The organism is Gimesia maris (assembly GCF_008298035.1).
Taxonomy (GTDB): Bacteria; Planctomycetota; Planctomycetia; order Planctomycetales; family Planctomycetaceae; genus Gimesia; species Gimesia maris.
Genome location: NZ_CP042910.1, coordinates 5,645,283 through 5,760,625, shown reverse-complemented (window position 1 = coordinate 5,760,625; position 115,343 = coordinate 5,645,283). Strand labels below are relative to the sequence as shown.

General features: G+C 51.0%; 80 protein-coding genes and 1 tRNA gene (1 of these 81 only partly in view). 53 read left to right on the top strand and 28 right to left on the bottom strand.

Annotation, left to right across the window (positions count from 1 at the left end; translation table 11 throughout):
- Positions 1–6 precede the first annotated feature (6 nt).
- The 6 genes from GmarT_RS21375 (at position 7) to GmarT_RS21350 (ending at position 8,899) form a co-directional block, all read left to right on the top strand.
- Positions 7–1,302 carry a hypothetical protein gene (locus GmarT_RS21375; protein ID WP_052301198.1) on the top strand — a complete coding sequence of 432 codons (1,296 nt, stop codon included), beginning with the start codon at positions 7–9 and terminating at the stop codon, positions 1,300–1,302.
- A 172-nt stretch (positions 1,303–1,474) separates the two neighbouring features.
- Positions 1,475–4,813 carry a DUF7133 domain-containing protein gene (locus tag GmarT_RS21370; RefSeq protein WP_002643854.1) on the top strand — a complete coding sequence of 1,113 codons (3,339 nt, stop codon included), beginning with the start codon at positions 1,475–1,477 and terminating at the stop codon, positions 4,811–4,813.
- A 69-nt stretch (positions 4,814–4,882) separates the two neighbouring features.
- Positions 4,883–5,731, top strand: coding sequence for a DNA methyltransferase (locus GmarT_RS21365; RefSeq protein WP_002643855.1), 849 nt, complete (start codon positions 4,883–4,885; stop codon positions 5,729–5,731).
- Positions 5,732–5,992: 261 nt separating this feature from the next.
- A complete protein-coding gene (locus tag GmarT_RS21360; RefSeq protein ID WP_002643856.1) occupies positions 5,993–6,943 on the top strand; it encodes a universal stress protein in 951 nt (316 codons plus the stop codon).
- Positions 6,944–7,215: 272 nt separating this feature from the next.
- Positions 7,216–8,337, top strand: coding sequence for a tetratricopeptide repeat protein (locus GmarT_RS21355; protein WP_002643857.1), 1,122 nt, complete (start codon positions 7,216–7,218; stop codon positions 8,335–8,337).
- Positions 8,338–8,362: 25 nt separating this feature from the next.
- Positions 8,363–8,899 carry a hypothetical protein gene (locus tag GmarT_RS21350; protein WP_002643858.1) on the top strand — a complete coding sequence of 179 codons (537 nt, stop codon included), beginning with the start codon at positions 8,363–8,365 and terminating at the stop codon, positions 8,897–8,899.
- Between the two features lie 18 nt (positions 8,900–8,917).
- On the opposite strand, the gene GmarT_RS21345 is transcribed toward GmarT_RS21350, so the two are convergent.
- The 4 genes from GmarT_RS21345 to GmarT_RS21330 all read right to left on the bottom strand — a co-directional run bounded on the left by GmarT_RS21345 (position 8,918) and on the right by GmarT_RS21330 (position 11,684).
- Entirely contained in the window at positions 8,918–9,112 is a 195-nt protein-coding gene (locus GmarT_RS21345; protein ID WP_149303209.1) for a hypothetical protein, read from the bottom strand.
- A gap of 154 nt (positions 9,113–9,266) precedes the next feature.
- Positions 9,267–10,250: a DUF1559 domain-containing protein gene (locus tag GmarT_RS21340; protein ID WP_002643860.1), complete on the bottom strand. Its 984-nt coding sequence runs from the start codon at positions 10,248–10,250 to the stop codon at positions 9,267–9,269.
- A 321-nt stretch (positions 10,251–10,571) separates the two neighbouring features.
- Positions 10,572–11,249, bottom strand: coding sequence for a DUF4272 domain-containing protein (locus GmarT_RS21335; protein ID WP_002643861.1), 678 nt, complete (start codon positions 11,247–11,249; stop codon positions 10,572–10,574).
- 120 nt (positions 11,250–11,369) lie between these two features.
- A complete protein-coding gene (locus GmarT_RS21330) occupies positions 11,370–11,684 on the bottom strand; it encodes a hypothetical protein (RefSeq protein ID WP_002643862.1) in 315 nt (104 codons plus the stop codon).
- Positions 11,685–12,021: 337 nt separating this feature from the next.
- Here GmarT_RS21330 and GmarT_RS21325 point away from each other — a divergent pair, with 337 nt between their 5' ends.
- From GmarT_RS21325 to GmarT_RS21305, 5 genes are all read left to right on the top strand, one after another.
- On the top strand, positions 12,022–12,855 hold the full coding sequence (locus GmarT_RS21325; protein ID WP_197998113.1) for a DUF1559 domain-containing protein: 834 nt from the start codon (positions 12,022–12,024) through the stop codon (positions 12,853–12,855).
- Between the two features lie 94 nt (positions 12,856–12,949).
- Positions 12,950–13,324: a BlaI/MecI/CopY family transcriptional regulator gene (locus tag GmarT_RS21320; RefSeq protein ID WP_002643864.1), complete on the top strand. Its 375-nt coding sequence runs from the start codon at positions 12,950–12,952 to the stop codon at positions 13,322–13,324.
- The gene (locus GmarT_RS21315) at positions 13,321–14,478 is read left to right on the top strand and encodes a M56 family metallopeptidase (protein WP_002643865.1); all 1,158 of its coding nucleotides are present in this window, start codon (positions 13,321–13,323) and stop codon (positions 14,476–14,478) included. Before GmarT_RS21320 ends, GmarT_RS21315 begins: the two co-directional genes overlap by 4 nt.
- 173 nt (positions 14,479–14,651) lie before the next feature.
- Positions 14,652–16,733 (top strand): LTA synthase family protein, encoded by a 2,082-nt coding sequence (locus GmarT_RS21310; RefSeq protein WP_002643866.1) that lies wholly within the window; start codon positions 14,652–14,654, stop codon positions 16,731–16,733.
- 200 nt (positions 16,734–16,933) lie between these two features.
- On the top strand, positions 16,934–18,106 hold the full coding sequence (locus tag GmarT_RS21305) for a phosphatase PAP2 family protein (RefSeq protein ID WP_002643867.1): 1,173 nt from the start codon (positions 16,934–16,936) through the stop codon (positions 18,104–18,106).
- A 39-nt stretch (positions 18,107–18,145) separates the two neighbouring features.
- On the opposite strand, the gene GmarT_RS21300 is transcribed toward GmarT_RS21305, so the two are convergent.
- The gene (locus GmarT_RS21300; protein WP_002643868.1) at positions 18,146–18,412 is read right to left on the bottom strand and encodes a hypothetical protein; all 267 of its coding nucleotides are present in this window, start codon (positions 18,410–18,412) and stop codon (positions 18,146–18,148) included.
- 5 nt (positions 18,413–18,417) lie between these two features.
- A complete protein-coding gene (locus GmarT_RS21295) occupies positions 18,418–18,882 on the bottom strand; it encodes a hypothetical protein (protein ID WP_002643869.1) in 465 nt (154 codons plus the stop codon).
- A 146-nt stretch (positions 18,883–19,028) separates the two neighbouring features.
- On the opposite strand from GmarT_RS21295, the gene GmarT_RS21290 reads away from it, so the two are divergent.
- The 3 genes from GmarT_RS21290 (at position 19,029) to GmarT_RS21280 (ending at position 20,517) form a co-directional block, all read left to right on the top strand.
- Complete coding sequence (locus tag GmarT_RS21290) at positions 19,029–19,523, top strand: DUF6717 family protein (RefSeq protein WP_002643870.1); 495 nt, start codon at positions 19,029–19,031, stop codon at positions 19,521–19,523.
- 103 nt (positions 19,524–19,626) lie between these two features.
- A tRNA-Arg gene (locus GmarT_RS21285) sits at positions 19,627–19,700 on the top strand.
- A gap of 61 nt (positions 19,701–19,761) precedes the next feature.
- Positions 19,762–20,517, top strand: coding sequence for a hypothetical protein (locus GmarT_RS21280; RefSeq protein WP_002643871.1), 756 nt, complete (start codon positions 19,762–19,764; stop codon positions 20,515–20,517).
- A 19-nt stretch (positions 20,518–20,536) separates the two neighbouring features.
- Here the strand turns inward: GmarT_RS21280 and GmarT_RS21275 are convergent, their stop codons facing one another.
- The gene (locus GmarT_RS21275; protein ID WP_002643872.1) at positions 20,537–21,535 is read right to left on the bottom strand and encodes an adenosine deaminase; all 999 of its coding nucleotides are present in this window, start codon (positions 21,533–21,535) and stop codon (positions 20,537–20,539) included.
- A gap of 198 nt (positions 21,536–21,733) precedes the next feature.
- On the opposite strand from GmarT_RS21275, the gene GmarT_RS21270 reads away from it, so the two are divergent.
- The 13 genes from GmarT_RS21270 to hslU all read left to right on the top strand — a co-directional run bounded on the left by GmarT_RS21270 (position 21,734) and on the right by hslU (position 39,211).
- Positions 21,734–23,053: a neutral/alkaline non-lysosomal ceramidase N-terminal domain-containing protein gene (locus GmarT_RS21270; RefSeq protein WP_002643873.1), complete on the top strand. Its 1,320-nt coding sequence runs from the start codon at positions 21,734–21,736 to the stop codon at positions 23,051–23,053.
- A gap of 651 nt (positions 23,054–23,704) precedes the next feature.
- A complete protein-coding gene (locus GmarT_RS21265; protein WP_002643874.1) occupies positions 23,705–25,765 on the top strand; it encodes a PrkA family serine protein kinase in 2,061 nt (686 codons plus the stop codon).
- A 102-nt stretch (positions 25,766–25,867) separates the two neighbouring features.
- Complete coding sequence (locus GmarT_RS21260; protein WP_002643875.1) at positions 25,868–26,974, top strand: DUF444 family protein; 1,107 nt, start codon at positions 25,868–25,870, stop codon at positions 26,972–26,974.
- A 70-nt stretch (positions 26,975–27,044) separates the two neighbouring features.
- Complete coding sequence (locus tag GmarT_RS21255) at positions 27,045–28,574, top strand: SpoVR family protein (protein ID WP_044236124.1); 1,530 nt, start codon at positions 27,045–27,047, stop codon at positions 28,572–28,574.
- Positions 28,575–28,598: 24 nt separating this feature from the next.
- Complete coding sequence (locus GmarT_RS21250) at positions 28,599–29,093, top strand: hypothetical protein (RefSeq protein ID WP_002643877.1); 495 nt, start codon at positions 28,599–28,601, stop codon at positions 29,091–29,093.
- A gap of 150 nt (positions 29,094–29,243) precedes the next feature.
- Positions 29,244–30,059, top strand: a complete 816-nt coding sequence (locus tag GmarT_RS21245) for an IclR family transcriptional regulator (protein ID WP_002643878.1) — start codon at positions 29,244–29,246, stop codon at positions 30,057–30,059.
- Between the two features lie 23 nt (positions 30,060–30,082).
- On the top strand, positions 30,083–31,225 hold the full coding sequence (locus tag GmarT_RS21240; RefSeq protein WP_002643879.1) for an aminotransferase class V-fold PLP-dependent enzyme: 1,143 nt from the start codon (positions 30,083–30,085) through the stop codon (positions 31,223–31,225).
- A 226-nt stretch (positions 31,226–31,451) separates the two neighbouring features.
- A complete protein-coding gene (locus GmarT_RS21235; RefSeq protein ID WP_149303207.1) occupies positions 31,452–33,947 on the top strand; it encodes a PSD1 and planctomycete cytochrome C domain-containing protein in 2,496 nt (831 codons plus the stop codon).
- Between the two features lie 71 nt (positions 33,948–34,018).
- A complete protein-coding gene (locus GmarT_RS21230) occupies positions 34,019–35,437 on the top strand; it encodes a DUF1501 domain-containing protein (RefSeq protein ID WP_002643881.1) in 1,419 nt (472 codons plus the stop codon).
- A gap of 294 nt (positions 35,438–35,731) precedes the next feature.
- Complete coding sequence (locus GmarT_RS21225) at positions 35,732–36,316, top strand: HD domain-containing protein (protein WP_052301199.1); 585 nt, start codon at positions 35,732–35,734, stop codon at positions 36,314–36,316.
- Positions 36,317–36,427: 111 nt separating this feature from the next.
- Entirely contained in the window at positions 36,428–36,733 is a 306-nt protein-coding gene (locus GmarT_RS21220) for a YciI family protein (protein WP_002643883.1), read from the top strand.
- Between the two features lie 565 nt (positions 36,734–37,298).
- The gene (gene hslV, locus GmarT_RS21215) at positions 37,299–37,859 is read left to right on the top strand and encodes an ATP-dependent protease subunit HslV (protein WP_002643885.1); all 561 of its coding nucleotides are present in this window, start codon (positions 37,299–37,301) and stop codon (positions 37,857–37,859) included.
- On the top strand, positions 37,847–39,211 hold the full coding sequence (gene hslU, locus GmarT_RS21210; protein WP_002643886.1) for an ATP-dependent protease ATPase subunit HslU: 1,365 nt from the start codon (positions 37,847–37,849) through the stop codon (positions 39,209–39,211). The genes hslV and hslU overlap by 13 nt, the downstream gene beginning before the upstream one ends.
- Positions 39,212–39,299: 88 nt before the next feature.
- On the opposite strand, the gene GmarT_RS21205 is transcribed toward hslU, so the two are convergent.
- Positions 39,300–40,211, bottom strand: coding sequence for a DUF1559 domain-containing protein (locus GmarT_RS21205; protein WP_002643887.1), 912 nt, complete (start codon positions 40,209–40,211; stop codon positions 39,300–39,302).
- A gap of 357 nt (positions 40,212–40,568) precedes the next feature.
- On the opposite strand from GmarT_RS21205, the gene GmarT_RS21200 reads away from it, so the two are divergent.
- From GmarT_RS21200 to GmarT_RS21190, 3 genes are read left to right on the top strand one after another with little or no spacing between them, the layout of a single operon-like run.
- A complete protein-coding gene (locus tag GmarT_RS21200) occupies positions 40,569–40,817 on the top strand; it encodes a zinc ribbon domain-containing protein (protein WP_002643889.1) in 249 nt (82 codons plus the stop codon).
- A gap of 23 nt (positions 40,818–40,840) precedes the next feature.
- The gene (locus tag GmarT_RS21195; protein ID WP_002643890.1) at positions 40,841–41,482 is read left to right on the top strand and encodes a Maf family protein; all 642 of its coding nucleotides are present in this window, start codon (positions 40,841–40,843) and stop codon (positions 41,480–41,482) included.
- Positions 41,483–41,503: 21 nt separating this feature from the next.
- On the top strand, positions 41,504–42,571 hold the full coding sequence (locus GmarT_RS21190; RefSeq protein WP_002643891.1) for a tRNA dihydrouridine synthase: 1,068 nt from the start codon (positions 41,504–41,506) through the stop codon (positions 42,569–42,571).
- An 87-nt stretch (positions 42,572–42,658) separates the two neighbouring features.
- Here the strand turns inward: GmarT_RS21190 and GmarT_RS21185 are convergent, their stop codons facing one another.
- The gene (locus GmarT_RS21185) at positions 42,659–47,632 is read right to left on the bottom strand and encodes a GEVED domain-containing protein (RefSeq protein ID WP_044236129.1); all 4,974 of its coding nucleotides are present in this window, start codon (positions 47,630–47,632) and stop codon (positions 42,659–42,661) included.
- 381 nt (positions 47,633–48,013) lie between these two features.
- On the bottom strand, positions 48,014–52,699 hold the full coding sequence (locus tag GmarT_RS21180; RefSeq protein ID WP_002643893.1) for a cyclophilin type peptidylprolyl isomerase: 4,686 nt from the start codon (positions 52,697–52,699) through the stop codon (positions 48,014–48,016).
- 656 nt (positions 52,700–53,355) lie between these two features.
- Between GmarT_RS21180 and GmarT_RS21175 the strand changes: the two genes are divergently transcribed.
- The gene (locus tag GmarT_RS21175) at positions 53,356–55,296 is read left to right on the top strand and encodes a preprotein translocase subunit SecA (protein ID WP_002643895.1); all 1,941 of its coding nucleotides are present in this window, start codon (positions 53,356–53,358) and stop codon (positions 55,294–55,296) included.
- 12 nt (positions 55,297–55,308) lie between these two features.
- Here the strand turns inward: GmarT_RS21175 and GmarT_RS21170 are convergent, their stop codons facing one another.
- The 5 genes from GmarT_RS21170 to GmarT_RS21150 all read right to left on the bottom strand — a co-directional run bounded on the left by GmarT_RS21170 (position 55,309) and on the right by GmarT_RS21150 (position 61,630).
- A complete protein-coding gene (locus GmarT_RS21170; RefSeq protein ID WP_002643896.1) occupies positions 55,309–56,082 on the bottom strand; it encodes an amidohydrolase family protein in 774 nt (257 codons plus the stop codon).
- Positions 56,079–56,861 (bottom strand): amidohydrolase family protein, encoded by a 783-nt coding sequence (locus tag GmarT_RS21165; RefSeq protein WP_002643897.1) that lies wholly within the window; start codon positions 56,859–56,861, stop codon positions 56,079–56,081. Before GmarT_RS21165 ends, GmarT_RS21170 begins: the two co-directional genes overlap by 4 nt.
- Positions 56,862–56,887: 26 nt before the next feature.
- The gene (locus GmarT_RS21160) at positions 56,888–58,156 is read right to left on the bottom strand and encodes a DUF6807 domain-containing protein (RefSeq protein WP_002643898.1); all 1,269 of its coding nucleotides are present in this window, start codon (positions 58,154–58,156) and stop codon (positions 56,888–56,890) included.
- A 136-nt stretch (positions 58,157–58,292) separates the two neighbouring features.
- The gene (locus GmarT_RS21155) at positions 58,293–59,759 is read right to left on the bottom strand and encodes an alkaline phosphatase D family protein (protein ID WP_002643899.1); all 1,467 of its coding nucleotides are present in this window, start codon (positions 59,757–59,759) and stop codon (positions 58,293–58,295) included.
- 98 nt (positions 59,760–59,857) lie between these two features.
- Positions 59,858–61,630, bottom strand: a complete 1,773-nt coding sequence (locus tag GmarT_RS21150) for a COG1470 family protein (RefSeq protein WP_002643900.1) — start codon at positions 61,628–61,630, stop codon at positions 59,858–59,860.
- Positions 61,631–61,986: 356 nt separating this feature from the next.
- Here GmarT_RS21150 and GmarT_RS21145 point away from each other — a divergent pair, with 356 nt between their 5' ends.
- On the top strand, positions 61,987–62,958 hold the full coding sequence (locus tag GmarT_RS21145) for an amidohydrolase family protein (protein ID WP_002643901.1): 972 nt from the start codon (positions 61,987–61,989) through the stop codon (positions 62,956–62,958).
- 882 nt (positions 62,959–63,840) lie between these two features.
- Here the strand turns inward: GmarT_RS21145 and GmarT_RS21140 are convergent.
- From GmarT_RS21140 to GmarT_RS21125, 4 genes are all read right to left on the bottom strand, one after another.
- Complete coding sequence (locus tag GmarT_RS21140; RefSeq protein ID WP_002643903.1) at positions 63,841–64,410, bottom strand: hypothetical protein; 570 nt, start codon at positions 64,408–64,410, stop codon at positions 63,841–63,843.
- 103 nt (positions 64,411–64,513) lie between these two features.
- Positions 64,514–65,878: an alpha/beta hydrolase family protein gene (locus GmarT_RS21135; protein WP_002643904.1), complete on the bottom strand. Its 1,365-nt coding sequence runs from the start codon at positions 65,876–65,878 to the stop codon at positions 64,514–64,516.
- 160 nt (positions 65,879–66,038) lie between these two features.
- Positions 66,039–67,490: an APC family permease gene (locus GmarT_RS21130; RefSeq protein WP_002643905.1), complete on the bottom strand. Its 1,452-nt coding sequence runs from the start codon at positions 67,488–67,490 to the stop codon at positions 66,039–66,041.
- Between the two features lie 53 nt (positions 67,491–67,543).
- On the bottom strand, positions 67,544–68,206 hold the full coding sequence (locus GmarT_RS21125) for a class I SAM-dependent methyltransferase (protein WP_002643906.1): 663 nt from the start codon (positions 68,204–68,206) through the stop codon (positions 67,544–67,546).
- A 411-nt stretch (positions 68,207–68,617) separates the two neighbouring features.
- Here GmarT_RS21125 and glgC point away from each other — a divergent pair, with 411 nt between their 5' ends.
- Together glgC and GmarT_RS21115 are read left to right on the top strand one after the other, a co-directional pair.
- The gene (glgC, locus tag GmarT_RS21120) at positions 68,618–69,859 is read left to right on the top strand and encodes a glucose-1-phosphate adenylyltransferase (RefSeq protein ID WP_002643907.1); all 1,242 of its coding nucleotides are present in this window, start codon (positions 68,618–68,620) and stop codon (positions 69,857–69,859) included.
- Positions 69,860–70,365: 506 nt separating this feature from the next.
- Positions 70,366–71,787, top strand: coding sequence for an arylsulfatase (locus tag GmarT_RS21115; RefSeq protein WP_044236136.1), 1,422 nt, complete (start codon positions 70,366–70,368; stop codon positions 71,785–71,787).
- A 92-nt stretch (positions 71,788–71,879) separates the two neighbouring features.
- Here the strand turns inward: GmarT_RS21115 and GmarT_RS21110 are convergent, their stop codons facing one another.
- Complete coding sequence (locus GmarT_RS21110) at positions 71,880–73,766, bottom strand: DUF1598 domain-containing protein (protein ID WP_002643910.1); 1,887 nt, start codon at positions 73,764–73,766, stop codon at positions 71,880–71,882.
- 265 nt (positions 73,767–74,031) lie between these two features.
- Between GmarT_RS21110 and mutM the strand changes: the two genes are divergently transcribed.
- The 5 genes from mutM to GmarT_RS21085 all read left to right on the top strand — a co-directional run bounded on the left by mutM (position 74,032) and on the right by GmarT_RS21085 (position 81,435).
- Positions 74,032–74,880, top strand: coding sequence for a DNA-formamidopyrimidine glycosylase (gene mutM / locus GmarT_RS21105; RefSeq protein WP_002643911.1), 849 nt, complete (start codon positions 74,032–74,034; stop codon positions 74,878–74,880).
- Between the two features lie 146 nt (positions 74,881–75,026).
- Positions 75,027–76,754, top strand: a complete 1,728-nt coding sequence (locus GmarT_RS21100) for an ATP-binding protein (protein ID WP_002643912.1) — start codon at positions 75,027–75,029, stop codon at positions 76,752–76,754.
- A 99-nt stretch (positions 76,755–76,853) separates the two neighbouring features.
- A complete protein-coding gene (gene rlmB / locus GmarT_RS21095; protein ID WP_002643913.1) occupies positions 76,854–77,609 on the top strand; it encodes a 23S rRNA (guanosine(2251)-2'-O)-methyltransferase RlmB in 756 nt (251 codons plus the stop codon).
- A gap of 390 nt (positions 77,610–77,999) precedes the next feature.
- Positions 78,000–78,974 (top strand): SDR family oxidoreductase, encoded by a 975-nt coding sequence (locus tag GmarT_RS21090; protein ID WP_002643915.1) that lies wholly within the window; start codon positions 78,000–78,002, stop codon positions 78,972–78,974.
- An 88-nt stretch (positions 78,975–79,062) separates the two neighbouring features.
- Positions 79,063–81,435 (top strand): polysaccharide biosynthesis tyrosine autokinase, encoded by a 2,373-nt coding sequence (locus GmarT_RS21085; protein ID WP_002643916.1) that lies wholly within the window; start codon positions 79,063–79,065, stop codon positions 81,433–81,435.
- 32 nt (positions 81,436–81,467) lie between these two features.
- On the opposite strand, the gene GmarT_RS21080 is transcribed toward GmarT_RS21085, so the two are convergent.
- Entirely contained in the window at positions 81,468–82,823 is a 1,356-nt protein-coding gene (locus GmarT_RS21080) for a sigma-54-dependent transcriptional regulator (protein ID WP_149303203.1), read from the bottom strand.
- A 29-nt stretch (positions 82,824–82,852) separates the two neighbouring features.
- Complete coding sequence (locus GmarT_RS21075) at positions 82,853–84,295, bottom strand: sensor histidine kinase (RefSeq protein ID WP_002643918.1); 1,443 nt, start codon at positions 84,293–84,295, stop codon at positions 82,853–82,855.
- Positions 84,296–84,862: 567 nt separating this feature from the next.
- Between GmarT_RS21075 and glgA the strand changes: the two genes are divergently transcribed.
- The 3 genes from glgA to GmarT_RS21060 all read left to right on the top strand — a co-directional run bounded on the left by glgA (position 84,863) and on the right by GmarT_RS21060 (position 89,984).
- On the top strand, positions 84,863–86,374 hold the full coding sequence (gene glgA / locus GmarT_RS21070; RefSeq protein ID WP_002643919.1) for a glycogen synthase GlgA: 1,512 nt from the start codon (positions 84,863–84,865) through the stop codon (positions 86,372–86,374).
- Between the two features lie 44 nt (positions 86,375–86,418).
- Positions 86,419–87,402 carry a galactose-1-phosphate uridylyltransferase gene (locus tag GmarT_RS21065; protein WP_002643920.1) on the top strand — a complete coding sequence of 328 codons (984 nt, stop codon included), beginning with the start codon at positions 86,419–86,421 and terminating at the stop codon, positions 87,400–87,402.
- 386 nt (positions 87,403–87,788) lie between these two features.
- Positions 87,789–89,984: an alpha-amylase/4-alpha-glucanotransferase domain-containing protein gene (locus GmarT_RS21060; protein ID WP_002643921.1), complete on the top strand. Its 2,196-nt coding sequence runs from the start codon at positions 87,789–87,791 to the stop codon at positions 89,982–89,984.
- A 44-nt stretch (positions 89,985–90,028) separates the two neighbouring features.
- Here GmarT_RS21060 and GmarT_RS21055 read toward each other — a convergent pair whose 3' ends face one another.
- Together GmarT_RS21055 and GmarT_RS21050 are read right to left on the bottom strand one after the other, a co-directional pair.
- Positions 90,029–91,309 carry a DUF1501 domain-containing protein gene (locus tag GmarT_RS21055; RefSeq protein WP_002643922.1) on the bottom strand — a complete coding sequence of 427 codons (1,281 nt, stop codon included), beginning with the start codon at positions 91,307–91,309 and terminating at the stop codon, positions 90,029–90,031.
- 72 nt (positions 91,310–91,381) lie between these two features.
- Positions 91,382–93,250 carry a DUF1549 domain-containing protein gene (locus GmarT_RS21050; protein ID WP_002643923.1) on the bottom strand — a complete coding sequence of 623 codons (1,869 nt, stop codon included), beginning with the start codon at positions 93,248–93,250 and terminating at the stop codon, positions 91,382–91,384.
- Positions 93,251–93,515: 265 nt separating this feature from the next.
- On the opposite strand from GmarT_RS21050, the gene GmarT_RS21045 reads away from it, so the two are divergent.
- The 3 genes from GmarT_RS21045 to GmarT_RS29580 are packed head-to-tail and all read left to right on the top strand — an operon-like array spanning position 93,516 to position 96,913.
- Positions 93,516–95,219: a GntP family permease gene (locus GmarT_RS21045; protein ID WP_002643926.1), complete on the top strand. Its 1,704-nt coding sequence runs from the start codon at positions 93,516–93,518 to the stop codon at positions 95,217–95,219.
- A gap of 24 nt (positions 95,220–95,243) precedes the next feature.
- Positions 95,244–96,689, top strand: coding sequence for a glycoside hydrolase family protein (locus tag GmarT_RS21040; protein ID WP_002643927.1), 1,446 nt, complete (start codon positions 95,244–95,246; stop codon positions 96,687–96,689).
- A 56-nt stretch (positions 96,690–96,745) separates the two neighbouring features.
- Complete coding sequence (locus tag GmarT_RS29580; protein WP_002643928.1) at positions 96,746–96,913, top strand: hypothetical protein; 168 nt, start codon at positions 96,746–96,748, stop codon at positions 96,911–96,913.
- 28 nt (positions 96,914–96,941) lie between these two features.
- Here the strand turns inward: GmarT_RS29580 and GmarT_RS21035 are convergent, their stop codons facing one another.
- Positions 96,942–97,247 (bottom strand): hypothetical protein, encoded by a 306-nt coding sequence (locus GmarT_RS21035; protein ID WP_002643929.1) that lies wholly within the window; start codon positions 97,245–97,247, stop codon positions 96,942–96,944.
- A 294-nt stretch (positions 97,248–97,541) separates the two neighbouring features.
- Here GmarT_RS21035 and GmarT_RS21030 point away from each other — a divergent pair, with 294 nt between their 5' ends.
- Entirely contained in the window at positions 97,542–99,107 is a 1,566-nt protein-coding gene (locus tag GmarT_RS21030) for an arylsulfatase (protein WP_230682450.1), read from the top strand.
- Positions 99,108–99,120: 13 nt separating this feature from the next.
- Here the strand turns inward: GmarT_RS21030 and GmarT_RS21025 are convergent, their stop codons facing one another.
- From GmarT_RS21025 to GmarT_RS21015, 3 genes are all read right to left on the bottom strand, one after another.
- A complete protein-coding gene (locus GmarT_RS21025; RefSeq protein ID WP_002643932.1) occupies positions 99,121–102,222 on the bottom strand; it encodes a fused MFS/spermidine synthase in 3,102 nt (1,033 codons plus the stop codon).
- A 431-nt stretch (positions 102,223–102,653) separates the two neighbouring features.
- The gene (locus GmarT_RS21020) at positions 102,654–104,309 is read right to left on the bottom strand and encodes a coiled-coil domain-containing protein (RefSeq protein WP_002643933.1); all 1,656 of its coding nucleotides are present in this window, start codon (positions 104,307–104,309) and stop codon (positions 102,654–102,656) included.
- Between the two features lie 152 nt (positions 104,310–104,461).
- Positions 104,462–105,430: a C-terminal binding protein gene (locus tag GmarT_RS21015; protein WP_002643934.1), complete on the bottom strand. Its 969-nt coding sequence runs from the start codon at positions 105,428–105,430 to the stop codon at positions 104,462–104,464.
- A 396-nt stretch (positions 105,431–105,826) separates the two neighbouring features.
- Between GmarT_RS21015 and GmarT_RS21010 the strand changes: the two genes are divergently transcribed.
- The 7 genes from GmarT_RS21010 to GmarT_RS20980 all read left to right on the top strand — a co-directional run.
- Complete coding sequence (locus tag GmarT_RS21010) at positions 105,827–106,243, top strand: hypothetical protein (protein WP_149303201.1); 417 nt, start codon at positions 105,827–105,829, stop codon at positions 106,241–106,243.
- A gap of 149 nt (positions 106,244–106,392) precedes the next feature.
- Positions 106,393–107,877, top strand: a complete 1,485-nt coding sequence (locus GmarT_RS21005) for an efflux RND transporter periplasmic adaptor subunit (protein ID WP_044236138.1) — start codon at positions 106,393–106,395, stop codon at positions 107,875–107,877.
- 62 nt (positions 107,878–107,939) lie between these two features.
- Positions 107,940–111,170 carry an efflux RND transporter permease subunit gene (locus GmarT_RS21000; protein ID WP_002643938.1) on the top strand — a complete coding sequence of 1,077 codons (3,231 nt, stop codon included), beginning with the start codon at positions 107,940–107,942 and terminating at the stop codon, positions 111,168–111,170.
- A 78-nt stretch (positions 111,171–111,248) separates the two neighbouring features.
- On the top strand, positions 111,249–111,806 hold the full coding sequence (locus GmarT_RS20995) for a hypothetical protein (protein ID WP_002643939.1): 558 nt from the start codon (positions 111,249–111,251) through the stop codon (positions 111,804–111,806).
- 275 nt (positions 111,807–112,081) lie between these two features.
- On the top strand, positions 112,082–112,516 hold the full coding sequence (locus tag GmarT_RS20990) for a hypothetical protein (RefSeq protein ID WP_002643940.1): 435 nt from the start codon (positions 112,082–112,084) through the stop codon (positions 112,514–112,516).
- Between the two features lie 164 nt (positions 112,517–112,680).
- Positions 112,681–113,430: an RNA polymerase sigma factor gene (locus GmarT_RS20985; protein ID WP_157158894.1), complete on the top strand. Its 750-nt coding sequence runs from the start codon at positions 112,681–112,683 to the stop codon at positions 113,428–113,430.
- Positions 113,427–115,343: the 5' portion of a hypothetical protein gene (locus GmarT_RS20980; protein ID WP_002643942.1), read on the top strand. The gene runs 93 nt beyond the window's last position; only the first 1,917 of its 2,010 coding nucleotides appear in the window; the start codon lies at positions 113,427–113,429; the stop codon falls past the right edge of the window. Before GmarT_RS20985 ends, GmarT_RS20980 begins: the two co-directional genes overlap by 4 nt.

The following is a 115,343-nucleotide window of genomic DNA, read 5'->3' as shown; positions in this document are numbered from 1 at the left end:
TCCGACATGACAAAACCGGTAATGATAACAGGCCTGTTGCTGTTGTTTTTTTCCTCACTGGTAAAAGCAGAAGAACCACTGGTGGCTCCCAAACCAGCGGAACCTGTGAAGGAGATTGATTTTAGGGACCCGATCCCCTTTGGACTGTCTCCCGTTGAATATGGACTTGGAGAACACTCCGATTCCGCCTCGCGGCTGGATCAGGAACTGGCCGCCCGCACTCGAAAACTGAACTATGAGCCACAGTGGGGGTACCTGCGGGATGTCCTGAAAGCCCTGCAGATTTCCGAATCTTCGCAGTTGATGGTCTTTTCCAAGACGGCCCTCAATCCGCGAATCATCAATCCGGAAAATCCCCGCGTTGTTTATTTCAATGACGATGTTTATGTCGGCTGGGTACCGGGAGCGGAGAAGATGGAATTTGCCGCGGTCGACCCGTTGAAGGGCACCATTTTTTATGAACTTGCCGTCAAAGCCTCTAACGAGCCTCGTTTCATACGTTCGGAACGTTGCCTGGCCTGCCATGGCGGTGCTTCAAGTCTGCGAATTCCCGGGTTACTGGTCCGTTCATTTCTCACCGATCAGCACGGCCGACCGATTTCCGGCTACTCCCAGATCTCCCACGACAAACCACTGGAGAAACGCTGGGGAGGCTGGTATGTCACAGGCACACACGCTGACATGACCCATCTGGGCAATCTCTTTAACCGGGATGCCATTGAAGAGGCAAAGACCAATCCGGCACTCCGGTCGAATCTCAAACACATCGATCAGTTCGTTGACACGTCTAAATATCTGAATCCGCATTCTGACCTGGTGGCACACCTGATTTTGGATCATCAGGTCCACGGACATAACCTGATCACCCGCGCCAGCATGGAGCAGCAACTGGGGCTCAGATCGGATGTGGAACAGCAGCTGGTGCGTTATCTGTTATTTCTTGACGAAGCACCACTGACAGGGCCTTTACAGGGCACCACCGACTATCAGACATCGTTTGAACAGTCGGGAAAACGGGATGCCCGCGGACGTTCTTTGAAAGACTTCGATCTGCAGACAAAACTGTTTCGCCATCGATTGAGCTACCTGATCTACACCGACAGTTTCAAGAAGATGCCTTCCGCAGCGCGGCGCAGAATTTTGAAGAATATCTACGCGTTTCTGACCGCTCCTGCTGCGGAACTTGAACCGTCCTGGGACGTCGATCCGGACGCATTTCCTGTACAGGAACGACAGGCGATTCTGCAAATCGTGACAGAGACACTGGACAATTTGCCTGAATTCTGGACCGTTCAGAAGTAACGATACATTAGCTCCCATGCACTTTCTTCAGACCCCATACAGCGGGATTGCCTTGACCTGCACTCAGGCACTATGATAACAGTCAGGTTCATTCGTTTAGACTGACCTGTTAATATCTCGCCTCAAACGCCATCCAGGGTGGTTTCTTATATCTAACTTAATCTGAGGTCCCATGCCTTTTTATAAAATGTGTTTGACAGGCCAGCGCCTGATTCTGTTACTGGTCTGTTTGACAGGGTCGGTGTTTGCCAACCTGAATGTCTCCCAGGCTGCTGATGAGTTCGCGGGGTTGAATGTTCCGGAAGGCTTTCGTGCGACCCTCTATGCCGACGATGATCTGGCTCACGATATCTATTCCATGACCATCGATTCCCTGGGGCGTGTGGTCGTTTCCGGTCCTGGTTATGTTCGTATTCTGATTGATGCCGACGGAGATGGCGTCGCAGAATCATTCCAGCAGTACGCAGATGGTCCTGCCACCGGTGCCCAGGGAATGTATTTTCTGGGTCGGGATCTGCTCTGCACGGGTGATGCGGGACTGATCCGCTATCGTGATGAAAATGCCGACGATCGTGCTGACGGAAAACCGGATGTCTTCCTGCAGACGCGTACCGGCGGCGAACATAATACCCACTCCATCCAGCGCGGCCCTGACGGTTACTGGTATCTGCTGCTCGGAAATACCACGGGGATTAATGAAAAATATATCACCACCAAAACATCACCCGTGAAAAAGCCATATGCGGGAACCCTCATGCGGCTCAGTCCCGATCTGACAAAGGGGGAAGTGATGGCGGACGGATTTCGGAACGCGTATGATTTTGCGTTCAATCCCAACGGTGATGTCTTCACTTACGACAGTGATGGCGAACGCGATATTTCGCTCCCCTGGTATCGACCCACGCGTGTGTTTCATGTGTTGCCCGGTTCAAATGCGGGCTGGCGCAGTCGCAGCTGGAAGCGTCCCGACTCGTTTCTGGATATGCCACCGGCGATCGCCGCATTCCATCGAGGTTCTCCGACCGGCGTGAGCTGTTATCAACAGCGTCAGTTTCCCAAAGAATATCAGGGAGCACTGTTCGTCGCCGACTGGACCTTCGGCCGCGTCCATGCAATTCCCATGAGATACTATGAAGGCAGTTATGCCAGCGATCCCATTGATTTCATCACGGGGGTCGGTCAGTTCGGCTTTGCACCAACCGACCTCGCCGTCGGACCCGATGGTAGTCTGTATGTCAGCGTCGGTGGACGTGGCACCCGTGGCTCTGTGTTCAAAATCGAATACACGGGGCCGGTAGAGGCACAGAAGCCAGACCTGACTTCAGAACAGGTTGCGGAAAATACCAGTCATGAAACACAAGTCTCACCCGCTCTGGATGCCTGTCTCTCGGCACCGCAGCCTCTCAGCAGCTGGTCACGCGAGAACTGGTTTCCGCTGGTGAAAAAAATCAAGCCGGAAGCGTTTTCAGAGGCAGCTCTGAACCCGGGTCGCTCCGCTGCACAACGCGTGCGAGCTGTTGAAATCATCACCGAATTGCTGGGAGGTGTACCGGACTCCGTGATTGAACCGCTGCTGCAGGACAAATCAGAACGGGTTCGCGCCCGCCTGGCATGGTCACTCGCGTACCCTGGACCCTCCGGGCAGAAAGCGAAATGGTTGAACGAACTGCTGCAGGATGAATCGCCTCTCGTCGCCCGTTTTGCACTGGAGACACTGCTGCAGCTGGGAGATCAGATTGATCAGAGTGAATGCCTGGCCGGTTTGCAGAAAACTCTGGGCGCTTCAGCACGTTACGTCAGGCAGTCAGCGGCCCAGGCGGCAGCCACTTTAAACGCCGAAGATTATCAAATTCTTTCAGATCGCATTGAAGCCTCTGACGGCGCAGCTTTGATCACGCTTGCGTATGCCAAAATTATTAAGGAGGGGGGCGTCGTACCTCTCGCGGTTCGGACAGGGATTACCGTCTTCGAAGGAGACTACCAGACCGACTTACGCCTGGATGCGTTGCGGCTGATTCAATTGGGACTCGGTGATCTGGGGCCACCTACCAAAATGGCTGCGGTCTTCGATGGCTATGCAAACGGCGTTGATCTGGCAGAATATGAACGACAGCTCGATCCGATTCGGATCCGACTGATGGACGCGTTTCCCAGCAGTCATGAAGTGCTGGACTATGAGCTGGCACGCACACTGTCGATGCTGGCACCCTACAATCCGAGTCTGTTGGATCGCATCCTGAAAAAAATCACAGACGACTCTGATCCCGTGACCGACATTCACTACCTGATCGTCGCGGCCCGCATTCCCAGCGACCGCAGTACCGCGCAGTCGAAAAAAATCGCGAAATCGCTGGTCTCCATTGATGAGAAACTGATCCGCCTCAAGCTGCCACAGGATACAAACTGGGACGATCGCTTTAAAGAACTCTACACGCAACTGGTGAAAATTGACGCCGACCTGCCCCGTCAGATAGTGGAACAGCCCGGCTTTGGATTGCCCGGACATGTACTGTTTCTCAGTCAACTGCCTGGACAGTTCCTGGGAACCGCGATCGCTGCCTTTGAACGAAAAATCGAGGCTGATGACGATTTCCTCTGGAGCAGTGACGTTGTATTCCTGTTTGGTGAATCAAAGAAACCTGAACATCGGGAAATGATTCGCGATCTCTACGAAGATTTCGCACTGCAGCCTGCTGTGATCGCAGTCCTGTCCGCCAGTCCGGAAGAACAGGATCGTGACAAATTCTTCGAAGGGCTGGATTCCTCGCAGATCGAGGTTCTGGAAGCCTGCGTTTCAGCTCTGGAAAAACTGGCGCCTCCCCAGTCCCCGGATGAAACCGTGCGGCTGTTTGCTGCTCTGCGACGGATGGGGAACGATAAAAGAGAACAGAAACTCCAGTCACGCATTGTGACTCTCCTGCAGAAATGGACTGGCCAACCAATTGGTGATCCTGCGGATGTCGCTGACCTGACAAAGCAGCGTGCCCTGATTCAGGCCTGGGCAGACTGGCTTTCACAAGAGAATCCTGAAGTGTATGCCCGCATTCTCAAACTGGGAGGAGAGGAAACTGAAAAACTATACGCCATGCTGGAAACGGTCTACTGGGAAGCCGGCAGCAGCGAACGTGGAGCCGAGCTGTTTCGAAAACGTGCCTGCATTCAATGTCACGGCAATCGCAGCGCCTTAGGACCTGCTCTCGCTGGTATCGCCAAACGCTTCAGCCGGAAAGACATTTTCACAGCGATTGTAGCTCCCAACCAGGATGTCTCTCCCCGTTATCAGACCACCGTCGTCGGGACGGTAGACGGGAAAGTTTATACCGGGCTGGTCGTCTATCGTTCCGTTGATGGCCTGACGCTTCGCAATTCCAATAACCAGACCACCCGCATTGAGGCCGACGAAATCGACTTTGAAAGCAAGAAAAGCAGCTCGCTGATGCCGGAAGGATTGCTCAAAGATCTGACGCCGGCCGACCTGGCTGATCTGAATGCCTATTTACAAAGTCTGTAGATTGAGTACGCTAGGGACATCATAAGTTCGTCGTTATTATCACTGTTTTCACAGGAGACCCAGCCCGGCGTGTCGACTTCTGATGAACCAGCCAAAAAGAAACGTACAAGACAACTGCCTCCGCCTTATAATGCGCTGGACGGAAAACGCTGGATCCAGAACTCGATCAGTGTCTGGAGCGATATTCGTAAATCGCTGGAGGAAGTGCGGCTCAAACATCCCGCGATTTTTCCGGAAATGCTGGTGGAACGACTCATCGAAACCTTTCTCCCTTTGCAGGGAGAAGTGATTCTCGATCCGTTTGCCGGTTCGGGAAGTACGATTGTCACTGCAGAAAAGATGGGTAAGACCGGCATCGGTCTGGAACTGTCAGAGGATTATGCAGAAGTGGCCCGAAACCGTCTTATGGCGCTCAGTCTCGAAGCCGACGAGCAGACGGAATGCAAATCACGCATCATTCATGGATCCGCTCTCCAATTGGCAGAACATGTTGCTCCGGAAAGTGTCGATTTATGCATTACTTCGCCTCCCTACTGGAATGTCTTGAACCAGCGTCGTTCGGCAGATCATAAGGAAGTTCGTCACTATGGAAACCATGATCAGGATCTGGGCGTCATCGAAGATTACAATGCGTTTCTGGATGAATTGGACCGTGTTTTTACCCAGGTATTAACCGCATTGAAACCAGGAGCCTACTGCTGTGCCATCGTCATGGACCTGCGCAAACGCAGCCGGTTTTTCCCCTTTCACAGTGATCTGGCCTCCCGCCTGCAGGAGGTCGGGTTTCTCTACGACGATCTGATCATCTGGAATCGGCAGGCCGAATACAATAATCTCAGGCCCCTCGGGTTTCCCTCCGTGTTTCGTGTCAATAAGGTTCATGAGTTTATTGTGCTGATGCAAAAGCCCAAACAATAAAGGTCTGTGTAATCAGTCTGCGATCGACTGTGATTGCAATTCAAGTCTTGAAATCTGTATAACTCATACCCAAAATCGGAAAACAGTATCTGTTTCCGCTGGGACTTCATTTTCTACCCCGATTGCCGGCGATATTATTTACGGGGCGATGCAGAACCCGCTTCGAGAAACCCGAATTCAGGCTAGGAACCGCGTCTCACTTTTGTCATAATGGGTTTAAGAGAACCAAATTACGTATCGCAAGCAACAAGAGATCATACCATGCAATCAATCAATTCAATTCTTGTCGGCGTCGATCTGACACACGCTGATCGGCTCGTCGCTTCCGATCTGAATGAACAGACTGCAGAAGCAGTCGAACGTGCGATCTGGGTCGCCAGGATGTTCAATGCAAAGCTGGAATTCTTCGCCGCCATTGATCTGTCCGCACATACCAAACATCTGATTCAGGAAGATAAGGATCACCTGCATAAAAATGTAACGGATGAAGCAAATGCTGTGATGCAGACTCTGATTGAACAGGCGAAAGCACAAGGGGTAGACAGTTCTTCCAAAGTAGCCTTGGGCCCCCCCTGGCGCGAAATCATTCTGGAAGTCATCAAAAACAACCATGATATGGTCCTGGTGGGTACGCGACCACACGGATTTACCGGTCGCCTGTTTGGTGGCACGGTCATGAACCTGTTCCGTCAGTGCCCCTGCCCGGTCTATGCGGTGAAGGTCGATGATGAACCCGATGTTCCTGAAATTGTCGTCGCCAGCGATATGAGTGAAGTCAGCACCGACATCCTGAATTTTATCGTCAATGCCGCCCAGGTGGCTGATATGAAAATTCACCTGGTCCACGCCATTGATACCAGGCTTGATGAACGACTCAAAGGACTGGGGATCAACGAACAGACGCTTAAGAAATGCTCTGAAGATATTCTGGAGGAAGTGAAAAACGAGTTGAATGAGCAACTGGCTCAAACCGACTTTCGTACTCTTTCTTTTGGAGTACAGGTGCATGTGCTGGAAGGTTCTCCGGAAGTAGCGATTCCTGAATTCATCGCAGAAAATAAAGTCAATCTGCTTGCCATGGGAACCCTGGCCCGGTCCGGGCTCAGCGGCTTCTTCATCGGTAATACTGCAGAACGCATGCTGGAGAAAGTGGATTGCTCGGTTCTGACTTTCAAACCAGCCGATTTTGTTTCTCCCGTCGTGCCTGAATAATCACGACTGTATTCAGCTGACATTCAACGCATCCTGATTTTGAATCGGCGATGCGTTTTTTTACGTCACAATCAATCACTGGAAGTGAGTTCTGATCCGGGCAACATGGAATTTCAGTGCCGTATGAAATTTTGAATTTCAAGGTAGGATTAAGACTCTCAATCGTTCATGATGTAACCGGCTGCCAGTCCGTTCTCGTGTGCTTGTCTGTCAATAGAGCACTGTTGGATTCAATCAGCAAATCATCAGGATTGAAAGGGAGAAAATCTGCCATGCCGGTATTTTTAATCAGTGGAACCAATGAAAACGGCAAGCGGGAAACGCGGCGGGTCGAAGCGGATAATTCTCAGGACGCCGTTCGCGAGTTTGAAGAGCAGGGGCTGACGGATATTGTTCTGCACAGTGACGATGCGTACGCTGTCACCACCGATCTGTTCGGTCCGCAACCGCAAGTGGACGAAAATCTGACGGCCGCTGATATGGTCAAGCTGCAGTACCTGACCAACTTTCAGTTGTTCCTGTTTTATCTGCGAAAAAGTTACTGGCAGTTGCGCTGGGTGATTCCTGTACTACTGGGAATTGCCGTATATCGCTGGGATCAGGTTTCCGGGCCGGATGAGTCTGATTATATCATGCTCGGGTTTCTTCTGCTGCCGATTCCCATCTGTTTCTGGAATGCCTATTATTCGCTCGGTCGCAAATATGACAGACTGATGCACGCGTTTTCCTGGGGAAACTGGGAAGAAGTTCTCGATCAGGTTCATCGTCTGCGCGGCAAGATTCCCGACTTCGAACTCGCGGCGCGTGCCGCTGTCGCGCTGGCGGCGCTGAATCGATTCGATGAAGCACTGGATCTGATGGAACCCTACGAAGAGTCAGAAGATGTGCCCCACTGGATGTATCTGGGGCGCCTGTCGGAACTGTATGAGGTGACCGGAGATTATGACAACGTCATCGAATGCATGCGCCTGGCTTATGAGGAAGCTCCCGATAACCCGACGGTCATCATTGATTACGCGTATGCCCTGACGAAAACCAACCGGGACAGTCCCCTGGCGACCGAGTTGATTGCGGAAGCGGAAGAGATGCATCTGAATGATCTGGTGGCCTTGTTACTTAAGTATTTCAAAGGCGTGCTCGAACTGAATTTTCGCAATTACCGGGCGGCGGAAGCCCTGTTTCGTCAATGCGAAACCCAACTGGTTCCCCTCGCTGCCAGCCAGGCGCTGCTGCAGCAGATTGTCGATCTGAACCGTGCCTACCTGGCGGTCACCCTGGCAGAACTTGAAGAAAATGAAGAAGCCGAACAACTTTACCAGCTCTCACTGCCTCGCCTGCAGGCACTGGACTGCGATCTGATTATGGACCGCTATGCGGATGCCATGCGGAAATAATATTAATGGAACTGAATTCTTAATCATGCTGATCGGATCAGATTACCCTCCCGTCAAATTAACGCAGGTCTGGCCACCTGTTGTGTCGCCACCTCCTCCACCAGGGTGCTGGGAGAACAGGTTCAAACACATTCCTCTGGTTGGATGGATATTGGCGGGGCTGCTAGCAAGGTTTCGCAAAAGTGGTCATGAATCGCAGGAATTAGCAATTGTTGAGAAGGAGATTGTTGATCAGCTCGAAGCACGCGGGCAGATTGATAACTGGGTTATGAAAAATAACTGGTTCAATACACCTGAAAAGCAACAGATCGCGCTCATCATTTCAGAAGCAATCGGCTTTGAAAAGCCGCTTGAAGCTCCACCTCCCCTGCATCCGCAAGACCCGTTCGGCCCCCTGTTCTGGGGACCGTTCGACGATTTAACTCCATTGACCGTGAGACTGGAAATTCAAAAAAAATGGAATATCCATATACCCGGCGATTCCATTTCTCTTGCCTGGGAGGGGGACTGGACGATACTTCAATTCATCGAATACTGTGAAAACAGTATTAACGACGCGTGAGTAAGGTCCAGGATCTGTTTATTTCCCTTTCGCCTCCTGTTGCATCTGCTCACGATGCGCTGATTCCGATTCAAACACTTCCTGTTTTTCTTTCTCCATCTGGGCTTTCACATCGGGGGTGATCTCGCCGGAATCCAATTCATCTTCGCTACCACCACAGGCGGAGAGTAGACAGCAGGCAGCTAACATTAAAATACAAGACAGCAGTTTCACAGGTAAACCTCTTTAACAATTAATGGGATTTATAATGTAATCAGCGCGTCGGGATAATCGTCGTTAACAGCAGGGCATCATTCGTCTCCGGGGGGAAGACGGCAGATGCCCTGCGTGCTCACGATATCATGCTTGAGCAGGCCATTCAGCTTGCTCAAAAATTATCTATCGGTTCACGGTCGTCAGTCAGACTGATGCGTCGCATGACCTCGTGGTCAATGTTGTAGCTGATCAATCTAACGGAACCATCAGCCAGACAGGCATTCATACCGCCATCATGGGCAGATCCGAAGAAGGGATGCCAGTTCGTCCAACTGACCCCACCTTTGTCAACCACAGCGACGGTGTCGGTGGGCGCCTTCACATCAGGCAGGGGCGTCAGGCCATATTCAACGCCGGCACTGGTGATCCCGGCTCCGTGGCGGATGACACATTCATCCCAGCCCGCGTTATTCCAGGGTTCATTGTCACCGCCATCTGCACCATGACGATCCGGGTGCAATGCTTTCTCTGCGACCATAATTGTGTTGGAAGCACCATCCTGAATATCGTTGATGCGGATCTGGCGTGTGGTGGTCTGTACGACGACGCCACGTTTTCCCGTACTGACGGTACTGGTAATTCCCCCCTCTCGCTGACCGCCGTTGCCGGCATAATCACTGCGATAGTAGCCGCTGTAAGATTTGGGACCGCGGCGTGAAGGGCAGTAGTAGGCTTTAATTCCTTTGCGACCAACGAGGGGATATGTGCCTACCGGATCGTCATCAGTACCCAGGTCATACACATTGGACTGTTCCATGTATGGCAGAATATGATAGAGCCAGCTCCAGCCTTCCCGTTCAGTCGCGTTACAGCAGGCAAACGAACTGCCTGCGCCGTCGCGGGCACCATTGGGGAGTTGATCATGGACGTCGTGGAAGTTGTGGAATGCCAGTCCAATCTGTTTCAGATTGTTTTTGCACTGAGTGCGGCGGGCTGCTTCGCGGGCCTGCTGAACTGCGGGCAGCAGCAGAGCGATCAGGATTGCAATGATGGCAATCACGACCAGCAGCTCAATTAAAGTAAATCCGTTTCGATTGTGTGAGGGACGTGGAGACGTACCGGTAACCGTTGGAGAAAATGGACGTAACGTCTTCATTTTCTGTTCTCCTGAATTTGAAAAAAGAAATAAAATGTAAGCGAGCGTTTCAGTTTTCGCAGGCGGGGTAATGCCGGTATGGGTCTTGACTGACCTTCTTGTGGAACAGGGAACAGTGTCCCTTTCCTGTTGTTGCGAGTACTCTACCGATCAATTGTTAATACATCATGAGCGATCGATGAAAACTTCTTCGAAAGAGTCTTCACATTGCTGGAAGAAGTGGATCGGACTGCAATCGCAGGGCGGGCAGAGAAGTCTGGAATTCTCAGTCAGCAGTAATTGCTCGCGGCTCGAACTCTGACAGGAGGCAATTCTCGAAAATTACGTATCCGTAGAAATGTCATCCCAGGTCTGTCCGCCCTGGCCAGTGAGCCAGTTTAAAACGTAATGCCGTTCCATAACGACCCCTCCATCCAGATTCGCTGGCGCCGGGCGCTGGTTGATTCGGGCATCGACAACGGCCCAGTGGTAACGATAAATCAGGTCAGTTGCGTCCAGAAGTTCACCCTGGGGACGCAGCTTTGCATTCTTAATGAATTGCTTTCGTCCCTTGTCACGCAGAATACTGATAGCTGTTTCGACATCACAAATGCTATCCGGTCGCTTGAGTTCGTCGACATATCCCAATGCCCAGAGCAATACCCAATAGTCTTCATAACGCCAGACAAACTGAGTTTTTGTGTGCGTGTCAGGGTTCGGGTCAGTGAGGAATTTCTTTTCCCGGGGCGTAAATGCGTCCATCAGTTCAAAGTCGTTTATGAGTCGATCAATGATTTCCTGTTCCAGTCCTTCGCCTTTCACCGCCACAATGCATAAAGCCATCGCCCGGATTGCTACTTCCTCGGTGGTCCGACGTGTCGAGTTGGCTTCCGTGTCAATCGTTGGCAGGTGTGCGATCACGGGGACGTTTTCCGCTTTCAGTAATTCCAGAGAACGTAATTTTCTGGCTTCTGCTTCCTGGGGATCCGCTTCATTTTTTGAACAGCTGAAATTAATCATTATTAGAACTACCAGTAATGCAGATTGAGAAATGGACATGACCTTGAAATCGACTGTACTGAAGTGGTGTTATCGATTGAGAACGTGAACGCTCCAGAAGGAAAGCCTGGTAGGATCACTCTATCGAAATAACATCCCCAGTCCAAAACTGATACCGAGATGAACGAGCATGAAGATGCCGCCAATGATAAAGGAGCGTTTGATTTCAATTCCGAATAAGGCAGAAACAATGACACCTACCAGGACGGCTCCAACGGCTGCTGCCACGAGGACTCCAGAAAAACCGATGGCCAAAACCAGGGCATAGGCCAGCAGATTGGTTCCAATGGCTGCACCCAGTGCCACCAGGACCGCCGTGAATAAGCTGACATCGGCGTCGTCCATGATTTTCAAAATGAGAATCAATGCAACAGCGTCCAGTAATACGACAATCATGGTATCAATTTTCTTAACAGGACCGAAGTTCGAGAGATATCTGTTCAAAACGGTAGACTGAACACATGGGTGCATGTTGAGATGTGAGTCAAAAGATGTCAACGATCAATTAATTGTTTTCCCGATAATCAGGAGAGAATTGAAATGGAACGTGTCTTTTTATGAACTGGTGAGATCAGAAATCACCGCTTGACAAAAAACTAAATGATTAGTAAAAAGCGTCATCCGAGTGAAATTGCTCGACAGAAAAGGATTTTGACTCATGTATCAGGGATCGATGAGTGCCAGAAACTGCTTGCACCGCCAGTCTTCCTGTTTTTCAGGCGGGAAACTGGTCTTGCGCAATCGTTCAGGCTTCACAGTCCTCGAATTACTGGTGACCTTTGGTGTTATTACGACTCTGGCCAGCCTGATTCTGCCGGCGGTCAATTCAGCCCGCGAAGCAGCACGGCAGCTGCAATGCAAAAATCAGTTGAAACAAATCGGCCTGGCGTTGCACTCTTATCATGACAGTTATCGTTGCCTGCCTGCCGGCTGGCAATGGGAGCATACAAATCATTCAGCTTATGGCTGGTCCGTTCCGTTGTTGCCTTATCTCGAACAGCGTGCGATTTACGAACAGGTCGATCGCAATCAGGTGCTGTCTCACATTTCCAATACGACGGCCCGCGAAACCGCGATCGTCAATTTTCTGTGTCCGTCTGATATCGTTGATCCGACTTTCACGCTGTATGAAGAACACGCATTATCCATTTCTCAGATTCCGATTATTCAACTTCCGACAGCCAGTTATGTCGGCGTGTTCGGAACACTCGAAGCCGATGACAGCATTCCGGCTCCCGCCGGAGAAGGAACTTTTTGTGAATCGGTACCGGTTTCCTTTCCTCAGTTGCAGCGTGGTTTGACCCAAACCATCATTGTCGGCGAACGAACCATGTCCATGGTCCCTTCGACCTGGCTGGGAGTGGATTCGTACGGCGAAGATGCTGCCTGCCGCCTGGTGGGCAGTGCCATTACAAAACCGAACTGTAAAGTCTGTGATGAATGTGAATTTTCCAGCCGTCATCCCGGCGGTGTGAACTTCCTCTGGGCAGACGGGCATGTCAGCCTGCTTTCAGAGTCGCTTGATACAAGTACCTACCAGCAACTTTCGCGCAGAATGGCGCTATAAAAAAACGTATAAGAAGTGTCTACCCGCCAACGCCACGATTGGCTTCGAACAGGACGGCTTGTCTGAAGTCGAATCGAAAGAAAGGAAATGTGTGATGCCGAAATTACATCTCACAAAATGCGAACTGGAAGTGATGGATGTTGTCTGGCGAAAAGGCCGCGCAACGGTTCAGGATGTGGTAGACTCTCTGGAACGCCCCCTGGCGTATACGACCGTGATGACCACTCTGAAGATTCTGGATGAACAGCGCGACGTGCTCCGTAAAAAGAAACAGGGTAGAGCCTATGTTTACGAGCCTGCTGTTTCCCGCGAGGAAATCAGCAGCAGCATGGCCGCCGATCTGACGCAGCGACTGTTTGGCGGTTCCGTCAAATCATTCGTGCTCAGCCTGGTGGAAAGTGATTCGATGTCTCAGTCAGACATCGAAGAATTGAAACAGGCGATCGAATCTCTGGAGAAAGAGGCATGACATCCACACAGTTTCTGGAACTGGTCGTATCGCTTTCCGTCCAGGTGTCTGTTGTGATCATCATCGCTCATTGGCTGGGCAAGCTGGTCAACAGCGAACGCGCGCAGTGCCGCCTCTGGACGGTCTGTTATGTCGTCCTGCTGATGCTGATCTTTGTGGCGGTTCTGTTTCCCCATCCGCGTTTTTTTCAGCCCTGGGCTTCAATTGATTCTCAGAATGCCTCTACGATCGTCAGTCTTGAAATGCAGGCGGGACGCGTTCTGTTTTTTATCTGGCTCTCGGGAACCACACTCTCATTGCTGGTTTTCCTGTACCGGGCAGTGCAGGTCAGTTCGTTTCTGAAATCCTGTCAGAGTGTCGATCCGCAACAGTATGCTTTTGCCGAGAGTCTCCATGATTTGAACGGGAATCACGGCGGTAATCCAAGATCCCAGGTCAAACTGTTATCCAGCGATCGTCTGAAAACGCCCTTTTGTTCTCAGTTTCATCGCCCCTATATTGTGGTACCGGAATACCTGCTGGAATTTGACACGCAGAAAATCAATTTCATTCTGCGCCACGAACTCGAACATCTGAAAACGGGACATCCGCTGCAGTTATTCCTGCAGCGTCTGGTGGAAACCATTTTCTGGTTTCATCCGATGGTCTGGTGGGCCTCTCAGGAATCATCGCTCAGGCGTGAATATGCCTGCGACGAAGCCGCCATCGATTCACCTCAGGAAATCGCGCAGTACCTGCGAACTTTATTAACCATTATTGAGTATGGAGCTTCTCAGCAGGATGAGTCACCTACACCCCTGGCGTTCGGTCGCGGTAAAAGTATCATCGCGCATCGAGCCCGTCGATTAACGGAGATTGCCAGAAACCATCGGATGCCTCGCCCTTTCGAAATCTCTGGAATGAAGGCCTGTTGCAGCCTTGTGTGCATTGCAGCTTTCATCGGGATGATCTGGTTGCCCGTTGATGTGCTCGCCTCACCACGTGCGAACTGGTCTCCCTGGCCTTCGTGGACAGCCGGTGCATTACATGACTTTGGTTTTTCACCCAACGATTTCGACGTCTACAGCCGCCATACCGAACTGCATGAACTTCTGATAGAGCGCGAGCCGCTAACAATCCGATCCAGAGCACACCAGATGATGCGTCGCGAATAAGAAAAAAATTTATCGGGAAATACTAAAAGATTAGGAATACGTGACTGTCTGATTAAGACAGGCAGAGCATCGTTTCCTGCACAGTGTAGAAAAAATTTTAACCTTAATTACTAAAAGATTCGGAATTCGATCTGCTGATTTCAGGGATGATATTACAAAAGGGAAGAATGTTTATGTCTAAGTTAGTTTTACCTGCCGAACCGGTGTTAAATCTGTCAGGAAAGAAAATTGAGGAAACAACAGGATCAGTGCAGGGCGTAAATACGCATTCCGGTCTACTGTCAACGATTCACAATATCGGAGTTTCGATTCATCGCTGGTCGGGACGTTATAGCGTATTAGCAACGATCTTTGTCATTACACTTGGCTATCTGTTCTTACTGCGGACGGTAATGGTTGTAACCTATACCAGTCTGGATAAGGTGACGATCTGGCAGGAACTCCAACTGTTATTTGTGGGTTTGCAGTACGATGTGCTGGTGGCGCTCTGTTTTGTGTTTCCGCAGTTGATTCATATCACATTTCTGTCAGAGCGCAGGTTGAAGGGGCGAATCAATCATCTTCTACTGGATCTGACCTGGATCATCGCATTTCTGTTTCTCCCGTTTTTCTGCATTACGGAATACGTCTTCTTTGACGAATTTCAGTCGCGGTTGAATTACATTGCTTTTGAATACATCGTTTATCCCACCGAAGTCTGTTGCAACATCTGGGAATCCTACCCGTTGATCGAGTTGCTGGCGCTGGTAGTACTGTGTGGTATCAGCTGCTGGATTCTGTTGCGTAAGAATTTCCATGCCCAGGTCGCGACATCCATGCCCTGGCAGAAACGTTATGGAATCTTCTTCAGTTGCCTGGCTGCGATTGCAATCCTCTGGTCATCCACGAGTGCCGAAAGTCGACAGGTTTCTCGAGATCGCATTGTTAATGAATGCTCATGGAATGGCTTATACAGCTTTGTGTATTATGCCTGGACCTGCCGCTTTGACTTTAACAAAAATTACATGACGATTGCTGATGCGGAAGTCAAACAGAGATTAAGACAGCAGATTGTCTCTGACGGGGATGACTTGAAACAATTCTCGAATAATCCCGTGGACCGCGTGATTCAGACAGGGCAACCTGAGCAGGATTATAATGTCGTTTTGATTCTGGAGGAGAGCCTGGGATCTGACTTCATCGGAGCGCTGGGAGACAAACGCGGATTGACTCCCCACTTCGATGCTTTGACCAAACAGGGGCTGCTGTTCGATCATTTTTATGCCACCGGAAACCGGACCGCGCGGGCTCTGGAAGCGGTGATGACGTCAATGCCTCCCATTCCGACCGAATCGATCCTCAAGCGGGATCACTCGGAGCATGTCTATACACTGGCAAATGTGCTCGCCGGTCGAGACTATGAGAGACTCTTTATGACAGGCGGACGCGGGCTGTTTGATGGCGTACGTTCTTTTATGAGAGCCAATGGCTTCAACCATTTTATTGAACAGTCAGATTTTCATGATCCCATTTTTGCAAATGCCTGGGGGGTCAGCGATGAGGACCTGTTTCATAAGGCTCTGACAGAACTGGATGGTCTGGAAAAGTCCGGTCGGCCGTTCTTTGCCACCATTCTCACGGTTTCCAATCATCGACCTTATACTTACCCGGAAGGTCGCATTCCTGAGAATGAGCAGACACGTGAGAACGCGGTGAAATATGCAGACTGGGCACTCGGTTATTTTTTTCGTGAAGCGCAATCACATGATTTCTATCAGAATACCATTTTTGTTGTCATGGGGGATCACGGAGCCCGTGTTTCCGGCAGCCAGCTGTTTCCCATGAGTTCTTACCGGGTGCCGGTATTGCTGATTCAGCCTGAGGGAAAAGCAGCGGGGACGCGCTGCAGCACACTGGCCTGTTCGCTGGATATCGCGCCGACCATCATGGGACGACTGGGCAGCGACTATCGCTCGGTCTTCTTTGGTTACGATGTCCTGCAGGCAGATCCCAGGCGGGGACGGGCCATCATGCAGCATAATCATGATGTCGCATTACTCGATTCACAAAATCGCATGGTCGTGCTGGGGTTCGGGAAGTCATCAGCAGGCTTTCAACTGGATCGCGCCACGCATCAACTCAATCAACAGAAAAATCCCGATCAAGAGATGCTGCACAATGCCGTGGCATTCTTCCAGGCCGCGTTTGAACTGTATTATTCCGACCGCTGGTATCCAGATCCACAAAACAGCCCGCAGAAAGATCCAGGTATTTAATTCAAGAATCTACAATTGAATCTCTGATGCGGAGTGAAACATTGACTCCTGATTGTTGGTGTCTGCTACGACAGCTTCGTTTCACTCGCACCTTTAATGGAGCACCTGTCAGTGCTCCTTTCCTCACATTCCCCGCCTTTTTCTCACTTCGCTTGTCACCCACCTTACATCTCTGTTTTCCTCTCTGCTTAAAACACACGATGAATCAAACTCTGACGCTGAAATTACAGACATACTGTGCAGGCAGCCTGATCTCAGGACGCATCTTTCTGCTGTCCGTGTGTCTGCTTGCGCTGTCTATGCTGTCGGGCTGTATTTCGACAAACCATTCCACCAGTGGGAAATGGTTGAGTTCGACGCTGCAGCGCTCACAAGCGGTTTCACACGATGTCACGCCGGGTGATCAGCACAAGCGAGAGCAAACCGCTGCCGAAGCGGGTGAAGAGTTTGGATTGTCTGGATTGAGAGGAGACGATCCGGCCGGTTCAGACTGGATTGATTCCACCCGCGGAGTATTGAATCAAAACAGGCAGATTGATGAAACACTGCCCGACGACTTGCCTGCATCTGTAGTTGTGACCGGTTTTCTGTCGGAAGAACCTCTGGGTGACTTCGGCTGTGTGAATCCCAGTTTCGAAACCGAAATGGCAAGTGAGCGGCTGACACTCTGGAGCAAAGTCAAAGAGGATCATGCTAATTATTACTCGAATGAGTCATTGGCCTGGCTGGCGGGCGGGTTCGGCATCGGCGCGATTATGGCGAATACCTCATTGGATGGCGGCATACAGAATCACAGCCAATCCAGTGTACTCAGTGCCTCGTCCGATGAATGGCTGCACGGATTACATGCGCAGAAAGAATTGGGCAACGGTCGTTATACTATTCCGCTGTTTGCTGCTGCCTGGGTAGCGGGAGCCATGTTTGAAACAATCCCGCTTGTGAATCGGACCGGGGAATGGGGGGAACGCTCGCTTCGCGCAATCATTGTCGGCACACCCCCGATGCTGGCCATGCAGTTAGCCACCGGTGCCTCGCGTCCGGGGGAAACCACTGCGAATGCAAAGTGGAAGCCCTTCCAGGACAATAACGGTGTCAGCGGCCACAGCTTCATGGGAGCCATCCCGTTTCTGGCTGCCGCCAAAGTGACCGATAAACCTTTACTCAAACTGGCGTTCTACGCCGGTTCCACGCTGGTGCCTCTCTCCCGCATCAATGACAATCGGCATTACCCCTCACAGGTATTTCTCGGCTGGTGGATGGCGTGGATCGCCACCAACGCCGTCGATGCGACACAAAATCCGGATCGTCACTGGAGTGTCTACCCGATTTCCTGGTCAGGGGTCAGTGGTGTGGGCTTTGAATACAACTGGTAGTCGGGGAGCGGCTCTATGGCCCGACAGTCATAGTCGCGGTCACATGAGTTTTCTCCAGAATGTAATGTAGCTGTTGAGTTGATTATAAAAAGGTTTACTGCCATTACAGGGGTAATAGATTGGTGAGTAGAAAGACAGGATTCGATCAGAGGTTTGTTCGGAGACAGTGCCAAAATGATTGATCAGGTAGGCGTAAGCCGGTCCGATGCTCAGAACGTAAGTCAGTGCCAGCAGTAAGGTGAGCAGTCCGCAGTAACAGACGCCCCTGAAGAGAATACGTCGGTCAATCAGGAAGAAAGTGAACATGACGGTTACCGTCGTTTGAGTTTCACACTATAAATCATTCCAATCGCACAACCTATGATCGCACACACTGGCATGCCATTCAAGATAAAAAAACGTGTATAGCCGGCGGTGACCTTACTTCTGAGGAAGCTGTAATACGGATCCTGTTGTGCCAGCATGGGGGCCAGGACGCAGGCACCCAGAAAATAGCCGATCAGCAGGCCAATGATCGCTCCGACAATCGAATGCTTCAACATACCCCGAATTTTGACCTCGCCGAACCGCAACGCAAACAGATAGGCCAGTATCCCGCCCAGGAGAGGTCCAATAACAGGTAGGCGGACTCCACTTTGAAACCGGATCATCGGTCCGGTTTCCATCCAGGAATAGCTGCCGATAATCGCTTCCAGTAACAGTCCCAGAATCACACCGCAAAAAGCAGCGATCCACTGATTCACATCCACCGATTCAATTGACTTGCGTTTCGTCACGTTTACTGTTCCAGCTCAAATAAGTTATCTCTCTTTAATTAATGTCGGCAATCATGTGCAAGTGAGACAATTTTTTCGCTTTCAACGGACAATCGGTTAAACTGATAGAAACGGGTAACTGATAAATCCGATCCGAGGAACATTACATGATCGAAGAAAACAGAGTACAGGCAACGGCTCCTCCACAGATTCACTGGCGTCGCATGTATCTGATCTCGATCGGAATGATCCTGATCGCCGTCGGTATTGCCTGGCAGTTCAAACTGCTGCCGCCGTTCGCATCCGGTCTGCCCCGACAAAACGCAATCATGGTCATCGCCCCCTATCGGCATCTGGGGACCTGGGTCTTTGATGACAGTTCCGCAGGCCTGGTGCAGGAACCGTTTGTGGCCGGCGTACCGGAAATGATCGATGTGATCGTCAAAGACATTCCCGATGCCGACAAAGGTTTCCGCCTGCTGTTCTCGGCAAAGCCGTTTCCCCAATATCAGAAAAAACTCATCTGGCTCCGCGGCGCTGGAGAGGGGAACTACTATCGCTTTGAAGATTCTGACATGGAAGGCTGGATCTGTCCGGCCATGTTCAAATATTACGAGACCGCCCCCAAAGAGCTCTACGTCAAAGCCGAACCCATGAAATGAACATGACAGGCGCGCCCGGCCTCCCTTTTTGGTGTCACTCTCAATTCCGGCAGAGCAGTCGTTTGACGAAAGCACTGAACCCCTACTATATTAGGATCACTCAGCCCCCGTAGCTCAGTTGGATAGAGCAATGCTTTCCTAAAGCATAGGTCGCAGGTTCGAACCCTGCCGGGGGTATGTTTTCTCAGGAAATGCTCATTCTGCGTATTACTTCTCGCTAGACGAAGGAACAGATCTGATGCTCAAGTCGCTTTCCGTGTTTGCAGTCTGTCTCATCACGCTCTGTTTTGTCTTAACCAGTTCGGTGCTCCAGGCGGAAGACAAAGCCAAAAGTTATTACCTGATCGGGAATTCGCTGACCTGGGATACGGCTCCTTCATTACTGGAGGGAGATGTGCAGTGGCACGTGGATTGTGGGAAGAGTCTGCCTTACATCATGGCGCACCCGGAAATGCCTTGTGTGAAAACATCCACACTCTGGCCACAGGCACTCAAGGAAAAACAGTACGATCTGATCTCCGTGCAGACACACTACGGTGCAACGCTGGACGAAGATCTCGCCACGATTTCCAAATGGGTGGATATGCAGCCCAATGCGATCTTTATCATTCATACAGGCTGGGCACGAAGTAAGACCCGTGCTGAAGAATATGCCAGCAAAGAGGTCACCGGGAAAATGCAGCACAGCCCCGCTTATATGAAGGCGTTGCTGGCTGCTTTGCAGAAAAAATATCCTGAGCGGAAATTCAAACAGACCCATGCCATCGATCTGCTGGACCAGGTGAATACGGATATCAAAAACAACAAAGCTCCTTTCGATGAAATTACCGACATCTACCGCGATGCAATTCACATGAAAACCGATACCGGCCGCTACCTGATGCACAACGCCATGCGGCACGCGCTGGGACAGCCCCGTTCGGACAAAGGGTACGAAAAAGTCGATCCCCAGGTGAAGCAGTACCTGAATCAGGTGCTGGATACACTCAAGTAAGAATCACTCAGAGGCTTGATCAAACCGATGTGGCTGGCAGCTCGTCGATCAGGGTCAGCTTTTCCTCGTCTGTCAGGAATGAGGCTTCGAACGAGTTGCGGGCGAGTTTAATTAAATCGTTTTGTGACAGATCGAAGGCGTGTTGAATCGCAGCGAAGTTTTCATTCACATAGCCGCCGAAGTAGGGGGGATCATCTGAATTGACGGTCACCAAGAGCCCCGCGTCCAGCATCTGTTTCAGGGTGTGTTCTTTCATGGTTTTAAAGACACGCAGCCGCACGTTGGAGAGCGGGCAGACCGTCAAGGGGATCTGTTCGGCGGCCAGTCGTTTGACCAGATCAGGGTCTTCCATGCAGCGCACGCCATGGTCGATGCGCTCTGCGTGCAGCAGATCCAGCGCTTCGGTAATGTATTCGGGCGGACCTTCTTCACCCGCGTGACAGACCACGTGATATCCCTGCTGGCGGGCCGCGTCAAAGACCTTCACAAATTGGGAAGGGGGATGTCCCAGTTCCGAAGAATCCAGACCCACGCCGATAAAATGTTCGCGGAAAGGGAGCGCCTGTTCCAGTGTCTCCATCGCTGATTCTGCAGAAAGGTGCCTGAGGAAACTCAGAATCAGCCTGGACGAGATGCCAAGTTGAGTCTGTCCGTCTTTCAAAGCCGCTGAGATTCCATGGACGATGGTTCCCATCGGGATCTCACGGGCGGTATGGGTCTGGGGATCGAAAAAGATTTCCGCATGTTTCACATTCTGCGAAGCGGCTTTTTTCAGATACGCCATTGTGAGTTCGTAAAAGTCTTCCTCACTGCAGACAACGCTCACCGAAGCATAATACAGATCCAGAAACGACTGCAGATCGCTGAAGTTGAATGCAGCCCGCATTTCTTCCACGGAGGCAAACGGCAGGCTCATCCGGTTCTTTTCAGCCAGTTGAAATGCCAGTTCCGGTTCCAGGGTTCCTTCGATGTGCAGGTGTAGTTCTGCCTTGGGCAGGCGGGCGATAAACTCATCCATGGCTTCTCTCCGTCGTGAAAGGAATCTGCAGTCAGTGGTTGCTGGCGACATGGTAACTTGCGAACCTGGTTTGTCAACATCATGCCGAAGCCCGCCAGCCTTCGCATTCACCTGTCTCGCTGCTAGGATAAAATACCAGTGAGAAACGGGAAACGTTCCCACGAGAATCATTCCGGTACACAACAATGAGGTCACTACATGCTAAGAACAATTCTGTCCTCGCTGGTACTGCTGGTTGTCAGTCTGCAGATTCCTCTCCACGCGGCTGAATGGCAGGTTGGCGTCGCGCGAATTGACATCACACCTGCAAAAAAGATCTGGCTCGCCGGCTATGCGTCACGCACAAAACCCGCTGAAGGAACAACCCATCCCTTATGGGCCAAGGCACTCGTTTTTAAAGACGGGCAGGGAAACCGGGCTGCAATTGTCACCACCGATCTGATCGGTTTGACGCGCGAACTCTCCGATAGTGTTGGTGCCCGGGTGGCCCGGGAGACAGGAATGAGCCGCGAGCAGATTCTGCTCAATTCCTCACATACGCATTGTTCACCCGTCGTGCGCGGCTGTGCACCGCTGGCTTATGATTTCACTCCTGCCCAGCAGCAGGACGTTGATGACTATGCGAAGGTACTCGAAGATAAACTGGTCAAAGTCATCGTTACCGCCAGCAAATCGCTCAAACCGGCCCTGCTCAGTTACGGTGAAGACCGGGCCACATTTGCCATCAACCGTCGCGGTCGCATTAACCCGGATGGTCCCGTTGATCATACGGTCCCCGTCCTTAAGATCAGCGATCCTGCAGGGAAGCTCCAGGCAATTCTGTTTGGCTATGCCTGTCATAATACTACGCTGGCATATTTTGAGTTTTGTGGAGACTACGCCGGCTTTGCGCAGATCGAACTGGAAAAACAATATCCGGGCATCACCGCGCTGTTTTTGCTGGGCTGTGGCGGCGATGCCAACCCCGATCCCCGAGGCACCCGGGAACTGGCTGAGCAGCATGGACGTTCGCTGGCTTCAGCAGTCAGGCGGGCTTTGGGGGCGCCGTTGAAGCCGGTTCGCGGTCCACTTACGGTGAAATTTCAGCGGACCGATTTACCCTTTGTGAAACCACCCTCGCGCGAACAACTGCTCGCCCAACAGGGGCAGGGGGATATCTATTCTCAACGTCTGACAAAGCATCTTCTCAAACAACTCGAGCAGCAGCGCTCCATTCCGGACTCGTATCCGTTCTCTGCCCAGGTGATTGAGTTCGGAAATGATCTGACACTCATCGGGCTCGGCGGAGAAACCGTAATTGATTACGCCATCCGTCTCCACGAGGAACTGGCGGGACGACAGGTCTGGATTGCAGGCTACTGTAACGAAGTCTTCGCCTATGTTCCCTCGGAACGCGTCTTGAAAGAGGGAGGATATGAAGGCGGCGGAGCCATGAAATACTTCGGAATTCATGGGCCGTTTCAACCTGGTGTCGAAGACCGTGTGATTCAACTGGTTCATGCTCTGCTCGAGCCTTAAATCCATGTGGCTGTTTTTACAAGGCTGATACCCTTCTGTAAAAAACAAAAAACACTTGCTGTTCTTTCTTTCTTTTACGTAAGAATAGGGCTGATCAATACGGGATGTCTTTTCGGCAGGAAAGCAAATCCAGTCTGTCTAATCTGCACCGAACCAGTCCGTTCAGGCATTCCCCACGCGTATTCCCGGAAACTGTTCGTGTTCTGGTATGTTTTACTAACTGTTTGTCGTGTAGTTACTTAAAGTCGACCGAAGACAGCCGTTTGTTGTGGTGAAAATCACAGACTTGAATTTTGGTATTGTCTCAAATAAAGACGTGGGAAATAATAGTAACGCTCGAAACATGATATTAGGTCTCTGACATTCCTGTGTGGCATGCCCTGAAAATGCTCGAGTCACGTCCACACGATAACCCCACTTTTACAATTAGGTGTTGGCCATGGACGGTCTGTTAAACAACCTCATTTCATTTTTATTTTGAATGAGGGAACTATCCCTGCGCCATGCGTGTCTGTTTGATACTGAAATTTCTGGACATAGTGAAAGGCTCTCGCACTTTAGAAAAATTACCCTTATCAAATTACCTCGAACTTATTGGCCAATAAATCGACGGGCAGGAATGCCACTCGTAACGCCAGGAGGAGGATTCCCATGGAAAATGGTCGATCAATCTTAAAACAAATCTCGAGTCAGCTGAATGCCGACTCATTTCTTCAGGAACACTGGCAGGGCTCCTTTGAGGAGTACCTCGATATTGTTCGGCAGGATCCCCGGGTGACGCGAACGGCGTTCCAGCGTGTCTATGACATGATCATGAGCTATGGAACCTACCCGGTCGAAGGCAAAAAAGGTCTGATCCGTTATCGCTTCTTTGACGATCCGGTCAACGACGGCAAAGATGGCATCTTCGGGCTCTCCAAGCCGCTGATGGAACTGGTCAACGTATTCAAGTCGGCTGCCCTCAAGTATGGCAGCGAACGCCGTGTACTGTTACTGCATGGTCCGGTCGGGAGTTCCAAAAGTACGATCGCCCGCCTGCTCAAGCAGGGGCTCGAACGCTATTCCCGTACTGAAGACGGTGCCCTCTACAGCTTCGGCTGGAAAGAGGAAGACGGTACGATCCTCTGGGATCCGATGAACGGTGATCCCCTGCAACTGGTGCCTCTCAAGAACCGCCAGGAAATCTGCGACTATCTGAATGCCGACCGTGATCCCGACAAAGATGCCGGTTACGGAGTGGAAATCACAGGCGAAGTCTGCCCGCTCAGTCGCTTTATCTTTAATGAGCGACTTGAAAAAGCCAACGGCGACTGGACCAAAGTCATGGATCAGATCGTGGTGAAACGCATCACCTTCTCCGAGCAGGATCGGATCGGCATTGGTACTTTCCAGCCAAAAGACGAGAAGAACCAGGATTCCACCGAACTGACCGGCGATATCAACTATCGCAAAATCGCTCAGTACGGCAGCGAAAGCGATCCGCGTGCGTTTAACTTCGATGGCGAATTTAACGTTTCCAATCGCGGACTGATTGAATTTATCGAAGTCCTCAAACTGGACGTCGCGTTTTTGTACGACCTTTTGGGGGCTTCACAGGAGCACAAAATCAAGCCAAAGAAATTCGCACAGACTGATATCGATACCGTGATTATCGGCCACACGAACGAGCCGGAATACCGTCGACTCCAGTCCAACGAATTCATGGAAGCCTTGCGCGACCGTACGGTGAAAATTGATGTGCCGTATGTCACGAAGCTCAGTGAAGAAGTGAAGATTTACGAGAAGGACTACAATACCAAACGGGTTCGCGGTAAACACATCGCCCCGCATACGCTGGAAATTGCCGCAATGTGGGCAGTGCTCACACGGCTGGAAACTCCCAAGCATCACGGACTTACATTAATCCAGAAGATGAATCTGTACAACGGGAAATCCCTGCCAGGCTTCACCACCGAAAATGTGGAACAGCTGCGCAAGGAAGCCAAGTCAGAAGGATTGTTTGGAATTTCTCCCCGCTATGTGCAGGATAAAATCTCGAACGCCCTGGTGGTCAACTCGCATAGTTCCAACCTGAATCCGTTCATGCTGCTCAATGAACTGGAAGAAGGGCTGAAGCATCATTCTTTGATTGCCAACGATGACATGCGTGATCATTACCGCCAGCTCATCACCGTGGTGAAGGAAGAGTATACCGATATTGTGAAAAACGAAGTTCAGCGTGCGATTGCTGCCGACGAGGAAGCACTCACGCGACTGTGTGGTAATTATCTCGATAACGTGAAAGCGTACACGCAGAAAGAACGTGTGAAAAACAAATTCACCGGCGAATATGAAGAACCGGATGAACGCCTGATGCGTTCTATTGAAGAACGAATTGATATTCCGGACACCAGGAAAGACGATTTCCGTCGTGAAATCATGAACTACATTGGTGCCCTGTCACTGGACGGCAAATCGTTTGACTACAAAACCAATGATCGTCTGCAGAAGGCCCTCGAAATGAAACTGTTCGAGGATCAGAAGGATACGATCAAACTGACGAGTCTGGTCTCGAATGTCGTTGATTCCGAAACGCAGGAAAAGATCGACATCGTCAAAGCACGGCTCATTCGAAATTACGGTTACGACGAAGAGTCTGCGACAGACGTCCTGCAGTACGTTGCCAGCATTTTTGCTCGCGGCGATACCAAAAAGAACAGCGACGCCGCCTGATCTCTGATTTCGTCTGAAAAGAATTAAACTAACCCAGGATAAGAAGGAATTACATGAGAGCCGACTCACTCTGATTCCCTGTTCTGAAAGGGGCTCGATACCATGGTACGAAGAATAGATCGTGACCAGCAACGGTTCGATAAAATTATAAAAGGGAAGGTCCGACAACAGCTCCGGAAATACATCAATCATGGTGAAATGATTGGTCGCAAAGGCCGCGAGACCGTCAGTATCCCTGTTCCCAATATTGAGATCCCCCATTTCCAGCACGGCGAAAAAGGGAGCGGCGGTGTCGGACAGGGAGAAGGCGAAGTCGGTCAGCCCATCGGTCGCGGCAAAGGGGACGGAGACGGTCCCGGTCAGGCTGGTAATGAACGCGGACAGCATATTCGCGAAGTCGAATTAACGCTTGAGGAACTGGCCGACATGCTCGGCGAAGCACTGGAACTCCCGCGGATTGAACCCAAGGGGGAAGATGCCCTTACTTCTCAGAAAGACCGCTATACCTCGATCCGGCCGACAGGCCCGGATTCGCTGCGTCATTTTAAGCGCACTTACAAACGGGCACTCAGACGGATGATTGCCACAAATAATTACGATCCCAAAGATCCGTTTATCGTTCCCACTAAAGATGACGAACGCTTTCGCAGCTGGAAGACCGTTTCCGAGCCGCATACGAATGCCGCGGTCATCTATATGATGGATGTCTCCGGATCAATGACCGACGTGCAGAAAGAAATTGTCCGCACGGAAGCCTTCTGGATCGATACCTGGCTCAAGCGGCAGTATGACGGCATTGAACGTCGTTATATTGTGCATGACGCTGTTGCTCATGAAGTGGATGAGGATACGTTTTACCGCGTTCGAGAGAGCGGCGGGACGCGTATCTCATCCGCTTACCGGGCTGCCGACCACATTATCAAACGCGACTTTCCCCCCTCCCAATGGAATATTTACTGTTTTCAGTTTTCAGATGGAGACAACTGGGGAGAAGACAATACGGACTGTATCGAAAATCTCAAACAGAATCTGTTTCCGATCTGTAATTTGTTCTGTTACGGGCAGGTCCGCAGTCCGTATGGATCGGGGGATTTCATAAAAGAACTCCGTAAAGTGGAAGAGGAGTTCGATAACCTGATCCTCTCGGAAATAGATGATAAGGAAGCGATTTACGGTTCCATCAAAACATTCCTGGGAACAGGCAAGTAAAAACTGTTGTGATTTACAGCAGCCAGTCAGCGTATCATTTCACTGACAACACGAGCTGACGGAGAATCTTATGGTAGTGACAACTTACCGACCTTTGCCGCAAGAGTTAAGCGATATCCAGCAGGAGATGGAACAGCATGCGCTCGATTACGGCCTGGACTTCTTCAAAACCATCTTTGAAGTCCTGGACTATGAAGAGCTGAGCATGTTCGCCGCGTATGGCGGGTTTCCGGTTCGGTATCCACACTGGCGGTTCGGGGCACAGTACGATGAGTTGATGAAAGGGTACTCCTACGGCCTGCAGAAAATCTACGAAATGGTGATCAACACTGATCCCTGCTACGCTTATCTGCTCAGCGCGAATGATATCACCGACCAGAAACTGGTGATTGCCCACGTATATGGACACTGTGATTTTTTTAAGAACAATGCCTGGTTCTCACAGACCAATCGAAAAATGCTGGACCAGATGGCCAACCATGCCACCCGCATGAATCGCCATATTGACAATTATGGCTACGAAGTGGTTGAGACATTCATCGATACCTGTCTCTCGCTGGAAAGCCTGATTGATCCGTATGCACCCCACATCCGCAGAACACAGAAAACGGAAACCCGGGAAGAAACGAAGAAACGGACTGACGAAGAAAACGAGAGTACCGGCGGACGCTTTCCGGCCAAGTATTATATGGATCGGTACATCAATCCCGAGGATGTCCTGGAGGAAGAAGCCAATCAGAAAAGGCAGAAAGCGCGGGAACTTTCCGACCAGCTCAAGTTTCCCAAAGAGCGGATGCGGGATGTCCTGTACTTTCTCATTCAGTATGCGCCCCTGGAAGACTGGCAGCGGGATGTGCTGACCATCATCCGCGATGAAGCCTGCTACTTCGCGCCCCAGGGACAGACGAAAATTATGAATGAAGGCTGGGCCAGTTTCTGGCATTCCACCATCATGACCCGACATGGTCTGACGGATGAAGGGCTCATTAACTACGCCGACCATCACAGTGGCACGATGGCTACCAGCCCGAATCGCCTGAATCCCTACAAACTGGGAATCGAACTGCTCAAGGATATCGAAGAACGCTGGAATAAAGGCCAGTTCGGTCCGGAATACGAGAACTGCACCGACATGTATCAGAAAGAACACTGGGATCAGGATCTCGGCTTAGGTCGGGAAAAGATCTTCGAAGTCAGGCGGATTCATAATGACATTACTTTTATTGATACCTTCCTCACTCCCGAGTTCTGTTACAAACAGAAAATGTTCTCCTTTGCCTTTAACGATTCCAACAAAACTTATGAAATTCAGTCACGAGAATTTCAGCAGATCAAGCAGCAGCTGTTGAGCAGCCTGAGCAACCATGGACGCCCGGTCATTTATGTGCAGGATGCGAACTATAAAAATCGAGGTGAACTCTACCTGGAGCATGAGTATTTGGGAGTAGAACTCAAGCTCGATTATGCCCAGGATACATTGGCTAACCTGCATACCATCTGGAAACGTCCCGTGAATATCGAAACCGTCGTAGACGATCGCCCCACGATTCTGAGCTATGACGGTAAAAAACACTCCACGAATTCCAAAGAGAAAACATAAGATCCTCGTCAGGAGGATTTCCCTATGACTGTATTAAATCAACTCAATCATGAACTGATTCAACTGGTCGGCTTTCATTCTGCACAGCCTCGCACGGTAACACTCGCTGCGAAAGGTAAAATCGAACTCATGCTTGATTTTACCTCAGTCGATACCATGAGCTGTTCCTTTCAGGAAATCCGCGTCAATGTCCCTGCGCTGACACAGGCCACGTTCGATAAACTCAAAGAATGGGGACAGAAGCTCTGTCAACGGATCACTTATCTGCTCGAAAACATTGGTCCGCTGGAATACGATGAGGATGCAGGCCAGGTGCTCATTCGATCGACGCCTCCGGACCAGAAACCGGCCGGCACCCGGTTTTATGAAGTGATTCTGTCCTCCCACACGAACGGCAATTTCAGTCTCAAACGCTTTGAGTCTCAAAAAGGTCAGACCGGTCGGACCCAGGTCGATTTACAGGTGACTCACGAGGTTCTCAAAAAGCTGGTCGAAGACCTCGTAAATACGGTTCCATAAACTCCGATTTAACCTCATCAAGAGACGAAATCCAGTAAAACACCTCAGGTACCAGTGACCTGAGGTGTTTTCTCTTTTCAGGATAGGTTAAGGTTGTAAATTCGGATTTCGTGCTTGACGAAAGGTGTTTTATATGTAAAATCATATTTCATGAGTAAAACATTAGAGCGAACCGAATCAAGATTATCATACCGGGTACCGGCTCTGGAAAAGGGTCTGGAAGTGCTGGAACTCCTGTCGGGGATCTCTCAGCCACTCACTTTAACGGATATTGCAGAGCGACTGGGACGCACCAAACAGGAGCTGTTCCGGGTCATGGCCTGTCTGAATGAGCAGGGCTACCTGATCCGGGATGCCAATCAGGGTTACCGCATGAGTACCAAGCTGTTTGAGCTGGGGGCGAAACATGCCAGCACCGAAGCTTTGATTGCCCGGGCCACGCCTCACATGGAATCATTGACAAATGAACTGAATGAATCCTGTCATTTGAATCTGGTTGTTCGCAATAAGATGCTGGTGATCGCCCGTGTGGACTGTGATGCCGATGTTTCCCTGGCAGTCCGCATCGGTGCCAGCTTCAAATTACACGAACGCAACAGCGGCCATGTTGCGCTGGCGTTTCATACCGCTGATCAGCGTCAGAAATACTGGGAGCAGTCAGATCAGCCGGCAGGGCAGATCAAAAAGTGGGAAAGCGAGTTTGCCAGCATCAGGCAGTCCGGTTTCCGCACGATGGAAAGTACGCTGATTGTCGGCGTTCAGGATACCGCGACACCAATACTCGGCGCGGATGGCAGACTGCTGGCGGTCTTATGTGTTTCCCATATTCTGCGAGTGGGCGAAGCGGATGAAAGCGCCCGTATTTCTTCTGCCATGCTGGAGTGTTCACAGGCAATATCCAGTGAGTTCGGGCCGACCATGATCAGTCAACTGGATGCCCCTGCCCATGGCGTCAAATCAACATAACAGGTGAATTGAACGGAGTTTTCATGCTAGATCAGTCAACGCGAGACCAGGACTTTCCCAGTTTGGGGGAACGCGTCTACTTAAATACGGCGGCAGAAGGTATTCCTCCGTTATCTGTCGGGAATGCATTTCAGCAGTATTTTCAGGATAAACTGCTGGGCATGGATGGCAGAAAGTTGCATGAAACGCAGTGGGATGCAGCAAAAGAACTGCTGGCTCAGATGTACGGTTTGAGTTCTGAAGAAGTCAGCATCTGCTCCTGCAGCTCAGAGGCCTTCAATCTTGCTTACCAGGCACTGCAGCTGAAAACGGGTGATGAAATCATTGTCAGCGATCTGGATTTTCCTGCCAGTTATACTTATGGACTACAGCAGAGCTGTCCGGCGACCGTGAAGGTCTGGAAGTCTCGCGACTGGGAGCTGCACCTCGAAGATCTGAAATCGCTGCTCAGCGAAAAAACCAGGGTCGTCAGTATTTCGCTGGTCAGTTTTTTCAATGGATATAAAATTCCCCTGCAGGATGTGATTCAGACCATTCGTGCGAACTCTTCTGCGTTGATTGCGCTGGACGTGACCCAGGCTTTGGGCCGGATCCCGCTCGATCTGACAGACATCGATTTAATCGTCAGCAGTACTCACAAGTGGATTCTCGCATCGCATGGCGGCGGACTGGTCGGAGTTCCTTCCGCCAAAGCCCGGGATTGGACGGTTCCTGCAGGCGGCTGGTTCAATCTGAAAGATGCCTTCGGCGATCAGCGTTTCGAAGGGGCAGAAAGTCTGCCGGGCGCTGCCAGCTTTACCGTGGGCATGCCCAATTATCCCGCCGTCTATGCTATCAGGGCAGCGCTGGATTACATTACTTCGACGGGCGTCGATGAGATCAATCGGGCAGCGACACCACTGGTAGAAGCTTGTCTCGCAGGGCTGAAAGAAACCTCCGTTGAATTGATCTCGCCCCGCAGTACTGAGCATCTGGCAGGGATTATTGCCTTTCGACACCCCGATGCTGAACGTATTTATCAGCATCTGCACAGTAAACAGATTCACCCCATGTACCACGCCGGACGCATCCGCGTGGCCTTGCATGGTTATAATACGATGGAAAATGTAGAGACGTTCCTGAGTGAATTAAATCACGCACTCGCGAAGAGTTTTGTTGGAAATTAGGTGGTTTATGGCTACCAGGCGTTTAAAAAGTCGTTGAGAAACTGTTTTAAGTCGGTATTTTTGCTGACTTCTGGACCAGAGAATATATAATAGAGGTAAGACATAAGCTCATTCTTCAAAAGTTCTTACCTTCACTCAATAGCCGCTCATTATTGGTGTGAGAGACTCTCGCTCCACTAAATCAATTTGTGGTTCCTACCTGAAACCGCTGGGAAAAATCATGAAGATGTCTGCTCGTTTACGAGATTGTTTCTGTACTTTCGTAAAACAGGGTTCATGCGGAGTATTAATCGTTCTCGCTGCTGTGAGTGTCTCTCCACTTCAGGCTGCCGAGAAGGAACCCGACCAGCAACAGATCCAGTTTTTTGAAGCAAAAATCCGTCCCCTGTTGATCAAGCACTGCTATGACTGTCATGGCGAAGATACTCAGGAATCGGATTTGCGCGTTGATACATTCAAAGGTATTGCCCAGGGAGGCAAAGCGGGTTCACTGATCGTTCCCGGCAAACCGGAACAGAGTCTGTTGATCACGGCCGTCAAGTATCAGTCCAACGATCTGCAGATGCCTCCCGACGAAAAAATGAGTAAAGAGGAAATTGCAGACCTGACGAACTGGGTCAAAATGGGAGCGCCCTATCCCAATGCCGATTTAAGTCTGTTGCGTGACCCCAGCGACAAGGGCAAATACGATCTGGAGAAAGAACGCGAATTCTGGTCGTTCCAGACAGTGAAAAAACCGGCGCTGCCTGAAGTCAAACAGAAGTCGTGGGTCAAAAATCCGATTGATCAGTTTATTCTGCAGCAGTTGGAGCAGGCGGGATTGACACCAGCCCGTCCTGCAGACAAACGCACGTTGATTCGGCGGACCACTTTTGATCTGACCGGGCTGCCTCCGACGCCCCAGGAAATCGAAAACTTTCTGAACGACTCCTCTCCCGACGCCTTCGAAAAAGTGGTGGATCGTCTGCTGGCTTCACCCCATTACGGCGAACACTGGGGGCGCCACTGGCTGGACGTCGCCCGCTATGCCGATTCCAATGGTCTGGACGAGAATGTGGCGTATGGGACCGCATGGAAATATCGCGACTATGTCGTGAATGCGTTGAATAAAGACAAGCCTTACGATCTATTCCTCAAAGAGCAGCTCGCCGGTGATTTGCTGGAGCCAGCGAAAGATGTTGTCGAACGCAATGAGCGTTTGACAGCCACCGGTTTCCTGTTATTAGGTCCGAAAGTTCTAGCCGAAGTCGATAAAACCAAAATGGAAATGGACATCATCGACGAGCAGATCAATACGATTGGCGTCTCGCTGATGGGCATGACACTCGGCTGTGCCCGTTGCCATGATCACAAATTCGATCCAATTTCAGCGAACGATTATTATGGTCTGGCGGGGATCTTGAAAAGCACCAAAATCATGGAGAGTTACAAGACAATTGGCCGCTGGAACGAAAACTCGCTCGCGACAGAAGCGGAACTGAAAGTACAGGCAGACTGGGATCAGAAGATCAAGGCAGAAGAAGATCAAATTGCCGCGCTGGTCAAATCAGAAAATGAACGGCTCCAGACAGAGGGGGGCAAAGAATTTAAACTGCCCAAGAAGCCGGAAGCCTCTTATTCCAAAGAGGTCCAGGCAAAATTGAAAGCGCTGCGCGACCAGGTTGCATCACTGAAAAAAGAACGGCCTGAAGTTCCCACAGCAATGGGAGCAGCCGAACGGGAGACCACCGACGTTCCCATCCATATTCGTGGCAGTCATCTGACGCTGGGGGAAACTGTGCCCCGCCATGTCCCTGTTGTTCTGAGTCAGCAGCCACAGAATCCGTTTCCTGAAAAACAGAGTGGTCGTCTGAAGTTAGCAGAATGGCTCACCAGCAGAGAGCATCCTTTAACCTCACGCGTGATCGCGAACCGGGTCTGGCGCTGGCACTTTGGCAAGGGAATTGTCGCTACCCCGGATAACTTCGGAAAACTGGGAGCCAAACCAACCAATCAGCCTCTACTGGATTGGATGGCTGTTACACTGATGGAGGAAGGCTGGTCCCTGAAGGAACTGCATCGTCTGATTCTGCTCTCCAACACCTGGCAGATGAGCAGCGAATTCAATGCACAGGCGGCTGCCGTCGATCCGGGTAACAGGTTGATGTGGCGTGTTGATGTGCGACGCCTGGATGCCGAATCGATTCGCGACTCCATTCTGTCCGTCAGTGATGGCCTCGATCCCGCTCTGGGGGGATCTCTACTAAATGTGGGGAACCGTGAGTTTGTCTTCAATCACGAATCAAAAGATGGCGTCACATACGATTTTAATCGGCGTTCCATCTATCTGCCTGTGATCCGCAATCACCTGTATGGGATGTTTATGCTGTTTGATTATTCTGACGCCAGTGTATTAAACGGCGATCGTTCCGCGACGACTGTCGCGCCACAGGCACTGTTTCTGTTGAACAGCGAACTGGTAGAAGAAGCATCGCACCGCATGGCAGAAAGCATTTTACACCAGACGGCATTATCGCCCGAACAGAAGATTCAGGAACTGTTCCTGAAGTCCTTTGGACGACCTCCGACGGAAATGGAAGTCAGCAAGTCTCTGCACTTCCTGGAGGAACTGGAAAAAGAACTGCAGGCAGAAGAGACTGATTCCGAGAAACGAATCACCCGCAGCTGGCAGGTGCTCTGTCAGTCGATTTTTGCATCGAGCGAATTTATCTATCTCCGGTAATCGGGTTCAGTCAACCAGAATGTAAAAACCAGAATCAACTTGAAACTGTTCAATAATAAACGAGACACGTTATGAGTATCCTACCTCAATCATTATTTTCCCGCCGGGAACTGCTGAAAAAATCAGCCGTCGGTTTCGGGAACCTCGCCTTACTCTCCATGTTGAATGACGAAGCCCAGGCTTCGAAATCAAAAGATCCCCTCGCCCCGAAAGAACCCCATTTCACGCCACGGGCCAAACGGGTCATCTTTCTGTTCATGAAGGGGGGGCCCTCCCACATGGATACGTTCGATTATAAGCCGCAACTGCAGAAGTATGATGGTAAACCACTCCCCTTTGATAAGCCCCGGGTGCAGTTTGCCCCGACCGGTAACCTGTTAAAATCACCATGGAAGTTCAAACAGTACGGCGAGAGTGGTATTCACGTCAGCGAACTGTTCCCCAATGTGGCGGAATGCGTGGACGATCTGTGTATCATCAACTCGCTGCATGGAACCAACGCGGCCCATGGAGGCGCGTTACTCAAACTGCATACCGGCAGCGATGCCTTTGTACGACCCAGTATGGGATCGTGGGTAACTTATGGACTGGGGACTGAAAACCAGAATCTCCCCGGCTTCATTACCATCTGCCCGACACTGGCACACGGCGGAGTGAAAAACTGGAGTTCCGCATTTCTGCCGGCTCCCTACCAGGGAACGCCGCTGGGGAATGCTGCCGTCGCCGCTAAGCAGGCACAGATTGAATATATCAAAAACGATTTTCTTACCCGCAAAATACAGCGCAAACAGGTCGATTTTCTCAACGATCTGAACCGCATGCATCAGGAAGAAACCGGCCCCAACCAGATTCTGAATGACCGCATCGGCTCATTCGAACTTGCATTCCGCATGCAGGAAGAAGTTCCCGAAATCCAGGATATCTCCGGCGAAACCGAAGCCACCATGAAAATGTATGGTCTCGATGAAGAGCAGACTGCTGACTTCGGCCGCCAGTGCCTGATGGCCCGTCGCTTTGCGGAACGGGGCGTGCGTTTTATTCAGGTTTCACACAGTGACCAGAAAGTGCAGTGGGATCAACATGGCAACCTGCTGGAAGGTCACGGCAAAAACGCGAAAGAAGTTGATAAGCCGATCGCCGGGTTATTGAAAGACCTCAAACAGCGTGGCCTGTTGAAAGATACCCTGGTCATCTGGGGAGGGGAGTTCGGTCGGACTCCGACAGCCCAGGGGAAAAATGGACGCGATCACAATCCGGAAGGCTTCACCATGTGGCTTGCTGGTGGCGGCGTGAAATCCGGAATCAAATATGGCGCCACTGATGAGTTCGGTTACTATGCCGCCAAAGATAAAATGCATATCCACGATTTCCATGCCACTCTATTGCACCTCCTCGGAATGGACCACGAAAAACTGACGTACCGATACGCGGGCCGTGACTTCCGCCTGACCGATGTGGCCGGCCATGTGGCCCATGGAATTCTCGCGTAAACTGAATCAATACAAAATCAGATTCATTCAAACCCTTCTTCTTGTGAAGAAGGGTTTTTTAATTTAGACTTTCTAGCGCGCATCACATTTAACCATAGCGTCTCCAGGGCTGTTTGGCCCGAGTATATAAGATTGAGATACGCTATACTTAAATGAGACGCGTTCTAGTGGTTTTCGGATAATGAATGGCTTAGCGATTGTTCCCGCCCAGTGCGTTTTCGCGTGTTATGTTATGTCAATCACGGATAAAAACCATTTATCAATATCATAGCGATACAAGTCAGGAGGCCAGGATTGTCCGAGAGGATCTCAAAGATTTCTGATTTTTTACTTCAATTAGATGCTTTGAAGTCTATAAATCGCCGCTCCTACATCAATGGCGGAGAGCGACTGGAAAATTCGGCTGAGCATTCATGGCATTTAGCTATGGCCTGCTGGGCGTTTGCAGAATTGTTTCAGGAAGAATATGACATTTCGAAGCTCATCAAGCTTGCGTTGCTCCATGATCTTGGTGAAATCGAAGCGGGAGACACTTTTCTTTACAGTACCAATAGAAGTGATGCACATATCGAAGAACGCAAATGTGTAGAAAAAATAGCTTTGCACCCAGGAAATCCTATAGGAAATATCATTGGACTTTGGGAAGAGCAAGAGGCAGGAGAGAGTAAGGAAGCGAAACTCTTAAAAGTTATTGATCGCTTGTTGCCCTTTCTTCACAACATCACCAGCGAAGGTCGATCATGGCAGGATAACGGAATACACAAGGATCAAGTGTTGAAAATGCATCAATTTATCGAGGATGAAAATTACGAAATATATGTCTGGTTTATTTCAAAGGTAGAATATGCTGTTGAGCAAGGGTGGCTGAATGGTTCCTGATAAGGCGCTGCTACGGAATTTACTCGCTGGTGCTCGTAAATTTCCGCAGAGTGAGGCGTTCGGCAAAGTACATCGCGCACGACTGTCATCCATTCCTGGAGAAAGAATTCTATGGCGAAATACCTGATCTCATTTCCAAGCGCAGCGATGATAATACCCGATGGTGATCTGGAGGCGGTTGGTCGCGACGCACACGCGGTAATTGAGGAAGCGAAAGCCGTCGGCGTCTATGTCTTCGCCGGTGGTATCGACGAAGCGGTCCCGCCGGTGCTTGTCTCTGCTGATGGAACATTCGCCGCAGGAGGATACCCGTGGGCGCCTCCACTCAATGGTGGCTTCACGGTACTCGACCTACCATCGCGCGAGGAGGCCGTCGCGTGGGCCGCGCGCATCGCGAAAGCCTGCCGATGTGATTAGGAGTTACGCGTCTTTGGGTTCGACCCGCGGTCTTGAGAGTGGCATGGAAATGGTGCAGCAGGTGCGGCCCGACAATATACATTCAAGCCGATGCCGCTTCGTAGTGCGGATTAATCCAAGCGATAGTCAGAGTTATGAATAACAAACCAACATGTATTGCACACTCGAATTGAGTGGTTTTCTGATCCGACCCGCTACGGAATTCATTTTCCACCCATCAAGCAAAAAGCATGCGAAAACGCTGCAATTGAAAATCATGTTGCAGAAAGACTATGATCGCAGAGAGGTGATCTGGAATCTAATGCATTCCAGAGCGATTCACTTTCAGGTATTGCCTCTCGCAATCTAATATACGCGGGCCGAACTGACATGGAAACGCTACTGTAAAACTGGATACAGTCCAGGCTGCTTATTTCCAAACTTCGGGAACACGCTACAATTTAGACAGGGCGAGCGCTGATTCATTCAGCATAAGCTTGCATGTCTTCCGGGACTGTTCTATGGTGTCTTGCCGTGATGGGTAACGATTCAAATTATCAGCAATTATTTTTATGAAAACAGTGATATGGGTTCCAAAGATAATAAGAAATGGCGTTCCACAACGATATTAACAGTGCGTCATAACGGTCAGGTCGCCATCGGCGGAGATGGACAGGTGACTCACGGCGACACGGTGATGAAAAGCGATACCCGCAAGATTCGTAAGATTCTCGACGGGCAGGTTGTCTGTGGTTTTGCCGGTTCGACCGCCGATGCGTTTTCACTACTGGAACGCTTCGAAGTCAAAGCCCGGGACTATCCGGGTAATATGCCCCGGGCGGCAACCGAACTGGCACGCGACTGGCGAACCGATCGCGTCTTGCGAAAACTGGAAGCCTTGATCATCGTCGTGAATGACGAACACAGCCTGCTGATTACCGGTCAGGGGGATGTGGTGGTGCCCTCGGATGGAATCATCGGCATCGGTTCAGGAGGCAATTACGCGACCGCAGCAGCCCGGGCGCTGGTCGGACATTCCCAACTGTCGGCTGCGGAAATTGTAAAAACTTCGCTGGGAATCGCATCAGACATCGATATCTATACGAATAATAATATCATCGTGGAGGAGCTGCAGTGCAAGAGTTAACACCTCGACAGATCGTCGCGGAACTGGATAAACACATCGTGGGTCAGGATGACGCGAAACGCGCTGTCGCCATCGCGCTGCGAAACCGCTGGCGCTGGCAGCAGCTTCCCGATGAACTGCGGAACGAAATTACGCCTAAAAATATTATCATGATCGGTCCGACGGGTGTTGGTAAAACCGAAATTACGCGACGCCTGGCAAAGTTGATCAATGCTCCCTTCATCAAGGTCGAAGCGACCAAATATACCGAAGTGGGTTATTACGGACGCGATGTGGAAAGCATGGTTCGCGATCTGGTTGACTCGGCAAAAAATCTGGTTCGTGAAAAGAAACGCGTGGAGGTTGTAGATAAAGCCAAAGTCCGTGTGGAAGAACGCCTGCTGGACCTGTTGATTCCCCGGCCGGAATGGGAAGCGTCCTACAGTGAATCTACCGAAGAAGGCAAGGAAGAAAACGCATCGGAACGCTACGAACGAACCCGCGACAAGTTTCGCAAAATGCTGAGCCAGGGAGCACTGGAAGAGAAAGAGGTCGAAATCTCGATCGACGCGAAAAGCTCTCCCGTGCAGGTCTTTTCCAATATGGGCATGGACCAGATGGACGTCGATCTGCAGGGCATGTTTGAACGCATCATGCCTCAACAGAGCAAGCATCGAAAAATGTCCGTGAAAGAAGCACGCGGAGTGCTGCTGGAACAGGAGGTCGAAGGCTTGATGGATAAAGATGCGATCGCCGAAGAAGCCGTGCAACTGGCGGAACGCAGCGGGATCGTCTTTATCGATGAACTCGACAAGATCTGTACTTCAGAAGAAGGCGGCAATCGAGGCGGTGATGTCAGCCGCCAGGGTGTGCAGCGCGACTTGCTGCCCATCGTCGAAGGAACCACTGTGCAGACTCGCAGCGGGTCTGTAAAAACAGACTACATGCTGTTTATCGCAGCCGGTGCCTTTCATCGTACGAAACCTTCCGATCTGATGCCCGAACTGCAGGGACGTTTTCCGATTCGAGTGGAACTGCAGGAACTGACTCGCGATGATTTTCTCAGAATTCTGACCGAGCCCACCAGTTCAATCACGATGCAGTATCAGGCTCTGCTGGAAACCGAAGGCGTGAAGATCAAATTCGAACAGGATGGTCTGGAAGAGCTGGCAAAAATTGCCTTTGATGTGAATCAGACCACGCAGAATATTGGTGCCCGTCGTCTGCATACAATTCTGGAACGTCTGCTGGAAGAAGTCAGTTTTGAAGCGCCCGATCTCAAAACGAAAAAAATTGTGATCGATGTGCCTTATGTTCAACAGAAACTGCATTCTATCGTGGAAGATGAAGATCTCAGTAAGTTCATCCTTTAAACGGTAAATGAAATTATAATAAAAACTCCCCGATTCTATTTGAGCCGGGGAGTTTTTTTATTGTACGTGGAATCAAATCAGTCGGCAGTTAAAATTCGCCGATCACATTTCCGTCGCTGATTTTTCCCAGATTTTCATACGTTGTTCCATCAATATTCTCACTGAGAAACCGGACGCCACCATCGCCTAACAGGAAGTGGGCACCACCGGTATGCTGACTGCTGAATGCCCAGGCCAAAGTGCCGTTGATGAGGGAAGATGGATGGTTTTCCGTCTTCCATACGACGGACGCGGTTTTGCCGTTATCGTAATAGCCCACCCAGATGCCTCCATTGTAGTTGATTGATCCCACGCGTCCCCTTGCGGTTTCGCCAATCAGCACGGTATTGCTGGCACCGTCTGTGAGATCACGGATTCGTGTGTCACTGTTCGACCAGAATGAACCGTTTCCAGCAGCTGCATTATGTGGGCTCGTATTAATCGATGTGCCAGTTCCGCGACTGCCATAGATGGTTTTATAGTTGGAAGTCGCGTGGCCACCTCGGTCCGAATTCAACTGACTGCCATTATCGGAGGGACAGCGAAACAGCGGGATCGTGGTTTTGGATTCTTTGGAAGGAGTGACGACCAGTTGAGTGCTTTTCACATTCAAGGCGTTATACATATTGGCTCGATCGATGAAGGGCAGCAGCATGGTTCCCCAACCCCAGCCGGGAAGACAGCCTCCGGTGCTCACAGAACTGGGCTGACAGGAAGAGGAAGTCGAAGGTTGCGTCCAGCCTGGAGGGAAACAGCGATGCGTTTCATGGTAGTTGTGCAGCGCCAGTCCCATCTGTTTCACGTTGTTCTTGCAGGTACTGCGGCGGGCGGCTTCCCGTGCCTGTTGGACGGCCGGTAGCAATAAAGCAATCAGGATGGCGATAATTGCGATCACCACAAGTAGTTCAATCAGTGTAAAGCCGGTTCTCTGAACCAACGCGGATTTGCTCCGAGGCTGCATCTTGACTCTCCAGTCGTTAAAATTGTGAATCGAATAGAAATAGAATGCAGGCCAGTGTGCCTGCAAAATGATAGATTGCGGGGGTCTGGTACTCTTTCGTGGAGTCGATATCAATGAGTACCGATATGAAAGAAGCGGAAAGCGGCTTGCAGAACTGATTTCAACTCTGCACACTGACGTTCCAGTGTTGAATACCGGAAATACACTGAATCTCACGCAAAAAAATTACTTTTTTCAGATTGATCAGGTCATGCGAGCTACTTGAGTTCTACGTAGAAACTTTGGCTGTTAATTACGCTGAATAACTGGACATTACCCTCAGATAAAAAAGACTTGAACAGCGGAAGGTGCTATAGCATGGAGGAAGACTGGGAATCAGAATATGATGCAGATTACCCTGACGAGTCGGAATTCGATGAGGAAACGTCAACCATAGTCTGCCCCCACTGCGGAGCAGACGTTTATGAAGAGGCGCCTGCCTGTCCGGTTTGTGGAGAGTATATCAGCGTGGATACTCATCCTTTCAGCGAGCGTCCCCGCTGGTGGGTCTCACTGGGAATCGTGGGAGTCATTGCTACCATTCTTGCCCTCATTTTTCTCATGTAATTTGAATCAATAGAAGCCACTGCATGTATTTGTCTCGAATCATTCTGGGATCCCGTTCGCCTCGCCGAAATGAACTGCTCTCACAGCTTCTGCCGGAGACTCAGATTGAAATTGTACCACCTGCCGATCCGGAGGAACCCGGGTTTGAATCGCTGCACGGACTGGATGCGATCCAACAGCAGCTGATTTCCATCTGTACTGCTAAAAATGAGGATGTCTTTAAACAGATGCAGGCTGCCGGGAATGATTCAGTCCCAATCTTAACTGCAGATACGATTGTGGTCGTCAAACGGGAATCTGTGGGTCTGGTTGTGTTGGGACAGCCTCCAGCCACGTCAGACTGGCAGGAGACCGTGCGAGACTGGTTTCTGAATGACTATGCAGGGCAAACTCATCAGGTACTGACGGGGGTTTGCCTGAGAGTCAATCAGCGAATTATGATACAGACTGCAGAAACACAGGTGACTTTTTACGATCAGGCGTATATACGCGCACGGCTGGACTGGTATCTTTCGACACAGGAATCACGCGGTAAGGCAGGGGGGTATGCGATTCAGGGAGCGGGGAGTATTTTTGTGAACCGCATTGAAGGCAGCCTGTCGAATGTTGTAGGATTGCCGCTGGAAACTGTGTTCGAGATGTTGAATCATTCACAAACCGTATAAATCACAAATTCGAAACTGCTCATGTCAATTATCCAGTGGAGTACTACGGAAACTAAGGAAATCCAGATCGGGGGGCGGGTTCTCGCCTCACGTTATTTCCTGGCGCCCCTGGCGGGTTATACGCAGCACGCCTTTCGGGTTGCCATTCGTGAACTGGGAGGCGTGGGGCTTTGCACGACAGATCTGGTACTCGCGTCGCATCTGCTCTCAGGCAGCCGCAAATCGAAGGCGCTGCTGACGACTTCTCCCGCCGACCGACCTTTGACAATTCAGATCTTTGGAGGCATCACGGCGGAACTGGTTGCCGCAGCCCGCTGGCTGGAACAGCATGGTTATGCCGCAGTCGATCTCAATATGGGCTGTCCCATGGCCAAGATTAATGGCAACGGAGGGGGGGCCCGCATCATGTGTGCCCCGGATGCCGCCTGCCAACTGGTCGCGGAGGTGGTCGATGCCGTATCTATCCCCGTAACGGTTAAGATGCGACTGGGCTGGGATCGCGATTCGATTACCGCACCGCTTTTAGCGCGAGAATTTGAGCAGGCAGGTGTAGCCGCGATTACGGTTCACGGACGCACCCGCAATCAGGGCTTTGGGGGAACCGTGGATCTGCAGGGAATCAGGCAGACTGTCGAAGCCGTTCAGCAGATCCCCGTGATTGGTAACGGAGATGTCTGTACTGTTGAGGATGCATTTCGGATGCGCGAACAGACCGGATGTGAAGCGGTCTCCATTGGCCGTGGTGCCATGCTGGATCCCTGGATTTTTCGAAAGATATCACAGGCAGTTCGTGATGAGCCGGTGACGGAACCGACCAGGGACGAACAGATCCAATTCCTGGAACGCCACTTCAGTCTGATGTTTGAGCAGCATGAACTGTATGGCTGTCGTCTGATCCGCAAGTTTGCCGCCTGGTATGGTGCCCGCCTGGGAATTCCGGAAGATCTGGAGGACCGGCTGCGGCGTCTGGAGTCCGACGAGGAGTTTAAGGACATCATCGAACAGATTCGCCTGCGGCACGGCGAGCGGGATTCATCGGTTCCGACCGCGTTGATAAAGACACCCAACGGTCCGGTCGAACGCTGGTAATTTGATTTGTAAAAAAACAGCCTCCTGAAAAAATCAGAGAGGCTGTTTGGATTGATGCTTCATTCAGCAGGCTACGGTTGCGTGAGATTATTCACGAATATCGTTGCCACCTGCGTTGTTGATGTCCAGTCCCAGATCCAGCAGGAACCAGTCATCGCCACGGGCAACGGCACCGTAGAGCTGATCGAGTTCGCCATCATCGAAGACGGTTGTATTGTCGAGCCTGATGTTATTCACACCAGCGGCAGCATTTTCCACACGGGTACGAATGCTGTTTACGCGATCGCCGAATGGATCAGCAGAGATCCATTCCTGGTAAATTCCAAATAACTGGGTGATACCGTTATCGTAAACAGTAGAACCACCAATCAGAATGTCGCCATTTGAGCCGTAGTTCGTGTAAAGCTGTTCGTTATGGCCGCGAATAAAGTCTGAACCGGCACCACCGATCAAGATATCGAATCCGTCAGGTCCGCCTTCCAGGGTATCATTACCGTCGCCGCCGACCAGAATATCATTTCCCCAGCCGCCCTGCAGGAAGTCATTCCCCAGGCCACCAAAGATCATCGTTTCCCGATTGTAGAAGGTGTCGTCGACAATGATGGTGTCATTTCCAGCCAGACCCCAGATATAGACGCCGCCCGTGGGTGTGTATTCACCCAGATTTACGCCGTTGATCCGGACCATAATAATATTGGTTCCAGAGGTCTGAGAAAGAAAGATATTATCATTGGCTTGAGTCCCTGTGATGAACAGAGCTGTCTGTCCCGGACGATTCGGGTCAGGCAATAATCCAGTGGAACCTTGCGGCAATACAGTAACCAGGTAATCTTCCACTTCACCATCGGCTGCTTTCCCCGTTGCGGATAATCCGCCTGCAGAACTTAATCGGAAGCGGGCAGCAATATTCGCGACAGCCACAGTGGGCGGAACGACGAAGGAAACAGAATTGGCGCCAGCAACGACAGCATGGCTACTCAGGATTTTTTCACCAGGGTCATTCCAGTCCCCGTCTCCGTTGAAGTCCATCCATGCATCAATAAAACCACTGCCTGAAGAAAGAATCGTGACGGTAGAAGCCGTATCGCCGGCAATGACGGGGTTTAACAGAACTCCGTCGTCCAAGTTGTCCAGGTTCGCATCCGGCGATTCCTTACCATTCGCATCTGCAGACACACCTGCACCCAGGTGTAGTCCGTTCGCGTTGAGTGCATGTTGTGCGCCTTCCCCGTGCGGGTCAACTGCCAGGTTCGGGAAGGTAGGAGGGGCATCTCCAAAATCGACCCCATTGTTGGCAACGATCAATGCGGTATTAGTAATAATTTCTGGAGTCAGAGTTCCTAACGGACCGGCAAATCTCAAGACGGTTCCTGTGTCCGTATCGACGACATACAGGTTGTTATCCGGACCAAAGGTGACACCATAAGGTAGTTGAATCGTGGTTCCAAATGTGTAGCTGCCACTGTCAACCAGGTTACCTGTGACCGGATCAAATCGCAGGATACTTTCGGTGGCGCCGTTGGCAACATAAAGCATTCCGTCCGGTCCGATAGTCAGGCCGCGTGGATTCGCCAGCCCACCGGTTCCGGCAGCGATAAATGGCCCGCCGGGTACTGCGTCGCCGTTGGAATCGAATTTCAGGATCTCATTGTTACCGAAGCTGGCGACAAACAGGTTTCCGGCTGCATCAAAGGCCAGACCATAAGGGGCATCACCATTCAACTCAATGGCATCTACAAAGGTGCTGACTGCACCGGTCAGGAAATCGATTTGATAAACTCGTTTTTGTAACCCGGTTGTTCCTACATACAGGTTTCCATCAGGGCCAAATGTAATGAAGCGAGGTTGCGACTGTGAAGGCAGGGAAGCAAATACCCCCGATCCGATAATGGCCCCCGTCTGACCATCGTACCGCAAGATTTGACTGGTGCCAGAGCTGGCGACATACAGGTTTCCATCAGGGCCGAATGCCATGCCGTTCGGAACTCTAATGCCACCTGAGCCAGGAATGACAAACGATCCTTCTGCTTCACCTGTCTGGCCATTAAACCGCTCGACTGAGTTGTCTGAACCATTGGTTTCAAATCCATTGCTGACATACAGATTGCCATTAGGCCCAAAGACCAGATCACGTGGACTGTTTAATAATCCAGTTGGGACAAATTCTCCCAGATAGTTACCTGGCTGACCTTCTCCAGTATCGGCGTCTGCGTAAGCCGCTGTAATCGTTTCGCCAAAGACAACTTCAAGTACGCCGTTTCCAACAACAAGTGTACCTGGTGACGATTGAATTGTTCCCTCGAATCTGCCAAAGCCGGTTGCTGTCAAGACGACCGTTTCCGAATCACCGCCAGTGGATGTTACGGTCACATTGACGGTCGCGGCGTCTGCCAGGTCTCCGTCTGTCACTACGATATTGATCAGATCGCCAGATTCGTATTCGTCAGGATCAAAGTAGATAACACCTCTACGAGTTTCAGTCAGGCTGATCTGGTAATCTTCGACTTCACCATCTGGTGCCAGTCCGGTTACACCCAGTCCGGCCTGGGTACTTAAGCGGAAACGGGCATACGTATCACCAATCTCAAAGTCAGATCCCGTGGGAACCGCAAAGGAAATGGAGTTTACGCCTGCTGTGACGAAGAGATCGGTAACAATCTGTTCGCTGTCTTCCCAGACGCCGTTGCGGTTAAAGTCGATCCAGCCCTGCAGGTAACCATCTCCTGAAGCAGTGACTTCGATCGTCGCAAATGCATCACTGGCAGAAATGCTTGTGGTTAAATTGTCATCGGGATCCAGAAAGACCACACCATCTTCGTCGAGTCCGTCACCTAATGCGTCACTGCTGGGCTGACCGTCAAGTTCGTAGTCAACAGTTGACCCCAGAGTCAGGCCCGCCCCGAGTATGTGACGGGCACCACCTTCAGTAGTGTCCGCTGGATCGCCCAGTAATGTCGGGTAAGGATCAGGGGCATCCCCAAAATCCAGACCGTAATTCGCGGCCGTCGATAAACCAAATGCCAGTGTATTAATACTGTCCTGGGAACCGGTGAACGAAGAAGTCAGAAAATCTGTTCCAAAATCTACATCCGTGTCGTCAGCGGTGCCGAAGAAACCATCGGCACCCAGGCCAATAATATTCCCAATATTCCCACCCTGGTCAATAATCTGAGCCGATGAATTGAAGTTGTTGGTATGCCACAAACCGAAGAAGTGTCCTGCTTCGTGAGCGACAATGTTTCCAACCGCAACTCCAATCAGATCCGTAATGGTAGAGGAAAAGTTTCGGATAATATTATTCAGTGAATCGGAAACGGCAGGGTTTGTACTACTGAGTAAATCGAGCAGAACAACCGCAGATTCAGTTGTGTCAAAGTTTCCGACGTCAATCGATTCTGCAATCCCAATCGTGCTGATTCCCAGTTCATTGATAGTACCGCCGACGATCACGCGACTGAGATTGGGAGTATTAAATTCGTCCAAACCAGGATTATCCCAGCTGTTGAGAATTCGGATTCCGTAATCACCAGGATTACCGATCACAGCACCGGTTACAGGATCAAAGTATTCCCCGTTATTTCCCTGCACCCCAATGTCTGCAAAGTTTTCTTCGACCGTGGCCATAATCGCCCTGATCACGGCTTCTTCGTCTGCGGCTGACAGTCCCCAGTTAGCAAGAAATGAACTCAGAGGAGAGAGCGCTGCATCTGAAGATGGTAAAAATTCATTGAAGATGGATGGGTCAACGGTAGCACCATCGAAGTCGATGTAGAGTGTCTGAACTGCAGCGGTATCGGCCAGTTGCGTTTCCAACTCAGGACGGAAGGCCCGTAACTCAAGATCATACAGTCCATAAACGCCTGTTACACTGATATAATAGGTACCCGTGGTTGCTGCTACGATAGAAGCAGAAGCATTTCCATCACCGGGTAAAGGACTGTCATCGGGGTAGAGATCACTCAGAAATCGAGAGGATTCGAATAATAAAGTTCCTGAGGGACCATACAGCGAGACCGTTTGTCCGGCCCCAAAGACGTTGGCACCCAGAATATCACCTGCTTCCAGTTCGACGGCATAATAGTCAACATCGACCGCATTCAGGCCGATTGTCAGATCATACGTACCTTCGGAACTTGAATTGGTTCCTACTCCGCCACCACTGGCAGGATCAAAGGGATCAAGAGGAAGGCCAGTACCAAATCCCCCCACCATGACATAATAATCCCCGTCCAGGGGAGCTGTGTAGGTCAGGAAACTATCGAGAAAGTTACCTCCATCATCATCAAAAGCCAGGAGATTACCGGAACTGCTGTAGATGGCAACGATCGGATCCAAACCAAAGAATTGTGTGGCATCTTCTACGGAAATGGTAATTAACTCACCAGCCTGGACTCCAGACAGCTGATAAAAATCGAAGTCACCTGTGTCGGTTCCAGCACTTCCATGCGGCCCATTTCCGATTGTGGCTCCAAAAATTTGTATTTGACCACCAAGACTCAGCCCTAAATTATTTGCCAGAGTAATGGAACCATCATCTTCGGGAAACGGGAAAAATGTTTGGGTACCTGCATTCGCCAGAAATCCTGCCAGATCGACTTCCGGGTCGTCATCCAAACCTGTTCCGAAGCCGGTAATTAATTCTGCGGTGCCCAGAGAGTCGTTCGAACCAGTCGTACCAATGGTTTCGTTTTCATTTGTGGCAAAAGAAAGATAATCAACAGGGTTTTCAATTTGTCCCAGATCTTTGCTGCTGATTTCTTTTTCTTCTTCAGAAGCAGGTGTCGCGGCCCGATTTTCTGCCTCTGTTTGTGCGGAAACCAGTATCGTGGGGGGGGGAATCTCACGACCATCTTCTGTGATGCTATAGCTGCCTCCAGGCGGCAGAGAGTTTCCAGCCGATAGAAGTGTCCTGTCTTCCAGACACTCTACAGTTGAGTAAGAGTTGGTCAGTGAATATACACGTTGATTTCTCAATCGTTTATTGCGCCCTTTGAGGAGCTGATTGAGAAAAGAACCGATTCGACCAGGCTGGTGACGACGTTTAGTTCTCGTAAACATCATTTGCATCTTTCCATATCATGCCAAAACAGGAAACTCTATTTCAGCGAGTCGCGTGTCTATGAAGAGTCTTAATAACTCTTTAATTTTTAATGGTTTAGGACTATCTGACGCAGTGTGATACTCAAATCAAAATTGCTGCGATGGTAGTTGACAAAAATCAACGAATCTACTTATCTGTTAAAATGGGTAGATTCAAAATAGATTGTGCAGCAGCAAAACTATGTATGTCAAGCAAAAGATAAAAAAGATCAATTGAAATCAGGTCGCTGGTACTGGTTTTAGCGGCTGTTCCCACTGCTACGGACTGTCTGTTACGTTCTGGACGTCTGAAACAGAAATTTCTCACTATAGATAAGGGGGTTTTCAAAGTTATTTATATGTTCAGTTGATCCCGTCAAAGTCAGCAGTCTGAAAACCGCCAAAAAAGTCGTCTGTTGCTTCCAGATCACTATCTGCAGGGAGTTTACGTTCTCCCGGAGACAATTCTGATTGCATCAGTAGGCTGTCTGGAGAATGTTCGTGGCCAAGCAGATGATTCAATTCATGCAGGAGAACGGTCAATAAATCGATGTGTCCAGAAGCATTGCTGAACAATTTGGCATCAAACAGACCAGCCGTTGAGGCATTAAATTCTTCATTCAGGAACGGAGTCTCGTCGACAAACCATCCCCAACCTGCCGCATTGACATCAAGGTAGATGGTGTTATTTACTGCATCAGCTTTGGCCAGCTGGTTTTGAGGTAACTCTACAATTTCAATTTTTACATCGGAAAGTGTTTCAGTGACAGACTCATCATACACTGCGGCGAGTTGCTGTTTTGCCGCTTCGAGAACCGGTTCCACTTCATCTGTGGTGATCGCCGGGGCATCCGATTCCTCTGCATTAATCAGTGATGCCAGCAGGAAATCCTGTTGCCAGACTTCTGAATAATTGGATGGATAAACAAGAAGACTTCCGCTTCCCTGCACTTTCCCATAGTTCGACACCATCAGGATCAGGTCTCGATAATCGACTTTGCCAGATCGGTCAAAGTCAGCGGCCCAGGCAAGGTCTGCATCGGGACTGCCGGGACTCTTGTTATAAACTCCAACAAAGGCAATCAGGTCGCGGTAGTTAATGGCTCCATCATCATTCAGATCATAGAGTGCCGGAACCAGAGTGAGATTCACGGCAGATCCTTCGGTCACTGTGGCATCGCCCTGCGAGGAAGTCAGAATGCTGTTTGAAATCTGAAAATTCAAATCTGCAACCGGATGGATGTATTCTCCATCGGCATTTAAAGGAACCTGTTTGACGGTCAGTCGTACCCGCGCCAGCAGGACCAGTGTTTCCGCGCCATAGTCAGAGAGGTCTGTGGCAGCGCCCAGTCCAGTGATGGTTCCTGTTTCATTATCGATAATGCCAGTCTGGCTCAAATTAAAACCAGGACCATAGTCAATCGAATCCGCCGTCAGGTAAGTCGCATCAAAACCGAAGTCGACCTGGGCTGAAACGAGTCCATAATTCGAGGAATTGCTGATGCTGACCCAGATTTCGACGATGACCGGGTTAAACTCATCAATAAAATCGGCGTTGGTGGGAAGTGATCCTGTCTGACCGGAAGTACCGACATTGGTAGACTGCCATTTAACAGTCAGATCCGCACTCCCCTGAATGCCTTCTGCTTCAAAAGCGCCCATATCAACCCGGACGATCGAGTCATTATTGCTGTCGATAACGCGGTTGAAGCCTCTCTGGTCGAGTGTGAGTGCCGGATCAAAGGCACTGCCATCAAAGGCAGGATTTCCCGCATCAATCGCAACGCTGCTGGAGTTCAATGCATGGGTCTGAGTCAGCCCGCCATAATCACCCAACGGGAGTAAACCCGGATCCTGGCCCAGAATGAAATTTGTTGTAGCAAAGGTGTCGACACCACTGGTACTTTCAATCAGGCTGTAGCTGCCTGACAGGTATCCATACACGTCTGCACCATCATCAAACGCAGTATTGTCAGCGATGATGCTGTTGTTGACGGGGGCAGCATAGCCGGCAGAGAAGACTCCCCCACCATAACTGCCGGCGTGATTATCGGCGATAGTACTGTTGTGAATGGCGGTACTGATAAAACCTTGTGGATCGGAATAATAAATTCCAGCACCGTATTCACTTGCTGTATTTCCGGAAATGGTGCTGTTGATGATGAGTGAAGTATAAGCGCCATTAAAAATTCCACCCCCATTCCCCAGTACTGCAGAATTCTCCGAAATTGTACTGCTATGTACCGTCAAGTCTCCTGCAAACTGGATCAGGCCACCGGCTGTTCCGGAACTATGATTGTCATGGATTGTGGAGCCGGTGATGAGAGTGGTTGCCGAATCAATATAAAGTCCCCCCCCACCTGACTGACTTTGCGAATCGTTGCCAACGATCCGGGAACCGTTGATGGTCAACTCACCATTCAACTGATAGAGTCCGCCGCCACTACCCATAGAGACCGAATTCAGAGAGAGTGTGCTGTTAATGAGCGAAACATTGGCATTAGAAGCGTATAGTCCACCTCCATGGCCTTCCACGCTGTTGTTGTCCAGAGTCGTGTTCGTCAACGTGACCGATCCGCCTATGCTGGCGATGGCTCCCCCCGAAGATAATATTGAGGAATTGTTCTGAAATAAGGAGTTACTGATTTCCAGGGTTCCCGTGTTGTATATCGCACCGCCGTAACCGTTTACAGTATGGTTATTCATCAGTTCGCTGTTGATCAGAACCAGGTGTTCTGCATTAAAGATGGAACCTCCGTTTACGTTAGTAGAGCCGGTGCGCTGGCCATTGGTCAGCTTCAGGTTCTGCAGACTGACTTCCAGAACGTTCGCGTCATCATCTGTGATATTAAAATGGCGGTTTGCAGACGTCATGTTTAACGTCAGCAAAGGTGTACCTGCTTCAGACGTCGGTGCAATGATGGAGACATCGTCAATGATGGGGAGCATCGCAGACAGGTTAATCGTATTTTCCTGGCCGTCGAATAACGCCGGGTCAAACATGATGATGTCGGCCCCATTCCCTTTCGGAGATACATCAGATATGGAATCATTGTTGGCCGCCAACATGGCTTCACGTATCGAAACCTTTTTGTCTGTTGCATTAAGATTATCTGAAAGCGTTGTGACCAGGATCACTCCTTCCGGGGCGATCGAGAAGTTTACCGTTGCCGTATTGGAATACAGCCCCAGGTCGTCTTTCATACGATACGTAAACGACCCCAGTCCCATGTAACCGGAACCATCGGCGATGTAATTGACCGTACCATCATCATTCACGGTCACAGTGCCGTGTGCGGGCTGTTCGACAATTTCGATGGAAGTCAGGTCTAAAGTGCCATCAATGTCTATATCGTTTGTCAGAAGATTAATGGGGGCCGGAGTATCACCCTGCAGTGCAAAAAAGTCGTTATTTGCTACAGGTGGAGTGCCGACGATGACAGTGATGACCTGATAGTCCTGCAGATCACGAAAGTTCGCTTCGTAATTGGGATCACTTGGACTGGTCTGCTGGAATCCCACGGCAACGGTAATCTCATAGATCCCGGGTGTGAGCCCCGCATTCGGGCTCACGGTCAGTAAGCCAGTGGTCAGATTGACGGAATAAGGTAGTAATGGATTAGCGGTGACCGGAACCGCCAGTTGGCGAGAACCTAACTTGTCCTGATCATAAAAAAAATAGAAGTTATTGCCATTCGGCGCAGTGATGTCGACATCTGTGGCAGTCAGTTGATACTGAATCGAATTACCAGGAGCAACCTGCAGATCAGGAATGTCATTCAGATAGGGATTGGCATTCTCATACCAATTGTGTGCGTTGAATGAATCGGGAGTGGCAGTCACCTGAAAGGTACGCTGTGTGGTATTTCCATCCTGGTCCTGGGCTGTGATTGTGATGGTGGATGTTCCGGTATAGCCTTCTGCCGCCGTCAACACCAATGTGCCATTCTCCAGATCGGAAAAGACGTCGATGGTTTCTATTTTGATCGTAAAGTCGGGGACACCATCCGTGGTTGAGATGTTGCTCAACGCTTGTCGAACGTCCTCCCCCTCAGTCAGGAAGCCAAAAATGGTATTCTGGAAATCATACTTTCGAGAGTAACCACCTGTGATCGAGAAGCGAGAGTCGTTCTGGTCATCGGTTGTGGTCGGAGTCTTGCTGCTTTCTATTTCTCCTGTGTCAGGGGTGGGGGCTGGCTTATACATCGAGAGCAGGCCGGATTGTACGTGTTGTAGTTCCGGGTGAAACTGATCGTCAAAATAGCCCAAACCGGAGTCGACCAGCCCCGATTCGGAATGATCTCCCCCCTGAATCATGCCATTGATGATCATGTCGAAGATCTGATTATCGTAATAACCGCTTTCGGCCAGTTCGATAATCCGTTCCGCGGCACGGGGAGCACGCTCTTCGAATAGTTCAAAGACCATATCACCATAGCCTGCAACTGAGATCCGGATACTGCGGTTTCCAGACAGGATCTGTGCTGAAATATCGGTATTGCTGGAATCGACCGTATAGAGAATGTCGCTATTTTCAGAGTCGTAGCCATCCAGGGCAATATGCAGTGCCGTTCCTGAATAAAAATTCTGGTCGGCAATCGCTTTCAGGAAAGGATCGTCTGATTGAGGGATCGCAATACCGGTTTCTGCTGCCAGGTCTGCCACGGAATTAATTGTGCTGCCGTCGATCAGAGTTCCATCATTCAGTTTCCAGACGGGCTGCAGGAAGTTGATATCACTGATCCCTGCTTCACTCGCACTGGCGTTTAAATCACGATTCGCATCGGTGATTTCGATAAACTGCAGAAACTGCGCCCCATCTTCCAGCAGCGCTTTTTGTTCTGTAGTCTCAGCCTGCCAGGCGGCTCCATAGAGTGTTACATTCGCAGCAGTGAGAGCTTGTGCGAAAGCAACCAGGTCCTGCCCACTGAGCAGAGTGCGGTCTTCCAGTTTTTCTGTGGCGGCGAGGGGGGCAGTTGTGGCTTTCTGCCGACGATGATGTTTACTTCGCCGTGGACGCCATAGATTATCGATGAATTTCGAGATCATTTAACTGGTATCTTTATGTTACATATATCTTTGTTGTGGAACTTTTTTCAAAGGCAGGCAGATTCCATTTGTATAGAAATTGACCTGACTGTTCAGTTAATGATTTTAAAGAGGCGGCCCTACCTAACAAAACAGGGAAATTGGAATGTTTCCAATCTTTAGAGGAAATGTATGGTATGGGTGGCTTGTTTATGTTTGACATACGCAAAATACAATCTGCACGGAAAATGACGATTGGGGGTAAAAAATCTAACAAAACGATACGGAAACCAACCTGAAATGTTGATTTAAGTCAACAAACTGTAACAACTTACTGCACCCACCTATTTTTGGGCCACAAGCAGAGAATCAAAAAAAAAGCTTTTGTTGTCGCTCTACTGACTGATTAAAATAAGCTGTACCAGCAATCGATCTATGGATTGATTTACTGTGTAAGTCATATCGTATAAACGCCTTAAGACTGTGTTCATATCTGTCGCAGGACAAGTTTGTGATCACTTCTTACTGGAGTCAGGCAGCTGGGCTCAGTCGTTACTTTTCACTGTTTTAAGCGTCATAATGCTGAAAGCAGCGTCTGTTGATTTCCTGACACATCAAACGAATGGGTTTGAGTGTGTCGAAGTTCTGGTCGTTTTTAATTCGCTCCTGGAGGCAGTTTGAGCATTGCATCTCACGGTTATCACTGGATGAAGACTGGTTTTCGTCCGGCAAAATCGCGTCTCTCCCGCTGGAGTGCCACTGCCAGTCAGATCATGCAGCGGTGTGAAGCCCTGAAGAAAATGTCCGACGACAAACTGGAACGTTACTCGCTGGAGTTACGCTGGCGTGCGAAATCCGGTGAACCCCTCAAGAAAATTCTGCCGGAAGCATATGCCCTTGTACGAGAATCCGCCTGGCGGGTTTTGAAGATGGAACACTTCCCCGTGCAGCTTATGGGGGGGATTGCCCTGTTCGAAGGAGGCATTGCCGAAATGCAGACCGGTGAGGGGAAAACCCTGACAGCGGTTCTGCCTGCCTACCTGCGAGCATTAATGGGCAAAGGGTGTCACGTCATCACGGTCAACGACTATCTTGCCAGGCGTGACTCCGAAATCATGGGACCGGTATTCAATAAGCTGGGGCTTTCGGTTGGCTGTATTACGTCAGATATGGAAGATGAAGATCGGCGAATCGCCTATGGTCTGGATGTGACCTACGGCACCGCGAATGAAATGGGTTTCGATTTCCTCCGTGATCGGATTCGTATCGGAGCTTCTGCGCCCGGTCAGCTGGAACAGGCCATTACCAATCATAAAAACTCCGGAAAAGAGCCGCTGGTTCAGCGTGGCAACTATTTTGCTCTGATTGACGAAGCGGACAGTGTATTAATTGATGAAGCCAGAACTCCGTTGATTATCGGACTGATTCAGCCGAACGACGCAGCCTCCGTGAACCTGTTTCGCTGGAGCAACCGGGCCACTCATCAGCTTGAGTCAGAAGTGGATTATGTCTATGACCCCAAAAAACGCTCATCCTATTTAACGGACTCCGGGTGCCGTAAAATTCTGCTGATGGCAAAACCTTCTCTGCTGGATTCGATTGATACCGAACGCATCTATAAACAGGTTGAACAGTCACTGGTCGCCCGATTTGGATTCCTGAAAGACCGTGATTATGTGGTCGTCGATGATGAAGTCGTGATTGTTGATGAATCAACGGGTCGTATGATGGAAGGGCGTAAATGGCAGGATGGACTGCATCAATCCATTGAAGCGCAGGAACATGTTCCCATCACAGCCGCCACGGGGCAGGCGGCACGTATCACCGTGCAGAGTTTTTTCCAGAACTATGTGCACCTGGCGGGGATGACCGGAACCGCTGCCCTCGCAGAAAAAGAAATCCGTAAAACGTACAAAGTTTCAGTGACTTCGATTCCCACTCATCGCCCCTGTATCCGCGAAGGCAGTCAGGCGCGGGTCTTTAAAACCATGCAGGCAAAACGTATGGCCGTGGTGGAAGAGATCGAACGTCTGCGATTGAAACGCTGTCCAATTCTCGTCGGTACACCCTCAGTCGAGGCGTCTGAAGCACTCGGTGATCTGCTGGCGATGAAAGCCATCCCGCATCAGATTCTGAATGCAAAATACCATGAACAGGAAGCCGAAATCGTCCGCAAAGCGGGTGAGCCGGCACGCGTCACCATCGCCACAAATATGGCCGGTCGCGGTACCGATATTCTGTTAAAAGATGATGTACGCGCGAATGGGGGACTGCATGTCATTGCAACCGAGATGCACACCTCTGCCCGCATCGACCGTCAGCTGATTGGTCGGTCCGCCCGACAGGGCGATCCTGGTCACTATCAGTTCTTTCTCTCACTGGAAGACGAATTACTCCGCTGCCTGGAACTGAGCCAGATCGAAAAGCTTGCGAAATCTGCCAAGGCAGACAAAAACGGGGAACTGCCTGCAGGCTGGTTGTCGTTCTTCAAGAATACACAGAATTTCCTCGAGAAGCTGCATCGGAAACAACGGCGCGATATGCTCAAGCAGGAAAAGAATCGAATTGAGATGTTCCACAAAATGGGACTCGATCCTTACCTGGAATGGACTGAGTAGTCACTCTGATTCTTATGTATTTGCGAACCGCGTCTGTGCATTCTCCCAGGTGATCTGTTTTTCTATCTCCATTCCCAGCTGTGACTCTTTCAGTTTATTCAGGCTGGATTCCAGGTAGAAAAATGGAAAGTAAGAACCAAACAGGATTTGCTCATAGGGCACCTGTTGCATGAGGTTCTCGATTCCACCCACGCCTTCCAGCATGGCAATTTCAATGGTCAGGTTCGGGTTTTCCGTCAGTCGGGTCAGACTGGCTCCCCGCAGCGACTTCATGCCGTTCAAAATGGTGACCTGCAGTCCATCCTGTTCTTTCATCAGTCCCGGCAGAGATTCAAAATTCACATCGGGGATCCGCATCAATTTGTGTTGAGTCCGATCGTCTTCCATCCGCATGGCGATCTGAATAAACATCCCCCGTTCCGCAGCCATCGCGAACAGTTTTTTCGCTGCGGGACTGCTCAGTTCATACTCATGGTAATTGGGATGCAGGCGGATACCGGGCATTTTCCATTGTTCGTGACAGGTGATGACATCGTCTTCCCAGCCTGGCAGCGTGGGGTTGATACTTCCGACAGGGGTCAGCAGATTAGCGCCCTGTAACTTGCAGTCGTCATGCAGTCGCTGATTCACTGCGCGGATGTCTTTATGCAGCAGTCCGTCAAAACTGCCGGCATACGCGCGGGTAATCTGGTTTCGTTTCAGTTTACTCACCAGTTCCGGAGTACTGTCACAAGGCAGCCGACGAAAGGGCCAGCGGGAGAGATACACGTTCACATCACAAATCATACCTTGATCCCTTTCTCTTTCAGAATGGGAGTCAACAGGCGTTTGAGATTGCCTCCCAGAATCAGACGCCTGGAGACCTCAGGGATATCAGCGCCTTGAACCTTCGCCAGTTGAGAAGAAAAGCTGCGACCGCCGATATCACTACCGTAGAGAACGCGATCTGCCCCCAGCGTCCTGACTGCCATTTCCGTGATTCCAGCGGTCGGATCAGAACCGCCAATGCCGGCGTAGACGTTCGGAGAATCCTGGATCGCCCGCAGTCCCAGTTCATAATCACCTCCCGTATGACCGCAGATCAATGGGACATCGGGATGCCGTTTGGCCATCAGTGCCAGGTCACCGGGCGTCGACTCACCAATCAGATTGCCTCCGGTTTTGTACCAGGTATGCTGATAGATTAACGCGTTCAACTCGGCAGCCCGTTTGATTATCGGATCAATCTCTGGATCATTACAGCGACTGGAGACCCACAGTTTGACTCCAATCATCGGACCATTTTTCACACAGCGGTCGAGTTCCGAGATACTTTCTTCCACGTACTTTGCATTCAGATACACAAAGCCGAAGGCCCGGTTATGCCAGTGGCTGATCGCCTGCAATACCTGATCGTTCTGCTTGCGGAACTGTTCCGGCGTGGGATCGGTCAAAAACGGCCAGCCCATGAAAAAAATAAGTCGCTCCACGCCCATGCGGTCGGCATAGACCATCAACTGCGCGATGCGCTCATCGACGGTTTTGCCGTCCACCCCCGAGAGGTGGCAGTGTAAGTCCCAGATCATAAATTATTCTTTCAGTTGTCAAACAGTCAGGGAGCAGCTACTAATTGAATGCTCGCTTTCGGTGGTTTAGCGTAATGCTGCCAGATTGCATCAGTGCGGGCAAGCGCGGGCCCGTCATGTACGAGAAACCGATAGTGGCTGATATGTGGTTTCCCGGGATCAATTTCCCAGTCGCCCAGTGGGCAGGGGGTGAATACCATATAAGGCATGGAGGGATGAATCCGTACCGGTTCAGGAAAGCGAAAATTACCGGGGCTGGTGAGAATCGTAAAACCGCTCCAGGGAGTGTCTGGTTCAGTTCTACCGGAAATATCACACCAGCGTGCCCGATCATGATTGCCGTTCGCCCGGGTCTTGCCGTTCGAATTCAGAAAATCACAATTCTCTTTCGTCCATCCCCGACCGCCGCGAATGGCCATGCCACCGTAATGATATTCTGGCAGGTTCAACGGAGATTCGGTCGCACACCGCAAATCCGAGGTGATATCATACATCCAGTAGGCGGGGTCTTTCGCGGGTTGATTCCAGACTCGAATGCCCCATGTTTCCAGTAGAGCGGGGGTTTCTGATTCGCCTGTCAGATCCACATGTTCCTGCGTCACAATCAGTTCCGCAAAGACTGGCCCCACCTGTTTCGAGACCAGATTTTTAAATCGAACCCGCCCTTTTTTGCTTTTGATTTCCCAGAAATTGGTTGGACGTCCCTCAAAAACGGCTTTGGTGAATGCGAGGAACTGTCCACTCTGATGGGCATGATCCGGGGGAAATTCATCCGAGACAATCTTACCGCCCGGCGTCCAGATCGGATGAATGTGCGCACTGCGACCATATAACGGATCCAGGGGTTTGGGGGGCTCAATATGTTGATAGTTGTAGCTCAATACCGGGTGATCACCGATCCGGATCTGGTAGGCTCTGTCGGTCTCTTTGATCGTCAGTTCTTGCGGGGGGGAAATAGTACCCGGATGGATCTGAAATTCGCGTGTTTTACCGGCGGCTGTTTTTCCCGGTGGAATCCACCAGAGTAAATCGGCAGACTGCTTGCGCTTTTCAATCTGCGCGGGGATCGCGGTCATCTCCGCATCTGCTGTCTCAATCAGAAAAACCTGCTCTGCAGTGAATCCCGTCTCCGGAAGCTCCACGCTGACAGGTTCATTTTCGAGTGGTGACTTCCCTGCCGTGAAGCGGACTGTTCCCAGCGTCCCGTCAGCGGCTGCCAGTTGATTTGTTGCAGAGGAAATCAGGAACAGTATTAAAAAAAGGGGGATTTGTAACCAGTTTCGGGATAATATCATTTCAAACTCTCGGTAAGGCCAGAGCGTCGCTCTGTAACTTTTCAGTAATCGTTACTCCATGCTACCTAACCATTTGTGTCAGTTGCAATATGGGCTTTGCCGATAATCGGGAAACAGACTGAAGAAGACGCGTCTGTCATTCCACCAGGCGTTGTTTCCTGACTTCATGCAGCAGCTTTCCCTGTTCGTCATAGAAGCGAAACTGCAATTCAGCTTTCTGCCCTTTGTCTTCTGGTAGCACTTTTACGTACAGAAATCCACCGGATGCCGGCTGAGAGGTATAAGGTTGCTGGACGATACCTTTCGGATCGGTCCCTTTTTTGTCTCCCGGATTCACTCCCAGGCGGGAATTCGCATCTACCAGGGCACCCGTTGAGAATTCTTCGATCCCGGGGGGATGAATCGAGTGGTATTGCCAGTGACGATCCCCGCAGATCAGATAAAAACCGCGCTGGTTTAATCCCTCCTGATCAAGCCACTGGAAGAATTCATCCCGTTCGTGACGGAAGCCTCCAAGGTTGGTGTGATTGTCTTTTTTGCTCTTGCCATCCGGACCGATCATCGGCGTGGGAGAGATCAATACTTTGAATGTGGCATCAGATTCTTTCAGGGTCGTCTTCAACCAGTCACGCTGCTTTTTTCCCCAGATCGTTTTGTCCGGTCCATCCGGTGTGCGATTTGGGCTGCGGTAATCCCGGTTTTCCGTGAACCAGACCTGCAGCAGTTTTCCCATGCGATACGTTCTATATGTGATAGGATCCGTGTCGAGTGGATCAACGATGGGAACCTGTTCTCGAAAGATGCGCAGCCCCAGATCATTGTTCGGTTCACGTTTACCTGTCAGATCACAGTCGTTATAACGAAAGTCATGATCGTCTTTTTCCCAGTAAGTAGGCACACTCGAAAACAGATCAACATACCGCGGCTGCACAAACTGTTCATGCCATTTTTTTCGCATTTCAGCGGGTGTCTGGGCAGCGGGTTTGGCTGGATGATCATAATATACATTGTCACCTGTGCCGACAAAAAAGTCCGGCTTCAGTTTCAGAATACTCAGCAGAGCCGGGTAGCCTAGTTCTTTGTCTTCACCCTGGTAAGCAGGGCGTTTCCCCAGGCCATGATGAAACGCATTGAAGTTCATGCCCGTCACGACCACAAAGCTGATCTCTTTCGCCTGGTCAGCAGCAGGCAGCGTCTCAAAAGTATTGGTCGGACCGTTCTGTGTCGTCTGCTGATTGGGGCCATACTGCAGACGATAATAGTAGCGCGTTCCCGGCTTGAGATCCTTTACCAGAGTTTTCAGCATGTAGTCCTGCTCTGCTTCTGCCTGCAGCCAGTCTGAGAAAAAGGAGTCTGAGAAATCCTGGTGAGTCGAAAGTTCGAAGCGCCCCACACCTGTAATGCCCGGCAGATCTCCACTTTGGTCCAGCTTCCCGGCCGTTAAACGAGATTGTAAGATCACGGAATCCGTATCCACTTCACCTGCCATTTCCCCCTGTTTTCGTGCGGGTTGATCTGCACTCGCTTTCGACAGAGAAACTGAAAGTGTGAGACAGCAGATCAGGCAGCAGCATATTAAGCGGACAGGACAGGGGATTCTCATCGGGTTCTCTCCTCATCGTGGGTCAGCAGAATGAATACCAGGTAAGGTCTGGATACAGGCTAACCGAATTCGAGAGTCGACTTCAACTCCAGCGGCAGTCAAGGCAGCAGATAAGGCACCGTGTAATAATAGACGGGGACCTGGCAGGGACATGCCTGACTGGGAGCTGCAGGAGGAGTAGGGGGGGCGTTCGACGCAGGCGTCGCGGGTTTGGTCGCCTTGGTTTCAGGTTGTTTTTGTGTCACTGGTTGTTTCGGTGTCACTGGTTGTTTCGGTGTCACTGGTTGTTTCGGCGTTGCCGGTTTGGGAATCACATTCTGAACCAGTACTGTTTCATCCAGAGGCAGGCTGTCGGACGACACTGACGCCTGTGAAGTCACCTTGCCCGCTTTGACGGCTCTGACGCGTGCCTGCAAGGTTCTTGTTTCGTTGGCTGCCAGTTGGTCCATCTGAAATGACAACTGCCGTCCCTGTTCGTGCATCAGTCCCTCGGGCAGATCCAGATTCAGGTTCACAGAGTTCTGGTCCTGGCGACCCCGATTACTCACCTGGATTTCCAGGGGAAAGACTGCTCCTTCTGCAACCACATCCGGCCCTTTGATCTTCAGTTCCAGTGACGGCGTAAAAATATCGGTGCTCGAAGACACATTCGAAACCAGTTTCACCAGGGAACTGGTTTCCACGCTTCCTTCCTCTGCGAGATACACTTTGATTTGCAGTTCTCGTTCTTCATTCGGTTCCAGCCGTGCGATTTTCCAGCTTAACTGGTTCTGATTGACTTCCGCCGGCGGCAGCAGATCGACCAGGCTCGCGGCGGGGGAAAGTGTCTCGTTCACATCCACGTTGAACGCGGCTGTCCTCCCCTGGTTTTTGACGAAGATCGAATAGGTCAGCGTATCCGTGGCCGTTCCCTGTTGGGGAATCGTTTTTCTGATTTCGACGTGCAGATCTTCCTGAGTACCGGGATTGGAAGGAACGGACTCCCTCAAATCCGGTTCAAGAGGCTGTTCCTGACCGACCTGCAGATGCTCGTTTCCTGTAATCCGTTCGTGATAGAGCGTGGGGCGAATGGTAGCCCGGGATTGTGCCTGCGCTCGATCCAGATTCACCAGGGTCCAGCTTTCATCAAACAGAAAACGGTCGCCTGGTTCCAGTCGACTTACCAGGTCCCCTGCAGTGACCACCGCTTCGACCAGAAATGGCTCGTCCATTCCCGGGTCTCGCATTTCACGTTCGCTGATGCGGATTCGCTGAACATTCAGCGTCAGTTCCGGATCAGCGGCCGCTGGTTCGGGGGGCAGTTCGAGATCTGGTAGTACAATCGGCCGCTCACGCGGTAACATGAATTCTTCGCGCGCGGGTGTCGCGGCGATATGCTGTGGAAGTTCACCAAAGGAAACATACAGCGGATCCGTTTCTACAAGCACAAATCCATCTGCATCTGGAATTTCTACCGCGATTCGTGAATCTATCAGGTTGTCTTCTACTGGTTCCGCGTACTCCACTTCCAGGGGAGCGGGCGTGAATTCTTCTGCGACTTCGGTGTCAGCAGGCTCATCGGCGGGCATTGCCAGTAACAGCAGGATTGTCAAAACGATCGCAGTAGCGCCCAGACTGGAAGAAACTGACCATTCCGGCGCACGTCCGAATAGCGTCTTCAACTTAATCAACCAGACGGGAGCGTAATCTTCAAACTTGAGGGAGAGATCATATTCGACAGCGTCGTCTTCAATCTCTTCGGAATACCAGTCGGATTCACTGGAATTCGCAGTGCTGATCTCATCTGGCTCCTCGCGTCCGTTCGCTCCGGGCGCGGTCTCTGCAGGCGCGCGGCGATTCAAGTCTGAGTTATGATCATCAGCTGGGGGCATCACAAAATCAAATCCGTTGCTTGTGTCTGTCGCCGTTCCTGGCAACAACCGTCCCAAAACGAAATTAAGTAAAGATACACAGTGCGTGAAAATTAGCAAAAAGAGCCCGCAATGGGAAGTGCGATTTAATTTCCCCCGGAATACAGCAAGTTTTTGTGAAAATAGATAGAATTGGATATCGTCTGAGAATATCCTGTAATGCATCGACATAAACATAATGTAACTTATTGGTACATCAATCCTGTATTGACAGGTGATCAATGTCAGGCGAGCTCGCCAACGAGCATTCGGACCATTTCGGCCTACGTGCCATTCCAGGTCTGATAAGACACCAACCAGCTTAGAGGATCCTCGACATGTCATCGCTCAACCGTCGTACTTTTCTCAAAACTGCTTCAGCAGGATTACTCGCCTCGCAGTTGAATCTCAGTGGAACCAAAGCCGCTGATTCCAAACCGCTGCTGCCGGCCAAAGTCGTTGACACCCATACTCATTTTTATGATCCTTCTCGCCCCGAAGGCGTTCCCTGGCCGAGGAAAGGTTCGTCTCTCTATCGAACAGTCCTGCCCAAAGACTTCGTGGAACTGAAAAAGTACCAGCCCGTCAATGCCACCGTCGTTGTGGAAGCCAGTAAGCTGGTCGAAGACAATCAGTGGATTCTCGATCAGGCGAAAGACAATCCGGTGATCATCGGCTTTGTGGGGCGTCTTACTCCGGGCGAACCCGATTTTCGTAAGCACCTCAAGCGGTTTTCGAAGAACCCGCTCTATAAAGGAATTCGCATCAATTACGATCTGCTCGATCTTGGCTTGAAACAGAAACAGTTTATGGACGACCTGAAACTGATGGCTGACCAGGGACTGCAGGTCGACTTGAATGGCGGCCCGGTTACTCTGAATGGAGCACGTCTGCTGGCCGAGCAGGTTCCCGACCTGCGGATCGTGGTCGATCATATCGGTAACGTCGCTATCAAAGGGGATGAGATCGATCTGCGGTGGAGAGAATATATGGAATCCCTGGCCGATCAGAAACAGGTTTTTATTAAAATCTCGGCCCTGGTCGAAGGAGCCGCCCGTCATCGTCCCGATGCTGTCCCTGCCGACGTCGAATATTACCGACCGACCCTGGATGTCATCTGGAAAAATATTGGAGTCGACCGCATGATTTTTGGCAGCAACTGGCCGGTCTCCGAACGGGCCGCCGACTATGTCACGCTGCAGAAAATCCTGGTCGACTACCTGCAGGACAAAGGTCAGTCGGCCCTTGACAATGTCTTCTGGAAAAATTCCAAGCTGGCTTATCGCTGGGATAAATATCCCGGTGAATAAACGGCACACTGCGTAACCGTTCCACAACTGAAGAATCCGGCCTTGACTGCTGCCCGCCGATAGGCATCCTGTTGCTCTCAAGTGTGTCGCGCGCGTTGGCACAAAAAAATCGAGTGAACCACGTGAACCACTGCGAAAATCAGCACTACAAAACCCGCTGGATTCAGCACGATTTGAAAAAAAACAACGCATAACCGACTGCGGGTCGACACACTTCGCCCTGCGTTCGCAGCGAAGTAACCGGTTCTCAGCCAGACACCGGTTCCCTCTCGTCACCCATCGCCACAAAAATCTATTCATCCGTTCTTGACTCCTGCCTGTCCTTCCAGAAAATAAAAGACCGAAACAGGGGCAATCCCTGATGTACATTTGGAATAAGACGAAAACCGGGTAGCCCCGAATGCAATTCGGGGTTGTCGCAAACAACAGGAAACTGTCAGTGCAAGCATTCAAATCAGGGAAACAATACCAACCCCTTCCATGTAGGGTGCGGACCCATGTGTCCGCCCGCCTGGCGAGTATCAACCATGTTTCGCACGACAAGGGAAGCAGATAAAACATCGCAGCTTTCTTTTTCTAACACGAAAAACATAAAACCAGCCATAATGAAGAACGGGAAAGCCCGAATGCAATTCGGGCCGAGCGCACCGAACAGGAGGTCGCAGCTGCCACGTGCAATCCAGAACCGGCATTGCCATACTCACTCAGCATGGCCGGACAAGCCGGGCCATGGCACCCGATAACCTCTACTATTATAGGGGTAACACAACACCCGATACATTTAAAAAGCAGGCAGGGAATTTAAGCTTCCGTCCTGGATGAATTCTACCAGATGTAACTTGAGAGCCTGCAGATGAACACGTCGCATCGGAATTCTTGCTGCTAAGAATCCAGTAACACAACGTCACTCATCAGTTCACTAAACGAACCCCATCGCTGCCACTGCTCACCAATCCGTAAATCACATAGAATTGATTCATGCTCAAACTGGATGACAGGGCAATCTACATTGGGTAATCTGGGATTCAGGTCAAAACACATCGGATCATAGTTGATAGTAGAACGGCCAAAGGGGAGATAGCCAGCGGGAATCAGAACTTCAGCCAGAGCGCGATCAGCAAAAATCGATTCAGACAGTCCGGTAAAGTTGTCGCCAGGAGGATTGGCAAACAACCTGAGTAATTTCAGATCTACTTCCAGCCAGCGAAAAGACAGCAGTAGTCGCTCATACAATGGAGGAAACGTCCCTCCGATCCGCTGATAGAGAGGATCCAGTTCTGCCGGGTCAGTCTCCACAGGGAGCGGCTGCCAGCGGGAAAACTCCCGCCAGCTTTCCCATGTCTCCGTTTCTGGTTTGATCAGCAGTTCGGCAGGTACCTCTTCCAGAGCGAGCATCTCATCCAGTCGCGCGAACGATTCAACAAACTGTGTCAGCAGCTTTGTGTCAGACATGATTCGATCATACAAAAAGTCGTGTAAACATTGACTGATTGATCTGACATACAGTACTGGTAAAAGTTCGTGTGTTTTCGTGCTTTTCGTGGTAGTAAAAACACTACTCCGATTTCACACCCGCCGTATTGACCGCGATCACTTTGTACTGATACGTCTTCCCCGGTTTCGCGGTTTTGTCGACGAACTCAAACTTCTGCAGTGGCAGCACGGGGGTATCGCCGTAGCTCATGTTCTGGAACAGGGGGCGTCCGAAACGGTTGGTCGGTTTTTCGGGGAGTTGGCCGATCTGCTTGCCGTCGCGTTCGATCAGAAAGGCCTGGATACCACTCTCAAAGTCGGTTCCCGCTTTCCAGGTAATCGTACCGGTCGCAGCATCCACTTTAACATCGGTGGGTGCAGGGGGCGGCGTCTTGTCACTGACTGCACCGGTTTTCACGAAGTCCAGCCAGGCGATCGCAACCGCTTTGTCGGGCAGCCAGTTGGCTTCCGCTTTGTTTCCCTCAAACTGGTCGTAAGGGACCGGCATGGTTTCACTGAGCAGGGGAGACAACCAGCCTTTGCTGATCTCCACAGCTTTCAAAGGGGCTCCTGCTTTGTCTGGCAGACGTTGTTGCAGGCAGGCGTTGAAGAAGGGAATCGCCAGGTAACGTGAGTCGCCGGTTTCGTGGCCCGTGCGGGGATCGGGGGCAAAAGCGATCGGCGCCCCTTTGGCGCGATAGTCTTTGAACATCGCCAGGCTGCCCGACCAGGCGCGGCTGAAACGTTTGGTTTCTTTTTCTTTCAGACCCGGGTTCGCCACCATGGGAATCTGCATGGCCGCAGCTGGGATCTCGGGCGCCGTAATTTCGTCATTGGTCCAGTAACCATAGGCGGTTCCTGACTGAAACCAGATCGCCACGATTCGTTCCGGGTACTCCATCTGCATCAGACTCGACCAGAACCCGCCTCCCGAATGACCCCACAGACACCAGGGCGCGGTGGCGACTTCAGGATGTCCCGACAGTTTTGCCAGCTTCTGCAGTGACTCGACAAACACTTTGCTCGAACCATTTCGCGGATCACACCACAGGCGGCAGTTCTGTTCCTTGGCCTGATGAAAACTGGGGCCGAGCAGGGCACAGCCGTTCTTGCGTGCCAACTCCTGCCAGTGCAGGTCGTGAGCCGCCGTCACGCTGCCCGTGCACGAACCGGAACCACAGCCATGCTGATGCACGATGATGCCCCGCACTTCCTTGAGTCCTTGTGGAATCCACAGCGTATAGGTCACACCAATCTGCAACTGCCCCTCTTTCGGATCGGTTGGCTGTTCGTAGGTGGTGCTGTAATACGGGGGCTCGAACGAGGCATCGACCCGCGGCAGCTTGAGGGGAGCAATGGTTTTGGTTTCTTCCGCAGAGACAGGGCAGAGAGTCGTCTGCAGCAGGAACAGGGAGACAAGGCAAATCGAAGCGGCGCGTGATTTCATGATGTTGATCCAGTAAAGAATGAAACGTATTTCCGACCGGGGCGGGCTTTGAATCTGTGCAGCGTATAGCTATGCAACGTATTAATGGTACGAAAACCGAGGATGGCATGCCAGCGTACAGATGCGTAACAATCGGGGAAGTATGATTCGAGCACCGCAGTCATACGGACGTTTTGCGGCGACTCATCCAGTACAGCGGTACGCCGATCAGCACCGGGATCAGGCCCAGCAATGCCAGGCCGCGGGCATAATCCAGACTGGCGTAAAGCATGTAGAGACAGGTCAGGCAAAACAGGATCGGTGTGACGGGATACAGGGGAACGCGGAACGGTCGCTCCATCTGCGGCGCTTTGTACCGCAGGATGATCAGGCTCAAGCCCGTCAGGAGAAAGAAAGTCCAGAACAGAGGAGCCGTCGCGACGAGCAGGGTATCAAAGCCGTCCTGGTACTGTTCCCATTTGATAAAGTCACCCTGGATCAGCGTAAACGGCGCATCGATCAGGCGACGGCCTGTTTCCGTTCCCACCAGCAAAATCATGACGATCGAGATCACGCCTTGCGACAACAGCGAATAGAGGGGGGCGTTCACTCGCACATTCCAGCGGGCCAGGGCCGCAAAAAAACGGTGGTCCATGCCCAGTCGCACGTTCACGCGGGACCCGGTAATAATCAAACCGTTGATGGCACCCAGCGAGGAGATCATAATAATCAGGCTGATGATTTGTGTGCCGTAATCCCCCCAGGCATTGCCCAGCAGTTCTGCCGCCGGTGTGGAGGACTGCAGCAATCGGGTGGAACCCAGCCCCCACAGGTAGGCTAAGTTGATCAGCAGGTAAATGACCAGGATTCCCCCGGTGCCCGCGATCAGTGCCCGCGGAATATTTTTGCCCGGCTCTTTGACTTCCGCAGCGACAAAGGCCGCATCGTTCCAGCCGCCAAATGCATACAGCACAAATACCATCGCCAGTCCAAAATGCAGTTCCGAATTCGGGCGCTTTATGACTGGTTCGACAACAGTGTCGCCTGTTCCCTGCAATCCCAGGTACAGGCCGCTCACAAATATCGCCGCCAGACCGATGACTTTAGCCAGCGTCAGAATGTTTTGTGCCCACTTGCCGACCATCAGCCCCAGCAGATTCAGGAAAATCAGAATACAGACAGACGCAGATGCCAGTACGACCGACCAGCCCTCGGGAATCTCATAACCGGAGGCGTTCAGAAACTCGATTGCATAATCCGCGAACACATACGACATGATGCCGATATTGCCCGGATTGATGGCGATGAACTGCGCCCAGCCAAACAGAAACCCGGTCCCATTCCCATAAGTACGGGACAGGAAGACATAGTCGCCGCCCGTCTCCGGAATCGCAGACGCCAGCTCGGCGTAGCACAGCGCCCCGGCCAGCATCAGCAGGCCTCCCAGCCCCCAGATTACAAAGCCGGCTTCAATCGAACCCGCGTTTCCGAAGACCAGACTGGGCAACTTGAAGATCGAAACACCGATCACAATCCCGATGATGATATTCACGGTATCCCACAGGCTCAGCTGTTTTTGAAAGCTTGAGCCCGATGTGGGAACCGACTCAGATTGCCGTTGCTCTGCAGGCATGCGAATTGCTGTCCCCTGTCCAGCTGGATTGAAAAGCGGAAATTGACGATGGATCAGGCGGGAGTTATGCCTACCAGCACTGAGACAGGCATCGTCCAGATTTCCATGGTGTCATCTACCTGAAGCGAAAAGCCGGCCTCCTGCAGTAAACCGGTCGCATTGATGGGCTGACAGTCGACAATGTGTGGGAAGTGCTGGTGCATCCATTTGTAGGTTTTTTCCAGGAAACTGTCTTTTTCCCCCTCTTTGGGTAGTGCCATGCAGACGACACCCAGACGGCCCCCCGGCTTCAGCACCCGCTTGATTTCGGACAGCACTGCGGGGATGGTTTCCAGCGGAAACAGTTCCAGGGTAAAGCTCATAGAAACAACGTCAAAACTTCCCTCTGCAAAGGGGAGGGGAGGTGTATTGGCGACCATCAACTCCACACGATCTGCCAGGCCGGCTTCAGCGACCCGTTTTTCCGAGACGGTTTTCATGCCGTCTGAAATATCCACGCCGCTCACCTTGCCCGCCGCCCCGACAGCTTCCGCCAGCGCTACCAGTGAATGTCCCGTACCATAACCAATTTCCAGAACTGATTCCCCCTCTTGAATCGCCAGCGCCGTCAGCCCTTTTTCCCGGGCCACATGCTCGTTGGAATCAGCGATCATATCATAGGAATGGCTGATACGGTCATAAAACGATTTTGTCTGTTTTTCGTCGGTGGTGCTCATGGCTGTTTTCTCCAGTCTGGAAGGTGAGAGGCTTATGCCGCAAATTATAAAATGAACCAGCAAACGAGAGAAGTCGCAAGCTACAAAACTATAGGAACTTCAATAATTTGGAATGAACAAAACCGTGGATGACGACAGTCCTGCCAAACTGACACAGTCAGGAAGACTAAGAAAACAGATCTTACCCAAAACACTGTTTTTTGAATTCCTTTCATCGTCGGAGCATGCTACAACATACGGAGAGCGTTCGCACAACTCATATCGCAGGGAATAAAACCTTCACGGGCAGTCTGTGAATGTGGTTTGTCCGAACCGTTCAATGAAGCGCTTTAAAAACCTCTATTCGAATACATTGATGGATCAGGGAATGAGCCCGCCTGGGCCTTGTTCCATGCTGAGGAAGGAACAATTATGCGAAATGTGTTGGCCTTGGTTCTGGCCGGTGGTAAGGGATCACGTCTGGAACCGCTTACCAGGGATCGAGCAAAACCCGCTGTACCGTTTGGAGGCGGTTATCGCATCATCGATTTTACACTTTCGAACTGCATCAACAGCGGGCTGCGTCGGATCCTGATTCTGACCCAGTATAAAGCAGCCAGTCTCGATCGGCATATCAATCTGGGCTGGCGGTTCCTCTGTCGGGAGTTGAATGAATTCATCGACGTTCTACCTCCTCAGCAGCGTATCGACGAACAGTGGTACCAGGGAACCGCCGACGCCGTCTATCAGAATATCTACACCATCGAACGGGCCCGCTCGGAACACATCCTGATCCTTTCCGGCGATCATATTTATAAAATGGATTATTCCAAACTGATTCGCGATCATAAGGAATCCGGCGCGGAAGTCACCATTGGCTGCATTCCCGTAGATCGTGACGAAGCCACGCAGTTTGGTGTGATGGGCGTCGATGAAGATATGCGCGTGGTCAAGTTCGAAGAAAAGCCGGCCAATCCCGCTCCCATGCCCAACCATCCCGATAAAAGCCTGGCTTCGATGGGCATCTATGTTTTCAATACGAATTTCCTGTTTGAACGATTGTGTTATGATGCGACTCAGCTCGACAGTTCACATGACTTCGGCAAGAATATTATTCCGTCGATCATCGACGACCACCTGATTCGCGCGTATCCCTTCCAGGATAAAAATACAGGCGACGGTTATTACTGGCGCGATGTCGGAACGATCGACGCGTATTATGAAGCGAATATGGATCTGGTCTCCGTACACCCGCAGTTAAACCTGTACGATAATACCTGGCCCATTCGTTCCTATCAGCCACCCGATCCACCACCCAAGTTTGTCTTTGCCCAGAGTGAAGGCAATAAACCACGCGTGGGTCAGGCCGTCGACAGTATGGTCTGTGCGGGCTCGATTATCTCAGGTGGTCGCGTCAGCCAGTCGATCATTTCCTCCAACGTACGCGTTAACAGCTGGGCAGAAGTCGATAATTCGATTCTGTTCTCGGGCGTGAATGTGGGTCGGCATGCAAAGATTCGCAATGCAATTATTGATAAAGGTGTATCCATCCCCAAAGGCTGTGAGATCGGCTATGACCTGGAAGCGGATAAAAGTCGCGGTTTTGCCGTTTCTGAATCCGGTATCGTGGTCATCGGGAAAATGGACGGGTTCCCCGCGCGGGTTGAATCCTGACCGCCTGCGTTTCGCCTGGTACCAGTGTCGCGCCGGTATCAGGCGCGGCGCATAAAAATTCCCGGAAGCAGTAGCCCAGGGGGGGGAAGGACTTGTACTACTTCCGGGAGGCGATTGTACGCCATTATTTTTCATGCCTGACAGACACGCCTCAAAGGACACTCCATTTTAGTCGCTTCAAAAAAGATCGATGCCACAGCATCCGTGCCTTTGGCATTCGATCTTTCCACTGAGTGAATGAAATCGCTCAGCGGACACCAGTGTATTATTGAAGGTTGAAAAAGGGATTGATAACGGTCATTCTGAGGTGTGATGTTATCAGGAATGGTCTGTTTGATGTTTTCAAAATCAGCGTGAACGCCAATGGTGCGGGGAGAATAGAAAGTCATTTTGAATCGGTCAATACCAATCTCAAACGATTTTTTAAAAAGCATTCTGAATACAAATTCAGCGTGTAAATATTTCAAAAAAACAGGGAATCAAAAACTTCGAAAGGATCTGGCATCATGTTTCGACAACTCTTATTAATTTTGACAGTCATATGCAGTATGAACCTCCTTGCTTCCGTCAGACTGGAAGCGACAGAGAAACAGAAACCGAATATTATTTTCATCATGGCCGACGATTTAGGCTACGCGGAACTTGGTTGCTACGGTCAGAAAAAAATCAAAACACCGCATATCGACAAGCTGGCTGCAGAAGGTATGAAATTCACGCAGGCTTATGCCGGTTCGATGGTCTGTCAGCCTTCACGCAGTGTATTGATGACAGGACAACACACCGGGCATACCGCCGTGCGTGCCAACGACCTGAACCAGTTGTTGTATGAAGAAGACACGACCGTTGCCGAAGTACTCAAAATCGCCGGCTATGCTACGGGTGCGTTCGGCAAATGGGGCCTGGGTTATGAAGGAACACCTGGCCGACCCGGACAGCAGGGCTTTGATGATTTCACAGGGCAACTGCTGCAGGTACACGCCCACTTCTATTATCCCTTCTGGATCTGGAATAATGAGCACAGACTCATGCTGCCTGAAAATGAAAATAACCAGCGCGGCCGCTACATTCACGATCTGATTCATGAAGACGCCAAAGCTTTCATCCAGAAAAATAAAGCGCAGCCCTTCTTCGCCTATCTGCCTTACATTATTCCTCACGTGGAACTGGTGGTCCCGGAAGAGTCAGAAAAGCCGTATCGTGGTCAGTTTCCCAAAAAACAGATCCTGGATCCCCGACCTGGTTATATTGGTTCGGAAGACGGTCTGACGACGTTTGCCGGCATGGTCTCCCGCCTGGACGATCACGTGGGAGAAATCGTCACGCTGCTGGAAGACCTGGGGATTCGTGATAATACGTTGATTATTTTTACCTCCGATAATGGCGGGCAGGGGGGAACCTGGAAAGAGATGACCGATTTCTTCAACGGTAATGCGCCGCTCCGCGGTCATAAAGGTTCGATGTATGAAGGAGGCATTCGAGTTCCTTTCATCGCGAACTGGCCGGGAAAAATCGCTGCCGGAAAAACATCTGATCTGCAGATTGCTTTCTGGGATGTATTGCCCACACTGGCTCAGGTTGCAGGGACTACAGTTCCCTCTGGTGTCGATATCGACGGCATCTCGTTTTTGCCCACCCTCCTGGGCAAAGGGAAGCAACCAGAACACGAGTACCTCTACTGGGAATACACCAGGGGGAAGATTCGCTCGCGTGCGATTCGCCAGGGAAACTGGAAAGCCGTACAGAATCGTATGAATCAGCCGATTGAACTCTACGACCTGGGTACAGATATTGGGGAAACGAAAAACCTTGCGAAACAGCATCCGGAAAAAATCAAAGATCTGCAGCAGATCATGCAGCAGGCTCATTCTGAACCGCGAGACTTTCCCCAGACACTGAAGCCGGTGGGCATCAAAGGATACGTGAAGTAAATTTCAGGGGAATCAAGCACGTGTCGCAAAAGAAAAACCGCAGCCCGATTTCAGGCTGCGGTTTTTAAGTATTCAAATTCGCTTCTACCTGGTTAGTTGGCCAGATCCCACCACCAGCGACCCACGGGCAATGCAGGTGCTTTAGACTGAGCGGAAACGGCTCCGACTTCGGGAGAGACTTTCAGGTTCTGCTGATTTTTCACAACCGAATTTGTATCCACCCGCACGCCGCCGGCAACCTGGACGACAACGTCTTTGCCGTTGTAGACACGGTGGTTGACAACAGTGTCGACTGTGTGAGCTGCTTCGAATTCAGCCGGGCGATAGACACCATTGGCAGCAAAGGCGGTCATTTCCCAGCCGGCACGATTTGCCAGATGTTCGTTTCGCATCAGGGCGGCTACCAGAGCCAAGTCGAAAATGTTCTGCAGGTCGGCGTAAACCAGATCCTGCTGTGCCAGTTCCTGATAGTGCTTTGTGAAGTTGGCAGCGAATTCGCGGTTCAGCTTCTCCGCTTTTCCCGTTCGTAATCGTTCACCTTCTTTAGTGACGATCTGATTCTCTGACTGACAGAGTACGGAAGAACCCACGACCTGGTATGCTGTCCGTTGCGGGTTATGCAGTACCGAATCATATTTCATGGTCAGCCACCAGCGGAGCGCTTCGAGGTTCATGCCGCTTGCATTGCTATCTTGAGCCAGCAGATCGAAGTAGCTGGGGATGTTTTTGCCGGCATCCATTTTTCCGATGCCAATCAGTTTCATACGGTAGTCGGCTTCAATCAGGACACGGGCGACACGTGATGTATCAGGCACACCGTACAGTGTAATATCCTGTGTTCCCAGTTTTTCTTTCAGCTGTCTGGTGTAATTTCGCACGCCGGCACCTGCACTCAGCGGGCCACGGGCATTAGACTGAGCGACAAATTCATTGACGCGTGCCAGACCTTCAGCACGTGGATCGAAGGAACAGCCGAAGATTTCTTCACCGTTGTCCGAGAATGTTCGCAGGATCGTCACCAGGTCATCCAGTTGCAGAACAGGACGGCCGCTTTCTACGCCGACAGCCAGACCTTCTTCATTATAAATCCAGGCTTCTGCCGGACCGGCGATCACGATTTCCTGATCTTCCGGGTAGACAAAGACATATTCGACCTTGGTCAATCCCGCCAGCATTTTCATGGTTTCAACAGGAGAACGACCTTCTTCAATCAACTGCTGCACTTCTTTTTCCAGACGGGTCAAAGAAACCAGACGCAACTGACTGTTCTGGGCAACATTCTTATTCAGGCTGGCTTTACGGGCTTTGACTCCCAGTGCTTCCAGTTCGCCTTTCAGTTCCTGTTTGCTGATATGGTGCAGCATGCCATTAGGATCAACGCGGACCCCTGCGGAGAACTGTCGCATTGAACCTTCACCAGATCCGTCGTCGATCCATCCCCCTGAAGTCTGTGTTTGAATCAGGTCAATCAGCTCGGTGAAGTCAGCTAACTGAGATCCACCAGCCAGCGACATCGCCTGTGCCCGTTCGCCCATGGCTTTGGTGCGTTCTTCAGCCAGGGGGATACGGTTGATGGTTCCCAGGGCAGCGACAAAGTCACCGGAGTCCATCTGGGCTTTGACAACCATTCTGAGTAAGAGAGTTCGTTCCTGCAGGTTTGACACCGTTTCAGCGACTTCAATTGCCTGTCCGAATTCCCCTGCTGACAGATGTGCGGCAACCTGTTCTTCAGGTGATACACGTGGCGTTTCTGCGACTGGTTTTATTTCTGCTGCAGGAGTCACCGCAACGGTTTCCTGTTTTTCCAGTACGAGTGGTGTTTCATCCTGCACCTGAACCTGTTCTGATGCTTTTTCCACAGTCATATCTGACCGGGGATTCACCAGGTAAAAGGTGACTCCCAAAACTACAGCTAAACAGACAACGGTTGCCAGAACTGAAACAGCACTGGAGCCGACACGAGGGTGATTAGGGCGCATGGACGCTCTCCAATAGGCACAACATATTAACGGACAAGCTTGCAGTTCGGATGTGTACGTTCTGCAAGATGGGAAGTTTAAGGGCTTTATGTACTAGGATCGTCCAACTTTGCCCTGACGTCAAGCATAATCTTAAATTTCTTGGTCTTCCTATTTCAGCTCAGCTTTGACATCCAAAGAACAGTTACAAGTAGTAGAATAGAAACACTTCGTTCAAAATCCGTAACACCCTGAAATTCCTGCGATCGATACAGAAAGTATTATCGTGCCAGAACTGCCTGAAGTAGAGACCATGGTCCGCGGCATCCGCGAGGCCGTGGAAGGCCGCAAAATAAAAGACTTTCGAAATTGTCCCTGCCCGTGTAAGCCCATTTCCATGAAGCCAGGCATTAAATCCATTCGAACAAAAGCTTTAAATCAAACTGTAACCAGCGTCAGACGTCGGGCAAAACGGGTGATCCTGGATCTGGAGAATGGGTATTCGTTCGTCATTGAACCCCGTATGACTGGACTGATGTTACTGTCTGATCCCCCTGATACCGGTCATCTGCGTCTGGAGTGGACTTTGCAGAAAGGACGGTCCAGCCGATCACTCTGGTTCTGGGATCGCCGTGGCCTGGGCACGGTTCAACTGCTCAGTCGGAAGGAACAGGAACTGGTCCTCGGACCGCAGAAACTGGGACCCGATGCACTTGAGATTACAGCCAATGAATTGAAACAGCGCTTGGCGAAAACCAGTCGTGCCATCAAAGTCGCCTTGCTGGATCAAAAAATGGTCGCTGGAATCGGTAATCTGTATGCCAGTGAAATGCTCCATCAGAGTCGTATTCATCCTGAACGGACCGCCGATCAATTATCGACGGCAGAAATCAGATCGCTGCACAAAGCCATGCAGCAGATTCTGAAAACAGCGATTCGCTATGAAGGATCCACACTCGGCGATGGAACCTATCGGAATGCTCTCAATCAGTCGGGAGGCTATCAGAATCAACATCAGGTGTATGGTCAGGAAGAAAAAAACTGTCCGTCCTGCAAGGGAGCACAGATTGTCAGGATTGTCCAGGCCCAGCGATCTACGTTTTTCTGTCCTTGTTGTCAGATCATACCGTCGTAAACTGAAATCTGATTAATTTCACTGAATTGAGGTGAGAATTGTCGAATCATGCTTTTCTATACAGACAATTTTGGAATAAGATCACCTGAGAGATGTTAAAGCGACTTCGCCGCATCTGTTTCGGATCTCATACCCGCTGGTAATCCATGTCCTATCGTGCTTTCAAAAAACTGCTGGGGGAAACCAACCTCGAACGCAAGTGCCGCTACCTGTTTGGGGGCGGATTGCTCGTATTAATTACGGCCAGCTTTTCTTTGAATACCTGGTTGAACAATCAGGTTCTGAACGATCAGAACATAACCTCCGCCCGTCTGCTGGTCGCGCCGATCATTCTGGAGAAGCACTGGAAATGGTCCGAGTCGAACGATCAGTACCGCATGCTGATTGAAAAGATCGCACAGTCTGTCAAACCCCAGGATCTCGGCGACTACAGTTGGGCAGTGTTTAAAGCGAATCCATCTAATGCGGATTCCAAAGAACGCCCCATCGACAGCGCCGGCTATGAAGCGCTGGAACGCATCAAGCAGGGAGAAAACGAAATCTTCTACCGCGATGAAACGGAAGGCAAGTTTCAGTATTACGGTGCCATTCATGCGACGGAATCCTGTGTCTCCTGTCATCGTCTCCGCGATGATCCCGATCTGGAACTGGGCGGACTCATCGGCATTGTGAATATTCGCTTCCCCTCGCAGAAAGTCGAACAGGCACAGAACTGGAATAACGCCATCAACCTGGCTTCGGCTCTTGTGACCGCTGTCCTGGCGATGCTGGCCGCTTACGCGATTGTACGATATGTGATTGTAAAACCCGTATTGCACCTGAAAGATGTGAGTGATGAAATTGCGCACGGCAATCTGGATCTGCGGGCCGACATCCGCACGGGAGACGAATTTGAAGAACTGAGCTATGCATTTAACCGCATGCTCCGTCACCTGGTCACCGTGCAGGAGGAACTGCGGACCGTCAATACCGACCTCGATACCAAAGTCGACGAGCTGGCGCAGGTCAACCTCAGGCTCTATGAAATGAACAAGCTCAAAGACGAGTTTCTGGCGACCATGAGTCACGAACTGCGTACGCCGCTCAACAGTATTCTCGGTTTCAGTGATCTGCTCGCCAATTCCAAAGATCTCAACGAGAAGCAGAAACGTTATGTCAGCAATATTCAGATGTCCGGAAAAAATCTGCTGGCCCAGATCAATGATGTGCTCGATCTGGCTAAAATCGAGAGCGGAAAAATGGAACTGCAGCTTTCCGAAATTACCGTGGCGGATCTGATTGAGCGTCGGGTGGGGAACATGCTCCCACTGGCAGATAAAAAGAATATTGAGCTGACCTCCGAAATTGATCCGAAGATTCCTATTCTGTTTCAGGACTCCATCAAAATACAACAGATTCTCAATAACCTGCTTTCCAATGCCATCAAGTTTACGCCGGAAGGTGGCAGAGTCCATGTCGCTGCCAGGCTCTGCGGAGAAAATCCGAAACTCATGGACCTCATCGTTGAGGACACAGGCATCGGGATCCCCCTGGATGAGCAGGAACATATTTTCGAAAAATTCCGCCAGGGAAAATCTTCTTCTGAATCGCGGGACACAATGAGTCGTTCTTATGAAGGGACGGGTCTCGGATTATCGATCATTCGCGAACTTTCGAAACTGCTCGATGGTGAAGTCTTTCTGGAAAGCGAATTTGGTCGAGGCAGCAAGTTCACCGCACGTCTGCCTGTCCGCATGAGCCTGTCACAGGAGGGGGTTCTCTCGGATCTGGATGATACCTCAGTCGGCATGAATCGCATTAAAACATCCGATCTGCAGAATTATTCCCGCGAAAAACTCGGCGAGAACGAACATTCTGAGACGCGCACTCCTTGAATCTCACACAGTGAGCGCCTACCCTTTGCTTTCTGGTTACGACACATCGGGCTGTCGGACCTGTTGTATTCTCCCGTTTTGATTCAGGAATCTGCTCTCGTGGCTTTGGAGCTGAAAAATCCACACAGTGTAATGGCGGCTCTGCAGACCCGTCCCATTGATGTCACCGAGATTCGTCTCACGGCTGGTTCCGCGCAGGGGAGTTGGGGAGATGTTGCCGACGAAGCACGCAGTCAGCGGATTCCCGTCGTGATCAAAAAATCAGCGCCCCAGAAGATGAAACGCCGTCAGGCCGAAGATCAGGGACGCCGCACCGCGGGCTCGGTCGCCCTGGTCAAACCCCGTACCCCATTTGTGCTCAATGAACTCTTTCCGGACTCTGGTCAGGAAACAGGCGGACTCTGGCTGGCGCTGGATTGTATTCAGGACCCGCACAACATCGGTGCTATTTTTCGAACGGCTGCGTTCTTTGGTGTTCGCGGGATTGTATTGACCAAAGACCGTTCTGCTCCCATCAATGCAACCGTTTACGATGTTGCGTCCGGGGGCATGGAAGCGGTGCCGTTTGCCGTCGAAACCAATCTGAGCCGGTCGATGACCCAGGCCAAAGAAACCGGTGTCTGGATTATGGGAACCTCAGAACATGCCGAAGAAGATGTCTCCGTTTATTCCCAGGATCGCCCGTGGATGGTCGTGATTGGCAATGAAGAGAAAGGACTGCGCCGCCTCACGCTGGAACAGTGTGATGTGGTGACCCGTCTGACCCCCACCGGTATCGTAGATTCCCTGAATGCTTCTGTGGCAGCAGGCATCATGATTGCGCGTTTTTCTCCCTTCGGACCCGGTACAAAATAAGTTTCTGAATCAGTCGCGTATGATTTTCCTGCACGAACGGGTTGATTCTGTAAAATGTCTATAATCGTTACAAGCTCCGTTTCAGGTAGCGATTATAGCGGTTTTATGCTTTTTGGTCTGAGCCTGTCTGTCACCGGTCCCCATTGGGCTTCCTGCAGCCTGCAGATTATTTTGGTTGTACGAGAAATACCTGCTTATAATGCATTGATATGCAGGCATCGATCCGGATTCGAACCTTTCGAACACGAATCCCTGGAATTCATTTCGGATTTCCAGCGAAACGAATGCTACATTGAAGGTACAGGTTACGGGAACTCCGTCTGACAGGCGCGGGCGTCTGCCAGTAGAACGTGGGTTCCACCGAACAAAATCAATGCAGGAAAATTAATCGTGACAAATTATTTAGTGACCGGCGGCGCTGGATTTATTGGCTCTCATCTGGCGACACGTCTGATTAAAGACGGTCATCGTGTACGCGTCTTCGATAACTTGAGTACAGGCGCACTGCATAATCTGGAACATATAAAAGACGATGTTGAGTTCGTGCAGGGAGATCTGCGGGATCTGGCAGCCGTCGAACAGGCCACCGCTGGTGTAGAGATTGTTTTCCACCAGGCCGCGCTGGCTTCTGTTCCCCGTAGCGTGGAACATCCTCTCGATACACATGAAGCCTGCGTGACCGGAACGGTTCATGTTCTTGATGCCGCCCGCCGTTCTGGCGTGCAGCGCGTTGTCTATGCCGGCTCCAGCAGTGCGTATGGCAACCAGGAACAGATGCCCAAGCATGAAGGCCAGACTCCCGAAGTTCTGTCACCTTATGCCGCTGCGAAACTGGCAGGCGAATTATACTGTCAGGCGTTTGCCAATTCCTATGACCTGGAAACGGTCCGTATTCGCTACTTTAATGTCTTTGGTCCCCGCCAGGATCCCAACAGTCCTTATTCGGCTGTCATTCCCCTGTTTACTTCCGCGTTGCTGGAAGGACGCCGCCCCATGATCTTTGGTGATGGTCTGCAGTCTCGCGATTTCACATTCGTGGACAATGTGGTTCAGGCAAATATTCTGGCGTCCCAGGCACCGGCGGACAAAGTCTCCGGAAACGTTTATAACGCTGCCTGTGGCAGTTCGTTGAATCTGATCGATCTGTTGAAATTCATCTGTAACCAGTTGGACAAACCATACGATCCTGACTTTCAGCCGGCGCGTACAGGCGATGTCAAACATTCCTGGGCAGACATTTCTGCCGCACAACGTGACCTCGGTTACGAACCTGTTGTAGAAATCGAAGAAGGACTGCGGAAAACCATTGACTGGTACGCAGGCTCGACCAGTTCTGAATCCAAAAAATGCCTGGGCGGCTGTTAATCAGTCAGCCCGCGGCTTTCAGAAAATTTTATCACTTCGATTTTTGAATTAATGCATTTGCAGAGTAAATAGATCAGGACCCGCTGTCGTGAATACAGACTTTCAACCTCTGGATCAGCAATCCGATTTCGCCATCGATGGAATGGAAGAGAACGCAGAAGTGAACTCTTCCGGTCCCGGTGTCGATATTGTAAGGCTTCTGCTGCGCAATAAATACCTGCTGGTTTTAGGACTGGCGACCGGACTGCTGCTCGGGCAGGCAGCGTATATGAAGCTCGGCCCGATCTTCTCTGCAAACACGAAAATTCAGGTCTCGCAAAAAAACCCGGTGCCGATCAAGGATGGGGAAATCCAGACTTTCGGTGAACTCACGGCACATATCGATGTCATCAAGAGCCCGCGAATTGTGGGTGAAGCAGTTAAAGAAGCCAAACTGAATCAGCTTTCTACACTGGCAGGTGAAAAAGATCCGACCCAGGATATTATCGATTCCCTGAAAGTCAAACGAATTTCCGGTAACGACCGCGCGTTCCTCAACATCCTGACGCTTACCTATGAAAACCCGAATGCCAAAGATGCCCGGCTTGTCACACAAGCGGTCGTCGATGCCTACAAGCGTTATCTGCATGAAGTCCGCGAGGAAAACACCGAAGACATCATTCAGCAGTTGAAGCAGGCTGAGAAGCAGATTGCCACCGAACTGAAACTGAAGAAAAGTGAATATCAGAAGTTCCGCGAAAATGCGCCGCTGTACTGGGAGAGTACACCTGGATCTGAAGCGGCAGTGGCCGGCAGTACCAACGTGCACCAGGAACGGGTCAAAGCAATCGATAACGAACGCCGTCTGAACCTGCTGAAACTGACCGAACTCAAATCAAAAATTGATTCGCTCAAAGCCGCGATTGCCAGTGGTGAATCTAAAGAAACGCTTGAGCTGTTGGCCCAGCAGTTTCTCATGGGACAAACGCGTGGGCAGGCTGCCAACGGTAATACCAGCGAAGGTCAGATTGCCTCTCCGGGGACAAGTCAGGTCGACCGTGCCCGCACCGCATTAGAAACACATTTGATGCCTCTGTTGATTCAGAAGAATCGACTGGAACGCGACTTTCAGAAAAATCATCCTGACCTGGACGCCGTGAATCGCAGCATCGAAACGATCATCAATCTCTATCGTCGCCAGGGACTCGATATTTCTGCAGACAATCTGGAGTCTGGTGAATTTCAGGTTGCAAAGACCAAAGACGTGGATTTCGTGAATGTCTATCTCAAGTCTATGGAACAGCAGCTGAAAGAACTGGAGAACCGGGAACTGGAACTGACAAAAATATTTGACCAGGAAACCGAACTGGCCAAAAAAGTCGGTGATTTTCAGGTGGTCGATCAGTCTTACAATGAAGAAATTGCCCAGCTCAAATCACAACGGGATAACATTTTCAAACAGTTACTCGTCGAAAAAGTTTCACAAGGCAATAGTGGTTACACGCTGACTCAGCTCGCGCCTGTGAAAGATGAACTGGTCATTAAACGCCAGCTCAAATTCCTGATGGCAGGTGCTGGAGCAGGGCTGGGACTGATCCTGGCATTCTCCTACTTCCGTGAAATGCGGGACACCACCATGAAATCTGTCGACGAAATTCGTAATCAACTGCATCTGCCCATCCTGGGAGAAGTACCTTCGTTCGCTGAAAGTGATGCTGTCGTTGATGACAGTGAATTTGCCCCCGCGCTGTGGTACTACTATCGCCCCGCTTCACGCGAAGCAGAGTCGTTTCGTTCACTGCGCACATCTCTGTTATTAAAAACAGATCGCAGCGGTGCGAAAGTTCTGCAGATGACCAGTGCCGAACCCGGAGATGGGAAAACCACCTCGATTTCCAACCTGGCGCTGGCGATTGCTCAGACAGGTAGAAAAGTTCTGATTATCGATGCCGACCTCAGGCGGCCTACCATTCATAAACTGTTTGGACTCGCCAATTCGATTGGCCTCGGAGATGTTCTGAATGGTGAGATCGATGCGCAGACTGCGATTCGGGAAACCCGCGTCACTCATCTTTCGATTCTGACAGCAGGTATGTTGCCTGAAAATCCGTCCGAAATGCTGATGTCTCGAGGATTCTCGGAACTGGTAAAACAGCTGCGAAATGAATACGACTATATTCTGATTGATACGCCACCTCTGGTGGTTGTCAGCGATCCCTCGGTGATTGCTTCCATCGTTGATGGCGTATTGCTGGTCGTTCGCATCGACAAGAACCGTCGAGGAGTGATCCGCAAGGTACAGCAGATTATTCAGACCAATGGGATCAAAGTGACGGGGCTGCTTGCGAACGGTGTCCAGTCCGGAAAATTTGGCGATTACGACTACGGTTCAGGGCCTGGATACAGCGACTATTATATCGTCCCTCCGCAGGTACAGACAAAACAGGCAGATGCTCCTGCGAAGACGAAACTCACCCATTAAACCGGATTCGAGTTTCTGCAGAAAAACCTGGATTATTCCAGCTCAATGTCCAGTTCTTCAATCTTACGATACAGGCTGGACAAGCCAAGCTTTAACCGCTTGGCGGCTTCCCGTTTATCCGTGCTGTCTTTCAATACGCGTGTGATATGCATTCGTTCGTAATGTCGCAGCGCCAGTCGCAGGTCGTCTACATCTGGTAACGGCGGCTCGTTCTGATGCAGTTCCGGGGGCAGATCGTTCAGGCAGATCAGCGTTTCGTCACACATCATCACAGCGCGTTCGATGGCATTATCCAGCTGCCGGACATTGCCTTTCCATTCTGCAGACATCAGTGTGCGAATGGTTTCACTGGTAGCTCCCGTGACACGTTTTCCCATTTTACGGGAATGCTTGGAGATGAAATATTCCACCAGTTCCGGAATGTCATCAACGCGTTCCCGCAATGCGGGAATATGGATTTTCATACCGTCCAGTCGATAAAACAGGTCTTCTTCGAATTCCCCTGACTTGACCATTTCGGTCAGGTCCTGGGTTGTTGAAGCAATGAGTCGCACATCGACTTTCACAGGCTCGGCGCTCCCCAGAGGGAGAATCTCGCCGTATTCAATTGCCCGCAACAGTTTGCCCTGCGTTCCCAGTGGCAGTTGCGAGATCTCATCCAGGTACACGGTTCCGCCATCGGCATTTTTAAAGACGCCAATCTGCTCGGAGGCGGGGTACTGCAGCGAACTGTTGGCCGACCCAAAGAGTTGAGACTCGAGCAGTTCGATCGGTCGCATGCCGCAGTTGACGGCCAGGAAGCGTTGTTCGCGGTTCGGTCCATTCGAGTGGATCGATCGGGCAAACAGCTCTTTCCCCGTTCCCGATTCACCAGACAGCAGCACATTAGAATTGGTCGCTGCAATTTTTCGAATCGTGCTTTGCAGTTTCTGCAGCGCTTTACTGCTGCCTACCACTTCTTCAATTCCCGGACTGCGGGCCAGTTCCCTTCTTAAGATCTGGTTCTCATAGAATATTTTCTGGTACTCGAACAGGCGGTTCAACTTATGAGACAGATCGTCAAAAATGACGGGTTTGACCAGGTAGTCAAAGGCACCCGCTTTGAAGGCAGAGATCGTGTTTTCGACGGTCGCATAAGCCGTGATGATCAGCACGAAGATACTCGGCTTGATATTCTGCAGGCGCCGCAGAAGTTCGATGCCATCTCCATCCGGCAGCTGCACGTCACAGATCGCGACGTTAAAATCCCGATCGCGGGCCAGTTCCAGCGCTCTGGCTACCGTAGAAGCCTGCATGGTTTCATATCCTTCACTGGTGAGAAATTCTGCCAGCGAAGTCCGAATGACTTCTTCATCTTCGACAATCAGTACGGATCGATTGAGTTGCACGTTGGAGTTCGTCCTCTTCTTCATTCAATTCAGGTCGTTACAAATTTGATTTCTTTTGCCGGTCCGGGAGGAATATCTGCTGCTCCCTGTAACTCCTCACAATTCAGGGAGACTATGAACCGGGCACCATCTTTTACCGTATCATCAATTTCAATTGTACCGGAATTGGAGTGTTCCAGGATATTTTTACACACAAACAGGCCCAGCCCCGTTCCTTTAGCCTTGGTCGTGAAATAGGGTTGAAACAACCTCGCTTTATCTTCTTCACGGATACCTTCTCCGTCGTCATGAATCGAAATCACGATTTGTCCCCCGCGGGCTTCGGTGGTAATTTCGATCGATTCACCTTCTTCTGTTGCATCCATCGCATTCAGGATCAGGTTCAGGAACACCTGCACCAGCTGGTCACGCACGACCTGTACCACAGGCAGGTCCTCCGCAAAGCGGGTGATAATATTTTTCCCCTTTTTCCGTTTGTAATATTTTGAAATGTTCAACGATTCGGTAATCAGTTCATTGATCTGGCAGCGATTCCGCTCGGTTGTTGCCGGGCGGCTGAAATCGATCAACTCGCGAAGAATCCGTTGAATTCTTCGCAGTTGTGCGTCGACTTCATCCAGTCGTTTGTTTGTGTATTCATCATTGTTATGGCGGTTGAGCAGTTGTACGAGTGAGCTGATGCCCGCCAGCGGGTTTCCCACTTCGTGCGCAATTCCTGCTGCCAGCAGTCCGAAAGCGGCATGTTTTTCCTGCTGAACCAGCAGCGCCTGCGATTCCTGCAGGTCGCTTGTCCGACGGGCGATACGATCTTCCAGCAGTTCCTGGTTCTGCTTCAACTGCGAGTTCGCCAGCGAAAGCTCCATACTCGTGCGTTTGACCAGTTGAGAAAAGGCAATGCTCGCCCACGCGACCCAGCCCATCCAGACAATCATCAGCAACAGCTGCGAGACCCAGTCAGACGGGCGGTTGGAGAATAAAAGTGTCGAATAACTGATCAGATGCAGTCCCAGTGTCAGATACGCGATCTGTGGCGAGTGTCGAATGGAGCAGACTATCAGTGACAGCAGATAATAAAATCGGAACGGGCTGTTTAAACCGGCGTCATAGTGACAGAGCAGACCGATGAATAACGCTTCCATCACTGAAATGATCAGTGGCCATTCACCCAGAAAGACACGACCGCGAAAGCTGAAGTAGGTATCCGCCAATGCATAGATGGCACCTAATGTCAGAATCCAGTTCAACTGGGGAACCTGAATGGCAGAGCTGTTTCCGCCAAAGTTGACCAGTACATACCCGACACACAACCCGAACCAGCGAATTCGCAGCGTAATTTCTTCCGCCGGCAGCTGCCAGGTATAAGCGTCATGGTGGATGCGGGGAACGGCTGTTGAAACAGGGGCTTCCGCCGGACGATCCTGTAGCTCGTCGCCCGGTCCGTTCAGTTTCTCCACGTTTAAAGGGTCAGTCATGGTCAATATGGAAATTCTGTGTCGTGCTGCTGATTCGTTGCAAAGTAAGATTCTGACAGATTCGTGGTCCATCAATCCTGTATTGACAGTTGATCAATGCCAGGCGAGCACGCCAACGAGCGTGCGGACCATTTCGACCAACGTACCATTCCAGGTCTGATAAGACACGATATTTCATGTCCGGTAAACAGAATATGGTGGTTGATAACTGAATGCCCGATTCGACGGCGTCACGTAAATGAAGCTATACTATCACGAAACTGAAATTGATCTGCAATTACACATTCGCTATTTTGAGCGAGATGTCAGCGAATATTACTGTACAAACAGGTAAAACCAGAACCATGTGCAATTTAGTTTCACAGTCACTCTGCGCCTGGTTCGTAAAAACAAATCATATCAGATTTTAAGTATTCAAAGATATCTTGGAAAGAGTGGGACGAATTCAAGGAATCACCGTGACTCTCGTGAGCAGATCCATTTATTTCCACCGTTGATTACGTATAGAATGCTACAAAACATTGTAGACATTCAGCAGGATTTGAGATCCGAATAGATTGGGAATTTATGAAAATCGTCGTAGCGAGCTCAGAAGCGATTCCATTTGCCAAGACAGGTGGACTGGCCGATGTGGCCTCCGCATTATCGAAAGCACTGGCTGCAGAAGGGCATGAAGTCAGCCTGTTTCTGCCCTTTTATCCCCAGTCGACAGCCAGACGCGGCATTTCCTCCGACGATTTCGAACCCTGTCCTGAAAAAGTAATGATCCCTGTCGGCAGCAAGCAGGTGGAAGCCAGCCTGTTAAAGGCGTCTTTTCCCGATTCGAAAGTGGATGTTTATCTGATTGATCAGCCACGCTATTTTGATCGTCCCGAGCTCTATCATGAAAATGGACGAGATTATCAGGACAACTGTGAACGGTTCATCTTCTTCAGTCGCGCGGTGATGGAGTTCACGTCACAGCTCAATTTGCAGCCGAATATCATCCACTCCAATGACTGGCAGACCGGACTCATACCGGCACTGTTGAAAATTGAATATCAGAATCGGCCCGGATTCGAAAATACAGCCGCCGTTTATACGATTCATAATATGGCCTTCCAGGGACAGTACTGGCATTGGGACATGCTGCTGACCGGTATTGACTGGAAATACTTCAACCGGCATCAGATGGAATATTTTGGTCAATTGAATCTGCTCAAAACCGGGATTGTCTTCTCGGACATGATCACCACCGTCAGTCCTACCTACGCAAAAGAGATCCGCACCGAACGCTTCGGTTATGGTCTGAATGGCGTACTCGAATCTCACTCTGATAGACTGGTTGGTATTCTGAACGGAGTCGATACCAGTGAGTGGAATCCTGAGACCGATCCGCATCTGGCCGCCCATTATTCCGTCAATACATTGTCTGAAGGAAAAGCGAAGTGCAAAGCCGCTCTCCAGGAACGCATGGGGCTGCCCCGGAAACCGGATACCCCTCTGTTGGGTACCATCTCGCGGATGACTGATCAGAAAGGCTTCTCCCTGATTCTGGATGCGGCCGAAAATCTACTGGCGACTGACGTTCAGATGGTCTTTCTGGGAACCGGCGATCCCCGACATGAAACCGCTTTCTCTGAACTTGCGAAACGCTTCCCGGATAAAGTGGCCACATATATCGGCTTTGATGAAGGGCTGGCACACCAGATCGAGGCCGGCCTGGATCTCTTTCTGATGCCCAGCCAGTTTGAGCCTTGCGGCTTGAATCAGATGTATAGTCTGCTGTATGGGACAGTCCCCATTGTCCATGAAGTCGGAGGCCTGGCCGATTCCGTCGTGGATGCACACGCTGAGAACCTGGAGAACGGAACCGCAAATGGTTTCTCATTCTGGCACTTTGATGCGACGGTACTCTATCGACAGATGCGGCGCGCCATCGATGCATACTACGATAAGCCGCTCTGGAATCAGCTGATTCAGAATGGCATGACAAAAGACTGGTCCTGGAAACAGAGTGCTCAAAACTACCTGTCCGTCTATCAGCGTGCCAGCAGTTATCGAAATAAGAGCAGCCAGTCAGTGTCTGCCACTTCTTAGCAGGCAGTCAAACTTCTTTTATCCCTTTATGATGACGGGAATCGATGTCAGAGATCAGAACCGACCCTCTTACCGGCTTTACCACCATCTTTGCGCCGGAACGTGCCCGGCGGCCTATCAAACTTTCAGAAAATGCCAATCATTATGTCCCCACACAGGAACAGATTGACTCCGATCCGTTTGCGGAAGGAAAAGAATCCGAGACTACGCCGGAACTGTTTGCCATCCGATCTCCAGATACCAGGGCCAACCAGCCAGGCTGGAAGCTGAGAGTCGTTGCCAACAAGTATCCTGCGCTGACTCCCGTTTCCGACTCAGAAGAATATGGCGTCCATGAGGTCATTGTCGAGTGTCCCCAGTTTGAGACCCAGGTATCTCGACTCTCCCCGACACAGTTTCAGTATATGTTTCAGGCTTATCGACAGCGGGTCGCCGCCCATCGTGATGACCCCCGCATCAACTACGCGCTCGTCTTCAAAAATCAGGGGATCCTGGGCGGCGCCTCACTGGGACACGTACATTCACAACTCCTCGCCAGTCATCTGATCCCGCAGGCGCTCCAGCAGGAGGTGCAGCAGGCTCGGGAGTATCAGTCTGAGCATGGTTGTTCGCTCTTCAAAACCTTAGCGCAAGACTCAGCAGACGGATTTTCCGGACGGGTCATGTCCACCGATTATTTTGATATCATCTGTCCCTACGCCAGCCGCTTCGCCTTTGAAACATGGGTTATTCCCCAATCTCTGAAAACACACTTCGATCACTCCAGCGACCGGGAACTCGATGATCTGGCAATAATCACCCGTCGTCTTTTATTTAGTCTGGAATCGCTGCTCGGACGTCACGATCTCAATTATGTGATCCAGATGCCCCCCTATGATACCAGAGAACAGGATGGCTATACCTGGAGTCTGCGGATCTATCCGCGTCTGACTCATCTCGCGGGATTTGAACTCGCCTCCAATGCCTTCATCAACCCGGTTTATCCCGAGCACGCCATTGAGCAACTGAAACGGCAGTTGTGCTCCTGAACACATTAGACCGTCTTTCTGATTCACCCGGTTCCGGTTCGGACTACAGGGATATCACTCAGGGAAAATAGAGAGGTAAGTATCGCGTTAGGAATTGTCGCAGTTACTCAAACTGGTGAAATCTTACCTGCTTTAACAATTGACCTTCCTCCAGCGGTATTTCGAGATCGTTCGTGTCGATTTTAAGGGGACTTGGATTTTATTATCCGGAAAAGTCCTCTATGATTACAAAAAGATTGGCTTTAAGATAAGCCAGAATCGTTTCAAGTCCTGCTGGTACAGCGCTTAACGCAGGCTGCGAGGCGACCCGCCACGTATTTGATACCGTTCAGTTTTACAGCGTAATCGAAAGTTCTGTGTATCACACGGATGAAAGGATGCGGCCCATGGGCTGTCGACTTCGGCTTGTTTTGGTCATTCACAACCATCAGCCCGTTGGGAATTTTGAAGGCGTTTTTGAAGAATCCTATCAAAACAGCTATCAACCATTTCTCGACGTTTTATCAGAATACCCTGATATCCCTTTTTCTCTGCATACCTCAGGCAGCCTGATGGAATGGCTTGTCGAAGCGCATCCGGAATACATCGATCGGGTTCGCGGACTGGCGGAATCAGGGCAGGTCGAGATCCTGGGCGGCCCCTTTTATGAACCGATCCTGGCAGGCATTCCCAGATGTGACCGCATCGGACAGATTACCGCCTATTCCGACTATCTGAAAAAACTGTTTGGAACCCCGGTCCGCGGCATGTGGGTGCCGGAACGGGTCTGGGAACAGTCATTTGTCTCTGATCTGGTTGATGCCGGCATGGAATTCACCCTGCTGGATGATTCCCACTTCAGTGCTGCCGGAATTCGCGCAGATAAAATGCACGGCTACTATCTTTCAGAAGACGAAGGCCGCCTGCTCAAGATTTTCCCGGACAATGAAACACTCCGCTACCAGATTCCTTTTACCGATCCCGTAGAAACAATTCATTACCTGAAAGAGATTGCCGACCATCATCCTCATTCAGTCGTTGTCTTCGGTGATGACGGGGAAAAATTCGGCGCCTGGCCAGGTACCTACGATCACGTTTACCGCGATGGCTGGCTGAGAAAGTTTCTCGACCTGCTGCGACAGAACAGCGACTGGTTGAAAGTCACCACACTTTCGGAATCGGTCGATACCGTTTCGCCGCTGGGCAGTTGTTATCTGCCTGATGCCAGTTACCGTGAAATGAATGAGTGGGCGCTCTCTTCAGAGCGACAGTTGGAGCTGGCCGAGCTCAAAGAAAAATTTGCAGAGGCCGAAGGCTTTGATCGGCTCAAACCTTATCTGCGTGGCGGATTCTGGCGTAACTTCCGGGTTAAATACGCGGAACTCAACGAAATGTATACCCGGATGCTGCATGTCAGTAACCGTCTGCAGAGTCTGGAAGAGACCGGCGTCGACGCAGAAGACCTGCCCGCATTGCACGAAGCCCGCACCGAGCTTTACCGCGCGCAATGTAACTGTCCTTACTGGCACGGCGCATTCGGCGGGCTGTATCTGCCTCACCTGCGGAACGCGATTTACAAACATCTGATCTCAGCCGACACGCTGCTGGAGAAAATTACGCACCGGGATGCCAACTGGCTCGCAGTAGAAGTGGGTGACTTCAATCTGGATGCCCGGAAAGAGATCAGGATGGCCAGCAATCGCCTGGTCTGTTATCTCGCACCGGCACAAGGCGGGCATCTATATGAACTGGACGTGCGGGGTGCCAAACATAATCTGCTGGCGACCCTTGATCGACGTCCTGAGCCATATCACGATATCATTCGCCAGGCAGCCATTGAACAGCAGCAAGGTTCGCAGAACGGAGAGGATATCGGCAAAATTCATAATGCCGTCCGCTTCAAACAGCCCGGCCTTGAGAAAAAACTGCAGTACGATCATACCCCTCGCAAATCACTGGTGGATCACTTCTTCCAGCCAGGCGTCGACCTGGAGACCGTTATTCAGGGCGGCGGGGAAGTGGGCGATTTTGTGCAGGGAGTCTATCTCAGTTCGCTCAAACGAACCGATGAGGACTGCGAAGTACGAATGGTTCGTAAAGGTTATGTCGGTCCTTATGAAATTGAACTCACGAAAACGGTTTCCCTGGCGAAGAATGCTTCGGGCTCGCTGGAAATTCATTACGAACTTTCACATCTGCCTGCAGATGTCCCGCTGAATTTTGGCGTCGAGTTTAACTTTGCCGGCATGGCCGCCGGAGCCAGTGACCGCTATTACTACAATCATCTGGGCAAACAACTCGGCCAGCTCGAGTCAAAACTCGATCTGGAAAAAACGGACCGCATTGGCCTGGTCGATGAATGGCTGGGACTGGATGCAGCCCTGGATCTTTCCGCGCCGGCCAGTATCTGGACGTTCCCGATTGAAACCATCAGTCAGTCTGAAGGCGGCTATGAACTTGTGCATCAGAGTTCCGTGGTGATCCCGCACTGGGAGTTCGTCGCGGATGAAAATGGCCGCTGGTCTGTTACCATTACGCTTTCCATGGATACCTCGGCAGCCCAGGCCAAAGCACTCAGTGAAGCAGCCGCTTCCGGAGCATAAGCCTGGACTGTGTGGTCCTCTGGTGAAGTTCAGGAAAAGAGTTCTCAGGAAAAGAGTTCGTTGACCACTTTTCCGCCATCGACGATTTTCATCGGCCGGCCCAGCGGACTCATGTTTTCTTTGCGGGGTTCGACCTGTAACGACTGACAAATCGAACAGAACAGGTCGGTCACTTCAACCGGTCGGTCCTGGACGGCGGAACCATCTTTAGTCGAAGAGCCAATCACCTGTCCTCCTTTGACGCCACCACCGGCCAGGGCGGCTGAGAAGACGCGGGGATAATGGTCGCGACCGGCACGGGCATTGATCTTCGGCGTTCTGCCGAATTCACCCATCCAGACCACCAGAGTTTTATCCAGCATGCCCCGCTGTTTCAGGTCGGATATCAAGGCCGCCATTCCGGCATCCACTTCCTGGGCGCGCGGGGAAAGCGTTTCTGAGATATCAGCATGATTGTCCCAGCCATTGGAACGGACTTCGATAAATGTGGAACCTGCTTCCACCAGCCGCCTTGCCAGCAGGCAGCCTTTACCAAAGTTGTTCTCTCCGTATTCTCGACGCAGTTCTGCCGATTCCTGGCTCAAGTCAAATACTTTGGTTTGCGGGCTCATTACCAGCGAAGAGGCTTTGTTATAAATCTTGCTATGGTTCTTTACAACGACTTCACCGCCACGACTGGCGAATTCGGTATCCAGTCGGCCCAGCAGTCCCAGGCGTTTCTGATAGCGTTTGTCTGTCACGGTTGCTGCGACATTGTCGGGAATGTTCCCCGGATTGTTGATGTTGAATGGCTCAAAGTCCACACCCAGAAAACCGGCCCCTTCCGTTGCCCCGACAGAGACGATTGAGGGAATATCCAGTTCGCGGTCACCGATTTCACGGACAATGTTCGAACCCAGGCTCGGATGTTTCACACTCCCGGAAGGCACATACCCGGTATGCATCTGGTAGGTGGCCCGCTGGTGGTTCCCTTCTTTATTTGTCATGGAGCGAATCAGCGCGATGTCCGACATCACTTTTGCGGTGTTTTTCCAGTCTTCGGCGATTTCAATTCCGGAAACGGCGGTCTTAATCGCCTGTTTGTCACCGGCGCTCGATGTGCCTGGCTTCGGGTCAAACGTTTCAAACTGGCTGGGGCCACCGGACATCCAGAGCAGGATCATTGAACGACCCTGTTTGCGGAGTTCTTCCGCGGAGACGCTCATCAGATCATGAAAGCTCAGAGTGCCGGCTGCCAATGCTCCCAGCGAAACATTGCGGATGAAGCTACGACGCGAAAAACCGCCTCGGGTTGCCTGAACCTGCTGGTGGTGATAAAGACTCATAACGAACTCCTCATAATGAGGGGGAAATTGATTGGAAAGTAAACTGGTTACAAAAAGTCTGTCGGGAATCGTTCAGCGTTTGGTGATAAACTCACTGGAATTCAACAGACTCCACATCAGATCTTCGAGCGCGTCATTCCGGTTGCCTGCTTCCTGAATGTAGTCCTGGCAGATTTTCAATTCTGCCTTGCCGGGTACTCGTGAAAGTGTCAGCAGATACAGTTCCTGAATCGCATCGTTGTCATCTTTAAAGTCCCTGGCGATCTGTGCCAGTTTCGTATTCCGGTCGGTCCCCAGCATTTCGTTCAGGGTTTTCGAATTCATCATAAATAACGCCTGGGGGACATCGCCGGTAATTTCATCCTGCGAAGTCGAAGGATCATAAGTAAACAGTGTGCTGAATTGCCCGCGGGCGGTGCGGCTACCCTGGTAGCGTCGGCTGCCGATGTTCCGGTTGGCCTGCAGATCGTCCACTCCGAACACCTGGGTGATCGCGGTAAAAATCTGGTCGCCTCGCAACCGGGTGGGCAATTGTGCCGCGAACGGTGTATGCTGCTGCTCGGTTTTCTTCTGTATTTCACGCTGGTAAGCGCGTGTGTTGGTAATGGTCTTACAGAGCCATTTCAAATCGTAGCCACTGGCAGTAAAGCCTTCCGATAATGTATTCAGAACCTCGGGGTAGACGCTACTTCGTTCCGGGCCGATGTCGTCAATGGGCGTGTAAAACCCTTCACCCAGCATTTCGGCCCAGAGCCGGTTGACAATGGCCCGCGAGAACCAGACGTTGGATGGCGTGGTTAAAAACTTCGAAAGTGTTTCACGTCGTTCGATGTCGTCCAGGCCTTCCGGGGCTTTGGTGCCAACAAACAGGACGGGTTGAACGACTTTACCCATCGAGGTCGGGTCATTGAGATCAGGCATATGATATTCGGTCATGAACCGCTGCATGTTGTCGGGAACGGGGATACTCTTGATCTCTTCCGCAGTCAGCGCCTTGTCACCATCTTTGTCCGCACGGGACACCATCTGTTCAAAACCGCGGGCCATCCGGGTCCGCTGGACTTCCTGTTCAGTCAGTTTACCGTCACGGTTCTTATCGTACAGACGGAACAGCATCGAAGGATCCTGCAGGATCTTCATACGTTGAGCATACTGATTGCCGTCTGCTCCCCGATCCATGGACACCACTTCGAACGTCCGTGGCGTGGCATCACGTACCGGGCGAACCCGCACACGGGGAAAGAAGGCCGCCAGTTCATGGAAACTGTTGCGTTTCCATTTGTCAGTAGGATGATCGTGGCAGTTCGCACATTGGATCTGAATCCCCAGGAAGATACGCGAAGTTTCCGCAGCCAGCTCGGCCGGGTCCCCCTGGTGGGCAAAAATCAAAGCGGTATTTCCATTTTCACGAACGTCGCCGGTGGCAGTCAGCAGGTCTGTGGTAATCTGATCCCAGCTTTTATTCTGGTTGAGCTGTGTCGTCATCCAGTCTTCGAATTCATTCTGATTAATCCGTGACCGGGCATCGGTGGCCCGCAGATAGATGACGTCCCGCCAGTAACGGGCCCAGTTGACACCGTACTCTTCAGATTTCAACAGATCGTCAATCACCGCCTGCCGTTTACCGGGGCTCGCATCCAGACCGAACAGAATGACTTCCGAGTTAGCAGGTTTGCGGCCCGCCAGGTCGAACGTCACGCGACGCAGAAAGTCTTCGTCATTTGCCAGGGGAGCCGGCTTGATATTCGATTTTTTGAATTCCGTTTCCAGAAGTTGATCGATCTTTTCTGCCATGGCAACGGCATCGACTCTTTGCCGTTTATCTGATTGAGTCGCACTCTTTGTTGCCGCGAATGCCGCAGACTGGCATAATGGAACGGTCATTGTCACGAGAAACAAGCAGGCAATGGGAATCGTTCGTTTCCGGGTAAAACTCGTCATGGCGTTTAACCTGTTAGATAGAGCCGGGGAAATGGTTCCTGTTTTCGATCAGGAGTCAGAGTGATTCAAAAACTGCTGATCTTCAGAATGTATCCTGTTTTACAACCATTTCATCCAGGCCGAATGATTCGAACCGTTCGACCGGGTGACATGACTGCAATCCCTGATACTGGCTATTAAACCCTTCTTAACTTTGAATGTGTCGAAAAAAAGGTGATTTTCGTAAATTAATTTAATCTGAACTAAAAGCCGGACTGGTTGAATAATGGAACTGAGCGCTTGGGTCATTATTGTTATTTTATCCGGGGTCGCCATCGTCATTGGTGGCGTCCTGTTTTTTCGTCTGCATGCCTTCCTGGCGTTGCTGGCAGGTGCCATTTGTGTAGGAGTGCTGACGCCCGTACAACAGATTGAAGAGACGGCACTCAGGAAAAACAGTTTCAAAATCATTGAAGTCAGCGAAGACAACCGCAGTCTCGTGGTCCAGGTGGACAAAAAAGGCAGCCTGCAGACCGGCATGATGCTGATGATTATGGGGACCGAACAACCCCGCTTCCCACTGATACCGATCGCCCAGACTGAGGTTCAGCGGGTCACTGCCCAGTTTAACGAAGACAATAAAAGAATCAGCATCGCCGAACTCAATGTCCGCGATGACAGTGCCAGCCGCCTGATACGCCTGGATGACTTCGCCATCACACCCACACATTATAATGCGGCAATCGCGGAAGGTAAAAAGTCAGTCGGCGAACGTGTCGCCGCCGGCTTCGGTTCCACCTGTGCCAAGATCGGTATTCTGATTGCCCTCGCTGCCATTATCGGCATGTGTCTGCTGGAAAGTGGCGCTGCCGAACGCATTGTCCGCTCGGCGATTCAGTTTGTCGGCGAGAAACTGGCCCCCGTTGCCTTTATGGCCAGTGGCTTTCTGCTGGCGATCCCCGTCTTTTTTGATACCGTCTTCTACCTGCTCATCCCGCTGGGAAAAGCAATGCGGATCCGCACCGGTAAAAACTATCTGCTGTATGTCCTCGCGATTGTAACCGGAGGCACCATGGCCCATTCCCTGGTGCCGCCAACCCCCGGACCATTATTTGTGGCCGAACAGTTGAATGTCGATATCGCCACCATGATGATGGGCGGCCTGATTGTGGGCAGTATCGCCGCTCTGTTCGGGCTCGGATATGCCACTCTGATTAACAAACACTGTGAACTTCCCTTTCGGGACTCAGCCGATGTCACCCAGGAAGATCTTCAGAAACTCGCCACGAAAAAAATCGAAGACCTGCCGCCACTCTGGTTGTCGCTGCTACCAATTCTACTCCCTGTCGTCCTCATCGCCGGTTCTACGCTGTTGAAATTTAAAACAATCAGCAGCCAGCTTTCAGAGCAGTCGCAAACACTGATTACCACACTGGGAAACAAAAACATCGCGTTGGGTATCGCGACGGTCATTGCGCTCTGGACACTCATTCGACAGAAAAAATCCTCAATGGGAGCGCTGTCCGAATCGATCCAGACCTCCCTGTATACGGGGGGCGTGATCATCCTGATTACGGCTGCTGGCGGCGCGTTTGGCAGTGTCCTGCAACAGACAGGTGTGAGTTTCCTCATTGAATCTCTGCCACAGGTCTCACCATTGATGCTGGTCACGCTGGCCTTTCTGATCACCACCGCCATCCGCACTGCACAGGGCTCATCGACAGTCGCCATGATCACCACCGTCGGTATTCTGGGGGGCATCGCCGAGTCCACGACACTCGGCTTTCATCCGGTCTACCTGGCACTGGCCATTGGCTGTGGCTCCAAGCCGATCTCCTGGATGAATGACAGCGGCTTCTGGGTCATCGGAAAAATGAGCGGTATGACCGAAGGCGAAACCCTGAAATTTATCAGCCCCATGACCGCTCTGATGGGCATTGTCGGTTTTATCGTCGTCCTGCTGGGAGTTCAGTTTTTCCCGATGGCTTAGCGTGTTTGAAAGGTTTTGTGATTGATGAAATGGATTACCGCTGGAAATGCAGTGAAGTTAATCATTCTTGCACTGATGATCGTCTTAAACAGTGAAGCCAGAGCTGAGCCTGTTGACATCGGTTCCCGGCGGGAACTGTTTGTGGATCGCCTGTTGATTGACCAGTTGGACGGCGTCATGCTCAAACTGCATCATCCTGTCAAAGCACCACGAGCCAAATCCCCACTACCTGTCAGACACATGATGACAGTTATCAAAAACGGCGACCGTTTCCAGGCCTGGTGGCGGGGATCCGATCCAGCTTATCAGGGCGATAAACATACCGGGCATCCGGGGGAAACCGTGCATTACGCCGTCAGTCAGGATGGTCACGAATGGGAATTTCCGAAACTGGGCCTGCATGAAGTCGCCGGCACGCGTGATAATAATGTGATCCTTGCCAGGCAGCCTCCTTTTCTGACCAACTTCACACCTTTTCTCGACACGCGTGCCGACGTGAAACCTGCGGAACGTTACAAAGCATTAGCGGGATATCCCGGACCGGGGGACAAGCGGGGTTTGAAAGAGCAGGGGCGGGGACTGTTTGCGTTTGTCTCTCCCGATGGAATTCACTGGACGAAACAAGGGGAAGTGATTCCCTATCAACCCGAGTGGCGGCACGCTTTTGATTCGGCCAATGTCGCGTTCTGGTCCGAAGCGGAGCAGAAATACATCTGTTATTTCCGCACCTGGACCGATCCCGAACGTTTACGCAGTATCAGCCGCACGACGAGTCCTGACTTTCAGCATTGGAGTCAACCGGTCGCTCTGAACCCGAATCGACCGGGCGAGCACCTTTACACGAATCAGACACATCCCTACTTTCGGGCGCCGCATATTTACATCGCACTGCCGACCCGTTTTGTTCCCGGTCGCGGGGATGCACCTGAGTACGATCAACAGGACGTCAACGCAACTGACATTCTTTTCATGACGACGCGCGCCGGTTCCTCAAAATACGACCGGCTCTTCACGCACGCATTCATCAGGCCGGGCCTTGATCCAGAGCAGTGGAAGAATCGCGCCAACTATGTAGCGTTAAATGTTTTGCCTACCGGGCCCGCAGAAATTTCAATCTATCATCGCAGCGGCGATCGTTACGTGTTGCGGACCGATGGCTTTGTCTCTGTAAATGCCGGTTCAGAACCAGGCAGCCTGTTGACGAAGCCTTTCATTTTTACGGGCAGCCAGCTCACCTTGAATTTCAGCACCAGTGCTGCCGGCAGTCTGAGAGTTGAAATTCAAAAAGCGGATGGCAGTCCCATTTCCGGTTTTACGATGCAGGACTGTCGACCGGTGATTGGTGACAAAATTGATTGCGTCGTAGAGTGGAACAATAAGCCCGATCTGGCTGCACTCGCCGGACAGCCGGTTCGGCTGAAATTCGAACTGCAGGAGTGTGATCTGTACTCGTTCCAGTTTGATCGGTAAGCCTGAAGAATGTGACAACAAAATGAAGAGCTTGCTCAAGCAGGAGAGGAGATATCATGGAAGGCTTTACCTGGATCTTTGGGTTGATGGGTTTCTCACTGGGGGCAGGCGCTCTGGCAGAAGCCAATCGGCTCTCCACATTGGTGAAAGCCCTGGAAACACGCATTGCATCGCTGGAAGAAAATACAGAATCCCAACAGGAATCTTCTGGGACGTCTAAGTGAGAGTTTTGATTAATGCATAACTGAATGCTCAACTCAACCCCAGCATACTCAACACCAGCACGATGGCAATGGCTTCCTGGTAATCGATATTCCGTAGAGAAAACAGATCGGAAATCAGCCGGATCCAGAACTCTTTCACAAACCACGCTACGATCAACAGAATGCAGATTGTCAAAACGGCATCGAGAAAAGACGTCAGTATCAGTCCGCCAAGACCCACTCTAGCTAACAGGCTGAATTTGATGATCCCTGCCAGGGCATTAAAGGCGAAGAGAGCGAGATTAAACTTCGGCGTGATCCTGCGGGATTCTGGAGGCATTGTGGTTGTGGACATAGAGATGATTCCCTGCGATTTCAGATAATTTGATGCTTAGAAAAGGATTTATTTAAACACGATCATACCAATTCTATCGCAAAATCACACAATCTGATTATGGACAGGGTGATAAAATCAGGTTGTAGTGTAATTGTTGTGGATGTGAAAACGGAGGGCAGTCAATCAGTGTGTTGAACGCCGATTTGCAGAACCTGGAGAAGCATTGCATTACCTGCAGTCAGGCACGATCATGGATGCAGGATCCGAAACTGGAACCGCAAACCATTGATTTCCAAAAGGGAGTTTTTGCTGATGATGTTACGCGCTAATCTGTTACTGGTGTTATTGTTGATGCTGCTTTCACATTCGGCTGTTCAGGCGGCAGAGAAAATCAAACGCCCTAATATCATTCTGATCATGTGTGATGACATGGGCTGGTCAGATATCGGCTGTTATGGCGGCGAAGTGCAGACGCCTCATCTGGATCGGATGGCGAAAGAAGGGCTGCGGTTTACCCAGTTCTATAACAACGCGGTCTGTTGGACGACGCGGGCTTCACTGGTGACTGGGCTGTATCCCCGCTATCCGCGACCGCATCTGAACCGTAACATGGTGACAATCGGCGAAGTCCTGCAGCAGGCCGGATATCAGACGGCGCTCAGTGGCAAATGGCATCTGGGACGAACTGAATCGACCCATCCGGTTTACCGTGGATTTCAGGATTTCTATGGCCTGCTGGATGGCTGCTGTAACTTTTTTGATCCCTACTACCGCGATCCGAAATTCAAACGGGGGATTACCGGCGATGGTTACCGCTTCTTCGCTGAAAATACAACGCGCATCACCGAGTTCCCCGACGACTTTTACACGACAGATGCCTTTACCGACCATGCCATTCAGGAAATTAAAACATATTCTCAGACTGATAAACCTTTCTTTCTGCATCTCTGTTACACGGCTCCACACTATCCCCTGCATGCCAAACCGGAAGACATCAAAAAATACAAGGGACGTTATGCAGCAGGCTGGGAAGCATTACGCAATGAACGTTATCAGCGGCAGTTGAAAATGGGACTCGTTGATCCACAGTGGAAACTGCCGGCACGCGATCCGGAATCAGCTGACTGGGAACAGGACAAGTACCCGCGCGACTGGCAGGAACGACGCATGGAAGTCTACGCCGCGATGATTGACTGTATGGATCAGAATATCGGACGCCTGATGGCAACGTTGAAAGAGACAGGCGTGGATGACAATACGATTGTGATGTTTCTTTCCGATAATGGCCCCGATGCCAGCGAGCCAGGTGGCGCCAATCCGGAGCAGATTCCCGGTCCTGAAGAATACTACACCACCTGTGGGCCGAGTTGGGCCTTTCCACAGAATACGCCGTTTCGTCGTTTCAAGACATGGATGCATGAGGGAGGCATCTCAACTCCGTTGATCGTGCGCTGGCCTGGTAAGATCAAAGCAAATTCCCTCACCCGCCAGCCGGCTCATATCATTGATGTCATGCCGACCTGTGTGGAACTGGCTGAAACCGACTATCCTGCGACATTTCAGTCTCACAAAATTCTGCCCGTTGATGGAAAAAGTATCGTGCCCATCCTTCAGGGGAAAATACGTGAGCCACATGACTCTCTGTTCTGGGAGTTGAGAAATAACCAGGCGGTCCGCCAGGGAAAATGGAAACTGGTCGCGGATCGCAATATCAATCGCTGGGAACTGTATGATCTCGAACAGGATCGCACCGAAACAAATAATCTGGCATCGCAATATCCCGAGCGTGTCGCGCAGATGAAAGCGGACTGGCAAAAGTGGGCCGATAAAACCGGTGTCGCGCAGCAAAAACATCAACGGGGGAAGCAGATCCCCTGAGACTGTTTCCGCTTCAATGCTTTGCCCGTTTGAACTGCGAGAGTTCACTTCGGGCCTGTTCCGTCAGTGGATGTTTCCCGGCTGAATACACCCGGGCCCGTTTTTCCAGCAGCCATTCCTTCCAGGGAACATTCGGTTCCATGGTCTGTAACGAATCGATGATCTGCTGATTGTCCATTTTTTCTGAGATCAGATATCGTACCAGCAGTCGATTGTCTTCCAGACGATAGAGGGCAAAGGGCCGCTGTAAGTGCTCATACAGGGGAGCAGCATAATTTGAATCCAGATCACACAGACTGACGGCTTTGAACAATACAGCATCCAGCAGTTGCCGACTTCCCCACGGGCTGTCCTGCAGCAGTTTCAATGTTTCGATGATCTTCTGCAGTCCTGCGTCATTCTGTTTCTGCTGGAGCGCGGCAATGGTCTCGATCGCGGCAGCTTCGGTGGGATTTTGCTTTCGGACTTTCATCAGCAGTTTATCGGGAACAGGCACCCCGGATTCTGCCAGTGTGTGTGCGTAGACCAGAGTTTCAATCGGACAGCTCAAATCCGGTTCAAACTTTTGAAAACGCGTCAGGGCATCCAGATAATGTCTGGCCAGGTACCGGTTATAGGCCTCTCCCCGTGTCTGCTGTACTTCAGACAATGAATCGGCAATATAAACGGTGCCTCCCAGACTGAGTTGCATTGCCAGCCGTCTTTGAATGACTTTTTCCTGACCCTCTGTGCCAAGTGTAACAGGCAGGTCATCATTCAACCGGACCGCACGATCGTGCAGATCGTGAATCGAAAAACGTGTCGATTTGCCAACGGTTTTCGCAAACGCGTATTCCAGCAGATTACGATCATCCAGATTCATCGGCTCTGAGTGAGACTCCAGTAACTGATTGATGGTGCGATTCCCACAGACGAAGTGAGCCAGCACGCCTTCCACGTCAATGGCAGACCAGCCCTGTTTGAGTCCTTCCGCTATCACGGGCTGCTTCAGTTTCTGTTGAAGTGAGTCCAACTGGTACTGAAATGCCTGCTCCGATTTACCGCAGACCAGAACCATGTCGCGGGCTTTGGTTCGCCAGATCTGAACTTCTGGAAACACAGATCGGACAGTCTGCAGCACTATGTGAACCGTGCTGTCATCAACTTCGTAACCCTGTAGCCACTGCAGGAACAGGCCATCCTGATTCAAACGGGTGGAAACCGAATCATAAAACTCCCGGGTATAGAGATTCGCGATGCCGGCCCGATAGGGATTGGATGGCTCCGAGACGATCAGGTCATACTGTTTTTTGCTGGTGAGTAAAAACTCGCGGGCATCGTTAAAATGCAGCGTGAGTTTCGTGTTCTTCAGCGCATTTGCATTAATCTGTGAACAGCGTTGCGTCATTTCCAGGACGACCGGTTCCAGCTCGACGACATCGACCGAAGTCATCTCTTTGACGGCAGACATCCAGCCGGCGGATTCACCAGTACCCAGTCCAATCACCAGTCCGGTCCGTGGTGCAGGGTGGAGCAGGGGGCCCAGCAGTCCCAGGCCGATCTGGGTACCGGCATCGCCAAACGCGTTCCCGTCGCTTTTACCGTTGACGATAAAAGCCAGGCTGTCGGTCGCTGTGATGGCGACACTCGATTCCCGCCCTTCCGCCTCCCAGATGCACTGACGATTTTTTGTGTTTGAGAAGTTTCGCTCTCCATTCGCTCCTTTTTCATCCAGACTGGCGCGGCGGGCCCCAATCCCGGCATGTCTCCAGACTGCGGTGGGACCGGTTGTTTCCAGAATCATGAAAATCGTGGCCAGAGAGAGTACGACGGAAGTCGCGAGCGAGACTGATTTCCAGCGTTGACCGACCAGTAACAAGGTCAGACCCAGAATCAGCAGCAGGCAGATCGACAGTTTCCAGAGTCCCGGAGCGGTCAAAACAGGCAGCAGGAAAAATCCCCCGGCAATTGAGCCGGAAATTGCTCCCAGGGTATTCGCTGCAAAGGTCCAGCCGACATGTTTGCCGACATGTTCTTTACCTGTCCCCGCTATGGCAATCAAAAGTGGGAACTGAAAGCCGGCGACGAGTGCCGCGGGAAAAATTACAAACGCGCCGACCTGAAACCAGTTCCAGACTTGGGCCAGAAACGTAGCGACAGGCTGACTCTGCTGCTGCAATACCCAGAACGCGATCTGATCTCCATACCAGAAGGGAACCGCGATGAGGAATGCTTCCAGCGTACAGACGAATGCCAGTAATGACAGTGTCGGTTTCACAAGTCGTGCCAGGATCGCATACAGAGCCCCCCCGATTCCGATACCAAGCAGCGCTACGCAGAGAATCAGGCCGAAGGTATAAGTCGTGCCTCCCAGCAGCGGCCCCAGCATGCGATACCAGACGATCTCCATCAGAAAGAAGACAAATCCGACCGTTCCTGATGCGAGACAGACGATGCCCAATCGCTCCTGCTGAAGTGTTGCCTGTTCATGTTTGACCGCTTGCGGTAAGTCCGTCAGAGTCTGTGTTTCACTTTCGCTGCTGCTTGATAATCTTTTCGAGATCAACAGGGCAGAGACTGCCAGCAGCAGATTGATCCCGCAGGCGAACCAGAGTACGCCCCGATTCCCCAGTGCTTCCAGCAACATGAAATTAGCAATCCCGGCACCGAGGACAGCACCAATCGTGTTCAACCCGTAGATCAACGCAACACCGCGACGATGCGGGTCGGCAGCATTTGAGACCGCACGGGCGGCAGCAGGCATGGTGCCTCCCATCAAAATGGTAGGCACAGCCAGGATCATCGCAGAAGCTGCCAGGCGTGAAAGTGTTGCCAGTTCCGGACCCAGCGCAGCCTGACCTCCCATATTTACATACATCTGTCGTACAAGCATCAGCAGAAAAGGACTGATCCCCGCTGTCAGTGCGATACCCAATTCCAGCAGACCGTAGCACCGCAGGGGACGAATTGCAGCATCGATCCTGCTCCCGAACAGCCAGTTCCCCAGCCCCAGACCCGCCATAAAAATAGCCAGCACGGCAGCGGAAGAAGCAGTCGTCGCACCGAATACCAGTCGGAGCTCACGAATCCAGACCACTTGAAACATCAACGCACAATTGCCAGAGACCAGCAGCATTAATGACAGGATCCAGAGAGGGGCGTTACGTTCTGGTACCGGTTGATTCAAGACTCTCTCCGACTGACTGCATTGAAGCAGAAATCATGGGTATTATAAGAAGTTGGTATAGTAGAAGAATGCAGGCCCGCTTGCAGAATCCGTGCCAACATGATGACTGATCGATGTCAAGATATCAAGAAGGACCGAGAGAGAGTGACCCGGGTTAATAGAACGGAGGTAACCGGCTGAGATCTGATATGAGACTCAAGAGGAACTGTCGATACTGTCTGTTGCCTGATGAATATGAGGCGGGAAATCACGGGTTTCAAGAGAAGATGCAGGCTGATGTGCGCTGTTTCCAACCTTTGCGAAGGGGGGCTCCCTGTCGCTGTACGCGCCGTTCCTGAGCGGAGTCTGAATTGTGAATAATTAATGAAGGCAAACGCAGTTTAATTTAGAAAGCCAAGCCAGCGTTTTTTCTGTTCTTCATTCAAAGGCTTTTCAGCAGGGACTTCTTCTTCCTCGCTGCGTTCCAGGTTCAGTCCCAGCTGCTTTTCTTTTTTGCGAATCTGTTCTTCACGATTCTGCAGCATCGACTGGGTGCGCGACAGACGGGCGCGTTCAATCGATATCTCGACCTCGGCCAGACCCAGGCTGTGCTCCAGATCATGATGTAATGCCTGCAGTTGTTCCAGCAGTTCCGTCGGAGCATTATTTAACTGTTCCCAGTTAACGGGGATGACTGCTGTTTCTGCTTCACGTAGACGTTTGATTAATGCGCTGATATACAGATCGCGTTCACGAATCGCTGCGACCAGTTGGTCTGGAGATGCTGACTCTTCCTCGATTTCAACAGGGGGATCAGGAATCGGAGGTTTGTAACTCGCCAGCGTGCGTCCCGCCGATCCGGCTGGTACGGAATTTAACAGGGAACCGGCAGAACTTTCCGGTTTCCTGGGCGGTTCCGGTTTAGGGGCTGTTTTTCGGGCGAGGTCTGTGGAGACATCCACTCCCTCTCCTGACATCAGTTTCTGCTTCATGGCCTCCCAGCCGCTGACTGTCGAATCTGCATTGAGTTCACTGGGAGTCGTTTCCACCGGTTCGCAGGCCGGAGATTCTTCTTCGACGGTTTCTTCTTCATGGACCTCTGATTCTTCGGTGCCGGGAATGGTCGGTGAAGAGAGGTAATCAACCAGGCTGGCAGGTTGGGGGGCAGCAGGTCCCTTTTCGAAACCATCTTGCACAACTTTTTTCAGTTCAGCAATCTGCAGTTCAATGCGAGTCAGGGCTGATTCGGTCTCCATGCCCTGCCATTGTTCAAGCAGTGAATGCAGATCGTGTGTCAGTTTCTGTTGTTCTTCGATGACCTCAGGGGGAATTCCATTGGAAATGGTCATGCCACGATCAGCACCCGTGCGGTGTCTGCGGTCCAGTTGTTCGGCGACCTGTTCCAGGCGTTCCGTCAGGATAACGACCAACTGCTCTTTTTCTTCGAGTTCCGTCTGCAGTTCTAAAATTCGCTGCTGATCTGCGGCACTCAGCTCTTCTTTTTCACGCTGGGTGGATTTGAGTTGTTCCGCGAGTTCAGACAGGCGTTCGGTCAGAGTGGCGACCAGAGCTTCTTTTTCCTGCAACTCCGTTTCGAGTCCCTGCAGTCGTTGCTGATCCGATTCTGTCCATGCAGGCTGGCTCTGCTGGCTGCGTTCCAGTTGTTCTGCCACCTGGGATAACCGGTCCTTGAGAGCGGCGATCAGCGCCTCTTCTTCCTGCCGAATCGATTCCAGTTCCTGAATCCGGTGATTATCGGCGGCTTTCTGTTCGTGGCTGGTATGCTGGCTGCGTTCCAGGCGTTCTGCCACCTGCGTCAACTGTTCGGTGAGTTTCTCAACCAGTTCTTCTTTTTCCAGGAGTTCGGTTTCCAGCTCTGCCATGTGCTGAATCTTTTCCGCATCCCATTGGGCGATCAATTGCGCTTCCTGTCTCTCAACCTCTGCGGCGGTGCGCGTACGTTCTTCCTGGCGATCTGATTCAGAGCCTTGTTCTGGCTGTGATTCAATCTGCATTGACTGCGGATCAGGTTGAGGAGCGTCTTGACCGGGTTCCATCCATTCGTACCTGAGTCTGTTCACCTTTCACATGGTTTTAAGCTAAAAATAAAGGACAGCTACGGTTAGCCTAGCTTATGTGAAAGCAGTCTCAGCGGGATACCCGGACTGGGTGATGCACTTTTTCGACATCCTTCTGCCGGTGGTAGCGATTATTCATATACTGCAGGATTTACCACATTGCTGGGCTTTTTGCCCACCAGTACATCTGCCACCTGACAAGCTGCCTGTTGTCGAAGTTCGTCCAGTGACTCCTGGGAAATAAACGCAGCATGAGGCGTTGTAATGATCCGGTCATGCTGAAAAAACGGGTCAGACAGGTCAGGGGGTTCCGGGTCAAAGACATCCAGCGCCGCTCCCGAAATGTCTTCATTTTTCACCGCTGTTTTCAACGCATCGAAATCGATCAGTGCTCCACGAGCGGTATTGACGATGATCGCCGTCGACTTCATTTTCTGAAAAGCTGCCGCGTCGAACTGATATTCTGTCGCATCTGTCAGTGGTGCGTGGATCGAAATGACGTCGCTTTCTTCGAGCAACTCCTCGAACGCAACCATGCGGGTGCCGGTACCATAGTCGTTACCTGAAGAATTTGTGGCAATTACCTGCATACCAAATGCCCGTGCCCGTTCGGCGACTGCCTGTCCTGTCAGACCGAATCCAAACAGTCCCAGCGTTAACGAACCGACTCGGCGAGGCACGGGAGCAGCAGACAGATCATAAATACCCTGTTTGATCTGCTGATTGAGAAAGGCGATGTTCCTTAAACTGGCCAGCATCAGGCCAATCGCATGGTCGGCCACTTCGGGAATGCAGTAATCGGGCACATTCGTAACCGGGATCTTCAGCGAAGTGGCATATGCGACATCAATATTATCCAGCCCGATCCCCAGCCGTGCAATCGTTTTGCAGTCCGGTGCCGCGTCGATGACTGCCTGGGTGACCTGGGCCCAGCAGGTGGCGATCGCATCGACGCCCGAGGCACATTCCACTAACTTGGCTTCATCGGCTCCCGGAGGGGCTTCTATGACTTCCGCATCAACACGCGCCAATTCCCGCTTTTCAACTTCACAGTCAGGCCACGCACGATCCGTAATTAACACACGATATTTCGCAGACACAAATCACTCCCTTTATTTTGTGAGAACGCTTCGAGAATTCTGTTCGTTCAGCATCTTATTTTTAAGTTCTGTTTACAAGTCTGACTTTCCGCAATTCTATACGGAACTCATGATTACCAGAACTTAAGAGTCAGATTGATCACAGCAGGATCAGTCCTGCGACAGCAAGAGGCTGAAATTTTATCATTCCGTGCATGGAATCGTCACTCTAAAGTTCTGAAATGAAAACACTTAACTAAAATTACGAATTTGGTTTGCTGATTGGCCTTCCATTTGCGTCTTATGGAGAGAGAGCTTGACACATTTGGGGTTAAGTGACATGATTCAAGAGAAGTTCATTGGATTCAAAGGTTTTTCATGTATTTACATCTGACAGTGATTTTGATGCTGATATCGATGCTGTCCCACACAGTGCTGGGATGTGGCTGGCATCATGCGCACGACTGTCATGTCGGTGAACATGACACCTGTCAGACAGTGAAACTCTGCCAGCATGAAGCAGCCCACGCGGCGCACGAGCACAAGCATTCGCATGCCCAGTCAGATCACTGTTCTCAAGAGCCCGATCAGCAGGATCCGGTTCAGCAGGATTCGGATCCCTGCCAGGAGGGCCGATGTTCCTATCTGGCAGCGACTACTGTCAAGGTGCACGAAGAATCTTCCCAGCTCATCAGTCTGATGCCGCTCTGGGACGAATTATTTTCTGCCCGTGAAAAACAGTATGTCGATCATATGCCGTTTTTCAGTTCCGCTTCGGTCTTTCTGTCACCGGGCGTGCGCGCGCAATCCCTGACCACGGTCTGGTTGATCTAGAGACCGCTCTTTTCTGATTGTCTCTCCCATTCTGCGCTGAGTGCCGGCTTTATTATCTTGCCGCGATCTCTGTCCGCAAATCGGATCTCTCGCAATTTACCGTGCGCATGCTTCGGGCATATTATGCGCAGCCCGATACGAGGCCTGTGATGAATCATTCTAAGCTGAAACAAAACTGGAAAATATTACTGACAATCGTAGTCTTCATGATTACGGGATTTCTGCTCTGGGGAACGCAGCAGCAGTGGATGCCCGCATTGAAAAACTATGCGAACAAAACCAACCAGAAGCAGTCTGACCAGAAAACAACTGGCGCTGCATCCGAAGAGGATCACCACGATCACGACCATGCGGGACACGATGAAACCAGTTCCCTGGAACTCTCGCCCCAGGCTAGAAAAAACGTTGGCCTGACCGCGGATAAGATTGTGCCGGTTCAACTCAAAGACTTTACGCGTACGATTACGATTCCCGCGATGGTGGTCGAGCGTCCCGGCAAGACTCGCATCAAGGTGGTCGCTCCCATGACGGGCATTGTCACGAATGTGAATGTCACCGGGGGCGAAGCAGTTCAGCCAGGTCGCCCCCTGTTTAAAATCCGGTTGACTCATGAAGACCTGGTGCAGGCACAAACCGCGTACCTCAAAACTCTGGGTGAACTCGATGTCGAACTCAAAGAAATCGAGCGGATTCAGGTGATTACCAATAAAGGGGTCATTGCCGGGAAAGTGCTGCTGGAACGCGAATATGCCAAAGAAAAGCTGGAAGCAATATTGAAAGCACAGCGTGAGGCACTTCTGTTGCATGGATTTACTGCTACTCAAGTGGATCAGATCAAAAAGACGCGGCGTCTGATAAAAGAGCATCTGGTCTATGCGCCTCTGGTTCATGACCAGTCCGGCGAAGTGTCTGCTCCTGATATGGAAATTCAACGTATTTCAGCACCTGCTCCGAGGACCCTCGATCAGGCGGCCGCTTCGCAACGGTCTCTGCTGGTGGTTCAGTCGTTAGACGTTAATAAAGGCGATTTCGTACAGGCCGGAGATACACTCTGCGTTCTGGCAGATTACAGTGACCTGTATATCAAAGGCCAGGCCTTTGAACAGGAGACAGATGAAATTACACGCTGTCTGGATAACCAGTGGCCCATCGAAGCGATTCAGGAAGAAAATAACAAAACGAAAAAACTGATCAAAGATCTGAAGATCGACTACCTCGATAATCAGATTGAGACCGAAACCAGAACCTTTTCCGTATATGTGAATCTGCCAAATCAGATCGAACACGACACCATTCGCAAAGATGGAGACCGCTATATTACCTGGCGTTTCAAGACCGGACAGCGAATGCAGTTACTCATTCCGGTGGAGACCTGGAAGAAACAGATCGTTCTCCCCGTGGAAGCGGTCGCCAGTGAAGGGGCCGAGCAGTTTGTCTTTCAGGAGAACGGAGACCACTTTGATCGACGCCCCGTGCATGTCCTGTATCAGGATCAACTCTGGGCGGTGATCGAAAATGATGGATCCATTTTTCCCGGCGACAAAATTGCATTTGCAGGAGCACATCAACTGCAGATGGCATTGAAGAACAAGGCGGGCGGCGCCGTTGATCCACACGCGGGACACAATCACTGATTGTATTCCCATCCTGGCCTTGATCTCGCTTCCGTCCTCTGTCACTACCCGGAACTGCTACCATGTTAAATGCGATTATTCGATTTGCTCTAAAACAACGTCATCTCACGCTCGCGTTCTCGCTGTTTCTGATCGGCTTCGGGAGCTGGCAGGCGCTGAATATGGGCATCGATGTCTTTCCGAATCTCAACCGTCCCCGTGTTGTGGTTATGACTGAAGCGCCGGGCATGGCTCCGGAAGAAGTTGAATCTCTGATTACCTTTCCCCTGGAAACCACCTTAAATGGCGCGACGGGAGTACAGGCGGTCCGCAGTTCCTCGGGAGTTGGTATTTCGATTATTTACGTGGAATTTGAGTGGGGCACCAATATCTACAATGATCGGCAGGTCGTCAACGAACGGCTGCAACTGGTCACCGAGCAACTTCCCGACGGAGTGAAACCGCAGCTCGCACCGATTTCCTCGATTATGGGGCAGATCATGATGCTCGGCATGTGGAGCGAAGGGGATAAAACCTCGCCGCTCGAAGTCCGCACACTCGCGGACTGGGTCGTTCGACAACGCCTGCTGACGATTCCGGGCGTATCACAGGTCTTCACCATGGGCGGAGGTCGCAAACAGTTTCAGGTACTGGTCGACCCGCAATTGCTGTTAAAATATGGTATTACACTGCATGAAGTGCGACTGGCTTGTGAGCAGAGTAATGAAAATGCGACAGGTGGCTATCTAGACGAGCAGGGGCCCAATGAATTCCTGGTGCGAGCATTAGGACGGATTCAGACCCTGGAAGATCTGGAAAAAGTGGTCGTGGCTAACCGCAAAGGACGTCCGGTGATACTCTCGCAGATTGCCAAAGTCATCGAAGGTCCCCAGGTCAAGCGGGGAGACAGTTCCGCTTTTGTCAAACAGGAAGACGGTACTTTTGCCGGCGGCTCGGCGGTCGTCCTCACCGTCAACAAGCAACCCAATGCCGACACACGTCGCGTGGCCAACGATGTAATCCAGGCGTTAAAAGATCTAGAGCCTTCCCTCCCTGAAGATATCCGCATTCAACCGGAACTCTACTCTCAGAAATCTTTCATTGATCGTTCCATTGAAAACGTGATCGACGCGCTGGTAGATGGCGGCATTCTGGTGGTCATTATTCTGTTTCTGTTCCTGATGAATTTCCGTACAACGTTCATCACGTTGACTGCGATTCCACTCTCCATTGCGATTACGGCAATCGTATTTGCCGTATTTGGGTTGTCGATCAATACGATGACCTTAGGCGGCCTGGCTGTTGCTATTGGTGAACTCGTAGACGATGCGATTGTGGATGTCGAAAATATTTTCCGCCGCCTGCAGGAAAACCGCTATGCCAAAAATCCCAAACACACGCTGCTGGTCGTGTTCCAGGCGAGCTGTGAAATCAGGAATTCGATTGTTTTTGGAACCGCGATTGTGGTGCTGGTTTTTCTGCCTCTGTTTGCGTTATCAGGTATGGAAGGTCGCCTGTTTGCCCCGCTGGGAGTCGCCTATATTGTTTCCATTCTGTCTTCGCTGCTGGTTTCACTGACTCTGACGCCGGTCCTCTCTTACTGGTTACTGGGGAAAAAATTCGGCACACCAGTTGATCCCGAGAAAAGATCGGCAACTGAACCGCACGGTGATCAGGATGGACCGCTCTTGCGGTTTCTGAAATGGATTGCCGGGTATGTAATCAGTTTCAGTATTCGCTTTTCTGGTCCGATGCTGATTGCAGGAATCAGTAGTGTGTTAGTCGCCGGCCTGTTCCTGTTACAACTGGATCGGGATTTTCTGCCTCCTTTCAATGAAGGAGTGGCCCAGTTAAATGTGGTGCTGCCGCCGGGAACTTCACTGAAAAAATCGAATGAGATTTCAGAAACCGTGATGGATCGGCTGAAGAACATCAATGGAGTCGAGGCCTTCTCCCGCAGAACCGGTCGGGCGGAACTGGATGAACACGCCGAAGGGGTGAATGTTTCTGAGTATATCATTTCATTCGATCCGGATTCGGGTCGCAGTCGCGAACAGGTGCTCGACGACATCCGGACTTCGATGGAAGCGATTCCGGGGATTGTGATTTCGGTGGAACAGCCGTTGGCCCATCTGATTTCCCATATGATTTCTGGAGTGAAAGCGCAGGTCGGAATTAAAATCTACGGCGAAAATCTGATCGTCTTGCGCAATACTGCCAGGAAGATGGAAGCGGCGATGCAGAGTGTGCCCGGCGTCACCGATGTACTGGTTGAACCACAGGTTGAAATTAAACAACTGCAGATCAAGTTGAACCGGGATAAATTAAAACTCTATGGTTTAACTCCCGCGTATGTGAATGAGTATGTCGAAACCGCCATGAACGGAATGGTGGTCTCACAGGTACTGCAGGGGCAGCGTACTTTTGATCTATTGATTCGGATGGATGAAAAATACCGTGAAGATCGGCAGGCACTAAAACGACTGGCAATTGATCTCCCCGGCGGTGGGACTACGCCCCTCTCATCTGTCGCCGACATTACTGATTCAACAGGGCCGAACACCATCAATCGGGAAAAGGTACAGAAACGAATCATCGTACAGTGTAATGTCACAGGACGGGGACTGGTTGATGTGGTGAATGAAATACAGGCGAAGCAGAAACCTGTCATTGAATCGCTGCCCGCGGGCTATTTTGTGGAATATAGTGGTCAGTTTGAAAGCCAGCAATCGGCATCTCGCATGATTTCCGCGCTGTTTCTGGTATCAATGCTGGGAGTTTTCCTGGTCCTGTTCACGATGTTCCGTTCCCCCAACTTTTCTCTACAGGTAATGGCTGCCCTGCCGATGGCATTTATTGGTTCGGTGATCGCTCTGGTCGTGACCGGGCAGACACTGACGATTGCCGCGATGGTTGGTTTCATCTCGCTGGGAGGCATCGCCTCGCGGAATGGGATTTTATTGTTGAACCACTATCTGCATCTGGTGAAGTACGAAGGAGAAGGCTGGACGCGGGAAATGATCGTCAGGGCGGGTCAGGAACGCCTGGCACCGGTATTGATGACCGCGTTGACTTCAGGAATCGGACTGGTACCTCTGGCAATGTCGCAGGGGGAAGCCGGTAAAGAAATTCTGTATCCCGTCGCCACTGTAATTATCGGCGGTTTGTTAAGCAGTACGATTCTGGAATTTTTCATTCGCCCGGCTTTGTTCTGGAGCTGTGGTCGTAAAGCTGGTGCGCGGATTGTGGCGGACACGAATGAAGAGGTACCATTGATTGAAGAGCGGGAAGAACAGACAACTCCCATCGCGTGAACGGGAGAAAATGAAAACGTCATTAAAACGAGTTGCATGTAACAGCATGTATTTGATTTATTCAAAAGGATTGAAACGATGAAGGACAGATTGACAGATATTTTTGCGGTAGGACTCTGTGTATTGGGATTGACCTTTGCAGGTTGTGATTCCGGTACAGAACAGGGGACAAAATCGTTTGACGAGGCGGCTCCGGAAGATGTGACCATGGAAGAACATGATCACGGCCACGATCACCCCAGTGAAGGACCGCACCATGGTTCATTAATTGAACTGGGTAAAGAAGCCTATCATGCGGAGCTTGTGCATGATGAAAAAAGTGGTGCGATTACCATTTATATTCTCGACGGTGCTGCCAAAGCCAGCGTGCCCATTGCAGCAGAAAGTGTTTTAGTCAATGTCAAGCATGACGGGAAAGGGCAGCAGTTTACGCTGACCGCAACCCCTGAACAGGGGGACCCGGAAGGTAAGTCATCCAAATTTTCCACGCTGGAAAAAACTCTGGGTGAACTGCTGGATAAGAAAGATACAACAGCCCGTCTGGTTCTGGAGATCGACGGCAAATCGTTTTCCGGTGAAATTGATGCTCATGATCACGACCACGATCATGGACATGACGAAAAACACGCTCACTAAAGCAGATACCGCGTAATCTTATTTACTGAAACGCCGTTCCCATTGCGGGGATGGCGTTTTTTATTGGTTCTCCAGAAAATTCAGCAATCTTTCTCTTTTACCTGCACGGATAGAATGATTCCCTCCACTAATGTTTCAGACGGTAAACACGATCAGGCCTGTTTGAGTACCGCAAAGTATCCGTAAATCAACAAGATCAACTCTGGTCCTGTTTTCACACGCTGACCGTTTGTGGGCCCGGCTCAGTCTGGCTTAACCTGAGGGAGAGAACACTGATGAAATCAATATTATCTTTAGCGACAGTTCTGGGACTGATACTCGTCACGGAAACCGTATTTGCGCACACCGCACCGGAAGATCTGGCAGCCCGCTGTGTAGCGAAGGTTGATCAGACAATCGATCGTTGTGAAAGTGCGGCTGCGGATGAAACCGCTGAGTGCCTGCAGCAGATTCGACGATTGCTGGCTGATGGACAGGAACAGGCGGCGCGACGGGTGGCGGCGGACTGCATTGACTCTGCGACTGAACGCGCAGAGAAATGTGCAAAGTATATAAAACGTCTGTGTAATGCATGCATCGATGAGCTCGTCAACCTGGGGGCGACACAGTTGGCGCGGCGGGTGAATCAGGTCTGTGAGGATGCGATTTCCGACATTCGTTTGATCCTGCAACGCGAGAAAAACACCATTCAGAATGCGTTTGACAGTTAAGGCCTGAAAACAAATTCTTGTGTCCGGTCTGTCAGCTGCATAAGATGAATCATGCAGCTGACAGATTTTATTTCACGTCAGGGATTCTCAATCGCACTTCGGATTTCACTTTTGAAACAGAGAGTCTCTTTCTTTGCTGGAATTACCATGATGAAACAATCAGCATGAATGTTCCCGATTTTTCTCTACTTGATGATCCACCCAGTGATGCGCCGACAAAACGTGCGCCACAGGTACATCAAGTCGACAGAGATCAAAGAAAAGAGCAGACTCAAAAGACAGGCAAAGCTCATTCAACTTCCGGCAGAAACAGCGAGACCGTGGAATATAACGAGCGTGAATTCATCCAGAGGCTCCTGCAACGGGATCAGCGATCATGGGATGAATTTCTCAGCCGCTATAACAAACTGATTGTCAGTCGAATTCTAGCAGCGTGTCGCGAATGTGGAAATTCGCCTCGACCGGATCTGGTTGAAGAATGTGGCGCAGAAGTGATGGCGGTGTTGTTTCAGGGTGATCTCAGCAGTCTGAGACAGTTCAAAGGTCGCAGTAAACTCTCTACCTGGCTGGCCGTCATTGTCCGCCGGACTACATTGGATGTGCTGCGTCGTCAGCGGAAGGCCAGTGAGAAGATCTGTCCGAATGACAGTCAATTTGATATTGCCACCGTTCCGGATACACTGCCGGAAAACGCTCTTGATGATCCAGCAAGAGAACACAAGCATCTGCAGGATTGTATGGCTCAACTGAAAGACGGGGATCGTCGTGCCCTGGAATTGTATTTTGATCAGAAACTGAGCTATGCAGAAATCGGCAGGCAACTGTGTATTTCGGAGAATGCCGTCGGCCCTAAATTACATCGCGCACAACAACGGTTGAAGAAAATCATGCAGTCTGGAAAACGGGAATCATGAAAACGGGTACGCCTTCACTTCTGACTTTGATCAAACTGCGGGAAGGGCAACTCTCCCCGGCAGCGGGAGTGGCCGTGCGCGAACGACTGGCGGCGGATTCAAATTTACTCAGACGCTGGAAACGACTTTCTCAAATTACTGATCAGAAACTGACACTGGATGACGCAAGCGATCATGCCGGACGCAATGCGGAAAAGATTGCCGCCTACGTAGAAGAACGGATGACTCCCACAGAGCATAAGGCGTTTGAATCAACCTGCTGGCAAGCGGATGCATTGATTCGTGAGGTTATCGCTGCTTATCAGGCTGCCCGGTTTGACAAATCTGCAGCAGACCTCTCTGAAAAATATTCGCAACAGGTACTGCAGACAACACAGAGAATGTCAGAGTTCGTCCACCGGGAATTGCAACAGCATAAGGGGGCCTGTTCGGCTGGCAGCGATCCTGGTTCCATCGAAGATCATGCAAATTCAGTCGTTTCACAGTTGCCTGCAGAGCGAGTCCGTTTGGCGAGATCTCCTGGAGCGTCTTCACATACTGATATTAATAAGCGGAAAACGCTATATGGGATTGCAGTGGTGTTGCTCATCACGGTTCTGCCTGCTTATTTCTTATGGAATCGCGAAGCCAGGACAGTCCAGAAAAAAACAATCGCTGTCATTCCCGAGCAAAAGCAGACGCCTGTGTCTCCCGACCCTCTGGAACAAAATCAACCGGATTCAGATCCTGAACTGGCCGTGATTCCTCCAGAACAGCATCGCGAACGACGCCCCATTGTATTTCCTGATGTCGACGACACTCTACCCACCCCCCCGCTTGTGGCCCAGAAACCTGTATTGGAAAATCTGGAGCACGCAGATTCGCTGTCGCTGTACTGGTCGCAACTATTGGGAGTCGCCGGTATTCGGAACGAGGCCCGTTCTGACTGGCAGGGAATTCTGTCTACGGGACAGGACCTCGATCTGAATACTGGATCCAGGATTCGAATACGTACACTCCCCTTGAGCTGGTTGCAGGCAAAGTTATCACTGGGAGAGACAGGGCTTCTGTCAGACTTTGTACTGGACGCCGATACTGAAGTCGAACTGATGATAAAAAGGAATCAGCAGACAGTTCCGGGACTGCAGGCTGAATTGGATCTGAGTTTACGGTCCGGTCAAATTGCCTTATCTCAACTTCACGCCGGTTCTGTCATTTATTACCATACACAGTCAAAAATCTGGCTGCTGGAGATTCAGCAGGATGATACTGAAGTTGCTTTCATGCAACAGGAGACTGGCCTGAGTGAACTGATGGTCTTTTCCGGGGCGTTGCAATTTAGCGATACGGCGTCGCGCGAAGCATTGACTCTTAAGACGGAGCAGAAGCTGATCCTGAAAGCAGAGCGAGTCAGTGTTCCTTTAAAACTTTCTGGAAATCATCGCTGGCGCACAGGTCCTGCGAAATCGTTTCCGCTGAATTCTACTTTTGTTGCGGAGTTAAATCAGTGTGATGATCTGCTGGCTGCGCTGTTGCAGGCTTCGCCAGATCGTTCCAGGCTTGAGCAGCAGTCTGGAGTCAACCTGGGAATCAACCTTGATCCTCAGACAGCGGTTCCACAAGCGACAGTCTCCCGTTCTGAGCTACAGCGTACCGCTGCCATTGATTGGCTGTTAACGACCAGGGACAAAGCGAGCTTAACAGCCGTCTGGAAACAGATTGCTCAAAATACAGGTGTGAATACTGCTTCTCCTGCCATTCAAACCTGGTTTCAGGTCGCGCGGGGTGAAATTCCTGGCGGTTCGGGTTTAGTGGCCGAGCTTTCAGCGGGTCTCGATGCGAGGCAGCCTCTGTTTACCCGTCAATGTTCGATTCATTTCCTGCGACAACTGACCAGGCAACCACTGGCAGAATACGATCCGGATTCACCCTCT

Excerpts from the sequence above, each read along its gene's own strand:
- GmarT_RS21375 (WP_052301198.1), top strand. The coding sequence starts at position 7 with ATGACAAAACCGGTAATGATAACAGGCCTGTTGCTGTTGTTTTTTTCC.
- GmarT_RS21370 (WP_002643854.1), top strand. The coding sequence starts at position 1,475 with ATGCCTTTTTATAAAATGTGTTTGACAGGCCAGCGCCTGATTCTGTTA.
- GmarT_RS21360 (WP_002643856.1), top strand. The coding sequence starts at position 5,993 with ATGCAATCAATCAATTCAATTCTTGTCGGCGTCGATCTGACACACGCT.
- GmarT_RS21355 (WP_002643857.1), top strand. The coding sequence starts at position 7,216 with ATGCCGGTATTTTTAATCAGTGGAACCAATGAAAACGGCAAGCGGGAA.
- GmarT_RS21350 (WP_002643858.1), top strand. The coding sequence starts at position 8,363 with ATGCTGATCGGATCAGATTACCCTCCCGTCAAATTAACGCAGGTCTGG.
- GmarT_RS21340 (WP_002643860.1), bottom strand. The coding sequence starts at position 10,250 with ATGAAGACGTTACGTCCATTTTCTCCAACGGTTACCGGTACGTCTCCA.
- GmarT_RS21335 (WP_002643861.1), bottom strand. The coding sequence starts at position 11,249 with ATGATTAATTTCAGCTGTTCAAAAAATGAAGCGGATCCCCAGGAAGCA.
- GmarT_RS21330 (WP_002643862.1), bottom strand. The coding sequence starts at position 11,684 with ATGATTGTCGTATTACTGGACGCTGTTGCATTGATTCTCATTTTGAAA.
- GmarT_RS21320 (WP_002643864.1), top strand. The coding sequence starts at position 12,950 with ATGCCGAAATTACATCTCACAAAATGCGAACTGGAAGTGATGGATGTT.
- GmarT_RS21315 (WP_002643865.1), top strand. The coding sequence starts at position 13,321 with ATGACATCCACACAGTTTCTGGAACTGGTCGTATCGCTTTCCGTCCAG.
- GmarT_RS21310 (WP_002643866.1), top strand. The coding sequence starts at position 14,652 with ATGTCTAAGTTAGTTTTACCTGCCGAACCGGTGTTAAATCTGTCAGGA.
- GmarT_RS21305 (WP_002643867.1), top strand. The coding sequence starts at position 16,934 with ATGAATCAAACTCTGACGCTGAAATTACAGACATACTGTGCAGGCAGC.
- GmarT_RS21300 (WP_002643868.1), bottom strand. The coding sequence starts at position 18,412 with ATGTTCACTTTCTTCCTGATTGACCGACGTATTCTCTTCAGGGGCGTC.
- GmarT_RS21290 (WP_002643870.1), top strand. The coding sequence starts at position 19,029 with ATGATCGAAGAAAACAGAGTACAGGCAACGGCTCCTCCACAGATTCAC.
- GmarT_RS21280 (WP_002643871.1), top strand. The coding sequence starts at position 19,762 with ATGCTCAAGTCGCTTTCCGTGTTTGCAGTCTGTCTCATCACGCTCTGT.
- GmarT_RS21275 (WP_002643872.1), bottom strand. The coding sequence starts at position 21,535 with ATGGATGAGTTTATCGCCCGCCTGCCCAAGGCAGAACTACACCTGCAC.
- GmarT_RS21270 (WP_002643873.1), top strand. The coding sequence starts at position 21,734 with ATGCTAAGAACAATTCTGTCCTCGCTGGTACTGCTGGTTGTCAGTCTG.
- GmarT_RS21265 (WP_002643874.1), top strand. The coding sequence starts at position 23,705 with ATGGAAAATGGTCGATCAATCTTAAAACAAATCTCGAGTCAGCTGAAT.
- GmarT_RS21260 (WP_002643875.1), top strand. The coding sequence starts at position 25,868 with ATGGTACGAAGAATAGATCGTGACCAGCAACGGTTCGATAAAATTATA.
- GmarT_RS21255 (WP_044236124.1), top strand. The coding sequence starts at position 27,045 with ATGGTAGTGACAACTTACCGACCTTTGCCGCAAGAGTTAAGCGATATC.
- GmarT_RS21250 (WP_002643877.1), top strand. The coding sequence starts at position 28,599 with ATGACTGTATTAAATCAACTCAATCATGAACTGATTCAACTGGTCGGC.
- GmarT_RS21245 (WP_002643878.1), top strand. The coding sequence starts at position 29,244 with ATGAGTAAAACATTAGAGCGAACCGAATCAAGATTATCATACCGGGTA.
- GmarT_RS21240 (WP_002643879.1), top strand. The coding sequence starts at position 30,083 with ATGCTAGATCAGTCAACGCGAGACCAGGACTTTCCCAGTTTGGGGGAA.
- GmarT_RS21235 (WP_149303207.1), top strand. The coding sequence starts at position 31,452 with ATGTCTGCTCGTTTACGAGATTGTTTCTGTACTTTCGTAAAACAGGGT.
- GmarT_RS21230 (WP_002643881.1), top strand. The coding sequence starts at position 34,019 with ATGAGTATCCTACCTCAATCATTATTTTCCCGCCGGGAACTGCTGAAA.
- GmarT_RS21220 (WP_002643883.1), top strand. The coding sequence starts at position 36,428 with ATGGCGAAATACCTGATCTCATTTCCAAGCGCAGCGATGATAATACCC.
- hslV (WP_002643885.1), top strand. The coding sequence starts at position 37,299 with ATGGGTTCCAAAGATAATAAGAAATGGCGTTCCACAACGATATTAACA.
- GmarT_RS21205 (WP_002643887.1), bottom strand. The coding sequence starts at position 40,211 with ATGCAGCCTCGGAGCAAATCCGCGTTGGTTCAGAGAACCGGCTTTACA.
- GmarT_RS21200 (WP_002643889.1), top strand. The coding sequence starts at position 40,569 with ATGGAGGAAGACTGGGAATCAGAATATGATGCAGATTACCCTGACGAG.
- GmarT_RS21195 (WP_002643890.1), top strand. The coding sequence starts at position 40,841 with ATGTATTTGTCTCGAATCATTCTGGGATCCCGTTCGCCTCGCCGAAAT.
- GmarT_RS21190 (WP_002643891.1), top strand. The coding sequence starts at position 41,504 with ATGTCAATTATCCAGTGGAGTACTACGGAAACTAAGGAAATCCAGATC.
- GmarT_RS21185 (WP_044236129.1), bottom strand. The coding sequence starts at position 47,632 with ATGATGTTTACGAGAACTAAACGTCGTCACCAGCCTGGTCGAATCGGT.
- GmarT_RS21180 (WP_002643893.1), bottom strand. The coding sequence starts at position 52,699 with ATGATCTCGAAATTCATCGATAATCTATGGCGTCCACGGCGAAGTAAA.
- GmarT_RS21170 (WP_002643896.1), bottom strand. The coding sequence starts at position 56,082 with ATGATTTGTGATGTGAACGTGTATCTCTCCCGCTGGCCCTTTCGTCGG.
- GmarT_RS21165 (WP_002643897.1), bottom strand. The coding sequence starts at position 56,861 with ATGATCTGGGACTTACACTGCCACCTCTCGGGGGTGGACGGCAAAACC.
- GmarT_RS21160 (WP_002643898.1), bottom strand. The coding sequence starts at position 58,156 with ATGATATTATCCCGAAACTGGTTACAAATCCCCCTTTTTTTAATACTG.
- GmarT_RS21155 (WP_002643899.1), bottom strand. The coding sequence starts at position 59,759 with ATGAGAATCCCCTGTCCTGTCCGCTTAATATGCTGCTGCCTGATCTGC.
- GmarT_RS21150 (WP_002643900.1), bottom strand. The coding sequence starts at position 61,630 with ATGCCCCCAGCTGATGATCATAACTCAGACTTGAATCGCCGCGCGCCT.
- GmarT_RS21145 (WP_002643901.1), top strand. The coding sequence starts at position 61,987 with ATGTCATCGCTCAACCGTCGTACTTTTCTCAAAACTGCTTCAGCAGGA.
- GmarT_RS21140 (WP_002643903.1), bottom strand. The coding sequence starts at position 64,410 with ATGTCTGACACAAAGCTGCTGACACAGTTTGTTGAATCGTTCGCGCGA.
- GmarT_RS21135 (WP_002643904.1), bottom strand. The coding sequence starts at position 65,878 with ATGAAATCACGCGCCGCTTCGATTTGCCTTGTCTCCCTGTTCCTGCTG.
- GmarT_RS21130 (WP_002643905.1), bottom strand. The coding sequence starts at position 67,490 with ATGCCTGCAGAGCAACGGCAATCTGAGTCGGTTCCCACATCGGGCTCA.
- GmarT_RS21125 (WP_002643906.1), bottom strand. The coding sequence starts at position 68,206 with ATGAGCACCACCGACGAAAAACAGACAAAATCGTTTTATGACCGTATC.
- glgC (WP_002643907.1), top strand. The coding sequence starts at position 68,618 with ATGCGAAATGTGTTGGCCTTGGTTCTGGCCGGTGGTAAGGGATCACGT.
- GmarT_RS21115 (WP_044236136.1), top strand. The coding sequence starts at position 70,366 with ATGTTTCGACAACTCTTATTAATTTTGACAGTCATATGCAGTATGAAC.
- GmarT_RS21110 (WP_002643910.1), bottom strand. The coding sequence starts at position 73,766 with ATGCGCCCTAATCACCCTCGTGTCGGCTCCAGTGCTGTTTCAGTTCTG.
- GmarT_RS21100 (WP_002643912.1), top strand. The coding sequence starts at position 75,027 with ATGTCCTATCGTGCTTTCAAAAAACTGCTGGGGGAAACCAACCTCGAA.
- GmarT_RS21075 (WP_002643918.1), bottom strand. The coding sequence starts at position 84,295 with ATGACTGACCCTTTAAACGTGGAGAAACTGAACGGACCGGGCGACGAG.
- glgA (WP_002643919.1), top strand. The coding sequence starts at position 84,863 with ATGAAAATCGTCGTAGCGAGCTCAGAAGCGATTCCATTTGCCAAGACA.
- GmarT_RS21065 (WP_002643920.1), top strand. The coding sequence starts at position 86,419 with ATGTCAGAGATCAGAACCGACCCTCTTACCGGCTTTACCACCATCTTT.
- GmarT_RS21060 (WP_002643921.1), top strand. The coding sequence starts at position 87,789 with ATGGGCTGTCGACTTCGGCTTGTTTTGGTCATTCACAACCATCAGCCC.
- GmarT_RS21055 (WP_002643922.1), bottom strand. The coding sequence starts at position 91,309 with ATGAGTCTTTATCACCACCAGCAGGTTCAGGCAACCCGAGGCGGTTTT.
- GmarT_RS21050 (WP_002643923.1), bottom strand. The coding sequence starts at position 93,250 with ATGACGAGTTTTACCCGGAAACGAACGATTCCCATTGCCTGCTTGTTT.
- GmarT_RS21045 (WP_002643926.1), top strand. The coding sequence starts at position 93,516 with ATGGAACTGAGCGCTTGGGTCATTATTGTTATTTTATCCGGGGTCGCC.
- GmarT_RS21040 (WP_002643927.1), top strand. The coding sequence starts at position 95,244 with ATGAAATGGATTACCGCTGGAAATGCAGTGAAGTTAATCATTCTTGCA.
- GmarT_RS29580 (WP_002643928.1), top strand. The coding sequence starts at position 96,746 with ATGGAAGGCTTTACCTGGATCTTTGGGTTGATGGGTTTCTCACTGGGG.
- GmarT_RS21035 (WP_002643929.1), bottom strand. The coding sequence starts at position 97,247 with ATGTCCACAACCACAATGCCTCCAGAATCCCGCAGGATCACGCCGAAG.
- GmarT_RS21030 (WP_230682450.1), top strand. The coding sequence starts at position 97,542 with ATGATGTTACGCGCTAATCTGTTACTGGTGTTATTGTTGATGCTGCTT.
- GmarT_RS21025 (WP_002643932.1), bottom strand. The coding sequence starts at position 102,222 with ATGCTGCTGGTCTCTGGCAATTGTGCGTTGATGTTTCAAGTGGTCTGG.
- GmarT_RS21020 (WP_002643933.1), bottom strand. The coding sequence starts at position 104,309 with ATGGAACCCGGTCAAGACGCTCCTCAACCTGATCCGCAGTCAATGCAG.
- GmarT_RS21010 (WP_149303201.1), top strand. The coding sequence starts at position 105,827 with ATGCTGTCCCACACAGTGCTGGGATGTGGCTGGCATCATGCGCACGAC.
- GmarT_RS21005 (WP_044236138.1), top strand. The coding sequence starts at position 106,393 with ATGAATCATTCTAAGCTGAAACAAAACTGGAAAATATTACTGACAATC.
- GmarT_RS21000 (WP_002643938.1), top strand. The coding sequence starts at position 107,940 with ATGTTAAATGCGATTATTCGATTTGCTCTAAAACAACGTCATCTCACG.
- GmarT_RS20995 (WP_002643939.1), top strand. The coding sequence starts at position 111,249 with ATGAAGGACAGATTGACAGATATTTTTGCGGTAGGACTCTGTGTATTG.
- GmarT_RS20990 (WP_002643940.1), top strand. The coding sequence starts at position 112,082 with ATGAAATCAATATTATCTTTAGCGACAGTTCTGGGACTGATACTCGTC.
- GmarT_RS20985 (WP_157158894.1), top strand. The coding sequence starts at position 112,681 with ATGAATGTTCCCGATTTTTCTCTACTTGATGATCCACCCAGTGATGCG.